The 115,343-nt window shown below is 73.5% G+C and carries 93 protein-coding genes, 4 tRNA genes, 1 other RNA gene and 1 pseudogene (2 of these 99 cut by a window edge); 53 read left to right on the top strand and 46 right to left on the bottom strand.

Features of this window, described 5'->3' with window-relative positions; translation table 11 throughout:
* Both Q5761_RS10985 and Q5761_RS10980 read right to left on the bottom strand, forming a co-directional pair.
* Positions 1–1,028: the 5' portion of an aminotransferase class III-fold pyridoxal phosphate-dependent enzyme gene (locus Q5761_RS10985; RefSeq protein ID WP_135224400.1), read on the bottom strand. 1,885 nt of this gene lie to the left of the window's left edge; the window shows 1,028 of its 2,913 coding nt (coding positions 1–1,028); it begins with the start codon at positions 1,026–1,028; its stop codon lies off the left edge, out of view.
* Between the two features lie 221 nt (positions 1,029–1,249).
* Positions 1,250–1,966 (bottom strand): helix-turn-helix domain-containing protein, encoded by a 717-nt coding sequence (locus Q5761_RS10980; RefSeq protein WP_243123635.1) that lies wholly within the window; start codon positions 1,964–1,966, stop codon positions 1,250–1,252.
* Positions 1,967–2,224: 258 nt separating this feature from the next.
* Between Q5761_RS10980 and Q5761_RS10975 the strand changes: the two genes are divergently transcribed.
* From Q5761_RS10975 to Q5761_RS10955, 5 genes are all read left to right on the top strand, one after another.
* Positions 2,225–3,190: an ABC transporter ATP-binding protein gene (locus Q5761_RS10975; RefSeq protein WP_135224399.1), complete on the top strand. Its 966-nt coding sequence runs from the start codon at positions 2,225–2,227 to the stop codon at positions 3,188–3,190.
* A gap of 12 nt (positions 3,191–3,202) precedes the next feature.
* Positions 3,203–4,369 carry an ABC transporter permease gene (locus tag Q5761_RS10970; protein WP_135224398.1) on the top strand — a complete coding sequence of 389 codons (1,167 nt, stop codon included), beginning with the start codon at positions 3,203–3,205 and terminating at the stop codon, positions 4,367–4,369.
* 180 nt (positions 4,370–4,549) lie between these two features.
* Positions 4,550–5,647, top strand: a complete 1,098-nt coding sequence (locus Q5761_RS10965; RefSeq protein WP_318750625.1) for an ABC transporter permease — start codon at positions 4,550–4,552, stop codon at positions 5,645–5,647.
* A gap of 555 nt (positions 5,648–6,202) precedes the next feature.
* Positions 6,203–7,567 carry a sensor histidine kinase gene (locus Q5761_RS10960; protein ID WP_318750624.1) on the top strand — a complete coding sequence of 455 codons (1,365 nt, stop codon included), beginning with the start codon at positions 6,203–6,205 and terminating at the stop codon, positions 7,565–7,567.
* Complete coding sequence (locus Q5761_RS10955; protein ID WP_318750623.1) at positions 7,564–8,460, top strand: response regulator transcription factor; 897 nt, start codon at positions 7,564–7,566, stop codon at positions 8,458–8,460. The genes Q5761_RS10960 and Q5761_RS10955 overlap by 4 nt, the downstream gene beginning before the upstream one ends.
* Before the next feature lie 685 nt (positions 8,461–9,145).
* Here Q5761_RS10955 and Q5761_RS10950 read toward each other — a convergent pair.
* The 4 genes from Q5761_RS10950 to Q5761_RS10935 form a co-directional block, all read right to left on the bottom strand.
* Positions 9,146–9,358, bottom strand: coding sequence for a hypothetical protein (locus Q5761_RS10950; RefSeq protein ID WP_135224396.1), 213 nt, complete (start codon positions 9,356–9,358; stop codon positions 9,146–9,148).
* A gap of 1,028 nt (positions 9,359–10,386) precedes the next feature.
* Positions 10,387–10,458, bottom strand: a tRNA-Glu gene (locus tag Q5761_RS10945).
* 125 nt (positions 10,459–10,583) lie between these two features.
* The gene (locus Q5761_RS10940) at positions 10,584–12,044 is read right to left on the bottom strand and encodes an ISLre2 family transposase (protein WP_135224670.1); all 1,461 of its coding nucleotides are present in this window, start codon (positions 12,042–12,044) and stop codon (positions 10,584–10,586) included.
* Positions 12,045–12,897: 853 nt separating this feature from the next.
* A tRNA-Ile gene (locus tag Q5761_RS10935) sits at positions 12,898–12,970 on the bottom strand.
* Between the two features lie 752 nt (positions 12,971–13,722).
* On the opposite strand from Q5761_RS10935, the gene Q5761_RS10930 reads away from it, so the two are divergent.
* Positions 13,723–14,484, top strand: coding sequence for an N-acetylmuramoyl-L-alanine amidase (locus Q5761_RS10930; protein ID WP_135224394.1), 762 nt, complete (start codon positions 13,723–13,725; stop codon positions 14,482–14,484).
* 362 nt (positions 14,485–14,846) lie between these two features.
* Positions 14,847–15,590: a hypothetical protein gene (locus Q5761_RS10925; protein WP_135224393.1), complete on the top strand. Its 744-nt coding sequence runs from the start codon at positions 14,847–14,849 to the stop codon at positions 15,588–15,590.
* Here the strand turns inward: Q5761_RS10925 and Q5761_RS10920 are convergent.
* A complete protein-coding gene (locus tag Q5761_RS10920; RefSeq protein WP_135224392.1) occupies positions 15,494–16,594 on the bottom strand; it encodes a hypothetical protein in 1,101 nt (366 codons plus the stop codon). The two genes, Q5761_RS10925 and Q5761_RS10920, sit on opposite strands and share 97 nt — an antisense overlap.
* 887 nt (positions 16,595–17,481) lie before the next feature.
* Between Q5761_RS10920 and Q5761_RS10915 the strand changes: the two genes are divergently transcribed.
* From Q5761_RS10915 to mtnA, 3 genes are all read left to right on the top strand, one after another.
* Complete coding sequence (locus tag Q5761_RS10915) at positions 17,482–17,925, top strand: hypothetical protein (protein ID WP_318750622.1); 444 nt, start codon at positions 17,482–17,484, stop codon at positions 17,923–17,925.
* Between the two features lie 435 nt (positions 17,926–18,360).
* On the top strand, positions 18,361–19,023 hold the full coding sequence (locus tag Q5761_RS10910) for an EscU/YscU/HrcU family type III secretion system export apparatus switch protein (protein WP_243123630.1): 663 nt from the start codon (positions 18,361–18,363) through the stop codon (positions 19,021–19,023).
* 16 nt (positions 19,024–19,039) lie between these two features.
* Positions 19,040–20,233 (top strand): S-methyl-5-thioribose-1-phosphate isomerase, encoded by a 1,194-nt coding sequence (gene mtnA, locus Q5761_RS10905; RefSeq protein WP_135224390.1) that lies wholly within the window; start codon positions 19,040–19,042, stop codon positions 20,231–20,233.
* 353 nt (positions 20,234–20,586) lie between these two features.
* On the opposite strand, the gene Q5761_RS10900 is transcribed toward mtnA, so the two are convergent.
* Both Q5761_RS10900 and Q5761_RS10895 read right to left on the bottom strand, forming a co-directional pair.
* Positions 20,587–21,228, bottom strand: a complete 642-nt coding sequence (locus tag Q5761_RS10900; protein WP_135224389.1) for a DUF4149 domain-containing protein — start codon at positions 21,226–21,228, stop codon at positions 20,587–20,589.
* A 337-nt stretch (positions 21,229–21,565) separates the two neighbouring features.
* Positions 21,566–21,925, bottom strand: a complete 360-nt coding sequence (locus Q5761_RS10895; protein WP_135224388.1) for a hypothetical protein — start codon at positions 21,923–21,925, stop codon at positions 21,566–21,568.
* Between the two features lie 555 nt (positions 21,926–22,480).
* Between Q5761_RS10895 and Q5761_RS10890 the strand changes: the two genes are divergently transcribed.
* Complete coding sequence (locus Q5761_RS10890) at positions 22,481–23,317, top strand: class I SAM-dependent methyltransferase (protein ID WP_318750621.1); 837 nt, start codon at positions 22,481–22,483, stop codon at positions 23,315–23,317.
* A 67-nt stretch (positions 23,318–23,384) separates the two neighbouring features.
* Positions 23,385–23,630: a hypothetical protein gene (locus Q5761_RS10885; RefSeq protein ID WP_135224386.1), complete on the top strand. Its 246-nt coding sequence runs from the start codon at positions 23,385–23,387 to the stop codon at positions 23,628–23,630.
* A gap of 76 nt (positions 23,631–23,706) precedes the next feature.
* Here Q5761_RS10885 and Q5761_RS10880 read toward each other — a convergent pair whose 3' ends face one another.
* Positions 23,707–23,913 carry a CDGSH iron-sulfur domain-containing protein gene (locus tag Q5761_RS10880; RefSeq protein WP_135224385.1) on the bottom strand — a complete coding sequence of 69 codons (207 nt, stop codon included), beginning with the start codon at positions 23,911–23,913 and terminating at the stop codon, positions 23,707–23,709.
* Positions 23,914–24,362: 449 nt separating this feature from the next.
* Between Q5761_RS10880 and Q5761_RS10875 the strand changes: the two genes are divergently transcribed.
* The 4 genes from Q5761_RS10875 to Q5761_RS10860 all read left to right on the top strand — a co-directional run bounded on the left by Q5761_RS10875 (position 24,363) and on the right by Q5761_RS10860 (position 28,900).
* Positions 24,363–25,703, top strand: a complete 1,341-nt coding sequence (locus Q5761_RS10875; RefSeq protein WP_318750620.1) for a M42 family metallopeptidase — start codon at positions 24,363–24,365, stop codon at positions 25,701–25,703.
* A gap of 587 nt (positions 25,704–26,290) precedes the next feature.
* Positions 26,291–26,482 (top strand): hypothetical protein, encoded by a 192-nt coding sequence (locus Q5761_RS10870; RefSeq protein ID WP_318750619.1) that lies wholly within the window; start codon positions 26,291–26,293, stop codon positions 26,480–26,482.
* A gap of 127 nt (positions 26,483–26,609) precedes the next feature.
* On the top strand, positions 26,610–27,878 hold the full coding sequence (tnpB, locus tag Q5761_RS10865) for an IS607 family element RNA-guided endonuclease TnpB (RefSeq protein WP_318750618.1): 1,269 nt from the start codon (positions 26,610–26,612) through the stop codon (positions 27,876–27,878).
* 440 nt (positions 27,879–28,318) lie between these two features.
* Complete coding sequence (locus Q5761_RS10860; RefSeq protein ID WP_318751651.1) at positions 28,319–28,900, top strand: TRAP transporter large permease subunit; 582 nt, start codon at positions 28,319–28,321, stop codon at positions 28,898–28,900.
* Between the two features lie 25 nt (positions 28,901–28,925).
* On the opposite strand, the gene Q5761_RS10855 is transcribed toward Q5761_RS10860, so the two are convergent.
* The 8 genes from Q5761_RS10855 to Q5761_RS10820 all read right to left on the bottom strand — a co-directional run bounded on the left by Q5761_RS10855 (position 28,926) and on the right by Q5761_RS10820 (position 39,159).
* Positions 28,926–29,774 carry a protein-glutamate O-methyltransferase CheR gene (locus Q5761_RS10855; RefSeq protein WP_318750617.1) on the bottom strand — a complete coding sequence of 283 codons (849 nt, stop codon included), beginning with the start codon at positions 29,772–29,774 and terminating at the stop codon, positions 28,926–28,928.
* A 19-nt stretch (positions 29,775–29,793) separates the two neighbouring features.
* Positions 29,794–31,209: a chemotaxis-specific protein-glutamate methyltransferase CheB gene (cheB, locus tag Q5761_RS10850; protein WP_318750616.1), complete on the bottom strand. Its 1,416-nt coding sequence runs from the start codon at positions 31,207–31,209 to the stop codon at positions 29,794–29,796.
* 215 nt (positions 31,210–31,424) lie between these two features.
* The gene (locus Q5761_RS10845; protein WP_318750615.1) at positions 31,425–33,635 is read right to left on the bottom strand and encodes a chemotaxis protein CheA; all 2,211 of its coding nucleotides are present in this window, start codon (positions 33,633–33,635) and stop codon (positions 31,425–31,427) included.
* Positions 33,632–34,507, bottom strand: a complete 876-nt coding sequence (locus tag Q5761_RS10840) for a chemotaxis protein CheW (RefSeq protein WP_318750614.1) — start codon at positions 34,505–34,507, stop codon at positions 33,632–33,634. Before Q5761_RS10840 ends, Q5761_RS10845 begins: the two co-directional genes overlap by 4 nt.
* On the bottom strand, positions 34,497–36,509 hold the full coding sequence (locus Q5761_RS10835) for a methyl-accepting chemotaxis protein (RefSeq protein WP_135224378.1): 2,013 nt from the start codon (positions 36,507–36,509) through the stop codon (positions 34,497–34,499). The genes Q5761_RS10840 and Q5761_RS10835 overlap by 11 nt, the downstream gene beginning before the upstream one ends.
* A 245-nt stretch (positions 36,510–36,754) precedes the next feature.
* Complete coding sequence (locus tag Q5761_RS10830) at positions 36,755–37,114, bottom strand: response regulator (protein ID WP_318750613.1); 360 nt, start codon at positions 37,112–37,114, stop codon at positions 36,755–36,757.
* Between the two features lie 17 nt (positions 37,115–37,131).
* Positions 37,132–37,614, bottom strand: coding sequence for a chemotaxis protein CheX (locus Q5761_RS10825; protein WP_135224376.1), 483 nt, complete (start codon positions 37,612–37,614; stop codon positions 37,132–37,134).
* Between the two features lie 6 nt (positions 37,615–37,620).
* Positions 37,621–39,159 (bottom strand): HD domain-containing phosphohydrolase, encoded by a 1,539-nt coding sequence (locus tag Q5761_RS10820; RefSeq protein ID WP_318750612.1) that lies wholly within the window; start codon positions 39,157–39,159, stop codon positions 37,621–37,623.
* A gap of 573 nt (positions 39,160–39,732) precedes the next feature.
* Here Q5761_RS10820 and Q5761_RS10815 point away from each other — a divergent pair.
* The 7 genes from Q5761_RS10815 to Q5761_RS10790 all read left to right on the top strand — a co-directional run bounded on the left by Q5761_RS10815 (position 39,733) and on the right by Q5761_RS10790 (position 45,945).
* Positions 39,733–41,292: an FAD-binding oxidoreductase gene (locus Q5761_RS10815; protein WP_318750611.1), complete on the top strand. Its 1,560-nt coding sequence runs from the start codon at positions 39,733–39,735 to the stop codon at positions 41,290–41,292.
* A 186-nt stretch (positions 41,293–41,478) separates the two neighbouring features.
* Positions 41,479–41,551, top strand: a tRNA-Val gene (locus tag Q5761_RS10810).
* A gap of 334 nt (positions 41,552–41,885) precedes the next feature.
* Positions 41,886–42,119, top strand: a complete 234-nt coding sequence (locus tag Q5761_RS12470) for a transposase (RefSeq protein WP_413084603.1) — start codon at positions 41,886–41,888, stop codon at positions 42,117–42,119.
* A gap of 75 nt (positions 42,120–42,194) precedes the next feature.
* Positions 42,195–43,427 (top strand): IS256 family transposase, encoded by a 1,233-nt coding sequence (locus tag Q5761_RS10805; RefSeq protein WP_318750610.1) that lies wholly within the window; start codon positions 42,195–42,197, stop codon positions 43,425–43,427.
* Positions 43,428–43,760: 333 nt separating this feature from the next.
* Positions 43,761–44,927, top strand: coding sequence for an IS110 family transposase (locus tag Q5761_RS10800; protein ID WP_318750609.1), 1,167 nt, complete (start codon positions 43,761–43,763; stop codon positions 44,925–44,927).
* Positions 44,928–44,951: 24 nt separating this feature from the next.
* Positions 44,952–45,113, top strand: coding sequence for a hypothetical protein (locus tag Q5761_RS10795; protein ID WP_318750608.1), 162 nt, complete (start codon positions 44,952–44,954; stop codon positions 45,111–45,113).
* Position 45,114: 1 nt separating this feature from the next.
* Positions 45,115–45,945: a transposase gene (locus Q5761_RS10790; protein WP_318750607.1), complete on the top strand. Its 831-nt coding sequence runs from the start codon at positions 45,115–45,117 to the stop codon at positions 45,943–45,945.
* 55 nt (positions 45,946–46,000) lie between these two features.
* Here the strand turns inward: Q5761_RS10790 and Q5761_RS10785 are convergent.
* Positions 46,001–47,107 (bottom strand): annotated as a pseudogene (locus tag Q5761_RS10785) (IS256 family transposase); the annotation flags it as partial.
* Positions 47,108–47,320: 213 nt separating this feature from the next.
* Positions 47,321–48,439 (bottom strand): transposase, encoded by a 1,119-nt coding sequence (locus tag Q5761_RS10780; RefSeq protein WP_318750605.1) that lies wholly within the window; start codon positions 48,437–48,439, stop codon positions 47,321–47,323.
* 197 nt (positions 48,440–48,636) lie between these two features.
* Here Q5761_RS10780 and Q5761_RS10775 point away from each other — a divergent pair, with 197 nt between their 5' ends.
* From Q5761_RS10775 to Q5761_RS10765, 3 genes are all read left to right on the top strand, one after another.
* Positions 48,637–49,005: an ArsR/SmtB family transcription factor gene (locus tag Q5761_RS10775; RefSeq protein ID WP_135224368.1), complete on the top strand. Its 369-nt coding sequence runs from the start codon at positions 48,637–48,639 to the stop codon at positions 49,003–49,005.
* Positions 49,006–49,038: 33 nt separating this feature from the next.
* On the top strand, positions 49,039–51,345 hold the full coding sequence (locus tag Q5761_RS10770) for a heavy metal translocating P-type ATPase (protein WP_135224367.1): 2,307 nt from the start codon (positions 49,039–49,041) through the stop codon (positions 51,343–51,345).
* 122 nt (positions 51,346–51,467) lie between these two features.
* A complete protein-coding gene (locus Q5761_RS10765) occupies positions 51,468–51,680 on the top strand; it encodes a hypothetical protein (RefSeq protein WP_318750606.1) in 213 nt (70 codons plus the stop codon).
* Positions 51,681–51,861: 181 nt separating this feature from the next.
* Here Q5761_RS10765 and Q5761_RS10760 read toward each other — a convergent pair whose 3' ends face one another.
* The 8 genes from Q5761_RS10760 to Q5761_RS10725 form a co-directional block, all read right to left on the bottom strand.
* Positions 51,862–52,992, bottom strand: a complete 1,131-nt coding sequence (locus tag Q5761_RS10760; RefSeq protein WP_135224365.1) for an IS110 family transposase — start codon at positions 52,990–52,992, stop codon at positions 51,862–51,864.
* 338 nt (positions 52,993–53,330) lie between these two features.
* Entirely contained in the window at positions 53,331–54,449 is a 1,119-nt protein-coding gene (locus tag Q5761_RS10755; RefSeq protein ID WP_318750605.1) for a transposase, read from the bottom strand.
* A 562-nt stretch (positions 54,450–55,011) separates the two neighbouring features.
* Entirely contained in the window at positions 55,012–56,139 is a 1,128-nt protein-coding gene (locus Q5761_RS10750) for an IS110 family transposase (RefSeq protein WP_318750604.1), read from the bottom strand.
* Positions 56,140–56,431: 292 nt separating this feature from the next.
* Positions 56,432–57,139, bottom strand: a complete 708-nt coding sequence (locus Q5761_RS10745) for a M28 family metallopeptidase (RefSeq protein ID WP_318750603.1) — start codon at positions 57,137–57,139, stop codon at positions 56,432–56,434.
* 595 nt (positions 57,140–57,734) lie between these two features.
* Positions 57,735–58,346 (bottom strand): metalloregulator ArsR/SmtB family transcription factor, encoded by a 612-nt coding sequence (locus tag Q5761_RS10740; RefSeq protein WP_318750602.1) that lies wholly within the window; start codon positions 58,344–58,346, stop codon positions 57,735–57,737.
* Between the two features lie 681 nt (positions 58,347–59,027).
* Complete coding sequence (locus Q5761_RS10735; RefSeq protein WP_318750601.1) at positions 59,028–61,073, bottom strand: P-loop NTPase fold protein; 2,046 nt, start codon at positions 61,071–61,073, stop codon at positions 59,028–59,030.
* A 565-nt stretch (positions 61,074–61,638) separates the two neighbouring features.
* Positions 61,639–61,920 carry a ParA family protein gene (locus Q5761_RS10730; RefSeq protein WP_318750600.1) on the bottom strand — a complete coding sequence of 94 codons (282 nt, stop codon included), beginning with the start codon at positions 61,918–61,920 and terminating at the stop codon, positions 61,639–61,641.
* A 1,009-nt stretch (positions 61,921–62,929) separates the two neighbouring features.
* Complete coding sequence (locus tag Q5761_RS10725) at positions 62,930–64,150, bottom strand: IS110 family transposase (protein WP_135224359.1); 1,221 nt, start codon at positions 64,148–64,150, stop codon at positions 62,930–62,932.
* 631 nt (positions 64,151–64,781) lie between these two features.
* Between Q5761_RS10725 and Q5761_RS10720 the strand changes: the two genes are divergently transcribed.
* Positions 64,782–65,444, top strand: a complete 663-nt coding sequence (locus Q5761_RS10720) for a hypothetical protein (protein WP_318750599.1) — start codon at positions 64,782–64,784, stop codon at positions 65,442–65,444.
* A 151-nt stretch (positions 65,445–65,595) separates the two neighbouring features.
* Here the strand turns inward: Q5761_RS10720 and Q5761_RS10715 are convergent, their stop codons facing one another.
* Genes Q5761_RS10715 through modA form a run of 3 tightly spaced genes read right to left on the bottom strand, consistent with a single transcriptional unit; the run spans position 65,596 to position 68,324 of the window.
* Entirely contained in the window at positions 65,596–66,747 is a 1,152-nt protein-coding gene (locus tag Q5761_RS10715) for a substrate-binding domain-containing protein (RefSeq protein ID WP_318750598.1), read from the bottom strand.
* Positions 66,744–67,445, bottom strand: coding sequence for a molybdate ABC transporter permease subunit (gene modB / locus Q5761_RS10710; protein ID WP_318750597.1), 702 nt, complete (start codon positions 67,443–67,445; stop codon positions 66,744–66,746). The genes Q5761_RS10715 and modB overlap by 4 nt, the downstream gene beginning before the upstream one ends.
* A 33-nt stretch (positions 67,446–67,478) precedes the next feature.
* Positions 67,479–68,324, bottom strand: coding sequence for a molybdate ABC transporter substrate-binding protein (gene modA / locus Q5761_RS10705; protein ID WP_318750596.1), 846 nt, complete (start codon positions 68,322–68,324; stop codon positions 67,479–67,481).
* Positions 68,325–68,849: 525 nt separating this feature from the next.
* Here modA and Q5761_RS10700 point away from each other — a divergent pair.
* The 3 genes from Q5761_RS10700 to phnE are packed head-to-tail and all read left to right on the top strand — an operon-like array spanning position 68,850 to position 72,493.
* Positions 68,850–69,791 (top strand): phosphate/phosphite/phosphonate ABC transporter substrate-binding protein, encoded by a 942-nt coding sequence (locus Q5761_RS10700; protein WP_318750595.1) that lies wholly within the window; start codon positions 68,850–68,852, stop codon positions 69,789–69,791.
* 12 nt (positions 69,792–69,803) lie between these two features.
* Complete coding sequence (gene phnC / locus Q5761_RS10695; protein ID WP_413084513.1) at positions 69,804–70,664, top strand: phosphonate ABC transporter ATP-binding protein; 861 nt, start codon at positions 69,804–69,806, stop codon at positions 70,662–70,664.
* Positions 70,661–72,493, top strand: coding sequence for a phosphonate ABC transporter, permease protein PhnE (phnE, locus tag Q5761_RS10690; protein ID WP_318750594.1), 1,833 nt, complete (start codon positions 70,661–70,663; stop codon positions 72,491–72,493). The genes phnC and phnE overlap by 4 nt, the downstream gene beginning before the upstream one ends.
* A 55-nt stretch (positions 72,494–72,548) precedes the next feature.
* On the opposite strand, the gene Q5761_RS10685 is transcribed toward phnE, so the two are convergent.
* Positions 72,549–73,202, bottom strand: coding sequence for an archease (locus tag Q5761_RS10685; RefSeq protein WP_318750593.1), 654 nt, complete (start codon positions 73,200–73,202; stop codon positions 72,549–72,551).
* Positions 73,203–73,228: 26 nt separating this feature from the next.
* A complete protein-coding gene (locus Q5761_RS10680; protein WP_413084602.1) occupies positions 73,229–74,605 on the bottom strand; it encodes an RtcB family protein in 1,377 nt (458 codons plus the stop codon).
* A 499-nt stretch (positions 74,606–75,104) separates the two neighbouring features.
* On the opposite strand from Q5761_RS10680, the gene Q5761_RS10675 reads away from it, so the two are divergent.
* From Q5761_RS10675 to Q5761_RS10665, 3 genes are all read left to right on the top strand, one after another.
* Positions 75,105–76,013, top strand: coding sequence for a molybdenum cofactor biosynthesis protein (locus tag Q5761_RS10675; RefSeq protein ID WP_318750591.1), 909 nt, complete (start codon positions 75,105–75,107; stop codon positions 76,011–76,013).
* 198 nt (positions 76,014–76,211) lie between these two features.
* Positions 76,212–77,675, top strand: coding sequence for an HD domain-containing protein (locus Q5761_RS10670; RefSeq protein ID WP_318750590.1), 1,464 nt, complete (start codon positions 76,212–76,214; stop codon positions 77,673–77,675).
* Positions 77,676–77,880: 205 nt separating this feature from the next.
* Positions 77,881–78,687 carry a cell wall hydrolase gene (locus tag Q5761_RS10665; RefSeq protein WP_318750589.1) on the top strand — a complete coding sequence of 269 codons (807 nt, stop codon included), beginning with the start codon at positions 77,881–77,883 and terminating at the stop codon, positions 78,685–78,687.
* A gap of 566 nt (positions 78,688–79,253) precedes the next feature.
* Here the strand turns inward: Q5761_RS10665 and Q5761_RS10660 are convergent.
* Positions 79,254–79,943, bottom strand: coding sequence for a DUF1405 domain-containing protein (locus Q5761_RS10660; RefSeq protein WP_318750588.1), 690 nt, complete (start codon positions 79,941–79,943; stop codon positions 79,254–79,256).
* A gap of 269 nt (positions 79,944–80,212) precedes the next feature.
* Between Q5761_RS10660 and Q5761_RS10655 the strand changes: the two genes are divergently transcribed.
* From Q5761_RS10655 to Q5761_RS10645, 3 genes are all read left to right on the top strand, one after another.
* Complete coding sequence (locus Q5761_RS10655; protein ID WP_318750587.1) at positions 80,213–80,839, top strand: cytochrome c-type biogenesis protein CcmH; 627 nt, start codon at positions 80,213–80,215, stop codon at positions 80,837–80,839.
* Positions 80,840–80,890: 51 nt separating this feature from the next.
* A complete protein-coding gene (locus Q5761_RS10650; RefSeq protein ID WP_318750586.1) occupies positions 80,891–83,050 on the top strand; it encodes a heme lyase CcmF/NrfE family subunit in 2,160 nt (719 codons plus the stop codon).
* A 208-nt stretch (positions 83,051–83,258) separates the two neighbouring features.
* Positions 83,259–84,212 carry a deoxyribonuclease IV gene (locus tag Q5761_RS10645; protein WP_318750585.1) on the top strand — a complete coding sequence of 318 codons (954 nt, stop codon included), beginning with the start codon at positions 83,259–83,261 and terminating at the stop codon, positions 84,210–84,212.
* Positions 84,213–84,492: 280 nt separating this feature from the next.
* On the opposite strand, the gene Q5761_RS10640 is transcribed toward Q5761_RS10645, so the two are convergent.
* Positions 84,493–85,383, bottom strand: coding sequence for a 2-phosphosulfolactate phosphatase (locus Q5761_RS10640; protein WP_318750584.1), 891 nt, complete (start codon positions 85,381–85,383; stop codon positions 84,493–84,495).
* A gap of 332 nt (positions 85,384–85,715) precedes the next feature.
* On the opposite strand from Q5761_RS10640, the gene Q5761_RS10635 reads away from it, so the two are divergent.
* A tRNA-Gly gene (locus tag Q5761_RS10635) sits at positions 85,716–85,790 on the top strand.
* A 75-nt stretch (positions 85,791–85,865) separates the two neighbouring features.
* Here the strand turns inward: Q5761_RS10635 and Q5761_RS10630 are convergent.
* The 3 genes from Q5761_RS10630 to Q5761_RS10620 all read right to left on the bottom strand — a co-directional run bounded on the left by Q5761_RS10630 (position 85,866) and on the right by Q5761_RS10620 (position 87,760).
* Positions 85,866–86,090, bottom strand: coding sequence for a zinc ribbon-containing protein (locus tag Q5761_RS10630; protein WP_135224343.1), 225 nt, complete (start codon positions 86,088–86,090; stop codon positions 85,866–85,868).
* A 315-nt stretch (positions 86,091–86,405) separates the two neighbouring features.
* A complete protein-coding gene (locus Q5761_RS10625) occupies positions 86,406–87,320 on the bottom strand; it encodes a TIGR00269 family protein (RefSeq protein WP_318750583.1) in 915 nt (304 codons plus the stop codon).
* Between the two features lie 236 nt (positions 87,321–87,556).
* On the bottom strand, positions 87,557–87,760 hold the full coding sequence (locus tag Q5761_RS10620; RefSeq protein WP_135224341.1) for a MoaD/ThiS family protein: 204 nt from the start codon (positions 87,758–87,760) through the stop codon (positions 87,557–87,559).
* Positions 87,761–88,125: 365 nt separating this feature from the next.
* Between Q5761_RS10620 and Q5761_RS10615 the strand changes: the two genes are divergently transcribed.
* The 5 genes from Q5761_RS10615 (at position 88,126) to cbiR (ending at position 93,351) form a co-directional block, all read left to right on the top strand.
* The gene (locus tag Q5761_RS10615; RefSeq protein WP_318750582.1) at positions 88,126–89,172 is read left to right on the top strand and encodes a tRNA (adenine(22)-N(1))-methyltransferase; all 1,047 of its coding nucleotides are present in this window, start codon (positions 88,126–88,128) and stop codon (positions 89,170–89,172) included.
* Positions 89,173–89,236: 64 nt separating this feature from the next.
* A complete protein-coding gene (locus Q5761_RS10610; protein WP_243123616.1) occupies positions 89,237–89,656 on the top strand; it encodes a ribonuclease HI family protein in 420 nt (139 codons plus the stop codon).
* Positions 89,657–89,810: 154 nt separating this feature from the next.
* Positions 89,811–90,195, top strand: an RNA gene (gene rnpB / locus Q5761_RS10605) — RNase P RNA component class A.
* Between the two features lie 520 nt (positions 90,196–90,715).
* Positions 90,716–92,206, top strand: coding sequence for an RRXRR domain-containing protein (locus Q5761_RS10600; RefSeq protein ID WP_318750581.1), 1,491 nt, complete (start codon positions 90,716–90,718; stop codon positions 92,204–92,206).
* Between the two features lie 125 nt (positions 92,207–92,331).
* Positions 92,332–93,351 carry a cobamide remodeling phosphodiesterase CbiR gene (gene cbiR, locus Q5761_RS10595; RefSeq protein ID WP_413084511.1) on the top strand — a complete coding sequence of 340 codons (1,020 nt, stop codon included), beginning with the start codon at positions 92,332–92,334 and terminating at the stop codon, positions 93,349–93,351.
* Positions 93,352–93,561: 210 nt separating this feature from the next.
* Here cbiR and Q5761_RS10590 read toward each other — a convergent pair whose 3' ends face one another.
* The 3 genes from Q5761_RS10590 to Q5761_RS10580 all read right to left on the bottom strand — a co-directional run bounded on the left by Q5761_RS10590 (position 93,562) and on the right by Q5761_RS10580 (position 100,176).
* Positions 93,562–94,623: an acyltransferase gene (locus Q5761_RS10590; RefSeq protein ID WP_318750579.1), complete on the bottom strand. Its 1,062-nt coding sequence runs from the start codon at positions 94,621–94,623 to the stop codon at positions 93,562–93,564.
* A 315-nt stretch (positions 94,624–94,938) separates the two neighbouring features.
* On the bottom strand, positions 94,939–97,194 hold the full coding sequence (locus Q5761_RS10585; protein WP_318750578.1) for an immune inhibitor A domain-containing protein: 2,256 nt from the start codon (positions 97,192–97,194) through the stop codon (positions 94,939–94,941).
* A 369-nt stretch (positions 97,195–97,563) separates the two neighbouring features.
* A complete protein-coding gene (locus Q5761_RS10580; RefSeq protein WP_318750577.1) occupies positions 97,564–100,176 on the bottom strand; it encodes a hypothetical protein in 2,613 nt (870 codons plus the stop codon).
* Between the two features lie 359 nt (positions 100,177–100,535).
* Between Q5761_RS10580 and Q5761_RS10575 the strand changes: the two genes are divergently transcribed.
* Positions 100,536–101,003 (top strand): hypothetical protein, encoded by a 468-nt coding sequence (locus tag Q5761_RS10575; protein ID WP_318750576.1) that lies wholly within the window; start codon positions 100,536–100,538, stop codon positions 101,001–101,003.
* A 71-nt stretch (positions 101,004–101,074) separates the two neighbouring features.
* On the opposite strand, the gene lepB is transcribed toward Q5761_RS10575, so the two are convergent.
* Positions 101,075–101,566 carry a signal peptidase I gene (gene lepB, locus Q5761_RS10570; RefSeq protein ID WP_135224334.1) on the bottom strand — a complete coding sequence of 164 codons (492 nt, stop codon included), beginning with the start codon at positions 101,564–101,566 and terminating at the stop codon, positions 101,075–101,077.
* 31 nt (positions 101,567–101,597) lie between these two features.
* Here lepB and mutY point away from each other — a divergent pair, with 31 nt between their 5' ends.
* On the top strand, positions 101,598–103,001 hold the full coding sequence (gene mutY, locus Q5761_RS10565) for an A/G-specific adenine glycosylase (RefSeq protein WP_318750575.1): 1,404 nt from the start codon (positions 101,598–101,600) through the stop codon (positions 102,999–103,001).
* Positions 103,002–103,640: 639 nt separating this feature from the next.
* Here the strand turns inward: mutY and Q5761_RS10560 are convergent.
* The gene (locus Q5761_RS10560; protein WP_135224332.1) at positions 103,641–103,886 is read right to left on the bottom strand and encodes a SelT/SelW/SelH family (seleno)protein; all 246 of its coding nucleotides are present in this window, start codon (positions 103,884–103,886) and stop codon (positions 103,641–103,643) included.
* A 379-nt stretch (positions 103,887–104,265) separates the two neighbouring features.
* Positions 104,266–105,177, bottom strand: coding sequence for an arginase (gene rocF, locus Q5761_RS10555; RefSeq protein WP_135224331.1), 912 nt, complete (start codon positions 105,175–105,177; stop codon positions 104,266–104,268).
* 115 nt (positions 105,178–105,292) lie between these two features.
* Between rocF and Q5761_RS10550 the strand changes: the two genes are divergently transcribed.
* The 5 genes from Q5761_RS10550 (at position 105,293) to Q5761_RS10530 (ending at position 107,332) form a co-directional block, all read left to right on the top strand.
* Positions 105,293–105,598 (top strand): hypothetical protein, encoded by a 306-nt coding sequence (locus tag Q5761_RS10550; protein WP_318750574.1) that lies wholly within the window; start codon positions 105,293–105,295, stop codon positions 105,596–105,598.
* A 413-nt stretch (positions 105,599–106,011) separates the two neighbouring features.
* The gene (locus Q5761_RS10545) at positions 106,012–106,311 is read left to right on the top strand and encodes an AbrB/MazE/SpoVT family DNA-binding domain-containing protein (protein WP_318750573.1); all 300 of its coding nucleotides are present in this window, start codon (positions 106,012–106,014) and stop codon (positions 106,309–106,311) included.
* The gene (locus Q5761_RS10540) at positions 106,304–106,729 is read left to right on the top strand and encodes a PIN domain-containing protein (protein ID WP_135224328.1); all 426 of its coding nucleotides are present in this window, start codon (positions 106,304–106,306) and stop codon (positions 106,727–106,729) included. The genes Q5761_RS10545 and Q5761_RS10540 overlap by 8 nt, the downstream gene beginning before the upstream one ends.
* Before the next feature lie 34 nt (positions 106,730–106,763).
* Positions 106,764–106,919, top strand: coding sequence for a hypothetical protein (locus Q5761_RS10535; protein ID WP_167758826.1), 156 nt, complete (start codon positions 106,764–106,766; stop codon positions 106,917–106,919).
* Positions 106,920–107,008: 89 nt separating this feature from the next.
* Entirely contained in the window at positions 107,009–107,332 is a 324-nt protein-coding gene (locus tag Q5761_RS10530) for an alpha/beta-type small acid-soluble spore protein (protein ID WP_135224327.1), read from the top strand.
* A 288-nt stretch (positions 107,333–107,620) separates the two neighbouring features.
* On the opposite strand, the gene Q5761_RS10525 is transcribed toward Q5761_RS10530, so the two are convergent.
* Together Q5761_RS10525 and Q5761_RS10520 are read right to left on the bottom strand one after the other, a co-directional pair.
* Positions 107,621–108,466 carry a cytochrome c biogenesis CcdA family protein gene (locus tag Q5761_RS10525; RefSeq protein ID WP_318750572.1) on the bottom strand — a complete coding sequence of 282 codons (846 nt, stop codon included), beginning with the start codon at positions 108,464–108,466 and terminating at the stop codon, positions 107,621–107,623.
* A 421-nt stretch (positions 108,467–108,887) separates the two neighbouring features.
* Positions 108,888–109,328 carry a hypothetical protein gene (locus Q5761_RS10520; protein ID WP_135224325.1) on the bottom strand — a complete coding sequence of 147 codons (441 nt, stop codon included), beginning with the start codon at positions 109,326–109,328 and terminating at the stop codon, positions 108,888–108,890.
* 319 nt (positions 109,329–109,647) lie between these two features.
* On the opposite strand from Q5761_RS10520, the gene Q5761_RS10515 reads away from it, so the two are divergent.
* The 4 genes from Q5761_RS10515 to Q5761_RS10500 form a co-directional block, all read left to right on the top strand.
* A complete protein-coding gene (locus Q5761_RS10515; protein ID WP_318750571.1) occupies positions 109,648–110,460 on the top strand; it encodes a hypothetical protein in 813 nt (270 codons plus the stop codon).
* A gap of 1,105 nt (positions 110,461–111,565) precedes the next feature.
* Positions 111,566–113,524 carry a stage II sporulation protein P gene (gene spoIIP, locus Q5761_RS10510; RefSeq protein WP_318750570.1) on the top strand — a complete coding sequence of 653 codons (1,959 nt, stop codon included), beginning with the start codon at positions 111,566–111,568 and terminating at the stop codon, positions 113,522–113,524.
* Positions 113,525–113,915: 391 nt separating this feature from the next.
* Positions 113,916–114,857, top strand: coding sequence for a patatin-like phospholipase family protein (locus Q5761_RS10505; protein WP_318750569.1), 942 nt, complete (start codon positions 113,916–113,918; stop codon positions 114,855–114,857).
* Positions 114,858–114,958: 101 nt separating this feature from the next.
* Positions 114,959–115,343 carry the 5' portion of a Uma2 family endonuclease gene (locus tag Q5761_RS10500; protein ID WP_167758825.1) on the top strand. 167 nt of this gene lie beyond the right edge of the window, so the window shows 385 of its 552 coding nt (coding positions 1–385); the start codon lies at positions 114,959–114,961; the stop codon falls past the right edge of the window.

Raw genomic sequence — 115,343 nt, 5'->3', positions numbered from 1 at the left:
AGCATGAAGCCGCGGCCCCGCACCTCCCGGATCACCCGGGGGTGGCGCCGCTGGATGGCCAGCAAGCCCTGGCGCAGGTACTCGCCCGTCTCGGCCACGTGGCGGACCAGGGCCTGGTCGTCCCGGGTCAAGAGCTCCAGCGCGGCCAGGCCGGCCCGGCAGGCCAGGGCGTTGCCGGCGAAGGTCGAGGAGTGCTTGGTGGCGAACGCCTCGCTGTAGACCGCTTCCGTACAGAGCACGGCGCCGATGGGCACCAGCCCGCCGCCCAGGGCCTTGGCCAGGGTCATGGCGTCGGGCGTCACGCCCTCCGCTTGGCAGGCGAACAGCGTCCCCGTGCGCCCGAGGCCGGTCTGCACCTCGTCGACGATGAACACCACGCCGTGACGGCGGCAGATCGCCTGGGCCTCCCGCAGGTAGCCCGGCGGCGGCACGACGATGCCGCCCTCGCCTTGGATCGGCTCGACCAGGAAGGCGGCGTACTCGCCGGGGCGGGCGGCCAGGGCGCGCTCGAGGGCCTCGGCGTCCCCGTAGGGCACCCTGTCGAACCCCTCGACCGGGGCGAAGAAGGCGTCCTGGTAGGCAGAGCGGTGGGTCGCCGAGAGGGCCCCCAGGGTCTTGCCGTGGAAGGCGTTCTCGGTGGAGAGGATCCGCTGGCGGCCGGTGGCGGCCCGCGCCAGCTTGATGGCGGCCTCCACCGCCTCGGCGCCGCTGTTGGCGAAGGTCACGTAACGCAGACCCGGGGGTGCCACCTCGATGAGGCGCCGGGCCAACTCGCCCGCCGCCTCCAAGAAGGAGGGCTGGACGAAGGACGGCTCGCCCGCGCGTCGCACCGCCTCCAGCGCTTCCCAGATCGTCGGCGGGTTGAAGCCGAAGGGCAGGGCGCCGTAGGCCGCGACGAAGTCCAGGTAGCGCCGGCCCTCGTCGTCCCAGAGCCAGCAACCCTCGCCGCGCACGAAGCGCTTATCCATCTGGATCTGTTCGAGGAGCTCGCCCAGGTGGGGGTTGACGTACTGCCGGAACGGATGCATCCGGTGCCCTCCAATCCGCTTCGCCCGTTGGAACCGTTCTCCGCTCGTCGAGCCCGCAGGTTCGTCGGGACCGATGCGCCGCGACCCCGCGGCCGGGCCGGTTCGTCCGACGGCCGGTGGGCTCGCGGGATCCCCCTCCCGATGCCGGGGCCGTGCCACCGCGGGAGCCCTCGCTCCGTGGCAGGCACCCAGGGGATTCCCCCGCGGCGGGTGGGTCGGACTCACCCGCCGCGGGGCGCGTCGGCACCGGCGGTGCCGTCGGTGCCGGTCCCGCTCACGGCGCCGAGGGACCCGACCCCGCTCGCCACCCCGTGGCGGGACGGCCGCCCGTCGTCCCGGTCCCGGGCGTTGCGCAGTTGGCGGATCACCTGGCGGATCGCCTCGGGGTCCAGGTAGCGGTCCTCGGTGATGGGCGAGGTGCCGATCTGGATGCCCGTCACCCGATCGGGGCCCAGCAACGCCTCGACGAGCCGAATCCGCATGTCGGAACCGAGGAAGATCAGGTGGTCCAGCTCCCGGGCACGCGCGATCAGCGCCATCACGTCGTTGAGCAGGGCCGCCCCGCTGCGCTCGCCGATGAAGCGGCGGCGTTCGTCCTCCGTGAGCAGCCAGACGAGGTCGACGCCCTCGCTGCGCGCCACCTCTTCCAGTTCCTGGCGATTGCCGACGGGGAACCCGACCAGCCCTAGCCTCTGGCCGCGCCGCACCTCGCCCAGGCTCTCCAGCCGCGAGACCAGGGTGCGGTCGACGCCCAGCGCGTGGGCGACGTCCTGCTGGGAGAGGCCGGAGGCGCGCAGCTCCAGGATGCGGTCGACCATCCGGTGGATGCGCTGCCGGTCGATGACCTTCTCGCCGATCCGCACCAGGTTCACGCCGCCGACCCCCGCACCGCCGGGTTTGTGCACAAGGTTGAGCACAACCCGAGTATACCCCAGCACCGGGGGCGATGGTACCCCGTCGCGCCCGGGAGACGGGGCGACGGGCGCCCCAGGGGGCCGACCGCTGCGTGCCGGCGGGCCAACGGGTGACTGCGGTCACTACCGCGGTTCCCGCGCGGTCTCTACCATGGGAGTCGAACCGCGGCGCCCCGCGGTGCCGCGGGTGTCGCGCGGACGCGGTCCGTGGGAGGCAAGCCGTGCCGCCGTCCGGTGCCGTGGGCGTCGCGGGAACGCGGTGGAGGGGGAGGAGGAGCGGCGATGACGACCCCCGCAGCGGAGCACCGCTCCGAGCCCATGTTGGTGGTCCGCAACCTGGTGAAGCGCTTCGGCGACAAGGTCGCCGTGGACGGCGTGTCCTTCGAGGTCTATCCCGGGGAGAGCTTTGGGCTGCTCGGCCCCAACGGCGCCGGCAAGAGCACCACCCTGGCGATGATCGCCGGCCTGCTGCGCCCCGACGCCGGAGAGATCGAGGTCGGCGGCCTTCCTCTGGCCACACGCCGCCGGGAGGCGCAGCGCCTCCTGGGCGTGGTACCGCAGGACGTCGCCCTGTATCCCGAGCTGACGGCCGCCCAGAACATGGGCTACTTCGCCGCGCTGCGCGGGCTGCGGGGCGCCGAGGCGCGCCGGCAGATCGAGGAGGCCCTGGCGCTGGTCGGGCTGACGGACCACGCCGGCCAGCGGGTGGAACGCTTCTCCGGGGGCATGAAGCGCCGCCTCAACATTGCCGTCGGCCTCTTGGGCCGACCCCGGCTCCTGCTGCTGGACGAGCCGACGGTGGGCATCGACCCCCAGTCCCGCCGGCACATCCTGGAGGCCACGCGGCAGCTGGCCGCGACCGGCGTGGCGGTGCTCTACACCAGCCACTACATGGAGGAGGTCGAGTTCCTCTGCCGCCGGGTGGCCATCATGGACCACGGCCGCATCATCGCCCAGGGGCCCATGGACCAGGTGCGGGCGCTAGCCGGCGATGCCGCCGTGCTGCGCCTCCCCTGGGACGGCGTCCTGCGCGATGAGGACCCCGCCGCCCTGGGGCGCCAGCTCGGGGTGCCCGTGGAGACGACGGGCGGCGAGGTGCGCTTCATCCTGCCCCGGGGGCCCGAGCAGGCCGTGGAGTTGCTGGGCGAGCTGGTGCGTCGCGGGGTGCCGGTGCGGGGGATGCGCCTCGAGACCCCGGACCTGGAGACGGTGTTCCTGGCGCTGACCGGCCGCGCCCTGCGCGACTAGGAGGTGGCGTTCGTGCGCGACTCGCTGCGGCAGGCGAGCGCCGTTGCCCTGAACCAGCTGCTGCGCTTCGCGGCCGACTGGCGCGGCGTCCTGATCCTGTTCCTCATCCCCCTGGCCTTCAACCTCGTGCTGGGGGTGAGCCTCCGGCAGGCCTTTGCGCCGGACTTCCGCCCGGATCGGCCGTACCGGGTGGCGGTCGCCGTCCCGCCTGCCCACCCCGCTGCAGACGTCCTCCAACGGGTCTTGACCGGGGCCGAGGCCGACGGGTGGATCACGGTGCAGGAGGTCGCCGGCGCGGACGCCGCCGTCGCGGCGGTGCGCCGGCGGGTGGTCGAGGTGGCGGTGGTGATGTCCCCGGACTTCCCGGAAGACCCGCTCCAGGTGGTGGCCGAGCCCGGCACCGTGCCGGCGTCGTTGGTGGAGTCGCTGGCCCGGGAGGCGGCCGCGGCAGCGACCGCCGGGGCCGGCGGAGCCCAGCCTGCGGGGCCGGTTCCCGTGGACCTGACCCTCCGGCCCGCCCCCCTGCCGGACGAACCGGCCGGTGGCGAAGGCTCCGCCGGGCCGCCACCGGTGGACGCCATGGCCTACTACGCGGCCGGCATGGCGGTGATGATGGTGTACTTCGCCACCCGCGAGGGCACCCAGGGCTACCTGCGGGACCGGGCCACCGGCGTCTACCTGCGGGTGCGGGCGGCCGGCACCGGCCGCGCGGCCTACCTCGGCGGGACCTTTGCCGGCAGCGTGGCGGTCGGCTTGGTCTTCATGACGGTGATGGCCCTCACCACGCGCCTCCTCTTCGGCGTCCACTGGGGAGACCTGGGAGGCTGGGCGCTCCTCACCCTGGCCTCCGTCCTCGCGGCGGCGGGGGTCAACACGCTGCTCTTGGCCTTCGCCCGATCGCCGGAGGTCCAGGAGGGGGTGAGCACCGCCCTGGCCCAGGTTCTGGGGTTCTTGGGGGGCTCGATGATGCCGTTGTTCATCTTCCCGGACATCCTGGCGCGGGTGTCGCAGTGGGTGCCCAACCGTTGGATGCTGGACGGCTATCTTGCGCTGATGGCCGGCGCGGCACCGGCGGCTGTTCGGGACGAGGCCCTGCACCTGGTGGCGGCCGGCGCGGTCCTCCTGATCCTGGGCTGGTTCCTGGACCAGCTGGCTGCCCGTACGGCGGGGGAGGCGTGAGCCATGGATGGACGTCCCATGCCGGCGTCTCGGCACCGAGCATCCCAACCGCCCGCCGGAGGCGCCGGCGCGGTGGTGCAAGGCGCGGGGGGAAGCGGGAGCGCCGGGACGGAAGGCGGGGAACGGCGACACCCGGTGCCGGGTGGCGGCACCGGCCGCCGTGGCCGGGTGCGTCCCGCGGTGGGTCCGCTGGCGGGTACCCTGGGGCGCGTGGCGGCCATCGCCGCGACCAGCACGCGGCGCACCCTCCGACGGCCGCTGAACCTGCTCTGGCTGCTGCTCGTCCCCCTGTTCTTCGGGGTGCTCGTGGCGGGCCTGTTCGTCCGGTCGGACGACGTGCCGGTGCTGGCCGTCGTGGTGGAGGACCGCGGGCCGTGGGTCGGCCCGCTGCTGCAGGGTCTGGAGGTGACCCCGATGACCTTGCGCCGGCTCGACCGGGAGGAGGCGGTGGCCCGGCTGCACCAGGGCCGGGAGCGCGTGGTGCTCTGGGTGCCCCCAGGCTTCTCGCAGTCGGTGGCGGCCGGCAGGCCGCGCGTGGAGCTCTGGTACGGGCCGCGGCAGGAGCCCGGCGCGGAGGCCGCCCGCATCCGGGCGGTGGCGGCCGGGCTGGTGACGGGGACCCCGGCCGGGCCTTTGCCGGTGGAGGCGGTGGCGCCGCGGCCGTCGGTTCGACCCGAGGACTACGAGCTCCTGCGGGCGGTGTTCGGCTTCTACGCGATGTTCGCCCTCGTCACCCTGATCACCCACGGGGCGGCCCTGCACCACGAACGCAGCTTGGGGACCCTGCCCCGCTCCTTGCTGGCGGGGGCCACCTACGGCGAGGTGGTGGCCGGGCACGCGGTGGCGCTGTTCCTGATCGGCGCCCTCCAGGCGGCGGCGATGCTGGGAGCCACGGCGCTGTTGGGGGCGCCCTGGCTGGCGGCCGGAGTCCCTGCGCTGGCCCTGGCCGTGGCCGCGTCGCTGGTGGCCGCCTGCGGCGTCGCCCTGGCGGTCGCGGGGTTCACCCAGACGCCGCGCCAGATCACGGCCGCCGGCATCCTGGTGGGGACCATCGCCGCCATGCTCGGAGGGGCCTTCTGGCCGCTGGACGTGGTCCCCGCCACCCTGCAGGAGGTGGCGCGCCTCAGCCCGGTGTATTGGGCCCTTGACGCCCTGCGGGAGGCCTTCGTCTTCGGCGGCCCCGGCGCCCCCCAACTGCCGGCCGTGGCCGTGCTGCTGTTGTTCGGACTGGTGGCGGGGACGGCAGGCGTCGCCGGACTGCGGCGCTGGGCCCCGTGAAGGAGCCCGCCCGCGCGGTGGCCGGTCGAGGGGCGGGGCCGGTCCCGCCGGGTGGGTCCCGAACCGATCCCGCGTGGCGCCGCGGGCCGTGGCTGCGAAGTCGTCGAAGAGACGGGCCCGGCTCCACCGCGGAGACGGGCCCGGCTCCACCGCGCCGTGGCTCGGCGCGAGAAGGGAAGCCGCCGTCCAAGCCGCCGCCTGGCGCGGGCGCTGGCCGGGGCGGTCCTGGCCGCGATCCACCGCCCTCCGCCATCCATGGGTTCGCGATGGGCCCGGTGCTGGTGGAGGGCCTCGCAACAGCCCGGTGCCGGTCGAGGAACGCACGACGGCCCGTTGCTGGCCGAAGGAGTCGAAGGACTCGGAACGGCCCGGTGCTGGTCGAAGGCCCACCCTGGCAACACCCTGTCCATTGGAAGGCGATCAGAAAGCAGCTGCGCTCTACCTGGGACACCCGCGCGGGTTCCGGCCACGGGTCGGCAACGGGCCGCGACGGCGTCCGCCGGTGAGGCCGCGGGTGTTGGCGGGCTGAGCCGCCGCGAGAGACGAGGTGGGGCCTTGGATCCCTGGAAGCTCGAGCGATCCCAGGCGCCGGAGGAAGCCGGCTATCAGCTGACGCGGCTCGTCCTGTTCGCCGCGGGGGCCGGGGCGTGGTTGCTCGCCGTGCCGCGACCTGCTCCGGCGGTGGCGCTGGCCCTGGCGGGAGCCCTGGTGCTGGCCGCGGGGGCGCAGGCCGGCCCGCCATGGCCCAGCGGGTCCAGGGCGGCGGCCGCCCCGTGGCGGGCGGCCGCCGCCCTGGGTGCCGGCCTGGCGTGCGCACTCTGGGCGCTCCACCGCAGCGGCGAGGTAGGGCTCGTGGGGCCGGCGGCAGCCGTGGTCATGGGTGTGCCGTCCGTGGTGGGCCGGCGCTGGGCGGCCTGGTGCAGCGCGGCGGCCGTGGCGGCCGGCGCCGCCACGGCCGCCGCGGTGGCCGGCCCGCGGGGGGCGCTCTTCGCCGGCGCCGCTCTGCTGGCCGCCGCCTGGAGCGGCGACCTCCACGCCGCGCACCGGGCCGAGCGACGCCGGCTGGAGCGGGCGGTGGCCGAGCTCGCGACGGCCCAGGTGCGGCTCGCGGAGCTGGCGGCTCGCAGCCGCGAGGTGGCGGCCCGGCGGGAGCGGGAAGAGCTGCTGGGTGCCCTCCACGACGCCCTGGGGCACACCCTGACCGCCCAGCTGCTCCAGGTCGCCCTGGCCCGCCGCCTGCTGAGCGTGGACCCCGCGGCGGCGAGCGCCCGGCTCGAGGCGGTGGAGCGCGGGCTGCGCGGAGGGCTGGACCAGGTGCGGCAGCTCCTGCGTCGCTCCCTGCATCCCGCCCGCTTGCCGCTGGCCTCGGCCCTGGAGCGCCTGGCCGATGACTTCAGCGCCGCCACCGGCGTCGCCGTGCGGGTCGTTCTGGATCCCGACGCCACCGGCGTGTCCGACGTGGACGACGAGGTGGCAGGCATCGTCCTGCGCGCCGTCCAGGAGGCCCTGACCAACGCCGCCCGGCACGGCGGCGCCCGCCGGGTGGAGGTCAGCCTGGCGATGGCCGGGCCGCGGGTGCGCTTGTTCGTCCGCGACGACGGGATGGGGGCGGCCACCCTGATCCCCGGCATGGGCCTCGGGCGGATGGCCGCGGCGGTGCAGCGCGTGGGCGGCACCGTGCGCTTCGAGACGGCGCCCGGGCGTGGCTTCGGCGTGGAGATCGGCCTGCCGCGCCGGTTGCCTCCCCAGCCGCATCATGCCACCGATCGCGGTGGCGGGTCCGGGCCCATGCCGGACCATCCCGGCGCAGGGGTACCGCAGGCTCCGGCGGGGCCGGTCGCAGGGCAGGCGAGGAGGTCCGCGCCGCGTCCGGCGGGCAGGACGGAGGCCGGTCGGCCGGGACCGGCGGAGGGCGCATGATCAAGGTCCTGCTGGCGGAGGATCAGGCGCTGGTCCGCGAGGGATTGCGCCTGTTGCTGGAGCTGCAGGGTGACCTGGCGGTGACCGCCGTCGCCGACGGCGCGGAGGCGGTGGAGCGGGCGCGTCACGAGGCCTTCGACGTGGCGCTGCTCGACGTGCGCATGCCGCGGGTGGACGGCGTGACCTGCCTGCGCCGGCTGCGCGCGTTGCAGCCGGACCTGCCGGTGCTCATGCTGACCACCTTCGATGACGACCGGCTGGTGCAAGAGTGTCTGGCCGCCGGGGCGACGGCGTACCTGCTGAAGGACATGGCGGCGGAGGATCTGGCCAACGCCGTGCGTCTGGTCGTCCTGGGCGGGCAGCTGATCCCAGGCGACCTGGCTCGTCGTCTGGTGGCCCGGGCGGACGCCGGCGCCGGGACGGGTCCAGGGCGTCCCGCCGAGGAGGGGCGGTGCCAGGGCCCAGGGCCGCGGGAGGGTGGAAGGCCCCTGGAGGCGGCGCCGGCGGGCGGGGAAACGGTCCCCGCCGACCGGTGCCGGGGACGTGGGGTCGCACCGTCGCCCGCCGCGCCGGGCAACGGGTCGGCCGCGGCGACGGGGGGCTCGTCCCGGGGCGGGACGCCGCCGGCCGCGGGCGCGCAGGCGTTGGGGGCCGCCGGCGCGCCCGCGTCGGGGATCCTCGGACGTCTGACGGCCCGCCAGCGGGAGATCCTGGCCCTCTTGGCGCAAGGGCTGACGAACCGGGAGATCGCCGCGCGCCTCCATCTCTCCGAGGGAACGGTGAAGAACGTGGTGAGCGAGATCTACGCGCGCCTGGAGGTGCGAGACCGGGTGGAGGCGGTGTTGCGCGCGCGGGGTTGGCTCGGTGGGCCGCCGGGTGCGGGTGGGGGCTAGGCCGAGCCGGTGGGCCGCGGCTTCTCCCCGCCCGGGCCGGTGAGCGCGCCCGAGCCGGTGAGCGGCCGTGGGACAGGCCGATCCCCACGGGCGGGGCGGACCGAGACGCCGTCCTGGTCCGGACGGGTTGGGACCGCCTCCTCGCGGACCCGCCCGTCGGGGTTGCAGGGAACCACGGCGGGACCCGGGTCGGACCGAGGTGCTGCCAGGGGGGTATTCAGGCCGGGCCGTAACGGGCCGCCGCGGATACCCGGATCGGACCGAGGTGCCGCCAGGGACGTTGGGGGGCCGGCGCCCGGGTGCGGTCGAGCCGGCGCCCGGGCGCGAGTGGATCCGGACGGACGGCGTGCCGGACGGACGGCGTGGGGTGCGGTCCGGACGAGGCTCGGCGGGACCCCGGGGCCCGGATGCGAGCCGACCCGGCCAGGACGCTGGGGCGCGGTCCGGACGAGGCTCGGTGGGACCTCGGGGACCCGGATGCGTTCGACGGTCGACGCGCCCGGGACGGGGTTGGGCGCAGTTTGCAGGGGGTTCGCCGGAGCCCGGGGCCCAAGCACGCGCGCCGGCGGCACCCCGCCCGGGGTGCCGCCGGCGCCGGGGGAGCGCACCTGCCGCGGCCTCGCCGCCGGGCCGCGTTCGTCCGACGCGCAGGCAGGCCGGGGAGCTGCGCCGTCCGCTCCCGCCGTCACTCCATCGGATGGCTGAAGTGCATCTCCACGTGCTCGATGGCGTCGCCGTCCAGCACGAAGTGGGCGGCCGGCCCGGTGATGCGGATGACGCGGTTCTGCAAGTCGAACTCCGTATCGCCCAGGTGCAGCTCGAACTTGCGCCCCGAGGCCAGGGTGACGATCAGCTCTCCCCAGCGCTCCAGCTCGGCCTTGACCTGTTCCATCCGCATGCCCTCCACCTCCTCGGGGTTTGATGCGGTGCGGGCCGCCGCCGGCACGGACGCGGCTGGGGCCGCGCCGAGGCCGGGCACCCCGGCATCCGCGGGCACGGCCGGTGCGGCGTCCCCTCCGTCGGCCCCCGCCGCCGCGCAGACGCGGTGGACGCTGCGGGCCGCCGGCCCCTGCGGCCCGGGGCTGCGCCCGGCCATGGTAAAGGATAACATGCGAGCCCGCGGCGGTCGAAGCGGGCGGCTGCGCCAGGTCGTACCGGTGGCGCTCGCGGCGCCGGGCCGCGGGGGCACGTTCTGCGCCCCTCCACGCGATGGGCGCGGGGCGGAGCCGATGGCCGTCGCCGAGGGCGCACGGGACGATGGCGTTCCTTCCCAGGCCATGACAGACTCCCTCCGCTGGGTGCTCGCCTATAGCAATTCCTTGGCCACCGACGGCCATTCGTGGGCCGATGGGCAGGCGTCCCCTCAGGGGCGGATGCCAAGGCGTTCCCTCGGGGGCGGTTGCGAAGGCGTTCCCTCGTGGGCCCATGCGCCGCACGCCGCTCGGCGACGGATGGGCACGCGTTCCAAGAGCGGGCTGGGGCGGCTTGCGGTCCTGGGGCCCGGCCTGGGTCCCCGCGGGGACGATGAAGGTCGCCATGCGCAGGCCCGTTGCTGCTCCATGGCAGGCCCGCAGCGGCGCCTGTGGGCAGGCCCGTAGCGGCGCGCTGCGGGCGGTCCGCAGCGGCGCGTGTGGGCGGGTCCGTAGCGGCGCGGTGGGGGTCCGCCCGCAGCGGTGGGGTGCGCTGCCCCGTCACCGCGCACGACGAAGGCCTGTCGCTGCACCGTGCACAGGCTCTCGCCGCGCGGTGCGCAGGCCCGACGCTGCGCCGCCCGCAGCCCCGTCCCTGCGCCCATCGCGGGCCCTCTGATGCGCAAAGCGCGGGTCCCTGCCGCGCCGCCGCGCGGCAGGGACCCGCGCCCTGGGCCGTCGCCAGCCGCCGTCCTCTCCCGGACCGGGTCCGGGGCCCCGGACCCGGTCCGGAGTGTGGCCCCAAGGGGAATCGAACCCCTACCTCGGGCTTGAAAGGCCCGCGTCTTAACCACTCGACCATGGGGCCCCGTCCTTCACCCTCGGACCCGCTACCCTCCGCATTATACCGGCCGTCCCCCGGCCCGACAAGGAAAGGGCTGCGAGAGACTGCATCAAGCTTCGGTAGGTGGATCCCCCCGACCCATGTTCCGGTCACGCCACAGAAAGGCCGGCCAGATGCCGCAGCGCCTTCACCCACTCGCGGTCCGCATGGGGTCCGTAGAGCGCCGGGATCCGCACCCGCAGCCACTGGGCGACATCCTCCACGTCGCTCCGGCTCAGGCGCTGCCCGAACAGCCGGCCTTGCGGGGTCGGGGCCACCGGTGGCGCCTGGCGGCGCTGCCAGACCGGACGCGCGTAGCGATCGAGCTCCCCGTTCGCTCGAGCCGCCAACAGCCGGGCCAGGTGCCGAGCCCCTCGCTCGCTCCACGCGGCCCCGCGCCGCTTCATTCGCCGGGCCAGCACGTGGTAGTTCTCCGCCTCGATCGCACCGAGCCGCCGCGCGTTCGCGTCGGCCACGATGCCGTCCCAGTGGTTCTTCAAGTACTGTTTCAGTTCTTGGACGCGGTCGCGCGCTTCACCCCGCGCCCGCCGGCGAGCCGCATCCAGGATCGTCTCCACCTCGCGCCACGGCTTCCCCTCGGCCAGGGCCGCCGCCAGCTGCCGGTGGGCTTCCGCGTCGTGCTGCAGTCCCCGCCGCATGGCCCGTTTCAGGTGGAACGGATCGAGGCGATACGAAGCCTGTGGGAGGTACTCAAGGGCCTTGCGGATCCACGGCGCCCCGTCCCCACCCACCGTGCACTGTTCCACCCGGGCCCAGTCCCACTCCGCCGCAAAGGCCGCCAGCGCCTCCTCGATGGACGCCGTCCCTTCGCCCACGGCCACGTGCACCCGCCGGTTCTTCAGCACCGTCCGCCCCCGCGCGTCCGTCGCCTTGCCCTCATACGCCAGCGCATGCATCAGCGCAATCCGCTCTTTCTGCCCATCCGGCCCGCGCCGCCGGCCCCGCACCAACAGCTCGTCAAACTCCAAGTCGACGGCGGCCGCCGGCCGGCTCCCGGGCGGGATCTCGCCCCGCTCAAACACCGCCTCCCGCTGCGCCTTCGCCGCTTCGTCCGCTCGGGCCCCGGCCGCCTGCACATCCGCCCACAAGGCCATGGCGCTCAGCCGCACGGCCCCGCAGCTCACCCGCTCCAGCCAGTCCGCTGCCGCCGCAAACGGCACTTGGGTGCACAGCTGAATCCCGAACTCCTGCACCAGCGGCGAGTATCGCTGCCGCGGCGCCAGCCCGAGCACTTCATCCAGCAAGAACCGCCGTGCGCCGCTCGGCCGCTCCTGGTAATACCGTCGTTCCCACTGGATCTCACCCACCCACGTGATCAGGCTCCGCGGTTGCTGATTGACGCACTTCAGTTGCCGCCGGTCCCGCTGCTCCATCAGCTGCCGGTCCAGCGCCTCCAAAGCCGTGACCAACAGTTGCCGCGCGGCCTCCTGCGCCCCTCGGACCACGGCCACCTCCAGCGCTCGAAAGTCCGGAGCCTCCCACAGGGCCTTTTCCACAACCCGAGCAAGCTGCAGGGTGATCTCCCCGATGCGGCGAATCACGTCCTTCATGGAGAGGCCTCACCTCCATCCTTGGCCAGAAGGATCGGCTGTCCCGTTTGGGACAACCTGGTGAGGTCTCTCCTTCGCTTTTCCCCCACCAGCACCTACCGAAACTTTAGACAGTCCTGCGAGAGGGCTGCAGGCGCGCCGGCGCCTTCGTCCGCGACCCGGTCTACTGAGCCACCACGGCGCCCTCACGCGCCTCCCCATCCCGGCGCGGAACGAAGCCGTGGACCGCCACTCCTCGGACGAACCCATGGGCTGCCGTTCCTCCAACCCGCCCCTGGGTCGCCGCGCCTCGCCGGCTTGCCGCAGCCGGATCGAAGCAAGCCGACGAGCCGCAGCCGGATCCCGGCTGCCCGCCGAGCGCTGCGCGGCCACAGGCTGGCTGCGCGGCCACGGGCTGTGGGAAGGGCCATGGGCTCTCGGATCGGCATCCCGGGCTCTCGGGTCGCACCTTCGCCGGCGCCACGGGCTGGCGGATGCGCGCTGTTGACGCGAGGTGCGGGGAGCCGGCACGTCGGCACCAAGACCGTACGAACAGCAGAGCCGTTCGGAGCGCGGTGAGCCACAGGGAAGCGGGGCGAGCCCCAAGGGGCCGGGGACCGGACCCCTACCACGGTCTGCACCGGATCCCCGGAGAAGCCACCGGCAGCACCGGCTTCCCCCAGCGGACCGCCATCGCCGGCACCCGATCCTCGAAGCACCCGATGAAGGAGCCGATCGTCGGCATCGGATCCGACGGATCCCCGAACCGGGACCTGCACCGGACCTCCGGGGGTCCCGGCGGCGAGGGGCCGTGCAGGACCCCTCGCCCGCCGCCGATCACCCGATCCTCTCGTTCCGACGCGCGCGAACCCCGGGCGCCTGGTGGGATTCGAACCCACAACCCACGCCTTATGAGGGCGCTGCTCTGACCGTTGAGCTACAGGCGCGCGCTGGCAACGGGGCCGACCGTGCCGCGGCCGGTGAGGCGATGGCCGGGGCGCCGTCCCCGCTCGTGCCCCGTCGTGCAAGGTCAAGCCGATGATCCCGTCGTGCAGGCCGATTATACCACAGGCGGTGGCACGTCACGGACGGTGTCCGCCGCGCCGCGGCCTCCCGCCCGCCGACCCGGGCATCGACCATGCGAGGGCGCGTCCGCCCAGATCCAACCGCCTCGCACCGGCCCCACCGCCTCGAGGCGGGGCACCTGCCGGTGCAGCCCGCCGCGGGCCGTCATAGCCTCCAGGTTAGGGGCCTCGCAACCGGTGGGGTCGACGAAGCGGCTCTGGGTGAGCCTGCGCCCTCGCGCCCGCTGGTTCCTCCGCTGGACGAACCGGCCCACGCCGCCAGGGCGACCCAGGCCTCGATGGCTGACGTCACCACCACGGCCTGGATCCACCACGGCCTGGATCAGGTCCGCGTCGGTGATGCGCGCTCGCCCGCTGCGAGGAAGGCGGTGGTCCCGACCATCCCATCCGCCCGCGGGCCCGCGCATCCTCCGCCGGGGGCAGGGGCCGGCGCGTGGGGGTCCCCGGGTCATCCGCCGCCGCCGGCGGATGGCGGCGGTCGACCCGCGCGCACCGTGCGGCGGTGGCAACGGGCAGGCCACGGCATCCCGGCATACGATGGCCCCACGATGGCGCGGAGCCGGCGACGCCACCCGCCGCTCCGCGCAGCGATCGGGTGACCAAGGGGGACGGCGATGCCCAAGGTCTTCCTGGACCCCGGCCACGGCGGGCGGGATCCCGGCGCCCTCGGCCACGGACTCGTCGAGAAGGACCTCAACCTCGCCATCGCGCTGGCGGTGCGGCGTCACCTGGTGCGCCACGGGTTGACGGTGCGGATGTCGCGCACCACGGACCGGACCGTACCCCTGCGCGCGCGGACGGACCAGGCCAATGCATGGGGCGCCCACGCCTTCGTCTCCATCCACTGCAACGCCCACACCGAGCCGTCGGCTCGGGGATTCGAGGTCTGGCACTCCGTCCTCCCGACGTCGCCGGGGCGGATCCTGGCCCGCTACCTGGTCCAGTGGCTCGACCGCCTGACCCCCCTCGCCAATCGCGGCGCGCGCTCCCGGGCCGGGCGGGGCGGTCGCGACTACTATCACGTCATCCGCGAGACCCGCATGCCCGCGGTGATCGTGGAGTGCGGGTTCCTCACGAATCCGGACGACGCCCGCTACCTGGGCTCGGCAGCCGGGCAGGCCCAGGTGGCGGAGGCCATCGCCCGCGGGATCCTCCAGTTCTTTGGACGCCAGTGGCTGTCACCCCATGTGGCGCGCCGGCAGTCGCCGGCGCCCAGCGATCGCGCCTCCTCCGCACCGGCGCCGTCGCGATCGTCGGCGGGGGTGTGGTACCGGGTCGTGATCGGGTCCTTCCGCGACCGGTCCTATGCGGAGCGCTTGGCCCGCCGGGCGCGGGAGGCCGGTTTCGACCCCTGGATCGACCGCGTGCACCTGTGAGCCAGCCCGACCCCGCAGGGGAGGGGCGGCCGGATCCAGAAGCCCGGCCCATGGATGCGGCCGTCCCCACCGCGCCCGGTGGCCTGGGAGCGGCCCGTGGGACCGATCCCCCATGCGTTTCCCTGGCGGGCGCCCGGCGCCGGCCCTCTCCCGGCCACGGCCCCGTGCAGGGGATCGGGCGCCTTCGACAGAATCCCCGCCTGGGACGAACCGGCCCGGCCGATGGCGAACCGGGTCGCCTGGGGGCGGACCCCGTGGCAGCGAACCCCGGCATCCGCCATGTCGCCGGTCGGGGCGGAGACGTCCGGCCGCGCCCCGGCGCTGTCCCGGCGCGGCTGCTGCGACGGAGGACGGGGACCACCGTGACGGCAGGACGGGACGGATGCCCCCGGACGTCGGGGGGCCGCGACGGCATGCTGGACGAACCGGCGGTCTTCGCGCGCCTGCGCAGCCTGGTGCGCAAGGGGCAGGTGCGTCTGCGGCTGGACCGCGGCGGCGTGGTCAACCTGTACCTCCAGCGGGCCCAGGTGGAGTCGGCCCTCTACCTCGGGCTCCTGGCGCGGGCGTACGCCCGGTTGCTGGCGGGGGTGCTGACCGGCCTGGGCGCCGCGTTCCTCCTGACCGGCCGACCCTGGGCGTGGGCGGGACTCGCCGTCGCCGGCGCCCTGGTCGTCGGGGCGGGCGCGGTGGTGGCCCGGTGGCGGCAGGAGCGGCGCTGGATGGCCGAAGTCCACCGCAGGCTGCTGAACGACCCGGTGTTCTTCGCCCAGGCTTACGAGGACGGCCTCTTCACCCTCCAACGGGGACGGCGCACGTGTCGTTACCCGCGCCCGTGGCAGGCGATCCTGGGCGTCGACGATCCTCGAGCCGGCGAGCCGGCCCCGCATGTGGTGGTCCGCCCTGGGCCGCACGGGGAGGCGGCAGGGGCCGGCGGTGCGCGGCAGGCGGCGGAGCCCGTGACCGGTCTCCTCGCCGCGGCGGGGTCTTCATCCGGCAGGGTGGGTCCGGTTCATTCGCGTCGGCCCTCCGGGGCCGAGAGGACCTCCACACCGGGCTGGGGCGCGTTGCCCCACCGCGAGGCCAGCTCCGCGAGTCCCCCCGGGTAGACGGCGGGCAGATCCTGGTGCAGGATCTGGCGCAGCAAGGTGCGGACGGTGCCGTACTGTGCGGCCAGGAGGACCAGGGTGCGCCCCAGGTAGGTTGTCCCGGCACTCCGGTGTTGGGCGGCGTGCTCGTAGAACCGCCGCCCCTCCCGCTCCAGCTCCTCTTCGCGGTACGGCAGGGATTGCCCCGCTCCACCCGGTCGAGCGTCCCTGCGGTCTCCCTCCGCCCCCTCCGCCTTGCGCGGTTCGCAGGACCCCGTGGCCGACGCGGCCGCGGACCGCGCTCCTTCCTCGGGGGCCGGCGCCGCTTCAACGGGCTCCACCGCGACCGATGACAGGAACAGGGTCAGGTCGCCGAGCCGGCGATAGATGGAGAGGCGTTCCGGCTCGGCGGCCAAGAGGGCGACCTTGTTGAGGCTGGCGAGGTCGACCTCGGCGAGGGGGAGGCGGAAATGGCGCCCGCCGAGGGTGAAGGCGGCCATGCCGGGCGGCGTGTAGGCGAAGCAGGCCAGCAGCTCGGCGAGGTAGTGGACGGTCCACGGGGAATCCAGCAGGCCCTCCCGCTGACCGCGGGCGGCCGGAGCGTCGCCGGCCTCGTCGCCGCCCCGCTCGCGCCCCGCCAGCCAATGGGCATCGGGCCGGGCCGGTTCCGCCCCGCTCGGTGCGGCGGCCTGCGCGGCATGGCCGCGGGGATCGCCCCGGGACGGGTTCGTGCCCTCCGTCCCGGCGGACCGCGCCGACCCCTGCACCCGGCTGCGCTCCTCGGCCCGACGCCGGTAGAGCAGCACGGAGAACAGCAGGTAGGGACTGAGGTCGCGCGCCGCATCGCCCTGGCGCAGGGCCTGGTGGGTCCGGCGGTCCTCCAGGGCTCGCTGGATCGCCTCGCCGCCGTCCCGCAGGAGTCGCGCGATGCGATCCCGGGCGTCGCTGCGCGGGGAGACGGCCGCCGCGAGGAACGCGAAGTCGGCGTCGGTGAGGTGTTCGAGCGGGAGCAGGTTGGCGGGCACCGCCGATCCCTCCTACCCTATTTTAATCCAGCCGTAGCGGCCGTTGCCACCGGGCGCACCGGGATGCGGAGGTCGTAGCCGCCGTGGATCGGATTTTCGTAACGCAAGCCCTTCTGATCGATGTCATCCGTCTGATCCAGGAGGTCCAGGGGGCGGGCGGCGCGACCCGGCCGGAGGGCAGACCCTCCCCCGGCCGAGGTCAGCCGGCCGCCGGTCGGGGGGATCCGGCGGCGAAGGTGCCGTCCACCGCGCCCGCGGCGACGCCGGCTGCGACCGGGGCCGCGGGGGCGAGCCGGCCGGTCCCGGCGGCCGACGCCCTGCCGACACCGGCCAAGAACGCCGCAGCAGCTCCTCGGCTGCCGTCGCCCCCGGCCCTGGCGGCACCCGAACCGCCAGTCCCCAGAGCGTGGGGTCCCCCGGCGGGGTCGCCCAGGGCTCGCCCCGCCGTCCCGCCACCGGCCGTTCCCGCCGCACCCGCGCCGGAGACCGTCGGCTCACCGGCGCCGGTGGCGCCCGGCGCGCCGGGCCTGCGCGCCGGGGCCACGGCGCCGCCCGCGGCATCGCCGTCGACCGCCATTGGGCTCGGTCCCCCGGCACCGGCGGCCGTGGGTCCCCCCGGGGTGCACCCGGCGGAGGCGGCTCCGCCTCCGCCGTCCCCGTCGGTGCCCGTCGCCCTCCGTCCCCTGGATCCGCCGGCTGGGGCGCCAGCCGGCCCTTCGCGTCCGGCGTCGGACGCGCCGCCCCCCTCCGCGGGGACGCCTGCCACCCCGGCAGGGGAGCCGGTTCCTCCGGGGCTGTCGGCAGCCGGGGCGCCGGCTCCATGGTCGGCACGGGTTGGCGGGGACTCGGTCCCTGCCAGCCTGCCGACCCCGTCCGGGCGGGGGGATATGGGCGATTCGCCGGGCGACCGCCGCCTCCCTGCTGCTCCCTCCCAGGCGGGCGGCGATGCGGGCGCACCGGCGCCCACGACGGCGTCCGCGGCCGCGGGCCGGACCTGGACCGCGGCCGCGGACGCGGTGCGCCCGGCCGACGGCCAAGGGGGTCGGGCCGGGACGGGCGGTGGGCGGCCCCAGCCCTGGGCCGTCCAGATCGGCTGGGAGCTGCCCCACGCGGGATCCTGGCAGGTCCGGGTCGCCGGTGTGGGCCGCCGGGTGTTCCTCCACCTGGTGGTGGACGCGCCGGCGGCCACGCGTCTGGAGGATCGCGGCTGGGACGAGGCGGCCCTGCGGCGGCTCCTGGAGGCGTGGGGCCTCGAGCCGGCAGGGGTCTCGGTGCGGGCCGTCGTCCCGCCCACGGTCGCAGGGACGCCCGCCGACCCGGGGCGACCCTAGCCCCTCGGGGTTGCGGCAAGTGCGACGTGGATCCGCCGCGGATCGCCGGCAGGGCGGGGAGGGGACGGGACGCCAGGTCCCCGGCGGCGCGAGGCCATCATCCCCTGGGGCGCTCCGGCCCACCGACGGCCCGACGGGGGTGCGGAGCCGGGCCTGCGCCGGCGGGGAGAGGCTCGCGGGGTGGCCCCCTCACGGCTCGCGGGCGGGGAGAGGCCCACGGCGCGGCCCCCTCATGGGCTCGCCAGCCGACGGCGACCGTTCCGGGCCCCTCGCTTGGAAAGGGCCCCGGCCCCTTGCCTGGGAGGGGCGCCTGGATTACGTTGAGCCCGACGAGCCGTCCTCGGGAACCGCTCGGGAACCGGCTCGGGAGCCGGTGCAGGCGGAACCGGCCGCGGGCGGGAGACGCGCCCGACGCCGGCGGCATGAGGTGAGACGGTGACGGCCGACGCACCCCAGCAGCCTCCGGACCCCGTCGCCCGCCACCCGGCAGGGGGGCCTGGCCGGTCGGCCGCGGACCGCGCCCGGCGGGGCGATGCGGGGGCGAACCATGGCGCGGGCCGGGCTCCCGCGGCGGGTGGCGCCGGCCCCGGGGGCCGGCACCGCCGGTGGCGGGCCGCGGCGGCCTTGCGGTATGCACCGGCCGAGGACGCCGCGCCGCGGGTCGTCGCTGCCGGCTTCGGGGCCATGGCGGAGGCGATCCTGCGACGCGCCCGCGAGGCCGGGGTGCCCCTGGTGCGGTCGCCGCTGGCGCCCATCCTCGCCCGCGTGCCGCCCGGCCAGGCGATCCCGCCGGCGCTGTACGAGGTGGTCGCCCGGATCATGGCGCTGGCCCTCGAGGTCGACCGCCAGCTGGCGGAGAGCCGCGGCCTCGCCGAGCGATGGGGCCTCACCTCCGAATCGGCCGCCCCGGCTGCGCCCCCGGCGGCCGTGCCCCCGTCGCGGGCCCCGGCCCAGGACGGGCCGCGGCCGCCGGCCCGGTTGACCGCCCCGGGGCCCGGCGGCGGGGCCGGGGCAGGGAGCGTCGGCGGCGCCGCGCCGGCCGGCACGGTCCGGGCTGTTCCGGATCCGGAGGGCGGGCCCCCCCGGGGCAGACGGTGAGGAAGGGGGAGCGGCGGTGATCCAGCCCGTGCGCTACGAGGGAGGCGTGCTCCACCTCCTGGACCAGCGCCGGTTGCCCGCCGAGGAGCGCTGGGTGGCCTGTTCGTCCGTCGAGGAGGTCGCCCGCGCCATCGAGGCGATGGTGGTCCGCGGGGCGCCGGCCATCGGCATCGCCGCGGCGTATGGCGTGGCCCTGGCGGCGGTCCGGGCGGCAGCGGGTGCAGCATCGGCGGGGTCGGACGGGCCGCGGGCGGACGAACCCGGCCAGGACGGGCGGGACCGGCAGGGGGCCGCATCGAGCGGGGACCCAGGGACCACCGCCGGCACCGTGGCCGAGGCCGTCGACGCCGCCGTCCGCCGACTGGCGGCGACCCGCCCGACCGCGGTCAACCTGCACTGGGCCCTGAGGCGGATGGCGGACCGGTCCCGCGAGCTTGCGGCCCGCGGCGCTGCCCCCCGGGCGGTGGCGGCGGCTCTCGAGGCCGAGGCCCGGTCCATCCAGGAGGAAGACCTGGCCATGTGCCTGCGCATGGCCGAACACGGCGCGGCCTTGTTGCCCGCGGGGGCGCGGGTCCTGACCCACTGCAACACCGGCGCCTTGGCCACGGGCGGACACGGGACGGCCCTGGGCGTCATCCGCACCGCCTGGCGGCAGGGGCGCCTTCGCCACGTGTGGGTCGACGAGACGCGGCCGCTGCTGCAGGGAGCCCGCCTGACCGCCTGGGAACTGGAGCGGGAGGGTATCCCCCACACCCTGATCGTCGACGGGGCGGCGGCCGCGGTGATGGGCGCCGGCCAGGTGGACGCGGTGCTGGTCGGGGCCGACCGGATCGCCGCCAACGGCGACACGGCCAACAAGATCGGCACCTACATGCTGGCCGTGCTGGCCCGCCATCACGGCATCCCCTTCTACGTGGTGGCGCCGTGGTCGACCGTCGACCCGACCCTGCCCTCCGGCGACGCCATCCCCATCGAGCAGCGCGGCGCCGACGAGGTCCGGGCCCTGGGAGGGGTGCGCTGGGCGCCCGCGGGGACCGCCGTCTACAACCCGGCCTTCGACGTGACGCCGGCGGCGCTGATCACCGCCATCGTCACCGATCGCGGCGTGCTGCGTCCGCCCTACCGGGAGGCCATCGCGGAGCGGGCTGCGGCTCCGGCGGCGGAGGGCACGGGTCCGAACCGGGCCGCCCCACCGGCCGGCGGGTCGTGAGCGCCGGCGCTCACGACCCGCCGGCCGGGCGCAGGGGCGCGACCTCGAGGCCTCGCCGCGGTCGACGTCGGGATCGGAGACCCCGCTGGGGTGCGGTGGCGGCGACGGACCGCGGCGACCGCAGGCGGGGCTCTGGTGGGCCGGGAAGTTTGCGCCGATGGCCGGGTCGCGCCAAGTACCGGGTGCCGCCGGATGCCGGCAGCCGCCCATGGGCCCAGCGGACCGGGGTGTCGGCCGCCGCCCATGGGCCCACGGGCCCAGCGGACCGGGGCACAGGCCGCCGCCCCTGCGTCCCCGTCGCCGGGCCGCCGGCCTGCGTCTCCGTCGCCGGGCCGCCGGCCGGCGCCCCGGCGTCACGGGCGGCCGGTCTGGCGGGGCCGGCCGCCGTCGGCGGCCGCTGGGGCATCCGGGCCCGCGGGAGCCGCCGGGGCCCACAGGCCGCTGGCGACACCCGCCAGGGCCAGCAGGCCGGTCAGCAGGTTGATCCCCATGGAGAGGCCGTGCAAGGCGCCGAAGGCGTCCGTCCCCCGGGCGGCGTGGGCCGCGGGCAGCACCAGCTCGCGGTTCACGGTCACCAGCACCAGGGCCGCCACCGCCAGCGCCAGACGGCGGCCGGTCCCGGAGAGGCGCGGCCGGATCGGGGCTGCCGGCGCCCCGGGGTCGGGGGCTTCGGCGGCCTCCGGGCCGGCGGCCGGGCCGGAGGCCGCCCGCCCGCCGGGCGGCCGCTCGCGCGGGCCGGTTCCTCCGCGGGACTGGGGCGGCGGGGTGGAGCCCATGCGGCGGCTCCGGAGCTCCAGGAGTGCTGCCAGCGTGGCCGCCAGGGCCAGCACCTCCCCCAGCCGGAAGTACCCCGGGAAGAGGGCCGCGACGATGCGGCCGAACTCCGCCGGGAAGGCGCGGGTCAAGGTCGGGGTCAGGATGCCCGTGTAATAGCCCATGATGCCGAACCAGGCGGCCATCAGCAGCACGTACAGGTTGCGCCACGCGGTGGCCATGACGGGACCTCCTCACCTGCCCGCGTCGGCCGTCCGGTCCCCGGCCCGTCGTCGGCCGTCCGTGGGGCGGGCCCTGCCCCGATTCCCTCGCCGTTCCCCGCACCCGCCGCCCCCTGCCGTCCCCCTCGCCGTGGCCCCGCCGCTCCAACGCCCGGCCGGGCCCCCGGACCTCCGAGGGGCGGGCCCTCTCCGAGGGGGTCAGGCCGGTGCGTCCCCCGTTCCGCGGGCCACCTGCCCATGCCGCCGGCCGACCGCCTCCCGATCCCGCAAGCCCGCACCGTCGGCCCCGTGGGTGCGACGGGGCCGGTCGCGGTGGGACCCGCTCCGGTCGGCCCGGTCACGGCGCGGGATAGGCGACGCCGACCAGGACGGCGCTGATCAGGGCGAGGACGAAGGGAGCCGCCGGCCGGCCCTCGGCCCGTCGCCCTGCGGCGACGCCCATGTGGGCGAGGACGGCCGCCGCTAGCATCAACACGGGGTGGCGCCAGCTCACGGTGGCCGTCCCCACCGTGGCCAGCAGGGCGATGCCCAGCAGCGCTTGCAGGTCGAAGAGCCCGATGGTCAGGCCCCCCAGCATCCGGGCGGCCGGAAGATCGCGGCCGGCCAGCATGCGATAGCCGGTCCAGACCACCCGCAGCACGGCGAAGGCGAAGACGATCGGCCCGAGGAAGCCGTGGATGAAGGCGACGGTGGACATGCCGGGTTCCTCCTCCTGGGACGGGTTCCTCCTCCTGACACGCCATCGGGACCGGGGTCGGACGTCCGTCCGATCCCGGCCCTGCGATGCCCGTCCCATGACGCCCCCATCGTAACCGCCCTGCCCCCGCGAGGGAAACCGGGCAGGGTCCCGATTCGGCGCAGGCCGCCCCCTGGCAGCCCCATCCCGGGAGGTCGACGCGGATCGAGGGAAGAACTCCGATCGAGCGAAGGACACCACGAGGAGCCCACGAAGGGCTCCGCGGCGACCGTCGCTCGGACTCGGGGATGGCCGGTGGGATGCACCGGCACGAAGAACCCTACGGAGAACGCCGCTTGGTCTCGCGGGGACGGCCGGTGGCGTGCGGCGGACGAGGAACGCCATGGAGGCCGCCGGTCGGACTCGCCAGGGTAGCGGATGGGGTTCGCCGGCCCTCCCGCGGGATCCGCGGGGTGGGCCCGGTCCCGGCGGGCCGCCCGACGGAACCGGAGCCCACAAGAACCGGCGCCCGTGGGGAGGGCCGCGGCGACGACGCAGCCGGGAGGGGGTCGTTGGATGGACCGGAGGCACGAGCGGGACGCGGTCCTCCCGGGGGCGGGTTCGTCCGCCGGCAGCGAGGCCGGGCGGGGTGGCGACCCCGCGGCGATCCAGGCGTTCTTCGGCCGGCACGCCGAGGCGTACCGACGCAGCCCGGGGCACCGGGCCGGGGCCGACCTCCACGCCCTCGTGGAGGCCCTGGATCCCCGCCCCGACCAGCGGCTGCTGGACGTGGCGACGGCCACCGGCCACACGGCGCTGACCTTCGCACCCCGGGTGAAGGAGGTCACGGGAGTGGACCTGACGCCGGCGATGGCGGAGGCCTTCGCCCGGGAGGCGGCGGAGCGGGGCGTCGACAACGCCCGCTTCGTGGTGGGCGACGTCCACGCCCTGCCCTTCCCGGCGGCGTCCTTCGATCTGGTGACCTGCCGCCGCGCCGCCCACCACTTCCGCGACGTCCCCCTGGCCCTGGCCGAGATGGCACGGGTGCTCCGTCCCGGCGGGCGTCTCGGGGTGGTCGACATGACGCCGCCCCCGCTTCCGGCGGCCGCTGCCCTCTTCAACGACCTGGAGCGCCTCCGCGACCCATCCCACGCCTGCGCCCACCCGCCCGGGCGGTGGGCGGCGATGGTGGAGGAGGCCGAATTGGAGCTGGAGCGCCTCGTGGTCCTGGACGACCCGCAACCGCTGGAGCACTGGCTGGCGCCGGTCCCTCCGACGGCGGAGCTCCTGGGCCGGCTCGAGGTGCGATGGAATCAGGACGAACCCGCCGTCCGGGCACGGGTCGTGGCGAAGGGCCCCGCGGGCTGGGTGTTCCGCAAGCGACGGGTCCTGCTGGTGGCGCGAAAGCCCTGACGGGCTCTGGCGGCTCGCGCGGGCAGAGGCCCTCCCCGCCCGGTGGCGTGCGTGGCCGCGCCCTCCGGTGGTCCGAGCCTTTGCGGTCCTTATCCCGGAGGCGGTCTACCGCGAGGCCGTGGTGGAGGGGAAGGCGCACGGCTACGAGGATGCGCTGGTGCTGGAGAGGAACGTCCAGGCGCGGCGCATTCGCGTCGTGAACGCGGGCGACGAGCCCCTCGGTGCCGAGGCCGTACTCCCGGATCGCAACCGGAGGGGCCACGGCACCTCCACCGGCCCCGGGGGCAGGCTCCCAGGCGCTCCTTCACCATGACCACGCCCCGGTTGGAGACGAAGCGGCGGGAACGCGCGGACTGATCGACGAGCGGTGCGCCCAGCGCTGGAGGTCCTCAGTACATGGACCGCACCTCGACGCGGCCCTCGTCGTCGTAGATGTAGAGCACACCCTCCTTCTCGTCGCGGGTCCGGCGATGGGAGCCGTCGCAGAACGGCTTGTTCTTCGAGAGGCCGCAGGCGCAGATCCAGATGCTCTTCTCGGCACCCTCGGGACGCACCTCGTACGGACGATTGCGATCGTGGCGGACCAGCCGGCTCATGTCGGAGCTCCCTCCCCTTGGCAGCGTGGTTCCCCTCTTCCAGGGTCGGCCCTCTGCCTTCCAGTGTTCACGGCCGCCGCGGGTGCGTCAACGCGGTGGCCGGCGGCGGTGCAGCCATCGGCGGCGGGCGGCGGGCCGCGTTCGTCACCGGTCCCGGGCCTCCGGGAACGGGCCCTCGGGCAAGGGGGCGGGATCACCGCGGGCGCGCCTCGCCCCGGTGGGGGCGGAGCCGGACGGAGCCAGGCCCAGGCCAGGGCGCCGGCCAGGGCGCGGTCGCGGTCATGGCCCATCGCCCCGTCCCGCTGCGGTCCACGGGGCGCAGCCGGCCGCGTCGGGGAGCCTGGCGACGGTCCGGGTCGCAGGTCCCTCGCCAGGCCCCGCAAGGCTTCGAGGGGTGGACGGGGATATGCCCCGGGTGGCCCGTGCACGTTAGCGTCGGAGGTGACGCCATGGCCACCGACTGGGCCCTCTTGCGGGAGCTGACCGAGGCGCCGGGGGTCTCCGGCTACGAGGCTCCGGTGCGGGAGGTGCTGACCCGGTACCTGGGTGCGCTGGCGGCGCGGATCGGGACGGACAACCTGGGGTCGCTCATCGCCGAGCGGCCCGGGGCGGCCGCCCGGCCGCGGGTCATGCTGGCCGCCCACATGGACGAGATCGGCTTCATGGTCAGCCACGTCGACGACGGCGGGTTCGTCCGGTTCCAGCCCATCGGCGGCTGGTGGAGCCAGGTCATGCTCGCCCAGCGGGTGCGGATCCACACGGCCCGGGGGCCGGTGACCGGCATCATCGGCGCCAAGCCGCCCCACATCCTCCCGGCGGACGAACGCAGCCGGCCCGTGGACCTGCGGGACATGTTCATCGACGTGGGGGCCGCCAGCCGCCAGGAGGCGGAGGCCCTGGGCATCCGGCCGGGCGATCCGGTGGTGCCGGCCAGCCCCTTCGAGCCGCTGGGCCCGCCCGGGGCCTTCCTGGCCAAGGCGTGGGACGACCGGGCCGGGTGCGCGATCCTGGTGGAGGTCCTGCGACGGCTGGCCACGGTCCAGCACCCCAACACCGTCTATGCCGTGGCGACCGTCCAGGAAGAGGTGGGCCTGCGGGGGGCCACCACCAGCGTCCGGGCGGTGGCGCCCGACGTGGCGTTGGTGGTCGACACCACCGTGGCCACCGACACGCCGGGCATCGACCGTCATCGGCTGCCGGCCTCCTGCCGCATGGGGGGCGGGCCCGCCGTCTCGCTCTACGACGCCAGCATGATCCCGCACCTGCGGCTGCGGGACCTGGTGGTCGACACCGCGCGGGACCACGGCATCCCCATCCAGTTCGACGTCATGCCGGGCGGCGGCACCGACGCGGGCAAGATCCACACGGCCTCCACCGGCGTACCGACCCTGTCCATCGGCATCCCGGTGCGGTACATCCACAGTCACGGGTCGATCCTGCGGCTGTCGGACCTCGAGCAGGCAGTCCGGCTGATCGTCGCGGTGATCCAGCGGCTCGACGCCGCCACCGTCGAGTCGCTGAAGGCGATGGCGCCGGCCCGGGCGGTGGCCGGCACCCCCAGCGCCGGATCGATCCCCTGGGTGGCGCCATGGGGCATGGGCGCGGTACCTGGAGCCCCGACCCCCGGGATGGGGCCGACCCCGGCCCTGGCACCGGGATTGGCGTTGGCGCCGGCGGCAGACCCCTGGGCCGATGGTGCGGGAGCCGGCGGCCCCGGCGGGACGACGGCCGCGGCATGGGGCCCGGGACCCGACGGCCGGGACCTCGGGGCGGTGGCGCCACCCCGGTAGCGGACCCCCCAGGGGCCGGCCGCTGCGCGGACGTCGGCGGGGAGAGCGAGCCGGCGGGGGGCACGTGGGGGCGCCCGCCCCGTGCCGGGGCCTGCGATGCGGGGCACGGTTGGGTGTCCTGCGATGCGGGCGGCGGAACGACGCGATGGCGGGTACGCGGGCCGGAGGGGAGCGGGATCCTGCGGGACGGACCGGCCGTCGGCAGGTGCCGGGCCGGTTCGTCCCGTCGGCGTTGTGCGGCGATGGGCAGGAGGAGGCCGCGGGCGCCCAGAGGCACGCCCGGACGAGGCCGGCCGAGGGGGCAGGAGGATTTGCCCAGCGGTTGGAAGAACAGGCCAAAGCGGCCGGTCTCGGTGCGGTGACGGACCCTCCGGGGCCGGGCGGCGGCCCCGCCGCTCCGGGGTGGTGCGGGTCGGCCGGGTGGGCGGGCCGCCAGGGGGTGCGGGCCGGGGGTGGGTGGGGTGGGTGGGGTGAATCAACAGAGGCTCGGAAGCCCGCCTCGTGGGGGATGGGGTTGGAGACGGCCCGCTGGCGCCCTGCTCGTGTGGGCCGCCTTGCTGCTTGCCGGCTGTCTGGGACAGGCGGCCGTGATCGGTGGTCGGGGCGGCGGCACGTTGCCGGCCGACGTCTACCCACCCTCCGTGCCGGCTCGCCACGAGGGGTTCTTCCTCGCGGCGGCGTGTCCAAATCCGAAGGGTCTCGAGCGTCCCCCATCCGTCGAGGCCGAGGAACTGCTGCGGGTCCTTGAGCAGCACACGGCCGCCGTGCGGAGGGGCTGAGAACAGCTAACGCGCTGCTTAACGTCATCAAATCTTCGCATTCCCTCCCCTCTGCTCCTCGGTCGCCCTTTAACACGGAACATATGTTCTGGTATGCTGTCCTTGGATGATTTTGGGGGGCCTGCCCGTGCGTGTGTTGCAGGCGTACCGCTTCGCCCTCGACCCCACACCCCGCCAGGCACGGGCGCTGGCCTCCCACGTAGGCGCCCGCCGCTTCGCCTTCAACTGGGGTCTGGCTCTGGTGAAGGAGCGCCTGGAAGCCCGCGCCCGGGGCGAGGATGTCGAGGTGCCCTGGACCCTCCCCGCCTTGCGACGGGAGTGGAACCGGCAAAAGCACCGCGTCGCCCCCTGGTGGCGGGAGAACTCGAAGGAAGCCTATTCCTCCGGTCTGGACGGACTCGCCCGGGCCCTGCAGAACTGGTCGAAGAGCCGCCAGGGCGAACGCAAGGGCCGCCGGGTTGGATTCCCGCGTTTTCGGAAGAAGGGCCGTGGCCGGGAGTCGGTGCGGTTCACCACCGGCGCGATCCGGGTGGACGACAAGAGCCACGTCGTGCTGCCCCGGGTCGGGCGGGTGAAGACCCACGAGCGGACTACGGCCCTGCTCCGGCGCATCGAAGCGGGAACGGCCCGCATTCTGTCCGCCACGGTGTCACGGGAAGGGGGCCGGTGGTTCGTCAGCTTTACCTGCGAAGTAGAGCGGCAGCCAGACCGGCCCCGGTTCCCCTGGAAGATCGTTGGCGTCGATGCGGGCGTCCAGCACCTGGCGGTCCTTTCGACGGGCGAGAAGTGGCTGAACCCCCGGTCCCTTGAAAAGGCGCTCCGAAAGATCGCCCGGTGGAACCGCGCCCTGGCTCGCCGCCAGAGGGGCAGCCGGGGGTGGCAAAAGGCCCGCCGCCGGCTGGCCCGGCTCCATGCGCGGGCCCGGAACCTCCGCCAGGATACCCTTCACAAGCTGACTCACCACCTGGCGAGCACCTACGGCGTGGTGGTGGTTGAGCAGCTGCACGTGGCGGGCATGCTGAAGAACCGGCGGCTGGCCCGGGTGCTGGCCGATGCGGCCCTGGCGGAGATCCGCCGCCAGCTCCGCTACAAGTGTCCCTGGCACGGGGCGGTCCTGGTCGAAGCGCCGCTGTTCTATCCCAGCAGCAAGCGTTGCTCGCGGTGTGGCGCGGTCAAGCCGTCGCTGCCGCTTTCGCAGCGCGTTTTCCGCTGTGAGGAATGCGGGCTCGTGCTCGACCGGGACGAAAACGCAGCGCGGAATCTCGCGGCCCTGGCGGCCGCCGTCGCCGGGAGTGGCCCGGAGACGGAAAACGCCCGTGGACGGGATGGAAGACCTGCCGCAAGGCAGGCGATCCCGGAGGAAGCGGGAAGCCGGCACCGGCGCATGGCCGGGTAAGACCGGCACCGCCGATCCGCAAGGATCGGCTGCCTGAAACAGATGACGATGTTTCAGGTAACGGCGACTTCGCGGCGGCGAAGAGGACCACCGATCCCGCCTACTGGCCCATCCTGGACCAACAGGAGGCGACACGCCCGTCCCCTCCCGCCGAGGCTCCGGGCGGGGCGGAGGACGCCGGCGAGAACGGGACCGGCGCGATCGCCCCGGCGAGCCGGTCGCCCCACGCGGATCTGATCGGCAACAACTGCGGATCTGAGGTGCTGGCGTCCACGTGGTGGGTGGAGGTTTTGCCCGGCGGCGCCCGAACCGCTGGGGACGCGCCGTCGCTGGTGGGCAACTTCTATCTTGTCCGGCGACAGGGTCATTGGTTGATCTGGGCCGCCGACTAGGCATCCCACCCTGAAGACCCCTGAAGACGGAGGACGCCCGGCGGGCAGCTGATCCCCACCCTGATCCTGGCGGCGCTCGTCCTCATGCTCCTGGGTCTCGCCCTGCCGATCACGGCCTCCTACATCGTCGCGGCGGTGACGGTGGCGCCGGCGTTGGTCCAGGTGGGGCTGCCGGAGCCGGCGGCCCACATGTTCACCTTCTACTACGCGGTGCTCTCCGAGGTGTCGCCGCCGACGGCGCTGTCGTGCTTCGCCGTCTCCGCCATCACCGGGGGCAACCCCTTCCGGACGATGTGGCTGACGTGGCGTTACGCGTTGCCGGCCTTCCTCGTGCCGTTCCTCTTCACCCTGAGTCCGACGGGGGTGAACCTGTTGTGGGACGGGCCCTGGCCGGGGGTGCTCCTGGCGTCGGTCACGGCCGTGGCGGGGCTGGCGGCGCTGGTGGCGGGCGTGGCCGGCTGGGTGCGGGGTCCGGCGCGCTGGCCCGAGCGGCTGCTGCTGGTCGGGGGCGGCCTGGCCCTGATGTACCCCGGCTCCCGCGGCGACCTTACGGGACTGCTGCTGGCGGCGGCGGGGCTGGTCGCACACCTGGCGGCCCGGCGGCCTCGGGCGCCGGCGCCCTCGGCGTAGGCGAGCCCTGGGGCCGCCAGGGCGCTCACGGCGCCGGACCCGGCTCCCCGTTCGGTCGGGGCTGGGGTCCCAGCGGGTGGGCCGGTTCCTCCCGCACGTAGAAGCACGGCGCCACGTAGCGCAGGCCCGTGGCACCCACGCCGTACAGGCTCTCGCTGCCGCCGACGAAGAGCACGCCGCCCGGCCGCAGGCTGGCGGCCAGGTTCGTCCACACCTGCCGCTTGACGGGCTCGGTGAAGTAGATCACCACGTTCCGGCAGAGGATCAGGTCCCAGTCGGCGGGGTAGGGGTCCTGGACCAGGTCGTGCCGGACGAAGCGGACGCGGCAGCGGACCTCGGGATGGAGGACCCAGTTCGTCCCCTCCTGGCGGAAGTAGCGGAGCCGCCAGGGGGTGGGGACGGCGCGCACCTCCAGCGGCTCGAACACGCCTTGCCGGGCCCGCTCCAGGGCGTCGGCATCGATGTCGGTGCCCAGCAGCTCGTGGTGGCCGGCGGGGTCGAGCTCCGCCAGGAGGATGGCCACCGAGTAGATCTCGGCGCCGACGGAGCAGCCCGCGCTCCAGATCCGCAGGCTACGCCGCCGCGCCAGCAGCGCCGGGAGGAAGCGCTCCCGCAACAGGTCGAACCGGTCGGGGTTGCGGAAGAACTCGGAGACATTGATGGTGAGGAAGTCCTCGAACTGGCGGGCCAGGGCGGCGTCTTCGCGCAGCCGGGCGGCCAGGTGGGCGTTGTCCACCAGGCCGTGGCGGGCGCGGAAGAACCGTAGCCGGCGGTCCAGCTGCTGCGAGCGATAGGCGTCGAGGTCGATCCCCAGGACGTGGCGCACAGCCGCGGCGAGAGCCGCGAACTGGGCGTCGTCCAGCGCACCGGCCATGGGTGGGGTTCCTCCCGCGTCACGGTCTCACCGGGGTGGCCTCGGCGCCGGGATCGGTCAGGGTCTCGACCAGCCACGCCGCCAGTTGTTCCGGCGTCCCCGCCCGCTCGACGACGCCCAGGGCCGCGGTCGCCACCGGCATCCCGGGGACCACGCAGCTGGCGGGCTCCTGTACCCAGATGCGCGCCCCGTGCTCCCGCAGGTAGCGCGCCCCCGCGGCGCCGTCGACCCCCATGCCGGTCAGGACCAGGGCGATGGTGCGCCGGGCCAGGGCGGGGGGCACCGAGGCGAAGGTGACGTCCGCCGCGGGCCGCACGCCGTGGCGGGGTGGACTGCGGTCTAGGCCCAGGACGCCGCCCGGACCCACGTGCAGGTGGTGATCCCCGGGGGCGACCCAGGCGGTTCCGTCCACCAGCCGGCTCCCCTCGGCGGCTTCCCGCACGCGCAGGCCGCAGACGGCGTCCAGGTGCTCGGCCAGCGCCCGGGTGAAGCCGGCGGGCATGTGCTGGACCACCACCACGGCGGCGGGGAGGTCCGCCGGGAGGCCGCCCAGCAGACGGTACAGCGCTCCCGGTCCCCCGGTGGAGGCGGCCACCAGCACCAGGTGGGTCAGCCGCGCCTGGGCCGGCGCCGGCTTCCGGATGATGACGGCACCGTCGTCCTTGCCTTGGGCGCCCTCCATCGCCGGCGTCCTCGCGTCGCCGGCGGTCCCCGCGCCCCCGGTCCCGTCGATCCCCGCCTCGGACGCCGCACCGCCCGCTGCACCGCCAGCGGCGGAGGTCCTGGCTGTCCGGGCCCAGCCGGCGGACGCGACGGGGGTTCCGGCGCCGACCGGCCTGGCGCGGCCCCGGGCCGCTGCCGGCGCGGGGCCGCGCCGCGGTACGGCCCCGGGGGCGGACCGGCCCCGCCGGTCCGCCCCCGGGGCGGTCCCCGGCGGTGGGGGCAGGAGGCGCTCCGGGGGGATGGCGGCCGCCGCCTTCACCTTGGCCACCAGCTCGGCGGCCACCCGGTCGAGATCCAGCGAGACGGCGCCGGACGGCTTGGCGACGAAGTCCACCGCCCCCAGGGCCAGGGCGCGCACCGTCGCGGCGGCGCCGCGCTGGGTGAGGCTCGACACCATCACCACGGCGCAGCGGTGGACCGCGAGGATCTGCGGCAGGGCTCCCAGGCCATCGAGGCGCGGCATCTCCACGTCCAGGGTGACGACGTCGGGCTGGAGCTGGGCTGCCCGGGCCACGGCCTCAAGCCCGTCGCGGGCGGTGCCCACCACCTGCAGGGCCGGGTCGGACTCGAGGATGCGGCGAATCACCTGGCGCATGAAGGCCGAGTCGTCGACCACCAGGATGCGGACCGGCCGGTCGGGGCTGGTCCCGGCGTCCGAGGCCGGGGGCGCGTCCGCCGGGGCGGATGCGGGGTCGTCGGGCGCGGGGCGCACGGAGGCGGGGTGCGCCGCTCCGCAGCCGCCATCACCCGCCGCGGTGCCGCCGCCACGCGTTGGGGGGCTGCCGTCACCCGCTGGGGCGCCGCCGCCACCCCTTGGGGCGCCCGTGTCACCCGCTGCGGCGCCGGCGTCGCCTGGCCGGGCACCGCGGCAACCCGCGGCGGCGCCACCGCCCGCCGCGGGCATGGGCGGGTTCGGGGGCGCCGGGGTCATCGGCTCCCGGCCTCCCCGCTGCGGACGGCCGCCGCCACCGACGGGGGCGGCGGAGCCTCGCCCCCTGCGCCGACCGGCGCCACCTGCAGGCCCAGGGCCCTCGGGCGTCCGGTGGTCCCCGTCCCCGCCTGGGCCAGGGCCGCCGCGCCCCCGAAGGCCAGCTCGGTCACCAGGGCCGGCGTGTCGAGGATCAGGGCCAGCCGCCCGTCGCCCAGGATCGTGGCGCCGCTGAGGCCGCGCGTGCCCGCCAGCAGCTCGCCCAGCCCCTTGACCACCACCTCCTGTTCCCCCAGCAGGCGGTCCACCACCAGCCCCACGGGTTGCCCCTGGTGTTCGACCAGGACGGCCACCAGCGCCGTGCCGTCCGGGCGGGGACGGAAGCGGGGGTCGGCGAACTGGCGCAGCCACAGCAGCGGCACCACCTGCCCGCGCACCGTGGTGGCCCAGCGGCCCTGCACCGATCGCAGCTCGCCCGGGTCGACCCGCACCACCTCGCCCACGTCGGCCAGCGGAAGGGCGTACAGGTGCCCCTCCACCCCGACCAGCAGCGCCCGCAGCGTGGCCAGGGTCAGGGGCAGGACGAGGGTGAAGGTGGTGCCGGCGCCGGGCCGGGTGGCCACCTCCACCCGGCCCCCGGCCTGCTCCAGCTGTTGTCGCACCACGTCCAGGCCGACCCCGCGCCCGGATACGCCGGTGACGCGCTCGGCGGTGCTGAAGCCGGGGAGGAACATCAGGTCCAGGGCCTCGCGGTCGCCCAGGGCGGCCGCCCGCTCGGGGGCGATCAGCCCCTTGGCCACCGCCGCCTGGCGCAGGCGCTCGGGGTCGATCCCCCGGCCGTCGTCTTCCACCCGGATCAGGACGTGGTGGCCCTCGCGGGCGGCGGCCAGGCGGAGGCGACCCGCGGGCGGCTTGCCGGCCCGGCGGCGTTCGTCCGGCGGCTCGATGCCGTGGTCCAGGGCATTGCGGACCAGGTGGAGCAGCGGGTCGGCCACCACCTGGTGCAGGGTGCGGTCGAGCTCGGTGTCCTCGCCCGCCAGCTCCAGCTGGACCTGCTTGCCCAGCATCACGGCCAGGTCGCGCACCAGGCGGGGGAAGCGCCGGAAGAGCCGGGCCACCGGCAGCATCCGCGCCTGCAGCACCGCATCCTGCAGAGCGCCGGTGATGCGCGCGATCTGCACGTTGACGCGGAAGAGCTCGTCGGCCACCTCCGGGGCCCCGGACAAGCGCGCCAGCTCCTGCCCCAGCTGGGCCAGCCGGCCGCGTTCGACCACCAGCTCCCCGACCAGGTTGAGCAGGCGGTCGAGCAGCGCGACGTCGACCCGGATGGTGCGGTCGTCGGGCGCTCCGGCGGGCGAGGTCGCGGAGGAACCGGCGATCCGGGAGGCGTCGGCCGGGACGGTGCGGTCGTCGGTCGGTGCCGCGGCCGCGGCGGCTGGGAGCCCGGCCGCGTCGCGGCCGGCCGCCGGGGCCGTGGGGGCCGCCCCAACGCCGGGTGCCGCCTCCGTGGCCGCGCCGCCCTCGGCGGGTCCACCGCGGGGGGCGTCACCCCCGCTGGCGCGGCGCACCCGCACCGCCACCACATCGGGGACGGCGGCGACGGCGGCCTCCAGGTCCGCCGCCGAGGCCTCGGCCGCGACCCGGGCGCGCACCGACCGACCGCTCCACGTGGCCTCGAGGCCGTCCCGCGCGGGCTCCGAGGCAAGCAGCGGCGCCCGGTCTTCCAGCGCGAGGAGGACCTGGAGGGCTCGGACGGCGGGCATCGGGCAATCGGGGTCCAGCTCCGCCTCGACCACCCAGGCGTCGGCTGGGGCCGTCGCGGGCGCCTCCAGGGTCGCCAGCAGCTCCGCCGGCGGTGGCGGCGGGTCGTCACCCGCCGCCACCGCCGCCAGCATCGCCCGTAGGCGGTCCACCCCGGCCAGCATGGCGGCGACCTCGCCGGCCTCGGGCTCCCCCTGGCCGTGGCGCCACGCGTCCAGCCGGCTCTCCATGGCGTGGGTCAGCCGGGCCATGCCGTCGAGCCCCACGGTGGCCGCCGAGCCCTTGAGGGTGTGGGCCGCGCGGAAGACCGCGTGGACGGTCTCGGGCCCGCCGCGTCCGGCCTCCAGGTCCAGGAGCCCGGCTTCCAGCTGCTCGAGGAGCTCGGCACCCTCCGCCAGGAACAGCTGGCGTTCGTCGTCGCCCAGTTCGAGCCAGGAGCCGGCGCTCACGAGGCCATCCCCCCCGGGACCGCCGCGCCGTCCTCCTCGCCATCGCCGCGTCCCGTGCTCCCGGGTGCGCCGGCGGCGCCGCCCGTCGCCTCGGACCCCCCATCCGCGCCCGCTGGCGGGCCATCGCCGTCCGCCGCGCCGGCGTCGCTCGAGGGGTCCGCCCCAGGGTCCCCTGCGGTCGCCGAGGCGTCCGCCCCGCCCGCCTCCTGGACGGCCCGCACGGCCTCCCACTCTGGCGGGGCCAGCACCTGGTCGGGCTGCAGCACCAGGATCAGGCGGTCGCCGTGGCGGGCGATCCCCTGGACGAACCCGGCGTCCACCGCCAGGACCTGGGCGGGCGGTTCGACGGCGTCCGCGGACAGGCGGATGACCTCGGAGACCGCGTCGACCACCAGCCCCACCACCGCCTCCTCCCGTTCCACCACCACGATGCGGGTGCGGCGATCCCGCTCCCCTTCGGGAAGCCCCAGCCGGCGGCGCAGATCGAGCACCGGGATGATGTGGCCGCGCAGGTTGATGATGCCCTCGACGAAGGGGGGCGTGCGGGGGACGCGGGTGATCTGCTGCCATGGGATGATCTCCCGCACCCAGCCCACGTCGAGACCGTAGTCCTCGCCCGCCAGATGGCAGAGGACGAGGATCCGCGCCGCCTCCGCGCCGCCTCCGGGGGTCGGGCGTCGGGACGCGTCCGCGCCCGTTCCCGGGAGTGCGCTCCCGCGCGGGGACGACGCCCCGGGCCCGCTCCCGCCGGCCCGGCGGTCCGGGGACGGGGCCGCCTCCGCGGCGACGTCCGCCGCCCCGGGGCTCCCGGGCGTCTCCGGGGCACCCGGGGCGGGCCGGCCCTGCGGCTCCAGGGCGATGTCAGCGGCCATGGCCGTCACCCCCCGCGCCGGCGGCCACCGGCACCGCCGCGGCGACGGAGCCGCCGACCGCCCCGGTCACCGCCCCGTCGCGGGCGGCCGCGGGGGCGGGCGAGCCGGCCTGGGCCCGCTCGGCGCCATCCGCCGCGTCGGCCGCCAGCTTGAACCGGTCTACCTGCCGCTGCAGCTCGGCCGCCACCTGGTTCAGCGCGGTGGCCGACTCGGCGACGCGCCCCGCCGCGGCCTTGAGCTGGTCCACGGCGGCCGACACCTGTTCGGCGGCCGCCGCGTTCTCCTGGGCGACCGCGGCCACCCGCTCCACCGACTTGCCGGCCTGGCTCGCCCCCGCGGCCATCTCCTCGGTGGCGGCGGTGTTCTCCTCGGTCACCGCCGCGACGGCGTCGAAGGCCCGGACCACCTGTTCGGTGCTGGTCCGCAGCTCGGCGGCGGTGTCGGCGATGGCGCGGACGTCGTCGACCACCGCCCGGACGGCGGCGAGCACCGCCTGCAGGGCCTCCCCCGTCTGGTTGGCCATGATGCCGCCGCGTTCGACCTGATCGGTGGCCTGGACCATGGCCTGGACGACGCCCGTGGTCCCCGCCTGGATGCGGTCGATGAGCCCGGCGATCTCCCGCGCGGACACCGCGGACCGCTCCGCCAGCTTGCGCACCTCGTCGGCCACCACGGCGAAGCCGCGTCCGTGCTCGCCGGCCCGGGCGGCCTCGATGGCGGCGTTGAGGGCCAGGAGGTTGGTCTGCTCGGCGATGCCGGAGATCACCTGGGTGATCTCACCGATCTGGGACGAGAGCTGCTCCAGGTTGCGCAGCCGCTCCGCCGACTCCTCCACCGCGCGGCGGATGGCGTCCATCACGTCCAGGGTCTGGCGCACCACCTCGGCGCCCTGGTCGGCCGTGCTCCCCGCCTCCTCGGCCCGCTCCCGCGCCCGGCCGGCGCTGGTCGCCACCGACGCCACGGCCTGGTTCATCTGGTCCAGGAGGTGGGACGTGGCCTGGATCTCGCCGGCTGTCTGCTGGGCCCCGGTGGCGATCTGCTCCGTGGTCTGCCGCAGCTGTTCCACGGCCTGCCGCATCTCGTCCGAGGCCTGGGCCTGCTCGGTGACGCCGGCCGCCACCTGGCCCACGGCCTGGGCGGCCTCGGCCGCCCCCTGGGCCGACTGCTCGGCGGCGGCGCGCAACTCCTGGGCGGAGTCCAGCACCGCACGGCTCGACGCCTGGACGGACCGCAGCACCTCGCGCAGGGCCTTCAACATGTCGTTGAACGCCCGCGCCATGTCGCCGACCTCGTCGTGGCTCCGCACGGTGACGAACGGCACCGTCAGGTCGCCGTCGGCCACGCGGCGGGCGGTGACGGCCACCCGCCGCAGTGGACGGACGATCGCCCGGGCCAGGGCGAGGGCGACGAACAGGCCCACGCCCAGGGCGAGCAGCGACGGCACCAGGATGAGCAGCCGGGCCCGGCGCTCCGCCGCCTGTTCCTCCGTTACGATCTGCTGGTGCCGGGCTTCCCGGTTCTGCACCAGCCGCTCGATGGCGGCCTCCAGCCGGGCCTGGGGATCGCGGATCCGCGTGAGCGCCGTCAGGACCTCGCTGGGCGTCGTGGGCCGGACCGCCATCACCGGCGCCACCGCCTGCCGGAAGGCGTTGGCCGCCGTGCCCACCTCGTCCACGGCCGCCTGGGTCCCCGCCTGCGCCGCCAGGTCCCGCATCTGGGTCAGCAGGTCGGCCATGGCGGTGCCGGCCTCCTGGGCGGCGTTGCGATAGGCGGGGTCGCCCGTCAGGAGGAACCCGCGCACCGCGGACACCTGCTCCTCGCCCAGGGCGCGCACCTGGGCCGCCAGGGTCAGGGTGCGGCCGATGCGGTCGAGCTCGCCGCTGATGGCGGTCAGCTGCTGGATGGCGGCGAAGCCGGTGTACGCCACGATGCCGAAGAGGAGCAGCAGGGCTCCCATGGCCAGCCACAGCTTGGCGGCGATGCCGAAGCGCATGCGTCGCATGCTTCCGCCCCTCCTTCCAGGCCCGCGCCCGACGGACCCGAGCCGCTGCGACCGACCGGTGCCTGCCGACGGTCCGCGCGGGGTCCGCGCGCGGGGCCGCGTTCGTCCCGCCCGGGCCGGGGCTCGTCGGCCGGGCAGGGTCCGGCCAACGGGCCGCGTTCCCCCGCGAGGGGTTGGGTCGCGACCCGCGCCGGGCCGCGCTCATCCCCCGCGACGGGCCGTGCTCGCCATCCGCGAGGGACCGCTCACCCGCTCAGCGCCCGCTCCACTGCGCCCAGCACCCGATCGGGCTGGAACGGCTTGACGATGAAGTCGCGGGCGCCGCTCTCGATGGCCTTGAGGACGATGGCCTGCTGCCCCAGGGAGCTGCACACCACGATCCGCGCCCCGGGATCGAAGGCGCGGATGGCGGCGATGGCCTCCAGGCCGTCCATGACGGGCATCGTGATGTCCATCAGCACGAGGTCGGGCCGCTCCTGGCGGTACCGCTCGACGGCCTCGGCCCCGTTGGTCGCCTCGAGCACGGTGTGGCCCGCCTCCGTCAGCAGGTTGGCGAGGCGCATGCGCATGAAGGCTGCGTCGTCGGCGACCAGGATCCTTGCCACGGCTCTGCCTCCTCCCCTCAGGCGCGGGCCGGCTGACCCGCCGGACGCAGGGCCACGGCCAGCTGGACCTCGCCCAGGGGCGTCTCCAGGGGCACGATCAACCGCTGGATGCGCCCGTTGGAGATGATGGCGCCGCGCCCGATGATCACCGTGGGCGGCGAGATCGTGCACTGCCAGCCCTGCTGTTCGAACAGCACGGAGGCACGGCCGGAGACCACGTTGCCGAACTCCGCGAAGGCGCTCTCCGCCATCTCGTCGAAGACGGGCGGCAAGGTGCCCGTGACCGCCTCCACCATGCGGCGGGCCGTCGCCTTGGTGGTGCCGAACATGGCCGTCCCCTCGATCTCGCCCGTCAGGCCGATGATGGCGGTGACCTCCTGGGTGGTGTAGTAGCTGGTCTCGATGCGCAGCTCGCCCCGCTCCACCCGGTCGACGCCGAAGTCCGTCTTGAGCACCTCGACCGCCGCCGCCAGGAACGGGCGGATGTACTCGGCTCGCACGCCGTCTCACCTCCCCGCGCCGGCGGGGCGCGGGGACCCCGCCGGCCATGCCGGTGGTGCCGCGGACGCCGGCCAGGCCACGGCCCAGGCCGTGATCTGGCGGGTGCGCTCCTCCAGCAGGTCGATCACCCCGACGGCCGCCGGACTGCCGGTCCCCGGGCCCTCGGCCGCGGGGCCGTCGGCCGCCGGCGCGCCGGGCGGGGCCTGGCCGCGAGGCCCAGGAGCCCCCGGCCCCTCGCCGCTCCCCTCCGTCGCCGGTGCGCGACCCCGGCCGGCTGCGCCGGAGCCGGCCCCATGCCCCGGACGAACCGGCAGCAGCCGCACCTTCGGTCGCAGCCGCCGCGCACCGGCAGAGTCGACGACGATACCCCACGGGCCGCCGTCGACCTGGACCAGGGACCCCGGCGGGTAGGGGTGCAGCACGCCGGCCAGCTCGCGGATCACGTCATCCCCCCAGAGCCGGGGCCCCTCGGCCAGCAGCCACTCGTACGCCTCGTGGGGCAGCCAGCCGGGCCGGTGGATGCAGCCCTCGAGGGCCAGGGTGTAGGCGGTGGCCGCGGCCATCCGGCGGGCGGCCGGGTGGATCGCATCCCCCTGGAGGCCGTCCGGGTAGCCACGGCCGTCCCGTTGCTCGTGGTGCTGGGCCACCAGGGCGCGGACGAGCCCGCCCAGCTCCACCCCTGCGAGCCACCGCAGGGTCCGGTGGACGTGGGCGAGGGCGGGCTGGTGTGCGGCCCGGGGCGGGTCCAGCGCGGCCGAGGGGTGGCACGGGGGCGCCGCGTGCGCGGACCCCGCCCCATCGGCGTCCGAAGCCGCCACCCCGCTGCGGTCCGGAGGAGGGGCCTCGGCCCGCCGCCCCGGCTCCGCCGGGTCGGCCTGCGCCGTGCCCTCGGGTGCAGGGCGGCACGGCGGATCGGGGGCCTGGTCCCCTTGTGCGCGCCGGTCGTCCCCGGCCCCGCCGCCCTGAGGGGCAGGCGGGGCCGGAGGGGCCGGCTGCGGGAGCGGCGGGGCCGGCTGCAGCAGGCCGGCATCCTGCAGCCACGCGGCCAGGACGAAGTCCCGCGCATACAGGTGGTAGGGCCCCGCCAGGGCGAGGAGCCCTGCCAGCACCCCGCGGTTCATCGCCCCGGCGACCCAGGCGGCCCGGCCGTCGTCCGCCGCCGGGACCGTGGGATAGGGGAGGGGGGCCGTCGGCCCGGCGGCCACCGCCTCCAGCTCCTCGACCACCTGGCCGGCCAACGATACCAGCTCCGCGCGCAGGGCGTCGGGCAGGGCCGGGGCGCCCGCCACCGCCGCCTCGGCCACGCGGTGGAGGGCGCGTTCCACCCGCAGGGCGGTCGGGGGCGCCAGGGGCTCGACGGCGGGCACCTGGCCCACGGCCGGTTCTTCCACCCAGACGAACCGGATGCCGAAGGAGGTCAGGCGGTGGAGCAGCGAATGGGTCAACGGATGGCCGGCCCGCAGGACCGGTTGCCCATTGGAGGCGTACAGGGTGCGGGCCAGCACGGCGCCGGGGGACACCGCCTCCACGGCGACACGCAGCATGCCGGTTCCTCCCCGGGGCGCCGGCGCGCCGCGGGCGGCGTACCGATCCGTCGCCGGACCGGCCGGGGCCCGCACGGGTCCGCCGCTGCAGGCACCGGCCCGCCGTGGCACGCGCCGGTCCGCCGTCGCAGCGGAACGGTGCCTCCGGTCGACCTCCTCGTCTCCGGTCGACCTCCTGCGGGGGCGGTGGGTGTGGAATGCGGTGAACCGCCACCGCCCCGCGGGATCCACGCGGCGCCGCGCCCGGAAGATCATGGAACCCTCATAGGGCTTGTGGCCTCCTTATCGATTGGGACCCTGGGCCGATTTAGGCGGCCGCGCACCGGGCCTGGCCGCGCGAAGGGCCTTCGTCGATGCGCCCCGGGGCTTGCGCGCCCGGCATCCGGCGGGTGCGGCGCGGCGACTGCGGATGGGCCGCCCAAGGGGATGCGGCCCGAGCGGGATGGGGTCGGGGGCTTGCGCGCCCCGCATCCGGCTGGTGCGGCACGCCGGTCGACGATGGTGCCGAAGACGGGGATGCGGCCCGAGGCTTTCGCAGCTCAGCGTTCCGGGGTGCTGGGACCGGCAAGGGGGATGGCCGCCGTGACAGGGGCAGGGAGAAGGGCGGGTAGCGATCCTGCGGCGCGCCTGGTGGCGCGGCTGCGGCAGGCCATCGGCGATGCGAGCCGGGTCCGCACGGGTCCGTCGGAGCGGCAGCGGCACGGCCGCGATCTGACGGTGCACCCGCCGCGCGACCCGGATGTGGTGGTCTACCCGGAGTCCACCGCCGAGGTGCGCGCGGTGCTCCAGGTGGCGGCGGCCGAGCGGGTGCCGGTGGTCCCCTTCGGCGCCGGCAGCAGCCTGGAGGGCCACGTGATCCCCGTCCGGGGCGGCATCAGCCTCGATCTCACCCGCATGGACGCGGTGCTCGCGGTGGACCCCGTGGGGCGGACGGTGCGGGTCCAGCCGGGCCTGACCCGCTCGCGGCTCAACGCGGTGCTGGCGCGGGAGGGCCTGTTCTTCCCGGTCGACCCCGGCGCCGATGCGACCTTGGGGGGCATGGCCGCCACCAACGCCAGCGGCACCAACGCCCTGCGGTACGGGGCCATGAAGCACCAGGTGCTGGGGCTCGAGGTCGTGCTGCCCGGCGGCGCGGTGCTGCGCACGGGCACGCTGGCCCGGAGGGGATGCCCGGCGACACGGTCGCCGGGTGCGGCCACCGCCGGGGAGGCGGACGAGGCCGCCCCAACCGGCGCCGGCGCGGCGGGCGGGCGCGCCGCCCGCCGCGGCGCACCGGGCCGCAGCCCACGCCGAGGCGCCTTCATGGGGGCCTTGCCCCGGTGGGACGCCACGGCGCTCTTCATCGGTTCCGAGGGGACCCTGGGCGTCATCACCGAGCTGGAGCTGCGGGTCTACCCCGTGCCCGAGGCCGTGGTGGCGGTGCGGGTCGGCTTTCCCGACCTCGCGGCGGCGGCGCGCGCGGCCGTCGCCGTGGCGCGCCGCTGCCCGTCGGCCACGCGCATCGAGCTCCTCGACGAGCGCACGCTGGTCGCCGTCAACGCCTATCGCGGGACCGCCTACCCCGCGCGGCCGACGCTCTTCCTGGAGTGGTCGGGGATGCCCGCCGCCGTGGCGGCCGACGTGGAGGGCGGCCGTGCCGCGTGCCTGGATTGCGGGGGGATGGACTTCACGGTGGAACGGGATCCCCCCGGGCGGGCGCGGCTCTGGGATGCGCGCCACCACGCCGGTCTGGCCGTCACCGCCGTCGCGCCGGGCCGGAAGAAGCTCAGCACCGACGTGTGCGTGCCCCTGTCCCAGCTGCCCGCCGCCATCCGTAACGCCCGGGCCACTGTGGACGCCTTGGGCTTCGCGGCGGGGATCGTCGCCCACGCCGGCGACGGCAACTTCCACGTGCCCTTCGCCGTCGACCCGGACGACCCGGACGAGCTCCGTCGCGCGCGCCAGGCCAGCGCGACCATCGTGCGCGACGCCCTGGCGCGGGGCGGCACCTGCACGGGCGAGCACGGGGTGGGCCTGGGCAAGCGGCAGTATCTGCCGGACGAACACGGCCCCGAGGCTGTGGCCGTGATGGCTGCCCTCAAGGCGCGTCTCGACCCGCTGGGGATCATGAACCCGGGCAAGGTGTTACCGTAGCCTGCCGGCGCGACGGGTTGCCGGAGCCCGGCGGGGCGAGGTGGGGCCGGAGCCCGCCGCGCGTTGCGATTGCGATTGCGTCGGGCCCGGCCTGCGTCGGACCCGGCCGGGCCGGTGCGGCCGTTTGACGGCCCGCACGGTGACGGCTATAATGGCCGATGCAGCCGGCCCGACGCGGCGGCCTGCGGGCGCGTAGCTCAGCGGTTAGAGCGCTTGACTCACATTCAAGAGGTCGGAGGTTCGAGTCCTCCCGCGCCCACAGCAAATAGCCCAAAAGAGCCCAGGCGCGACAAGCGTTTCCGGGCATCGTGGCAGACGAGCAAAGGCGCCGCGGTGAGGCATCTGACAGGAACGTGACAGGAACCGCGGTGAAAGCAATATCGGGGCGGTCACATGGCCGCCCCTTTTGTCTACCCAGCGTTAGTAGAACGAGGCCTAATGGCCTAATGAAAGAGTCCATGAGTAACCCCCGGCTACATCTAGGGCGGGAGCTACCGGCTGCGGGAAAAGCGCCGGTCGGAGCCACTGAAGCAGTGCCCTAAACCCGAGGAGGATGATTGAACCAGGACGAGACGTGGCAGTATGCGGCTCGGGTGTCGGACCGCCAAGGGTGTCCGCTGCGATCTTCGTGTCTGCCGCCCCGATCCGAACGGCGCTTTGTTCAACTATCCGTCTATGAACGGGAATTCCAGCAGGCCGAGATGCGGTTGCGGACGGCCCGGTATCACCGGTTGGCGCGAAGGCGCCGCACCGTCGAAGGAGTCTTTGCGGCTAGAGTCCCGGGTAGTGGTGGAAAAGTTCAGGGCCGAACCGACCGGCCCTGGTGACCCTTGACAAAAGAGGTCACCGGTGGTTCCCCTTCGGGTTGGACAAGCACCTGATCGAAGGGAGGGCACGCACCGGTGACCGCTGACTTCAGGATGGCACTTCTCGAGCTTTTGCGCAAACACCAGGGGGAGCCGGAAGCCGATGCCCTGCGGGAAGGATTGCGCTGGCTGGCCCAGCAGCTCATGGAGCTCGAGGTAAGCGAGCAAATCGGGGCCGGACGGTACGAGCGGACTGCGGCACGGAAGACCCAGCGCAACGGGTATCGCCTTCGGCCCTGGGAGACCCGTCTAGGCTCCATCGAGCTGAAGATCCCCAAGCTCCGCAAGGGGTCCTACTTCCCCAGTCTGCTGGAGCGGCGCCGGCGGGCGGAACGGGCCCTGGTCGCGGTGGTACAGGAGGCCTATGTCCAGGGCGTCAGCACCCGGAAGGTCGACGAGCTGGTGCGGGCCCTGGGGCTGGATGGGGTCAGCAAGAGCGAGGTCTCTCGGCTCTGTGCCGAACTGGACGAGCGGATGGAGCGCTTTCGCAACCGCCCGTTGGAAGGCGAATACCCCTACCTCTGGCTCGACGCCAAGGCCATCAAGGTCCGCCAGGACGGCCGGGTGGTGAACATGGCCGCCGTCGTGGCCGTTGGGGTGAAGGCGAGCGGCGAGCGAGAGGTGCTGGGCTTCGACGTGGGGGCGGCGGAGACATATGAGTTCTGGCAAACGTTTCTGCGCAGCCTGGTGGCGCGGGGGCTGCGGGGCGTGCGGCTGGTCATCTCCGACGCCCACGAGGGCCTGCAGCGGGCCATTCCCGAGGTGCTGACGGGGGCGAGCTGGCAACGGTGCCGGGTCCACTTCATGCGCAACCTCCTGGCCCGGGTCCCCAAGCACGCCCAGCCGCAGGTGGCCGCCCAGGTCCGCAGCCTCTTCGCCCAGCCGGACGCGGTCACGGCTCGGCAGCGGCTCCAGCAGGTGGCCGACGAGCTTGGCTCCCGGTACCCTCAGGTGGCGGCCTTCTTGCGGGATGCCGAGGACGACGTGTTGGCCTACATGGCCTTCCCGGCGGAACACTGGCGACGGATCCACTCGACCAATGTCCTGGAACGCCTGAACCGGGAACTGGCGCGACGGTGTGATGTCGTGGGGATCTTCCCGAACGTGGCTGCCGCGTTGCGACTCCTGGGCGCCGTCCTCGAAGAGCAGCACGACGAGTGGATCGCCTCCCGAAAGTGCTTCAGTCCCGAATCGATGGCAAAGCTTGCGCCAACGCCGGACCCGTCTGCGGAAAGGGACAACCTGGAGGAGGTGGTGCAGGGTTCCTGACATCAACCAACCCGAAGAGGAGCGAAATTCCACCACTTGTCGGCATGATGGAGTCAAGCCCCCGCCGGGCGGCCAGGAAGGGCCGCAGGCGGCGACTAATCTCCGTCCCCAAGAGGCGGGCGGAGGCGGTCGCGGAGCGCAGAGCAGAGGGCGCGCCGTGTCCCGTCATGGGCTTGGAGCCCGACCTTCTTGTCTGGTCGGCCCCCTCTGCGCATCGCCCGCATGGGCACCGGAGGCGTCCGGTCAGCCCGGAGAAGTGAATGCATGCGCACGCGGTCGAAGGAAAAACCGCCGTCTGCGCTCCGAGAATCACCCGGGCGGGAGGGGGTTCCCATGCCGCGCTACATCGGGCTTGATGTGCACAAGCGCTACGTGCACGCCTGCGAGTTCCGGCCCGATCGGCCCGAAGGGCCGCAAGAAAGGCATTTCCGGTTCCCCAACACGCCCGAGGCGTGGACGGCCTTGGTGGCCGAACTGGACCGCGAAGCGGTCGTCGCCCTCGAGGTCACCGGAAATGCCTTTGAGATCTACGATACCCTGGCGCCCCACGCTGGTAAAGTCCTGGTGGCCAACGCCGTGGAGCTGAAGCGCCTGGGTTCAGGGCGGCACACAGACCGCGTGGACGCCGCGCGGCTGGCTAAGATGGCGGCGCTGGGCATCGTACCTACCGTATGGGTTCCGCCCCAGCCCCTGCGGCAGGTGCGCCGGCTGCTGAAGACACGGGAACGACTGGACAGCCAGCGCCGGGCCCTGCTCAACCAGGCGCGGGCTGCCTTGAGCCGCCACGGGATCGCTGTCCCCCGGGGTGCCGACCCCGCGGTCCTCCTGGAGCGTATGGAGGGCGTACCGCTGCCGCCGGGCGAACGGCTGGCGGTGCAGGTCACGCTGGAGGCCGCACAGGTGCTGGAGGCGCAGGTGGAGGTGCTCACGGCGGAGATCGCCCGGCAGGTCGCGGAGGTGCCCGAGGTCCGGCTGCTGCTGACCGTCACGGGCGTGGGGCTGTTGACGGCGGCCACCGTCTGGGCCAAGTTGGGCGATCCCGGGCGGTTTCGTGGTCCCAAGCAGGTGGCGCGGTACGCGGGGCTCGACCCCTCGGTCGACCAATCGGGGGAACGGGACCGGCGAGGGCGCATCAGCCGCCACGGGGATCGGCTGCTGCGGCGGGCGCTTGTGGAGGCGGCTTGGAGCGTGGCCCGGCATGACCAGGGGGAGCTGGGCCGGTTCTACCGCCGCCTCGCAGCGAAGAAAGGGACCAAGAAGGCCCTTGTGGCGCTGGCACGCAAGCTCTTGATCGTGGCGTGGCGGATGCTGCAGACGGGCGAGCCATACCGGGCGCAAAAGCCGGCCACAGTGCAACGCAAGCTGGTTGGCCTGCAGCGACTCGTGCGCCGTCGACCTGCCGATGGGGAGGTGATCCGCCGGGCGATGCTTCGTAGCTGGGCTGAGGCAGGTCAGGGCACAGCCTTGCGCTCAGGAGAGAAGCTGCAGCGAGCTTCCTGAGTAGGGGTTCCGCCCGGCGAGGGCTTGACGTCCATCAGAAGTGACGGGACGAAGATGAAGGCCAACGCCTCGCTGGCGGCCAACCGAACGTATGATGTGATTCGCCAGGAAGTGGAGAAGATGCTCCGGGAGGCGGAGGCCACAGACCGGGAAGAAGATGTACGGCCCCGGGCGCCGTGGGGATGAGTTGCCGGAGGAACTGCGCTCCCGCCAGAGCCGGCTGGAGCGGCTGAAGGCATGCAAGCGGCGGCTGGAGGACGAGGCGGCCCGGGAAGCGGCTCGGCTGCAGGCACGCATCGAGGAGCGGAAGGCGCAGGAGCAGGCGACTGGCAAGAAGCGGCGGGGGCGGAAGCCGAAGGCGCCGGATGCCTCGGTGGATCCGGCGGCCAAGGCCAACGTGACGGATCCGGACAGCCGGATCCTCAAGACCCGGCAGGGCTTTGTGCAAGGGTACAACGCCCAGGCGGTGGTGACCGAAGACCAGCTCATCGTGGCCGCGGCGGTGACGCAGGACGCCAACGACGTGGGCCAACTCCACCCGATGCTCCAGCAGGCGCAAGCCAACCTGCGGGCAGCAGGAGTGGACAAACCCATCCGGGCCGTGGTGGCCGACGCGGGGTCCTGGAGCGAGGCGAACGTCAGACAGGCGCCGGTCGAGGGGCCGGAACTTTTCCTGGCGACGAGTAAAGAGTGGAAGCAGCGCCAAGCCTGGAAGGATGCACCCCCTCCGCGGGGCCGGATCCCCAAAGGGCTGAGCCTGCGGGAGCGGATGGAACGCAAGCTGCGGACCCGGCGAGGACAGGCGATCTACGCCAAGCGCAGCCAGACCGTGGAGCCGGTGTTCGGGCAGATCAAGACCGTGCGAGGCGTCGACCGGTTCCTCCGTCGGGGTCTGGCGGCGTGTGACAGCGAGTGGAAGCTGCTCTGCCTGACCCATAACTTGCTGAAGCTCTGGCGGAAGGTAACGAAGGGGTCCGCATCCTCACCCTTTGGTTGGATGGCGGCCGCGTTGGCGTAGAAGGGTAACGACCGGGCCGGGTCAAGTCCCGAACTGTCTGTAAAAGCGGTCTGGGTCATGCCACGGTGGCAGCGGGTGAAACCTCTTTCTGCGCCGCTCTTTGCCGTTGCCGGTCCTCGATGTAGCGCTGCAGCTGCTTTCGTTCGTGCTCGCTGAACTGCACCCGCCGCCAGCGCTCACTCGCCCGCCACAGCACGGCGAAGACCAGCTTCAGGCACTCCCGCTCGCTCCGAAACCGCGGGATCACCTTGGCGCGCCGCCGCTCCTCCTCGAAGCTGCGCTCCACCAGGTTGGTGGTCCGGACATGCTTGCGGTGGGCGGCGGGTAGCCGCAGGTGCGCCAGGCTCGCTTCCAGGTCCTCCTGCAGGCTCCGCATGGCCGAGGGATACTCCCGCCCGAACCGCTCCACCACCTCGGCCACCAGCCGCCGGCCCTGCTCGATATCCGGTGCGTCCCGGATCGCCTCCAGGTAGGGCTTGAGCACGGGCCGCGCCTCCTCCGGCACCTTGTCCAGCACGTTCCGCATCTTGTGCACCCAGCAGCGGATGCGCTCCGCCTCCGGCCACATGGCTTCCACCGCCTGGATCAGCCCCGGCGCCCCGTCCGTCGTCACCGTCCGCGGCGTCTTCAGCCCCCGGCGCACCAGATCCCGGAAGTGCTCCAGCCAGTCCTCGTAGCGCTCCTTGTTGCCCAGGCTCAGGTGCACCAGCACCTTGCTGCCGTCGCTCAAGATGGCCCAGGTGACCAGGATGCCCTCACGGCAGCCCGCCTGCCGGCGCAGCGACTCGTCGATGGCGTCGGCGAACAGGTACACCACGTCGAGGCCCGACAGGTCCCGCTGGGCAAAGGCCTCGAACTCCTCGTGGAGCGCCTCGGTGATCCGGCTCACGGTGGACCGGGTCAAAAGCGGCGCCTCGCTGCCCGCCAGCTCCGCCAGCGCATCCTCGATGTCCCGAGTCGAAAGTCCCCGGGCGTACATCTCCACCACCAGGCGCTCCAGCACGTCCGTCCGCCGCTTGAGGGCCCTCCACAGCGTGGGCTGGCACAGTCCCACCATGCCCCGCACCTGGGGGACGTCGATCTCGAGGCGCCCCTCGGCGCAACGCAGCGTCCGCGGCTTGTAGCCGTTGCGGGCGCCTTCCTGGCCAGGCTCGCGCCGCTCGTAGCGTCCGCGCCCCTAAAGCTCCGTGACCTCTGCCTCCAGCAGCTCCTGGATGAGCTTGCGGGCGCCCAGGCGGACGAGGGCATGGGTCAGGTCCTCGACCTCCGTACCCTCCCGGGCCTGCGCGGCCAGCTGCGGGCCAGCCGTGTCAAGTCAGCTAAAAATGTTACCCACCGGGTCCTGATCACTCACGTAAGGATGTTACCGAACACCTCAATCGGCGGACATGGCCGTTTCCGGGGGTTGCTGGAGGCCAGCGATCAGGTCGTCCAGCTCCCGATGGAGCTTTAGGGGGTTGAGAGACTGGCGAAGGGCCAGCCAGCGCGCCCGTTCCTCGGGCGAGAGCACGTCGCGCTCGAGGATGCGATCCAGCGGGGGCCGGGCGGCGTCGTAGGATTTGCGCACCCGGGCGCCGTCCCGGACCTTGTTCTTGAGTTTCCGGGTTGGGAGGAACAGGTTGGCGTAGAGGTCCAAGCGGGCGTAGAGCCGGTTGAGCTGTTCGACCTGCTCGGGGCGGTCGTAGCGGGCATAGCCGACGATCTCCCGGACCAGCTGGCGGTTGCGCTGCTCGACGTGGGCGTTGTCGTTCTTGCGATAGGGGCGGCTGCGGGTGAACGTCAGGTGGTGTACCTTGGCGTACCGCTGCAGGTGATGGTTGACGAACTCGGCACCGTTGTCGGTGTGCAGGCCCCAGACGGGATAGGGCCATTGGGCGATCAGGTCCTGGATGGCTTCGTGGACGGCGCGCTGGCTTCGGCCGAGCAAGGCGCGGCGGCGGCTCCAGCCCGTCACGATGTCGACCATGCTGAGGGTGTACGCGTACTGGCCGGCGGTCGAGCCGCCGTTATGTTCGACCAGATCGACCTCCAAGGCCCCGGGCCGGGCTTCGTCCCAGTCGTAGGTGGCCATGGGGATCTGGCTTTGCAGAAGCCCCGGTCGCGGACGAGGAAGCCGACGGCGCGGCTTGGGCGAGGGCATCGCAGCGAGGCGGCGGGCCAGGGTGGCGCGGCTGATCTTCTGGAGGGCCTCGCGCACGGCGTCTGTGAGGACGACTTCCCCGTGGGCGGCCAGGTGCTCGGCCATGGGCAAGAGCACCGGGTGAAGCCGTTCGGCGCAAGGGTAGTCCAGTGCTTCCCAGATCCGTGCGATGACCGGCAAGGCCTCGAGGTAGCGCAGGGCCCGCTTGCGACGGCGCTTGGCCGGGGCCGGCGGCGTGGCCTGTCGGAGGACCCGGATCGCGTACTTGCGGTGATACCCACAGACTTGCTGGACTTCGTTCAGGATCTCGGTTCGTTCCCGGCGGGTTCGGGCCGCCCAATACCGTTCTCGCATGGTGGCGAGATACTCCCGGCGGCTGGCGAGCGACATTGGCACAGCACGTCCCTTCGGTAAGATTTCTCCGTGAGTGATCCGGGACCCCTTCGGTTACATTTTGGCTGAGTGATTGCGCGCCATTGACGCCAAGGACCGCAGGTGGCTACGATATGATTAAACGATTGTGAAAGTGTTAAATGAGGGGGAACCACCCGGTGACCACAGCGCGGGAAGGAGCCCGCAATGACGTGTGCTCGAGCTTCGACCCCAACGGCGAGCGCGTCACTGCCCTGCGCGAGCGACTCGTGGAAGTGGCGGGTCTGTCCGAGTTGTTCCGGGCCCTGGCCGACGAGACGCGGACCAAGATCCTCTACCTGCTGGCGGACGAGGAACTCTGCGTCTGTGACCTGGCGGCCATCCTCGACCTCAGCCTGCCCGCCGTCTCCCATCACCTGCGCTTGCTGAAGACCATGCGCCTGGTGAAGTACCGGCGGGAGGGCAAGAACGTCTACTATTCCCTGGCCGACGAGCACGTCTTGCGGCTTATCCAGGTGGCCCAGGAGCATTACGAAGAAGAACGCTGACCCGCGCTACTGAGCGTGCTGGAGGGATTGCGGGTGAGCACGGACACACGGCGAGAACGCATGCAAAGCTATGTCCTGGAGGGCATGGACTGCGCCAGCTGCGCGCAGCGGATCGAGGATGCCCTGCGCCGCGAGCCGGGCCTGGAAGAAGCCACCGTGAGCTTCGCCACGGGGTCCGTCCTCCTGCCCCCGGAGCGGGTCGAGCGCGCCCGGGAGATCATCGCCCGCGTCGAACCGGGGGTCCGGCTCGTCCCGCCGCGTCAGGATACCGGGGCTGCCGCCCGGAACGGGACTCTTCAGGAGAGCGTTCTTCCCCACGGGCCGCACCCGGCGCCGGGCGCGGCGGCCCATCCCGCGGGGGAAGCCGTGGCAAGGGCCACCGGGGAGGCGGTGGCGCCTGGTTCTTCCGCCAAGGAAAGGACGGGCGCGACGGGCCAGGCGGAGCGGCCGGCTGAAGAGGAGGAACGTCACTCCACCTACCGCCGCCTGGCGGCCATCGGCCTGGCCACCCTGGCATTCCTGGCGGCGACCTTCCTCCACCCCCGGCTGGAGGGCACGTCCCTCGCCCTGGCGGTGGACGCCGCCTTGCTGGCCGTTTACGTGTGGGTCGGCCACGGCGTGATCGGGGCCGCCCTGCGCAACGCGCGGCGCGGGCAGTTCTTCGACGAGAACTTCCTGATGACCCTGGCCACCGCGGGCGCCATCGCCATCCACGAGCTGCCCGAGGCGGTGGCGGTCATGCTGTTCTACACCGTCGGCGAGTTCTTCCAGGACCTGGCCGTGCAGCGCTCCCGGCGCTCCATCCGGGCCCTGATGGACCTCCGGCCCGACTACGCCCACGTGCGGCGGAACGGCGAGATCTTGCGCGTCCCGCCCGAGGCGGTGGCCGTGGGCGAGGAAATCGTGGTCCGGCCCGGCGAGCGCATCCCCCTGGACGGGGAAGTGGTGGAGGGCTCGTCCTTCGCGGACACCTCCGCCCTCACGGGAGAATCGGTACCCCGGCGGGTGGAACCCGGCGACGAAGTGATGGCGGGCATGGTCAACACCCGGGGCCTGCTCACCGTGCGGGTCAGCCGGCCCTTCGGCGAGTCGTCGGTGGCCAAGATCCTTCGGCTGGTGGAGACGGCGGCCGCCCGCAAGGCGCCCACGGAGCGGTTCATCACCACCTTCTCGCGCTATTACACGCCGGCGGTCGTGGCGGCGGCCCTGGCCGTCGCGGTGATCCCCCCGCTGGTGGTGCCCGGGGCGGCGTTCGGCGACTGGCTCCGGCGGGCGCTGGTCCTGCTGGTGATCTCGTGTCCGTGCGCGCTGGTGATCTCGATCCCGCTGGGTTACTTCGGCGGCCTGGGCGGCGCCTCGCGGCGGGGCGTGCTGGTCAAGGGCTCCAACTACCTGGACGCCCTGACGCGCCTGGACACCGTGGTCTGGGACAAGACGGGCACGCTGACGCGGGGCGTCTTCAAGGTGGTGGAGGTCACGCCCTTCAACGGGTTCTCCCGCGACCGGGTCCTGGAGCTGGCCGCCCACGCCGAGGCCTTTTCCAGCCACCCCATCGCCGCCTCCATCGCCGAGGCCTACGGCCGGGCCGTAGAGCGGTCGCGCGTGGCGGGCTACGAAGAGGTCGCGGGCCACGGCGTGCGTGCCCGCGTGGACGGGCAACTGGTCGTTGCCGGCAACGACCGGCTCTTGCACCGTGAGGACATCCCCCACGAGACCTGCGAGGCCGAGGGCACGGTGGTCTACGTGGCGGTGGACGGCGTGCTGGCGGGACGCATCGTCATCGCCGACGAAATCAAGCCCGAGGCGGCGGCGGCCGTGCGCGCCCTGCGGGAACTGGGTGTCCGGCGCCAGGTCATGCTGACGGGGGACGACCGGTCCGTCGCCGAGAAGGTGGCCGCGGCCCTGGGCCTGGACGAGGTGCGCGCCAACCTGCTGCCCGAGGACAAGGTGGAGGCCGTGGAGCGGCTGGACGCCGAGCGGCGCCGCGAGGGACGAATCGGCGCCCTCGCCTTCGTCGGGGACGGCATCAACGACGCGCCGGTGCTGACCCGGGCGGACATCGGCGTGGCCATGGGCGGCCTCGGCTCCGACGCGGCCATCGAGGCGGCCGACGTGGTCATCATGGACGACAGCCCGGCCAGGCTGGCGACGGCCGTGTCCGTGGCCCGGGCCACGCGGCGCATCGTGAAGCAGAACATCGCCTTCGCCCTCGGGGTCAAGTTGATCTTCGTCCTCCTGGGGGCCGCCGGCGTGGCCTCCATGTGGGAGGCGGTCTTCGCCGACGTCGGCGTCTCCCTGCTGGCCATCCTCAACGCCACCCGCGTTCTCCGCGCGGGGTAGGACCTTCGGCCTTCGTATGCGGCCGCGGTGGACCGGCATTTCTATAGATGAGAATGCGGGGCCTTTGCCGCGGCGCGCGGCCGCCCGCCGGCGGCGCGCAGGGTGGAAGGAGGTGTGGAGGCGTGCGGCTGGAACACGTCAAGGCGGAACTGGAGCGCTGGGGCGAGGTGATCGTGACCCTTGCGTCCGGCCAGAAGTTCGAGTTGCACCTCGGGGACACCCAGTTTGACCTGCAGAACCGCCTGATCCGGATCACCGCGCCGGCGGCGCAGTTCGTCCTGGACGGCGACCAGATCGAGCACCTCGAGATGCATTTCAGCCATCCCATGTCGTGACCGAGGAGTGGCGGGTCGCGAGCCGCCCCGCCGGGCGCTGCGGCGCCACGGGGAACCGCCATCCTCTCCCGGGCGGCCGGGGACCAGGAGCCCCGGCCGCCTCTTCTTCTTCCCTTTCCCCCCATGATGTTCCCCGCGTGATTGGCCGTGTCACCTGTGATCGAAGTCAAGGCGCCAGCGATCAAGCCACTCTTCGCCGACGGTGGGGTTCCTCGAGGATGTCAGGCCAAAGGGCCTCGGCCACCGCATCCCAATCGACAACAGCCTGTGCCGCCTCCCTCAGGCGCCGCTGCTTTTGTGCCACGAGCTGCGGCTTCGCCGCCCGGTAAGGCTGGCCCGTAAGGAGCATGCGCCAGGCAACGATGAGGAGCTTGCGGGCCAAGGCCACGATGGCCTTGTGGCGCCCGATCTGACGCTGCTTCCGGTGGTAGAACGCACCCAGGGGGCCCTGATCGTGACGGGCGACGGAGTGAGCTGCTTCAACTAACGCGGTGCGGAGCAGTTTGCTGCCATTCCGGCTGATGCGCCCCCGGTGGTCCTGTTCACCGGATTGAAGGACGGACGCGTCCAGGCCGGCATACCGCGTCACCTGCTTGGCCGTTCGAAAGCGGCTCGGATCCCCAAGATACGCCCAGACGGTGGCCGCAGTGATGAGGCCCACCCCGGTGATCGTCAGCAGAAGCTGAACGCCCGGCTGGCCGGCCACCTGCCGCGCAATCTCCGCTTCCACGGCCTGGAGGTCGGCGTCCACAGCCTCCAGCTGCCGGAGCGTGTTGAGGAGAATGACGCGTTCGGCCTGCGGCAACTGGCTCAGGGCTTCTCGGTTCAGCCACTGCCGGGGGTCCACCTTCCGCGGGATGGGGAGCCCGTGTCGCTGGAACACGGACTTGGCCTGGGTCAGGTACCGCCGCCGGTTCCGGACCAACCGGTCCCGATATTGCAAAAGGCACCGGACGTCGCGGACCTCCCGCGGTGGCACCCACACGGCCGGCACCATCCCCAGGGCCAGCATCTTGGCCAGCCGTTCGGCATCCACGCGATCCGTGTGCCGACCTGCTCCCAAGCGCTTCAGCTCCAGGGGGTTGGCCAGCAGGACCTTACCGGCGTACGACGAAAGCAAGTCGTGCACGTTGAAGGCGTTTCCGGTGACCTCGAGGGCGATCTCGTCATCAGCACGCAGTTGCTCAACGAAGGTCGCCCACCCGGCTTCCGAATTGGGGAACCGGAAATGCCTTCCCTTTTGCGCGTCCACCTGCCATTCGCAGCCGTGGACGTACCGTTTGTGAAGGTCCAGCCCGAAATACCGTGGCACGGCGTTGCTCCCCCTCTCCCGGGCTCTTGGGGCGCAGACGGCAATCGCAGCGCACTCACCTGTCCGGGCTATCGGCCGAAGCCGCGCCCATGTAGGCGGTTCGCAGGAGGGGGCCGACCAGACAACTCACCGAGCTCGAAGCCCACGACACGGCGCGGCCGTCCCTCCTGCCTGCGCCCCGCCAAACGGCCGCCTACGGGTCTGCACAGACCCTTACCGAGGCGGCCACGCTTGTCCTGCCGCCCGCTGGGGGCTTGTACTTCGATCATGCCGACAACTCAGCTAAAAATGTTACCCATCGGGTCCTGATCACTCACGTAAGGATGTTACCGAACACCTCAATCGGCGGACATGGCCGTTTCCGGGGGTTGCTGGAGGCCAGCGATCAGGTCGTCCAGCTCCCGATGGAGCTTTAGGGGGTTGAGAGACTGGCGAAGGGCCAGCCAGCGCGCCCGTTCCTCGGGCGAGAGCACGTCGCGCTCGAGGATGCGATCCAGCGGGGGCCGGGCGGCGTCGTAGGATTTGCGCACCCGGGCGCCGTCCCGGACCTTGTTCTTGAGTTTCCGGGTTGGGAGGAACAGGTTGGCGTAGAGGTCCAAGCGGGCGTAGAGCCGGTTGAGCTGTTCGACCTGCTCGGGGCGGTCGTAGCGGGCATAGCCGACGATCTCCCGGACCAGCTGGCGGTTGCGCTGCTCGACGTGGGCGTTGTCGTTCTTGCGATAGGGGCGGCTGCGGGTGAACGTCAGGTGGTGTACCTTGGCGTACCGCTGCAGGTGATGGTTGACGAACTCGGCACCGTTGTCGGTGTGCAGGCCCCAGACGGGATAGGGCCATTGGGCGATCAGGTCCTGGATGGCTTCGTGGACGGCGCGCTGGCTTCGGCCGAGCAAGGCGCGGCGGCGGCTCCAGCCCGTCACGATGTCGACCATGCTGAGGGTGTACGCGTACTGGCCGGCGGTCGAGCCGCCGTTATGTTCGACCAGATCGACCTCCAAGGCCCCGGGCCGGGCTTCGTCCCAGTCGTAGGTGGCCATGGGGATCTGGCTTTGCAGAAGCCCCGGTCGCGGACGAGGAAGCCGACGGCGCGGCTTGGGCGAGGGCATCGCAGCGAGGCGGCGGGCCAGGGTGGCGCGGCTGATCTTCTGGAGGGCCTCGCGCACGGCGTCTGTGAGGACGACTTCCCCGTGGGCGGCCAGGTGCTCGGCCATGGGCAAGAGCACCGGGTGAAGCCGTTCGGCGCAAGGGTAGTCCAGTGCTTCCCAGATCCGTGCGATGACCGGCAAGGCCTCGAGGTAGCGCAGGGCCCGCTTGCGACGGCGCTTGGCCGGGGCCGGCGGCGTGGCCTGTCGGAGGACCCGGATCGCGTACTTGCGGTGATACCCACAGACTTGCTGGACTTCGTTCAGGATCTCGGTTCGTTCCCGGCGGGTTCGGGCCGCCCAATACCGTTCTCGCATGGTGGCGAGATACTCCCGGCGGCTGGCGAGCGACATTGGCACAGCACGTCCCTTCGGTAAGATTTCTCCGTGAGTGATCCGGGACCCCCTTCGGTTACATTTTGGCTGAGTGATTGCGCCAGCTCCGCCAACTGCTGGCTGGGTGGTATCCTGGACATCGGTCTGGGTCCTCCTCGGTATGCCCCAGCTGGGACGAGTTTTCCGACGCCATCGATGGTAGCCCAGACCGCTTCGTGTTTACAGACAGTTTAGGACGTCACCACAGTGGAAACGCGCTAGCCATCGTATCGCTGATATGAACGAGGCCGTCAAGCCCCGTCCGCAACAGCTGCGGTAGTCGGGTGAGTCCCGGGTATGCTTCCGACGGTTGGCACGCTGATATCCGCGGGTTGGTTACCGCATCCCACGCCATCCGTCGGGGGCTGCCTCAGACTAGGAGCACGGGTCGACGAGGCCGTGCCTGCCGCATAGCGACCGTCGAGGGTTCCCCCGTACCGGTCCCGGAATTCAACCCGCCTACCGCAAAACTGCCTTCACCCCCACTCCTTACGCTGGTAGACCCTCACGCAACGGTCTGGTCGTCCTGCTGCTGCCTCTCTACCCAACAAGCAATCGCCCACATGAAGCCCAGCAATTCGCGAGCGACGGCGGTCACCGCGACGGCGTGCGGCTTGCCCCGCGCGATCATGCGCCGGTAGCGGCGGCACAGGCGCTCCTGCGCCTTCCACGCCATCCGCTGCACCTCTGGCGGTTGCCCCTCGTAGCGCTGCCGAATCTTCGCCTTGAGCGCCGGCGGGTGGCGGTAGGACCACGCCGCCTCCACCAGCACCCGGCGCAGGTGCGCGTTGCCCGTCTTGGTGATCGCACCGCGCCTGCGGCGTGCCCCGCTGGAATACTCGCTGGGCACGATCCCCGCGTACGCCATCAACTGCCGCGCCCGGGCAAAGCGTAAGAACGACCCGACCTCGGCCACCGCCGTCACCGCCACCACCTCGCCCACCCCGCGCAACGCCTGCAGAGCCTGAATCACCGGCGCGTGCACGCTGGCCGTGGCCTGCTCGTGGATCTCCGCTTCCAGGCGCTTAAGGCGCTCCTCGATCTCATCGATGGCGTGGACGTACTCCCGCAACACCCGCTGCAGGACCGGTTGCCCCAGCTCCAGCCCCTCCAGCCACTCCCGATACCGGCCCGACCACCGGCGCACCCCCTGCGGCGGCCGGATCCCGTGCCGGAGCAAGAACTTGCTCAGCCGGTGGCGTGCACGCAAAAGGTCCTGCTTGGCATCCTCCCGCGCCCGCACCAGGTCGCGCAGCGCCTCGTCCTCCTCGCCGGGCACCCACACCGGAGCCAGTTCGCCGGCCCGCAGCAGCTCCGCCAGACGCACAGCATCCCGGCGGTCGGTCTTGACCCGGTCCCCGGGGCGCGTGGGCGTCAGCGCCGGGGCCACCACGATGCACTCGATCCCCAGGGAGGCCAGCAAGCGCTGGAGCCCGTATCCGGTGGGCCCTGCCTCGTAGCAGACCAAGAGCCGCTCCTTGGGCCCCAGCTGCTCCATCAACCTGCGCACGGCTTCCGGGCGGTGCGGGATGGTACCCCAGTACCGCCCGCGACCGCCCTCGCGGTCCGCCACTCCGACCGCGATCGTGTCCCGGTGGACGTCCAGACCCACGAATTTCGTGATATTCTTCATACCACCGGCCCCTTTCGCATGTGGCTCTGCGCCTGGGACGCAGGCACGTCCAGCGTAACCCACGCACCTGCGAAACGGGGCCGGCCTCGTTCATTGTGACTAGCCCTCAAGATACCAAGCGAAATAGTTCAGCATCGTCTTCAGACAATGCCTCTTCAGGCAGCGAAGCCTTTTGTCTCAGTGCGGCAATGCGAGGGAAGGCGGTGCCAACCTCACTTCGGAAGCTCCCCTTTCCTTAATTGCACCTTGGCCGCCGGGCCTAACTGCCTCAACAGGGCCGGAGGGAGCGCCGTCAAGTCTGGTCCGTAAGCATCCACAGAGCGCCCAGGAGGAGTCGCGCCGCGGTTAACAACGCCTCGGGTTCGACCACGCCGGGAACGTCGGAAGGAAGATGGCTCCGGTCGCCGCCCGTGGCAATACCCACGGCGGGAAAGCCCGCCGCTGCAAAGGCACGGTTGTCGGAGGCCACAGGACCGAGCTGCAGGGGAATGTCCAGCGCCCGCCCGGCCCGGTCCAGGGCAGCCAGGAGGGGGTCTGCACCTGGACCGCCTTCCACCCAGACCGCGTCGCGGAGGCGGGCCACGGTGTCTACGTTGATCACCTGGACCAGACATCCCGGCCGTACCGGGGCCGACCGAGCCAGCATACGGGCAAGACTCCGGCTGCCCCGGGCGCCCAGTTCCTCCGCATCAAAGAAGACAAAGGCCAGTTGAAGGCCGTCGGGACGGCCGACCCGGGCCAGGATCCGCGCAACCTCTAAAACCACTGCCACGCCGGTGGCATTGTCGGACGCCCCCGGGAAGCGGGTCCCGTCCGTGTCATCCCCGACGCCGTCGTAGTGGGCACCGATCAGGACGAGTGCCTCCCCGATGGCACCAGGGAACCGGGCGAGGATGTTGGCCCCACGAACAACTTGCTCCGTGCTCCCCGGGAGGGCGACCTCCAGCATCCCGCCGGTTAAGTGCTGTGCCAGGTCGGCACGCACTGTAAGAACCGGCAACGGGAGAACTGGGCCCGTGGAAACATGCTTAGCGAGCCATCCATCGGGACCGGCGCGGCGAGGCACCACAACCCCGAGGGCACCCTCGGCGGCAAGGGTGGCGAGCAGCTCACCGCGCCGCACCTCTCCGCCCGACAGCAGAACCCATGCATCACGTGGGACAGTACGACCATCCCAGACCTTGAGCGGGCCACGGGCAGGCGCGGGAACCGGAGCGGAGCGCGGGTGCTCGGTGAAGTCGACCCAGCGTCGCAGTGACCTAGCTGGCCCTTTCAAGAGGGTCCACACGACAGTCGCCGTGCCCAGGCTCTGGCGGGTTCTCACCTGGAAGCGGTGTAACTCTGGGCGCAGGCCTAGCCGGCGGAGGCTGGCCATCAGCCAGCGCCGGGCCCGCGCCTGTCCCGGCGAGCCCGTAGCCCGCCCGCCAAGTTCCGGGCGGCAGAGAGCGCGGACAGTGGCCAGCATGGCCTCCGCGTCGAGGGCCGCCAGTGCCTGCCGCAACGGCTCTGGGATCGCCTTCTGCATCCCGTGCTCACCCCACAAACCGGGGCCCTTTCTGGAGACACTCCGGTTCCCGCGTTGCCGTGCCTGATCGTTAGCAGCAGTCGTCGCAGCACGCCGGCTCTTCGCAACAAGCCGTAGCCTGCTCAGGCGTATCGCCGCAGCACGACTCCTCGCCGCAGCAGCCGGTGGTCGCCGGCGCCGCGGCGCCGAAGCCGCCTGGCTGCTGGTGCCGGCGCTCGCGTGGATCACGCGTGTCCTTCATCTTTGTCACCCCCTTTCCGTCCAGGTCCGCCCCGACCCCCGCGTCCCGCGAGCGGTCCGCCGGTTCGGGAGGAAGGGCTGAAGCTAATGCGGACAGCTTGTCGGCCAGCTCCTTGAGGACCGTGCGGTCCAGGGCGTAATAGGACCAGCGGCCGCGCCGGGTCTCGCGGACCAAGCCGGCTTGCTTGAGCAGACGGAGGTGGTATGAAACGAGGGACTGACGGAGGCCGAGGAGGGACTCGAGTTCGCAGACACAAAGCCCATCGTCGGGTCCCGCCGGAGTTCTCTGTTCCAACCCCTCGCAGCACGCCCGGCCCTCAGCCAGGAGCAACAGGATACGGATCCGGGCGGGATCGGACAGGGCACGCCCCATGCCGGCCAGCCAGCGCGCTTCGTCCGGTTCCGCGGCATCTACGGTTCTCGGTCTCGTTAGTTCCAGCACAACTGCCGCCTCCCATCAGTAGGCCACCGTTAACAGCAGGCGTTGCAGCAGGCGTTTGTCTGCGGCGCCACGGGACCAAAGCTTCCGGGTTGCTCCCCGCACCTGCGCCCACGGTCAGCCTGCACCCGGGTCATCGCCATCGCGCCCGAGTCCGCGGCCGACTCCGTAGCCTGTGACCTCCACTCCGGTTTGGTGGGAGGGAAGGCCGCCACGGCGGAGAGCATTGCAGACAAACTCCTGAGGACCCCGGACCATGACCAGCGAGTACGCAGGGGCTCACGAGCCCGAGAGCCATCTGTCATTCCTCGCAGGTGGTCCGGCATCCGGGACTGACCCCAGCCGAAGGTGGCCTCCGACTCAGCGTCCATTACTGCCGCCATCCCCTGGGGTTCCAACATGGCCCCCAGTCCCATCAATATATGTTGATGGCTCTATTATTAGATCAAGAAACCTTGATATGTCAATGGGCTATCCGTCCTGTCAAGTGGGGGGCAGGTATTTACGCGGCTCAGGCCCCTGCCCTAGGTGCGGCGTTTTGGGGCCTACGGGTCGCGCCAACAAAAAAAGGCCCCTTCTCGGGGCCGTTAAGGGGCTCTCGTGACGATCCGCCGGAGGCCGTCAACCTGACCAGTAGCCAGGCAGCCGGGGATTGTCGGTGCCGGGCATTGTAACTTTCGCCCTCTATTCATCAAAATCAGGTGGCCTCCACCCCTCGAGGTACTTGTCTACCAAACGGAGTAGTTCCTTATCTTCGTCAGACAACGATTCTTCAGGCAACGATGCTTTAAGCCGGTTTACTCGTTGCCTGAGACATTCCTCGTCGCCGAAGACTTCAACCAAGGAATCCCAATAAAGTCGTGGCGATCGTCGAATAGCTCGGCTGCCTATTATTACGCTACGTACTTCGGTTCGTGCGGCGCGCAAAATGGCTAGGGTAAGTTCCGGCATGTCGGGAATTTCAGGGGCAGGTTCATCAGGTTCTGCATATCGTTTTGCAACCAGAAGTACCCGCAAAAGATCGGCCTCGTGCTTGAGCTCAGTAACGGGTGCGGCACGAACCTCGGACCGCCAGGTCCTTTCGAATTCGGCTGCTGCTGTCTCCGATACAAGTTTATGTCCCACGTGTTCACGATAACCCACAATGTCAATCAACTGTAGTTTGGCAGAAAGAGAAGTGAGTTCCGGCCAAATGGCCCTTACGGCGTTTTCTACAGCAACGGGATCGTTCAACGACCGCAGGAGCCGGTAGACCACGCGGCCCACGACGAGGCGAGGGTCCAGATCGAAGAGGCCTCGCGGACGCTCCGGGAGTTCGGGACGTAGGTTGAGAAGAACAATTGTCCCAGGAACTACATGTTCTTTAGAAAACCTATCTTCAAACACCTCTAGCGACGCGATCACATCCTCCAAGCGTTGCGGGTCAAGAGACCGCAAGTACGTCTCGAAGAGCTTTCTATCCGCCATTACTGAGAACGCTCGTTCTGCATCAGTAAAGGCCTGTAACCCCTCTCCGGCAACGCGCTCAAGATAAAGTCTCAGGATATCTTTGTGTGCGACGCGCCGCTTTCGGAGCCATATGTTTATCCACTCTGGGCCATAGACGTTGTTCTCGATGTGCCGTCGTGCCGCGGGAAACAGCCGTCGTATCATGGATTTGACTACCCCTGAGTGGGTCTCGTTTGCGTTGATAAGGGTATCGATCGCGGCCTTAAGGTGATCGTCGCTTCTACTTATGGAGTCCGACACTGTGGTAAGTGCGTCTACTGCGAAAGGTAGTTGAGCAAAGACGTCGGGAAGAAATAGGCGAATCGCCTCGAGCGCTAGAACATCAGTGAGTGCAATTTGTCCATTGAGACTCCTGACGGTGCCCCGTATTGTTGTGGCAAATCGACGGACGTCTCGCATATTGCGCACGAGGGGTCGAATAACTTCCATGAAGATATCAGGCCATGCGTCTGCGTAAAACGGTCCGGGATCGTCGATTCCCGCTAGGGCCTCATCAATGGCCTGGAGTAGTTGTCGCTGCAAAATGTCTGGGGACACCGCCGGCAGATCTACGACGAGTTGAAGTATCTTCTCAAGGTAGTCGCGACCTGAAATTCCTGGCTCTCGGAGAGCCTTCTCAACCATGAGTCGGTCGAAGGCTAACACGTAGATGATGTTAGGAAAGCGAGCTATTAGTCGCACCAATTTGAATACTTCTCGGATTTCGTTTCTTGCCAACCGATCAATGTCGTCCATTACTACAATGATTGGTTGTGGCAGAGATAATAGGGCGTCTTCGACCCGTTTGCGGCGAGTATCAAGATCGGTTTCTCCATTGCCAAATATTTTTCTTAAGACATTTGCCACACTAACTACAAGGTCGATCCATGGGGTCATGCCGGAGAAGGCTGCAGCATATTCCTCGACAAGTTTAGCAACTTCCGATAACTCCTTTCGAAGCTTCAGTTTGGCAGTCAGCTCACTAAAGAAGTGGTTAAGCAACTGTTCAGTTCCGCTGAACATCCACGGGTTGAAATCAATAACAGTTAGTCCTTTGTCCTTGAGATAACAACAGGCAAGATTGATAAATGAGGTCTTACCGGAACCCCAAGGTCCGAGCACGCCGACAACGATGCCTTCTGATGCATCAAGTGACAGAATCTGTTCGGCAAATGAACGAGCTGCTGGCGCTCGACCTAAAGTATCATGCTCAGGTCGTCGGATGGGATTGTCAGCGATCACTAGGAACTGCACCTCGCATTCAATAGTGTGTTCAACAAGTAGAGCGAGGCAACCGTTGATGGACGACGCTCATGCACCCGCCGGCAATCCGGAGAGGCGCTCCGCGTACCGCTGTCAGACGAGCACCCTCATTTCAATCCGGACCAGCTCTCGTTATGCTCATGCGTAGCCTCGCGCTGCCCTCCCTCCAGAGAGCGAACCGCATCTGCTGGGGCTGCACTTCCGGGCGTCGGATTTGCAGGGGCTTTCGCTCACCTCCTTCGTGGGCGTCTTACGCCGGCGTAGGCGCTCTACCCATTCCAGAAACTCTTCCGCCAAGGCCAGGAAGTCCTTACTGGCCCGTCGCTTCGGCCCATAGTCCAGCACCGGCAGCCCGTGATCCGCCGCCTCCGCAATCGCCACATGGACCGTAATGTGCGTGGTTTCAAACACAAGGGATCCCTTCTTTTCCCAGACGGCTGGCCGCTACCTCATCCCGTAGGCCAGCGCGGTACAGCCGGTAATTCAGCACATAGCCGATACATGGGGCCTCATGACTTGGAATCCGTAGAAGGTCCTCCACCAGCTACTCAAAGGTATCGAGCCCTTGCAGTGCAAACGGCTCCGGCTCTAGCGGGATGAAGTCTGCGGCAAGCAGGCCGATGGTCGTCAGGGTTCCCGCAGACGGGGGAGTGTCCAGGAGCACGTAATCAAAGGGCTCCTCCGCAGTTAGGAGCTCGTTCAGTTTCTCCCGGAGCATGCCGTAGAACTTGCCGACATCGCCGATGCACCGGCCCGGAGCCTCGCCAACTGCGATCTGGAGCAGCAACACGTTCGCAGTGTGGTCGATCTCATCCCCCCAAATCATCCAGTGGCGCCAGCCAGAGACGCTAATCCACCTTCGCCGGAAGAAGCCGGAAGAATGATCTCCCACAGGGGCTTTCGCCCGTCAGCCCCAGTCACATTCACTCACACCAGACCACGCTGAGTCACGCAAGTACGGTGGCAATAGGGTGGCAGCAAAGAGAATGGGCCTGGAAGTGCAGTCGGCCCGGGCCCATCGCCTCACCGGGTAGGCAGCCGTCCAAATCCGGGCACGATTCGCCAGCCTTCCGCCGTCACCTGGACGGCCCGCCAGGATTCATCTCATCGCCCAGGTCCACATAAACCGCCTCGTCGGTTGAGTTCTTGAAGGCGTTGGCAACAGCCTCCGCGGGGTCCGGGCAGTTCGGCACACGAGGCTATGCGACGGCCTTCTGCGTCTTTTCCAAGTTAGCAACCACGTCCTCCGCCCACTTCTTGACCTGCTTCTCCAGGGCTTCCTCGCTGGCCTACGTGGCCTGTTGGTAAGCCTTGACATCGCCCACCATCTTCACCAGGTGTGCCGGTCCTTCGTGGCCTTGCTCCATGTGGGCTTCAAGTTCCTCGTGGGGCTGCTCGAGGGCCTGAGTCCGCTCCCGTAGAGCCTTTACTCGGTGGGAATGTTGCAAGTCGCTCCCGCAACCCGGGAGGAGAAAAACGGAGGCTGTAACCGGCTGTATCCGCCTCATGATGATCGCCCCCCTTAAGGGTGCCTTCCAACCGGTACGATCCAGGCGGGGTCGCGGGTTCTTCCGGCGCTCCTTCCTACCCACCAGCAGTGAAGTTATGGCGGCGGCGCCAGGCGTCGGAGTGACTGCAATTGACTGCAATCTTACTGCAATCGAAGCAGGAAAGGTCCTGATGCACGGGGATGCACGGGGACACTGAAGAGCCAAGAAATCTTGCAGAACAAGGCTTTCCGGGACACAGGGGGATGAGACGCCCTAGGATCAAGTCCCCGTAGTCGGGGATGTGATCTTTGACAAAGCGGCTGCTGAGGAACGTGCCCGTGGGCGCTACGCGGCCTTGGGCTGTTGCCGCTGGCGACGAGCGGTCTCGAACACAGCGGCATTGTAGGGCCGGCGATCCCGCCACATGGCGAAGAGGACCCGGAGGGCGTGGTGGGCCACGATGCGCAAGGCTTCATGATGGTGACGCCCTCGGTCGCGGTGGGCCTGGTAGATCTCCCGGGCCCAGTCGTGGTGCCGGATGAGCTGCTGGGCGAGCTGCTGGACCGTGTTCCGAGCCTGCTTGTTGCAAGCGCGACGGAAACGGACCCGGACGGTCTTGCCGCTGCGGACGGTGACCGGGGCCGTCCCCGACCGGCATTGGACGGGGCGGACGCTGGGGACGGCCTGGCGGTCCTCCCCGAAGACGGTGATCAGGCCGGCGGCCAGGACCGTGCCGATGCCTTTCATGGATCGAAACAAATCCCCGTCCGGGTGCGCCTGCACGAGGGTCTCCAACTGCTGGTGACAGGCCTCGAGCTCGCGGCAAACGGCTTCGAGCTGATCCACCAGAAAGAGCATGCGGCGAGCCCAAAGGGCCACGGTGGCCGGATCGGCCGGGAGTTGGGGCTTGCGAGCGAGCTCGAGCAGTTCGGCGGTCTTGGCGGCGACGCCAGGGTAACGGTGCTGGCGCAACAGCTTCTCGATCCGGGACCGGCGGGCGCGGGCGAAGTGAGCCGGGGTCGGGAAGGCGCGCAAAAAGGCCCAGGCCACCGGCCGGCCCAGGTCGGCAAACAGCTCCAGGGCCCGCGGGTAGTAAGCCCGCAGGCAGGCGGTGAGCTGATTCAGAAGCCGGGTGCGTTCTTCCACCAGGGTCTGGTGATGGCTGTAGACCACCCGGAGCTGGCGTAGGGTTTCGCTCTCCAGGCGCAGGGGCTGGAGGCGGTGGCGGTCCGTGCGCAGGATCTCGGCCAGGACCAGGGCATCCCGGCGGTCGTCCTTGCTGCCGGCCGGGGAGAAGCGGTCCCGGTAGCGGTCCACCGCCTTGGGGTTGACGGGATAGACCTGGAAGCCCGCGGTGAGCAGGGCCGCGACGAATAGCCCCTGCCCCGAACCTTCGATGGCCACGTGAACCTGCGCCGGGTTCGGCTCCAGACGCCGGATCGCTGCGAGCAGTTCCTGCAGGCCGTCGGCATCGTTAGGGACCCGGAGGTAGGAAGGGGCCTGCCCCTCGGGAGCCAGGCAGACGTCGTGATGTTGGCTGCCCTGGTCGATTCCGACGCGCAGCATGCTCCAAACCTCCCGGGCTGGATGTCGATCGCCACCAACGGTGCCCTCGTGGAACCGGTGCTCACGGCACGACGCCCTAGCAACCGTTTGGTAGCGAATTCGCCAGGTGCCGGAGGGGTCGGTCTCACGTAGGCCGTCGCACGGCGAGGAGGGATTGGACCTCCTCCGGCCCTGACGAAACTTGGCGAAAATTGGGGTCCAAACCTGCTTGGACTATAACCCACGAGGGGGGATAACCGGCCGAGAACTCACATTCAAGAGGTCGGAGGTTCGAGTCCTCCCGCGCCCACCGAACGCCCACAAAAGAAGGCCAAGCGTGGCAAGCGTTTTGGGGCCATACCCGCACAGGGTATGGCCCCTTTGTCTCTCGCGAATGCTGCAGTCTTACTCCAACCCCGCAGACTACGGCGGTGCGGCCAGCGGCTGGTCCTGCGGCCCGGGCGGGAGAAGAGGACGTCCACCCCCCACGAACGACGCGGAACGACGCGCCGTTGCCAGGCCCACCGGGGCGCGCGTCGTGGAGTGGTCCCACGAAATTGGGACTTGTGGCCCATGTCTTCCCCCGGGATGCGCCGAAGATCTTTTGGAGTGAGTGGCATCGTCGATCCCATCGTCCGCGGGAGTGGTCAGAGTGGGTCGGAAACGCCTAATCGCCGTAGTTGTGCTGGCCGCTACGCTGGTGAGTGCCCTGGCTGGCCTGGCCCTGGCGGGGGGCAAGCGCAGCGCGGACGCGTCGTCCAAGGCCGGCGCGGGCCCGTCGTCGTCCCGAGGGAAGGTCGTCGTCGTCGATGGGAAGGCAGGGGCGCGCCACGACCAGGAACGGGACGACGGCGACCGGACCGAGCAGCGGGAGAAGACTCCCGAAAGGAAGGCTCCCGGGAAGAAGGCTCCCGCACCCCGGTCGAAGACCGTGGAAGGGGTGCTGGTGGCCGACGATGACGGGTTCGTGATCGTCGCCGCCGGCGGCGAGTACGCCTTCCGCGTCGTGGCGCGCGAGGGGTTCGACCTGGCCCCGTACGCCTGGAAGCGGGTACAGGCTCGACTGGAGGCCAGGGAGGGCCAGTGGATCGTCGTCGCGGTGAAGAAGGCCAAGGCGGTGCGGTTCGTGGCGGCACCTGAGCCCAAGGCGAAGAAGCCTGCTCCGCGGCCGGCGCCGGAACCCGAGCCGCAGCCCGGGCCGCAGCCCCAGCCGCAACCCGAGCCGCAACCTCAGCCGCAACCCGAGCCGCAACCCCAGCCGGAACCTGAGCCGCAGCCCGAACCGGCGTCCGCTGGGGTCGCGCGGACGGACTGAAGGGCGGGCTCGGCCGAGGAGCGCGGGCGGGCGCCGCGCCGGGCGGCTCCGGGGACCGGGTTGGCGTGCGAGGCGACCCGGGTGAACCGATGGACCGGCGGCGGGTTCCTCCAGGTCGCGGCGCTGACTGGCTGCGGCACGGGTGCCGGACCTAGCCGGCCAGCTCGGCGACCACCTCGCCCGTCCGCGTCGTGTCGTAGCCGCCCAGGGCGGCGAGCTGGGCCCGGACCCACCGGTTGTCGAGGGTGCCCAGCAGCGCCTGGACCGCCGGTTCGTCCAGGTACTCCCGGCGCACCACCAGATCGTAGCGCACGGCCCGCAACGGGACGAACCCGAGGCCGTAGGCGGCCGCCACCGACGCCGTGCTGACGCCGGCGTCGGCTTGTCCGCCGGCGACGGCCCGCGCCACCTCCAGGTGGCCGGGTACCTCGCGGTCGAACCCGGCCACCGCCGCCGGCGGCACGCCCGCCTGGGCCAGGCACTGCTCGAGCAACAGCCGTGCGCCGGCGCCCGGCTCGCGGTTGACGATCGCCACGCCGGGCCGGGCGAGGTCGGTCACCCCCCGCACGCCCAGGGGATTGCCCGGGGCCACCACGAGCCCCTCTTCCCACACCCCGAGGTGGACGAGGACGACGGCCTGGCCGCCCAGCAGGCGGCGGGCGAAGGGGGCGTTCTCCTCCCCCGTCGCGGGGTCCACCAGGTGGACGCCGGCCGCGTGGACGGCGCCCTGCCGGAGCAGGTGGAGGGCGGTGACGCTGTTGGCGAACAGGCGTCGCACCCGCAGGCCCGGGTGGGTGGTCTCGGCGGCCCGGGCCCAGAGGGAGAGCTCCGGGGAGCAACCGGCGATGACCACCGTTCGTGCCAGGTCCTCCGGCCGGTCCAGCAGGCGCACCCGCCAGCGCCGGGGGGAGGAACCCGGCCGGGCCAGGCCGTCGGCGGGGACCAGCTCCGTCGCAAAGGCCCTCTCTCCCCGCAAGGGGTGGGCCACCCAGCGGCCGCCCACGCGGGCCAGGGCGCAGCGGACGGGCGTTGGTCCTGGGGCCGGCTCCGTCTCGCCGGGATCGATCGTCACGACCTCGGCCTCGATCTCCGGAGGCTCTTCATCCAACCAGAAGAGGTCTTCCACCCGGCACCCCAGGGCCCGGGCCAGGCGCAGCGCCACCGCCGCGGACGGGGCCATCGTCCCCGCTTCGATGGCGCCGATGGCCTGGCGGGTGACGCCCGTCCGCGCCGCCAGCTCCTGCTGGCTGAGCCCCAGGCGCAACCGCGCCTCCCGCACCCGGTTCCTCAGCCGCCCGCTCACAGCCACATCCTCCTCTCGGCCGCCGGCCCATGGGCCCCGCGCCGCCAGCGGGTGCCCGCCCAGAGGGACAGGGCCGCGACGGCGGTCAACAGCAGGGCGAGCCGCCCGGCCACGTCTTCCCGGCCTGCCTGCACGGCGCTGTAGATGGCCAGGGACAGCGTCTGGGTGGACCCCGGGATGTTCCCCGCCACCATCAGGGTCGCACCGAACTCGCCCAGCGAGCGGGTGAAGGCCAGGAGCACCCCGGTGACGATGCCGCGCCACGCCAGGGGCAGGGTGATGAAGCGCAGGTGGTCCCAGCCCGTGGCCCCGTCGATGGCCGCCGCCTCGTGGACCTCCGCCGGGACCTCTTCCAGGGCCGCGCGGGCGGGTTGCACGAAGAGGGGGAGGCCCACCACGGCTGCGGCCAGCACGGCGGCCGCCGGGGTGAAGACCAGGGTGCCGCCGAAGAGCCTTTCCGTCAGCCAGCCCACGGGGCCGGTGCGGCCGATGAGTTGGAGCAGGTAGAAGCCCAGGACGGTGGGGGGCAGGGCCAGCGGCAGGGTCACCAGGATGTCCACGAGGCCCCGGCCCCGCCACCCCGGCCGGGCCAGCGCCACCGCCAGCGGCAGCCCCGCGGCTACCACCAGGGCCGTGGCGCCGACGACGATGGCCAGGGAGATGCGCAGGGTGACCCCGAGCTCCGGGCCGTCCACCATCTCACCTCGGTTTCCCTCACGCCTCGGCTTCCCTCAGCGCGGCGGCAGGAAGCCGTGGCGCTGCAGCACCGCCTGGCTGCGGGCGGAGAGGAGGAACTCGACCACGGCCGCGGCCTCGGCGGGGTGGCGGGAGTCCTCGAGCACGGCCATGGGATAGACCACCGGCCGATGGCTGCCGGGCGGGGCCTCGGCGACGACCGCGACCCGGTCAGACGTGGCCGCGTCGGTCTGGTACACGATGCCCGCCTGGGCCTCACCCGCCGCCACGTGGTGGAGCACCTCCCGCACGTCCTGGTCCAGGACCAGCTTGGCGTTCACCCTCGCCCACAGGCCCAGGTGCTCCAGCACCTGGCGGCCGTACTGGCCGGCCGGCACGTGGGCGGGGTCGCCGATGGCTATGCGGCGGACCTCTTCCGCGGTCAGGTCCAGCCACCCCCGTACACGCCCGGCCTCACCCCGCGGGACGATGAGGACGATGCGGTTGCGGGCGAGGACGCGCACGGCGTCGCGGTCGACCAGACCCTTCTCGACCAGCCGGTCCATGGGCTGCTGGCCGGCGGCGATGAAGACGTCGGCCGGCGCTCCGGCCTCGATCTGCTGGGCCAGGGCACCCGAGGAGCCGAAGTTGAAGCGCACGTGGATCGCCGGGTGATCCCGGTCGAAGTCCGCCATGGCCTCGCGCAGGGCGTCCTGGAGCGAGGCGGCGGCCGACACCAGCACCTCTACCGGTCGGGCTGCGGCGGCGTCCTGGCCCGGCACCGGCCCTGGGGAGCTCGGTGCGGCCTGACAGGCGGTGACGCCCCCAGCGGCCAGGAGTACGAGGAGGAGCGCGCCGGCGACGCGGGCCGAGCGCGGGCGGATCCGGCAGGACACGACCATCCCCCGCTTCCGTCCTGGGGCACCTCGCCGCCGTTCGAGCCGTTCCATCCGCCGGACCGGCGGGACGAGGTGTCTCCTTTCTAGCAACGATCGGTGACTTGATGCAAGTCGCAGTGGCGGGCCAGGGCCACGGGCACCGCGCCCGGCGTAGCGCCGCGGCGACGCCCGCGGCCCCCCGCGAACCGTGCGGTGCGGACCCGCAAGCCGGCTGGTGGAGACGGGGTCGGCCATCGTGCCATCCGCCCGGCGACGGGGGATCCGTCGCGGCGTCGCGTCCGTCGGTGCCGGCGGGCGGGCCAGGCTGGCGCACCGGCTCCGCCGTGCGGGACGGTCCGAACGGGACGGTCCGAAGGCCGGCGAGCATTCGTGCCCGCGGCGGGAGATTCGTGTCCGCGGCGGGAGGAAGTGGAGCTTCCGTCGATAATCCTCTTGTGGGCTTGGAGGGCCCGACGCAGAGGCAGCCGGGTCGCCGGCGGTGGCCGCCGGTGGCCCCATCAAGCGTCCATTCCAGGGGGTGGGCCGCAGGTGCCGAAGCGCAGAGGCGCGTCGCTCCTCGTTGCGTTGCTCCTGGTTGCCTCCTTCGTCCTCGCCGCTTGCGGTGGCGGCGGCCAGCAGGCGCAGGAGGGCCAGAGCGGCCAGGAGGGGCAGCCCCAGGCGAAGGACCCGGAGGAGCTGGTGATGGGATTCGTCCCGTCCCAGAACGCCACGACGCTTCAGGAGACGGCGGAGCCGCTGGGGGAGATGCTCTCCAAGGAGCTCGGCATCCCCGTCGAGGTCTTCGTCTCGACCAACTTCATCGGCCTCGTCGAGGCCATGGCGGCCGAGCAGGTCCACATCGGGTTCCTCAACCCCTTCGCCTACGTCATCGCCAAGGACCGCGGCGATCCGGTCGAGGTGATGTTCAAGACCGTCCGCCAGGGGAAGGACAGCTACCGGGCGCAGATCTTCGTCCATGCCGACAGCGGCATCACCGACCTGCAGCAGCTGAAGGGGAAGAAGTTCGCCTTCGTGGACCCCGCGTCGACCTCGGGGTACCTCTTCGCGGCGCACGTGCTCAAGCGCAACGGCATCGATCCGGAGAAGGACATCCAGCCGGTGATGGCCGGGAGCCACGACGCCGCCGTGCTCAGCGTGTACAACAGGCAGACGGACGCCGGTGCCAGCTTCGAGGACGCGCGGACGCTGCTCCAGAAGGACTACCCCGACGTCATGGACAAGGTCAAGGTCATCGCCTACAGCGATCCCATCCCCAACGACACCATCTCGGTGGTCAGCTGGTTGAGCGACGACCTGAAGCGCCGCATCCACGACGCCTTCGTCAAGATCGCCCAGACGGAAGAGGGCAAGAAGGTGCTGTTCGACATCTACGAGATCGAGGGGCTGACCGACGCCCAGGATGACGACTTCGACATCATCCGCAGCGTGGCGAAGGACATGGGCATCGATCTCGAGGAACTGGCGGATTGACGTGCGAAGAGCATGGACGGCAAGGTGAACCCGTTGATCGAGTTCCGACGCGTGAGCAAGGTCTACCCGGGCGGCGTGCGGGCGCTGCGGGACGTGTCCCTCAAGATCAACCCGGGCGAGTTCGTGGTCATTGTGGGCCTGAGCGGTGCCGGCAAGTCCACGCTGCTCCGGTGCATCAACCGGCTGGTCGAACCCACCGAGGGCCAGGTCCTGGTGGACGGCGTCGACGTCGGCAAGCTCAAGGGACCCGAGTTGCGGCGCCTGCGCTCGCGCATCGGCATGATCTTCCAGACCTTCAACCTGGTCAAGCGCTCGTCCGTGATCAAGAACGTGCTGGCCGGCCGCTTGGCCCACACCCCCACCTGGCGGGCGCTGCTGGGCTGGTTCCCGCGGGAGGACGTCGAGCTGGCCCTGGAGTGCCTGGCGCGCGTAGGCATCGCCGACAAGGCGTGGACGCGGGCCGACCAGCTGTCCGGCGGCCAGCAGCAGCGGGTGGCCATCGCCCGGGCCCTCTGCCAGCGTCCCAAGATCATCCTGGCCGACGAACCCGTGGCGAGCCTCGATCCGCCCACCTCCCACGCGGTGATGCGCGACCTGCGCCGCATCAACCGGGAGGACGGGATCACCACCATCGTCAACCTGCACTTCATCGACCTGGCCCTGACGTACGCCGACCGCATCATCGGCATGCGCAACGGGGAGGTGGTCTTCGACGGTCCCGCAGCGACGGTGACGGAGAGGACCTTCGAGGAGATCTACGGGCGGCCGGTCCGCGCGGAGGACTTCCGGGGCGGCGCCGAAGGGGTGGCGCTGGGTACGGGCCAGGGCGCCGTCGGTGCCGTGCCCGCCCAGGGGGAGGATGACCGCCGGTGACGGCGCCGCGGGACGTGGGCGGGACGAGCCCCAGGGGAGCGGCGGCCGACCCCGATCCGGGCCCCAGCGGCCCTGGCCGGCCGGCCTGGGCCCGGGCCCTGCGCGGGCGGGTCGAGACCGTCTTCTGGTTGGTGGTGCTGGTCGTCCTCTACCTGTGGAGCTCCGCCGGCACCGATGTCAGCCTCCGCAGCCTGTGGGAGGGCATCGACACCGTCGGCCGCATGCTGCGTCGCATGTGGCCGCCCGAGTGGGAGTACCTGCCCGAGACGCTGGGTCCACTGCTGGAGACCTTGCGGCTCGCCCTGCTGGGGACCACCCTGGGCGCCATCCTGGCGGTGCCGCTGAGCCTGCTGGCGGCCCGCAACGTGGCCGGCACGGGGTGGCTGTACCAGGTCTCCCGCGCGGTGATGAACCTGGTCCGCTCCATCCCCGACCTGGTGTGGGCCGCGCTGCTGGTGCCGGCCGTCGGCATCGGTCCCACCGCCGGCGTGTTGGCCCTGACCCTCTTCTCCGCCGGCATCGTGGCCAAGCTGGTCAGCGAGTCCGTGGAGGCCATCGACCCCGGCCCCCTGGAGGCCCTCGACGCGGTGGGCGCCTCCCGCCTGGCGCGGGTCGTCTACGCGGTGGTCCCCCAGGTGTTGCCGCACTTCATCGCCTACACCCTGTTCATGTTCGAGATCAACCTGCGCACCTCCACCGTCCTCGGTCTGGTCGGCGCCGGCGGCATCGGCTCCACGATGATGACCCAGCTGACGTTCTTCCGGTACGACCGGCTGATGGCCATCGTGATCATGCTCTTCGCGCTGGTGGTGCTGGTCGACTGGATCAGCACCCGGTGGCGGCAGCGGCTGGTGGAGGGGGCCGCCGCGCCGGGCGCCGGCGACCGGGTGGTCCTGGCGGAGGAACCCGGCCTGGCGCGATGGCCCCAGGGCGCCGCGCTTCCCCGGGACGGGGCCGCGGTCCAACCCACGCGTCCGGCCGAGGTCGCGGGCAACGTGGGGACTGGGGCCGCTGCGACGGCGGGAGGCAGGCAGGGTTCGGGGGGGACTGGGACCGCTTCGTCGTCCCGCCCGCCGTCTTGGCCCCCGCCGCCGCGGCGGCCGTGGTGGCGGGTCGGGCTGGGCATCGGGGCGCTGGTGGCCCTCTACGGCTGGGCGCTCCGCGGGATGGACTTCGCCCTGGTCGGCGACGCGGGGCCCGTCTTCCGCGGACTGCTCTCGCCCAATTGGGACTACGCGGGGAAGGTCTTCGAGGGGGTCGCCGAGAGCCTGCAGATCGCGTTCCTCGGCACCTTGATCGCCGCGGTGATCGCCATCCCCTTCGGCTTCCTGGCCGCGCGCAACGTGGCGGCGACGGCCGCGGTGGTGGGCAAGGGGGTCTTGGACGCGATCCGCACCTTCCCCGAGCTGGTGCTGGCCATCGTGTTCATGGCGGCCGTCGGGCCGTCGCCCTTCGCCGGCGTCCTGGCGGTCGGGCTCCACTCCATCGGCACCGTCGGCAAGCTGTATGCCGAGGCGGTGGAGGCCGTGGACCGCGATCCCATCGAGGCCCTGCAGGCCGTGGGAGCGTCGCCGCTGTTGACCTTCCGCCACGGCGTGTTGCCCCAGGTGCTCCCGGAGTTCCTCTCGTACGCCCTCTACCGCTTCGAGATCAACATCCGGGCCGCGACGGTGGTCGGCGTCATCGGCGCGGGCGGCATCGGCACCTCGCTGATCTTCAACGTCCAGCTGCGCAACTGGGAGAACGTCGGCATGGTGCTGCTCGGGATCCTGGCCACGGTCCTGGTGGTCGACGCGGTCAGCTCGCGTCTGCGCGGGCGGCTGGTCTAGCGGCCGTCGAGGTCGGGGTCGCGGCGGCAGCCGGGGAGGAGGCGCATCCATCCGCTCAGACGTCCAGGACCACCCGGGCCCGCCAGCCGCCCCCGGGGGTGGCCCCGGCGTGGCGGCCATCGCCGCCGCGGTCGCCGTCGGCGAGCCGGGCGATCTCGAGCTGGTGATACGTGGCCGCCTTGATCTCGCCTTGCCAGCCCATGGCCTCCACATCCAGCGGGGTGCCCCACCCCCGCGCCGCGAGCGCCCACCCGTCGTCCCCCGGCACCGGGTCCAGGGCCAGGGCGACGGGCACCAGCCGCCGGTCCTGGACCCAGTAGAGCAGCTCGTTGATCCACCCCACCAGCAGGCCCTCCAGGTCCGGGGCCGTGAGGCGTGCCTCCAACGGCTGGAGCCTGCCGTCCGGACCCGCCGGCCTGGGCCCCCCTCGGCCGGGGGCCGTGGAGGGCGTCTGGGTGCCGGGCTCGCCGCGCACCGGCGATGGCCGGTCCGGGCAGCCCTGCACCAGCCGGGGCGGACGCTCCAAGAGGAGGCCGAGCACGGCTTCCGTGGCGGCGTGGAAGAGGCCCGGCAGGTCGGGTGCCTCCGCCCAGAAGGCGACGTCGGCGGTGTGATCCAGGTAGCCCCATCGGGTGACGACCGGGGCAGCGCGAGGTCCGGGGCCATCCCCGGGCCCATGGGGTCCGGTTAGAAACGGCTTCCCCGTCATCGTCGAGGCCCTCCCGGCGGACGCACCTATCCCTTGACCACGATCAGCGGCCGCAGCCGCGCCACCCGCCGGCCGAGGCCGGCGCCCTCCACCGCCTCGACCACGTCGGCCACGTCCTTGTAGGCCTCGGGGATCTCCTCGTCCACGGTGGCACGGGTGGCCGCCCGCACCAGGATCCCCCGGCGCGCCAGCTCGCCCACCGGGTCCCGCTGGCGCGCCACCTTCTTGGCCTGGCTGCGGCTCAACCGGCGGCCGGCGCCGTGGCAGCTGGACCCGAAGGTCTCCGCCATGGCGCCCTCGGTGCCGGCCAGGACGTACGAGTATCGCCCCATGTCGCCCGGGACCAGCACCGGCTGGCCGACGGCGCGGTAGCGGGCGGGCACGTCGGGGTGGCCGGGGCCGAAGGCGCGGGTCGCGCCCTTGCGGTGGACCAGCACCCGGCGGCCGCCGTGTTCCTCCCACTCGGCGTTGTTGTGGGCCAGATCGTAGAGGACCCGCAAGCGGGTCGAACCCGGCCCGAAGCCGGCCCGCGTAAAGGCCTCGCGGGCGTAGGCGGTGATCACCTGCCGGTTGGCGAAGGCGAAGTTGGCCGCCGCGGCCATGGCCCCGAGGTACCCCTGCCCCTCGGGGCTCTCGATGGGAGCCGCCGCCAGCTGCCGGTCGGGCAGCTCGATGCCGTGGCGCCGCGCGGCCGCCAGCATGCGGTCGACGAAGTCCTGGCACACCTGGTGGCCGAGGCCGCGGGACCCGGTGTGGATCAGCACCGTCACCTGCCCGGGGAAGAGGCCGAAGGCCTCAGCCGCCTCCGGATCGTAGACGTGTTCGACATATTGAACCTCGAGGAAGTGGTTGCCGCTGCCCAGGGTTCCCAGTTGCGAACCGCCCCGTTCCAGGGCGCGCGGCGAGACCCGGTCGGGATCGGCCCCTGGCAGGGCGCCCCCGGATTCGATGCATTCCAGATCGCCCGGATCGCCCAGGCCCTGCTCCACCGCCCAGCCGGCGCCACGGGTCAACAGGCGCGGCCAGTCCGCGGCCGTGAGGCGCAGCTCGCGTCGTTCGGAGCCGACGCCGGCCGGCACCAGCCGGAACAGCGCATCGGCCAGCGCCTCCTTGCGGGGTTCCAGCTCCTCCCGCGTCAGGTCGCTGCAGAGCAGCCGCACGCCGCAATTGATGTCGAAGCCGACGCCCCCCGGGCTCACCACCCCACCCCGGCGCGGGTCGAAGGCGGCCACCCCGCCGATGGGGAAGCCGTAGCCCCAATGGATGTCGGGCAAGGCGACGGCCGGCTCGACGATGCCCGGTAGGGTCGCCACGTTGACCAGCTGGTGCAGGGCCTGGTCGCCCTCCGCCTTGAGGTCGCGGGCGATGTCGGGCGACGCGTAGAAGACGGCGTCGACCCGCATGGCCCCCTGACGGGGGATGCGGTAGCGATACGGCCCGTCGCGCTCGATGCGCACAGCCCATCACCTCGGCGACCCGGAGTGTCCCCATCGCGGAACGGGTACCGCGACCTGGGTCGGGCGGATGCGGGAAGGGCCCTATCGCATGCGGGAAGGGGCCCTCTATAGGATAACAGGGCCGGCACGAAGCCCGGGCCCACGCCGAGCCCAGAACGGCGAGATCGCGGTGGTCCTCTGGCCCGAGCACGAGGCCCGGGCCCACGCCGAGCGGGTGCGGACGGTGGCCGGCCGACGGGCGGGGCTCGTGGCCGGCGTCCCAAAGATGCTACCATTTCGAGGGGATGGCCCTGCGTTTCGCATTCGAGAGGGTGCGCCACGTTTTGCGTAGGATGCGTGTGCCTGCCGACGGGATCCGCCTCCGAGGGGACGGGATGCGTCGGCGAACCCTCGCGCCCGGTGCGTCCGGCGTGACCGGGGCGGCGAGGGCGAGGAGGGACGGACGATGACGCAGCCGTCGGGGTCCTCCACCGCAGGCTGGGCGGCGGCCCGGGAGGGGCAGCCCGCGAAGCCGGGCGCCGCGTCGGCCGGTTCGTCCCGGTCGCTCCGGGTGCGAGTGCGCCTGTTCGCCGTGGTCGCCGAGCGGTTGGGCACCCGGCAGCTGGAGCTGGTCGTGCCCGGCGGCGCCCGGGCGGCCACGGTGCGGGACGAACTGGCCCGGCGCGCCCCGGCCCAGCGCGGTCTCCTCGAGCTGTGTCGCCTGGCCGTCAACGGGCGCTACGCCGATCCGGAGCAGCCCCTTCGTGACGGCGACGAGGTGGCCCTGATCCCGCCGGTCAGCGGCGGAGCCGCGGATCCCGGCCCCGCGGAGGTCGCCGCACCGGGCCGTGGCGAGGCGGGGCGGGTCGCCGCCGGCGAGGACGGGCGTTTCTTCGTCACCGCCGCGCCCCTGTCGCTGGACGAGCTGTTCCGTGCCGTCGCCCGGGACGACCACGGGGCCGTGGTGCTCTTCGTCGGCATCACGCGCCGGTTCACCGGCCCGCGGGAGACACGGCGCCTGGAGTACGAGGCGTACCTCCCCATGGCGGCCGAGGAGCTGGCGCGCATCGGAGCGGAGGCCGAGGCCCGCTGGCCCGGCGTGCGGGTCGCCATCGGCCATCGCACGGGCCCGGTGGCCATCGGCGAGGCCAGCGTGGTGGTGGCCGCCGCGGCGCCCCACCGACCGGACGCCTTCGCCGCCGCCCGCTACGCCATCGACGCGCTGAAGGTGCGGGCGCCCATCTGGAAGCGAGAGCACTACGCCGACGGCCGGGTGGAGTGGGTCGGCGTGGGGACGGACCCCGCGACGGCGGCAGGCCCCGAGGCGGCGGGCGCGGCCGGCGGCGAAGCCGACGGCACCGGCGGTGGGGGGTGAGGGGCCGGAGCGGCATGTCGCGAGCCGCGGGCGCGCCGTGCGCCGCGGGCGTGCCGTTCACTGCGGGCAAGGGCGCCGCGCCGGGGCCCGGTGCACCGGCGCGGCGGCGGGCGAGGCCCAGGCCTGGCCCCCGAGGCCCGCGCCCCCACCGGCTGCGGTCCCACCCCGTCGAGGGGGGAGGAGGGGACGGATCTCGTCATGGCGTCGACGCGGACCGGGCCGATCACGTGGGATCCGGCCGAGGTGCCGGAGCTGGTGGGATGGGACCGCCAGCTCCCGCCCATCCGCATCCCGGTGACCGGCAACATCCCCACCACCCGCCGGTTGCGAGCCCTGGTGGACAGCGCGGCCTTCCAGCGGCTGCGCCGGGTTCGTCAGACGGGTCCGTCCTATCTGGTCTATCCCGGCGCCGTCCACACCCGCTTCGAGCACTCCCTCGGGACCTACGAGATGGCGCGGCGGCTCGTGCTGGCCCTGCTGACGCGATCGCGGCGCACCGGGCGGGATGGCGACGACCTGCCCGACGCGCCGGGAGGGGCGGACGGCGCCGACGCACCCGGGGAGGGGAGGGGCGGTGACCTCCTCACGCCCGACGACGTGGCGACCTTCCTGGTGGCGGCGCTGCTGCACGACGTGGGGCACTACCCCTTCTCCCACACCATCGAGGAGATCCCCGACGACGACCCGGTGCTGGCCGGCCGGCTCCCCCGCCACGAGGAGCGGGGTGCGGCCATCATCCGTGAGAACCCGGAGATCCGCCAGATCCTGACCGACCTCTGGGGGGTCGATCCGGCCCGCGTCTGCCAGGTGATCCGGGAGGAACCGGCCCCGGGCGACGCGGCCACGGCGCGCCTGGCCAACCTGCTGGCGGGTCCCATCAACCCGGATCGGCTGGACTATCTGGCCCGCGACAGCGAGCACATCGGCGTCCCGTACGGGCGCGGCATCGACTACCAGCGGCTGCTGGACGCGGTGTGCTGGACGCCCGACGGCATGGGGGTCGGGGTGACGCCCAAGGGCATCTCCGCCGTGGAGACCCTGATCTTCGCGTCCTACATCATGTACCGGGACGTCTACTGGCACCACACGGGACGCATCGCCGCCGCCATGCTGCGCCGGGCGCTGACCGAGGCCCTGCGGGCTGGTGCCTTCGCCATCGACGATTTCATCGACCTCGATGACGAGCAGGCCCTGGCCCTCCTCCGGGGCGTGCCCCACCCGGTCACCCGCGACCTCGTGGAGCGCCTGACGGGCGCCGGCCGCCGGCTGTACAAGCGGGTGGCCCGCCTCAGCTACCCCCGCGCCCTGGCGGGCGAGTACGGCACGGAGATCCGCGACCTGGTGCGGGCGGGCTACTGGGAGCGGGAGGCGTGGTCCCGCGACGCCTGTCGCGCCCTGGCGCGCCGCCTGGGGCGGCCCGTGGAGGAGCACCACCTGCTGGTGGACATCGTCGGCGGCGGCAAGGAGCTCTTCTTCGAGGTGCCCGTGGTGGCGGGCGACCGCGTCTACACCACCGCCGATCCCGAGGTCTCGGTGCTGGCCCCCAACATCGCCCGCAACTTCCGCGAGCAGGCCAAGTACGTCCTGCTGGCGGCGCCGGCCGAGTTGGCCGACGCGTTCCGGGCCATGCTGGGCCTCCCCGCAGGCTGGCAGCCCTCGTGACCGGCCGGCGGCCGTCCTCGGCGGCTGTCATCGTCCCGTAACGGAAAGCGCAACAATCCTGCAAACTCCGGCCCGAGGACGGACGCCCACCGCCCGGGTGTAACGATTGCGACACCCGCCTCTTGCATTTCTGTTACACATCTGTTACTATCACCGCGCCATGAGCCACAGCGACCCACGCGCGGATGCACGACCGGCGAAGCTGTTGCAGGCAGGCGTGTGGACGGGCATGCTGCTCTGGGCCTTCACCGCCGTGGCGCCGCGCCACGACGTGCAGGCCCACGGGCCGGCGGCGCCGGTGCCGTCGGTGGAGCAGCGGGCCGAGGTCCACCGCGAGGCAGCGGAGAGCCGGGCGGCGCTGCGGGCGGCCGAGGTGGAGCGCCGCCACAAGCTCGCCCTGGGCCGGCGGATGTGGACGGCGCGGTGGGAGGAACGGGCGCGACGGGAGCGGCTGGCGCGGTTGCGTCAGCAGGAGGAGGCCCGCCGTCGCGAGGCCGCGCGCCAACGCGAGCAGGCTCGGCGGCAGGCCGTCCGCAAGGCGGAGGAGGCTGGCCGGGCCGCCGCCCCCAAGGCGGAAGCCCGTCGGGCCTCCGCGCGCACCGCCTCGGCCGGCCGTCGCACCGCCGCCGACCGCGTCGCGGTCCGGCTCGACGAGCTGCAGCTGCTGGCCCGCATCGTCCAGATCGAGGCCGGCGGCGAGCCGTATGAGGGGAAGGTGGCCGTCGCGGCGGTGATCCTCAACCGGGTTCGGAGCCCGCGGTTCCCGGACTCCGTCCGGGCCGTGATCTACCAGCCGGGCCAGTTCCCGACGGCGGCGGAGCGGATCCCGCAGATCCGGCCGAGTTCCGCCGCCCTGCGGGCGGCCCGGGACGCCCTGGCCGGCCGGGATCCGTCCAACGGGGCGCTCTACTTCTACAACCCGGCGCGGCAGCGCTGCGGCGAGGGGGGCGGCGGGTTCCTCTGCGCCCTCGAGGTGACCGCCAGGATCGGCAACCACGTCTTCGCCCGGTGAGACGGCCTCACCCCATGGGGCGCGCCGGCGGGCCATGGGGTGCCTGTGGCGTGGTGGCGTGCCAGGGGGCGTGCCGGCGGGGCATGGGCTTTGGCTATTGGTGGCGGGCCAAGGGACGGGGTGCCGGGCGCGGTGGCGGGTCGACGGGCGCGGCGTGGCGGCGGGCAGGCCATGCGGACGACGGTGGGTGGTGGGCGCGGCCTGGCGCCACGCACGCCAACGGAGGGCCGGGGTCCGCCGCGGACCCTTGCCGCTGGTGCGATGAGGCACATCCCGGGGAGGGTGCCGGGCGAGGGCCGGCAGCCGGCGGCTGCCGGCCCTCGCCATGCCGGGGCGGGCGGCAAGGCCCAGGCGGTGGCGGTGGCGCGGGGCGCGGGCAGGGGCAGGGCATGGGCGTACCGCCGCCTGCCCGCCACGAGGCCAACCCCGCGCAAGCGTGCCGCGGCCGGCCCAGCGGCGGGCCGCCCACACGCCGACGCGCCACCGCGCCCACCGGCGGGCCGCCCACACGCCAGCGCGCCATCATGCCCACCAGCGGGCCGCCGCTCGGCGGCCGAGCGCCGGCCTCAGGGCCCCGCCGGCCGGGCCCGTCGAGCCCCGTGAAGCACGGCGGCGGCGCCCAGTCCGGTGAGCAGGGGCGCGGAGGCGGCCGCCAGCCCCCACACCTCGGGGCCGGGCAGCGTGGGATGCAACCCGGCCAGGTAGTCGACGGCGTCGTTGAACAGGCTCCACGCCGTGGCTGCCCCCACTCCGCGCAGCGAACCGGGGTAGGCGCGGAGGTAGAGCAGCGCCTCGAGGGCCATGCCGGCGTGGGAGGCGATGAGCAGCGCGGCCTCGCCGTCGACGAAGCCCGCCCGCAGCGCGTAGCCGCCCAGGACCACCACCGTCCAGAGGCCGTACTTGATCATCACCAGGTAGGCCCAGGAAGCCAGGGCCGGGACGGGCCGACCCGCCAGCTGCAGCACCAACACCACGGTGAAGAGGGTCGAGGCCGTCGGCGAGTCGGGGACCACGGGCCACTGCCACGCCGGGGTGGCGAGGAGCTGGTCGCGATACCACCAGAACCCCCAGATGGAGCCCACGGCGTTGACCAGCACCAGCAGGGCCGTGGCAGGGCGGCTGGCGGGAAGGCGGCCGAGCCAGACCAGCGCGGCCGCCGCCAGCCGGTGCCCCGGTCGACGCGGGGCGCCGGCTCCCACCCCCGGGTGACCGGACCCCTGGCCCGGCTGGGATCGGTCTCCGTCGCGGCCCATCATCGGGTGACATCCCGCTCCTTCCCGGCCCCTTCCACCTTGCCCACCACCACGGGCTGGCGCTCCCCGGGAGCCGGAGGCGAGTACCGCCGGCCCCCTGGGCCGACCGCCCCGCCCGGGGGCCCCGCACCTGGGAGGGTTCCCGTGCCGTCCGCCCCATGCCGCCCGTCGCCCCCGTTGGGCGGGGGCGCCACGACCGTGGGCCGCCATCGGGCTGAGGCCGGTGGCGGGAGGCGCGGGGCTAGGTTACATTGGTGGGCGGGGTGAGGACCGTGTCGCGCCCGTCCTGGCCGTGGATCGTCGTCCTGGCGGCCACGCTGGTCCTGGCGCCGTGGCTGGCGTGGCACCTGGGGCAAGCGGATCCCCTGGAGCGGGAGGCGCGGTCCCTGGAACGGGCGCTGCGCTGCCCCGTGTGCGAGGGCCAGTCCGTGGCCGACTCCAACTCGGCGGTCGCCCTCCAGATGCGCCAGGAGATCCGCCGGATGCTGGCCCAGGGCCGCAGCCGGGACGAGATCCTCCAGACCTTCGCCGACCGCTACGGCGCCTGGGTGGTGTACATGCCGCCCCGCCACGGCTGGTATCTTCTCGGTTGGGCCGGCCCCTTCCTGGCCGTCGCCGCCGGCGCCGGCGTGCTGGTCTGGTGGTGGCGCGGCCGCCGGCCGGACCTCGGCGGGCTGTCGGCCGGCGCTGCGCCCGCGGCGGCCACCCCCCCGGATGTGCCTTCCCGGCCGGCCGCGGTCGCCAGCGGGGACGAACCGGCCGTCCGCGGCGCCCCCTCCCCCCAGGCCCCGCCGGACGACGGCCGGCTGGACCGGACGCCGAGGACGGGCGATGCCGCCTCCCGAGACGACCGGGCGCCCGCGGTGCCCCTGGATGACGAGGTCCGCCGGTGGATGTGACGGCCGACACCCGGTGTCGACACCCAGGAAGGGGCGGTGAGGTCGAACCCGATGGCCCAGGTGGGACATGCCTCGACGGTGCTCGCCCTGGGGCTGGCCGTGGCGCTGGCGGCGTGGGCGCCCCTCGAAGGGCGCTACCGCTGGCGGCTGCGCTTCCTGCCGCCCGCCCGGTGGCTGGCGGCCGCCCTGTTCGGCGCCGTCACCGTCGCCGTCGCGATCCTGGTCCACGCCCTCTTCACCGACGACTTCTCCTTCCGCTACGTCGCCAGCCAGTCGAGCCGGTACATGCCGATCCCCTACAAGATCAGCGCCCTTTGGTCCGGTCAGGAGGGCTCGCTGCTGTTCTGGCTGTGGCTGTTGAGCGGCTACACCGCGGCCGTCGCGTTCACGGCGCGGCAGGCCGTGCCCACCTTGCTGCCCTACGCCCTGGGCACCCTGGGCGGCGTCGCCGCCTTCTTCGCCCTGCAGGTGGCGGTGGTGGCCAGCCCCTTCGCGGTGCTGCCCGATCCGCCCAGCGACGGACGGGGGATGAACCCCCTGCTGCAGAACCCGTGGATGGTCTCCCACCCCCTGACCCTGTATCTGGGCTACGTCGGCATGGCCGTGCCCTTCGCCTTCGCCGTGGCCGCCCTGTGGACCCGCAACGCGGGGGACGCCTGGATCCGGGTGACGCGGCGGTGGACGCTGCTGGCGTGGCTCTTCCTCTCCATCGGCATCCTCATCGGCGCCCGGTGGGCCTACACCGAGCTCGGCTGGGGCGGGGTCTGGGCATGGGATCCGGTGGAGAACGCGGCCCTGATGCCGTGGTTGCTGGCCACCGCCTTCATCCACTCGTCGCTGGTGCAGGAGAAGCGCGGCATGCTGAAGCGGTGGAACGTGGGGCTGGCGGTCTTCATCTTCCTCTTGACCATCTTCGGCACGTTCATCACCCGCAGCGGCATCTTCTCGTCCGTCCACGCCTTCATCACCTCGCCCACCAGCCCCTGGTTCCTCGGCTTCCTGGGCCTCGTGCTGGCGGCGACGGCGTACCTGCTGATCGACCGGGCGCCGCTGCTGGCCGACGAACGCCGGCCCGAGTCGGCGTTCTCCAAGGAGACCGGGTTCCTCCTGAACAACCTCCTCTTGGCGGGGCTGACCTTCGCCGTCTTCTGGGGCACGATCCTGCCGCTGGTGACGCCGCTCTTCGGGGTCCAGGTGTCGGTGGGGCCGCCCTTCTTCAACTGGGTCGGCGTCCCGCTGTTCTTCGCCATGATGGTCCTGATGGGCGTGGCGCCGGTGCTGGCCTGGCGGCGGGCCTCGTGGCCGCGGGTGCGCCAGATGCTGGCGCTGCCGACCCTGGGCGCGCTGGCCCTGGCGGTGGCGCTGTTCGCCTTGGGGCTGCGCGAGGTCCCCATCGTGGCCGGGTTCGCCATCGCCTTCTTCGTCGCCACGGCCACCCTGGCGGACGTGGCGGCAGCCTACGCCGCGCGGGTCGCGGCCACCGGCGACCGCTCCCTCCGCGGCTTCTGGCAGATGCTCAACCGCAACCCGCGCCGCTACGGCGGCTACGTCGTCCACCTGGGCGTGGTCCTGGTGATGATCGGCCTGACCGGCATGTACGGCTACCAGCAGGTCGAGGCGGTGGGCCTCGCGCCGGGCGAGAGCTACACCATGGGCGGGTTCACCATCACGTACCACGGCCTGGGCGAGCGGATCTCCGAAGGCGTCCCGGCCGTGTACGCCGACCTCACGGTCTCCCGGGACGGACAGGTGGTCGGGCGGCTGCAGCCCGAACGCCGGTTCTACCCAGGGTTCGCCGAGACCATGGGGGCCACGCCGGAGGTGGCCATGCTCACCTCGTGGAGCCGTGACCTCTACGTGGTCCTGGGCGGCTGGGAGGGGGAGACCGCCGGCTTCGAGTTCTACCTCAACCCCATGGTGGCCTGGGTCTGGGTCGGGGGCTACCTGCTGGTGGCGGGGACGCTGTTCTCGCTGTGGCCGCGCCCGGCCATGGCGTCGGTGCGCGCCCGGGTGATGGCCGAGCTGGCCGAGCTGGAGTACGACTACCGCGTGGGCAAGATCGGCGCCGCCGACTACGCCCGGCTGCGCCAGGGCCTGGTGGCCGCCGCCGCGGCGGCGCTCAGCGGATGGTCCGAGGCGGAGCGCAGGGTGGCGGCGGAGATCGACGCCCTGGCCCAGGCCGGGGCCGGGCCCCGGGTCCCGGCGCCGTAGACGTGCCGAGAGGGCCCCTGCCCCCTGTCGGCGAGGTGCAGCCAACGGAACGCACCGAAGGCCACCGTAAGCACGGTACCGCGCGACGCACGCCGCCCGCCGTCCGGCACGGCGCCGGACCTGTGGCCCCGGCGTCCGGGTCCCAGGCCCACCGCGGTTGCCGGGGCCGACCTTCGCGCGGGCGGCCGCCCGGGAGGAGGCGTCATCCTTGATCGAACAGGGCATTGCCGGAGCGGACCCGCAGACCCCGTCCCCCACGGCCGGCGCGGCCAGCGGTGGCGCCGCACCCACCCATTCGCCGCTGGTGGTGGGATGCCACCTCTCCGTCGCCAAGGGCTTCCCGACGGCGGCGCGGGTGGCATCCCAGGTGGCGGCCAACGCGCTGCAGTTCTTCCCGCGCAATCCCCGGGGCGGGGCCCAACGCCAGGTGGACGAGGCGGAGCGCGCCGAGTGGCTGCGGCAGCGGGACGCGGTGGGCCTGCGCTTCGTGATCGCCCACATCCCGTACACGGTCAACCTCGCCTCGCCCAAGGCCCAGGCCTATGCGTTCGCCCGCCGCGTCCTGCAGGAAGACCTGGAGCGCTGCCGATGGGTGGGGGCGGACGCCGCCGTGACCCACCCCGGCAGCTACGTGGAGGGGGATCCCGCCGACGGGATCCGTCGCATCGTCGCCGCCATCGAGCCGGTGCTCCCCCTGTTGGACGAACCCGGCGCCCCCTGGCTGCTGTTGGAGACCATGTCGGGTCAGGGCACCGAGATCGGCGGCCGGCTGGAGGAGCTCCGCGCGATCCTGGACGGGCTGGGGTGGCCGGAGCGGGTTGGCGTCTGCCTGGACACCTGTCATCTCTTCGCGGCCGGCTACGACTGGCGCGACCCCGCAGCCGTCGATCGGCTGGTGGACGACGTGGACCGCGCGGTGGGGTGGGGGCGGGTCCGGGCCCTCCATGTCAACGACAGCAAGTTCCCGTGCGGCAGCCGGCGCGACCGCCACGAGAAGGTCGGGCAAGGGGCCATCGGGCGGGAGGGATTCGCCAACCTGCTCCGGCATCCCCGCCTGCGAGCGCTGCCCATGTTGCTGGAGACGCCGGTGGACCGCGAGCTGGAGTACGCCGACGAGATCCGCTGGCTGCGGGAGCTGGACCGGGCCTTGGGGGACAGCTGAAGGGCCGCGCCCCCGGGCACCGGCAGCCCCACCGGCAGCCCCCACCGCGCTCGGGCCCCGGGTCACGCAGCGCGTGACCGCCTTGCCACCTGGACGGTTCCGCCGAGGGAGGCCGGGGTGCGGTCGTCGGGGAGCCGGGGAGGGGCGCGCGGCCTGCGGACGCCAGCGATCCCGCCGTCGGCCCCGATGCCGCCCGGGTGACCCTGGCGGCCGGGTCCGGTGCCCTGGGGGACGGGTGTCAACCTTTCCGCGGCCGGACGCGCCCTCCCCGCGACGGCGGTCAGCGATCGCCGGTCCGTCGATTTCCCGGGAAATGCGTCGGGACGAACCAGCCGCCGCCGACATCCTCCGGCATGTCGGGCGCGGGCTGCCAGGCGATGGCGAAATCCGCGGCGTCCACGGCGGCGGCCACCGGGAGGTCGGCCGCGAACCCCGCCTCTACCAGCAGGCGCCCGTGCCGGCAGCCGGCCAGGGCCTCGGCCAGCCGGGGCCGTGCGGTCTGCCAGAGCTGCAGGGCGGCGACGGCGGCGTCGGAGAGGCGGCACGGTCGGGCGCCGGTCGGCGGGCGGGCGGCCGCCGGGGGCGTCACCGCCGCCCCGGGCGGGGCGGTCGGCTCGGGTCGGTGGGTTGCGCTGCCGGGAGCGCCGATCAGCGCCTCGATCACCGCCCCGGCGCCGATGGCGTCGTCCAGGGAGAAGCGGCCGTGGGTGCCCGCGCAGATCAGGGTGATCCGGTCGACCCTCGGGTCGGCCAGCAACGCGCGGGCGGTGGCCGCCCGGTTGCGCAGCGACGCGGCGAACAGCCGGCGACACCCACCGCGCAGGGCTGCGACGGCGGCCCGGGTACCGTTGGTGGTGCACATCACCAGGGTGCGGCCCGTCACACGCTCGGCGGTGAACTCGCGAGGGGAGTTCCCGAGATCGAACCCCGGCCGGCGTTCCATCCGCTCCTCCCCGGCCAGGAGGGGGGCGGGCGTGAGGCGTTCCCGCAACGCAAGAGCCTTGGCGGGATCGGCCACGGCCACGACGGCGCGGGCCCCCGCGGCCAGGGCGGCGGTCATCGTGGTGGTGGCGCGCAAGATGTCCAGGAAGGCTGCTGCCTCGCCGGGCGCGAAGGCGTGGCGCTCGGCCTCGTCTGCGGTCCAGAGCACGTCGACGACCAGCTCGCTCAAGCCGGAAGCCCCCTTCGTCCGGATTGCACCGCTCTGGTCGCCTTACGATGCCACCGGGCCGGGCTCCTTCGGCGTCGTGGCTGGAGCGGGCGCAAACATCGCCTGGCCGCGCGCGCTGGACGCCGCGCTGGCGTCGAGGCTGAGTGATTGCGCCGGGTTGCCTTCCGGCGGGACCTGCGCTATGATTAGGGCTGCGCCGCGATGAGACGGGCGCCGCTCCGGGTGCCGGCCGCCAGCCGGTCGATGCAGGGGATTGTTCCAGGTGAGCCGACGCACCCGGGCGACCGAGGACCGAAGACGGTGTCTCGGGACATGCGGAAGGAGCTCAACACGCGGGAGTAGCTCAGTGGTAGAGCGTCACCCTCCCAAGGTGAAGGCCGCGGGTTCGATTCCCGTCTCCCGCTCCATCCTCGTCCCGCCCACCAAGGGGCCGGCAGGCTTGGCCTGCCGGCCCCTTGCATTGCACACGGCCGACTGGGTGCTCAACGGCGCGGGGCGCGGCCGGTCTCCTCCTCCTCCCGCTCCGAGGGGGCGACGCGGGCGCTGACCCCGGCCGCCGCCGGGTCCGTCCCTGCGCGGACGAACTCGGTGTTGCGGCAATCGGGGCACGGCGGCAGGCGATCCCCGGCGTCGTCCAACCGCACCGTCTGGCCGCACCGCGTGCAGGTGTAGACGCCCGGGCCGGGTTCCTCCCCCGTGCGGGGCATCGGACTCACCCCCGCGCATAGGGTGCCCCGCCTGCCGGGGGCGACCCCGTCGGCGACCGCGAGGCGGGCGCCGCGCCCTCCGGCTCGGACGGCCAGACGGAGGGCAAGGACGGGCAAGGACGAAGAGGGCCCACCGCCATCGCGGCGAGGGCCCCGCACGAAAAAGGCGCCTCGCGCGTCGACCGAGGCGCCAGGCGACGGTTCCGCCCGATGGGACTCGCGGTCGGGTTTGCACCCGATGCCGGCATGGGAGCGCGCCGCGCAGGCCTTCGCGCACCGGGCCGGCCCACGGCCTTCGGGGCGCCGGGCCGGTCCTCAGTCGCCGGCCACCGCCACCCCGACCCGCTGGAGCATGCGGCAGTGGGCGCATACCTCGGCGGTCGTAGGCTGGCCGCACACCCGGCACGGCCGGACCTCGACCCGTTCGCGCTCCTCCTGGAAGTGCGGTCGCCCATGCTCGAGGAACCCGAAGAGGAAGCGCGCCTTGGCGCCCGGGGACAGCTCCTCCAGCTGGTTGAGGATGTGCTTGTACTGGATGGATTTGGCGCCCTTGGCCATGGGGCACTCCTCGACGATGTAGTCGATGCCCCGCAGCACCGCGTAGGAGGCGATCTCGCGTTCCGTCAGCCGGTACAGGGGCTTGACCTTCTTCACCAGATTGGGCGCGGTGGCCTCCAGCACCGGCGACTGCCGCGCCAGGTACCCGGTGTTCCAGTGCAGCACGTTGCCCAGCAGGGTGGCCGCCTCGTCGTCCAGGTTGTGCCCGGTGACCAGGACGTCGTAGCCGCCCTCCAGGGCCTCGCGGTTGAAGATGTACCGCTTGTTCAGGCCGCACGCCGAGCAGGCGGGACGGCCGGCCTTGCGCGCCAGCTCGGTGGTGCCCAGGCCGTACTCCTCCTCCACCGAGACGATGCGGAGGACCGCGTCGCGCTCCTCCGCGAACTTGCGCACCTTCTCCGTGGAGCGCTTGGAGTACTCCCCGATGCCCAGGTCGATGTACAGGCCATGGGCCTCGTACCCGAGGCGCAGCAGCACGTCCCAGATGGCTAGGCTGTCCTTGCCGCCGGAGACCGCCACCAGGATCTTGTCGTCGCGGGTGAACATGCGGTGCTCTTTGATGGCCCGCTGGACCTGGTTGTCGAAGTACTCGAAGAAGTGCTCGGTGCAGAAGGCGGCGTTGTGCCGGCGGATCGGCACCACCGCCTGTTCGCCGCACTTGGTGCACTTCATCGACGCCACCTCCTTTCCCCGGCGGCGGGAACGGGTCGGGACGGACCGGAACGGGCCGGAACGGCCGGCCGCCAGTCAGAGCCTACGGCGGGACCCGGTGGGAGCCACCGCGGCTCGCGGCCGCGGCGCTCGCGCCGACCCGTCCGACCCCGCGAAGGGCGACGGAGCCGGTGACGAAGTCGGCCCGTGCGACGCCGGCGATGCATCCGCCGCCGGCGCCGCCCGACGGCGTCCCCTCAGCGGCCCCCACCCGAGATGGCCGGCCGCACCTCGATCTCGGCGTCGTCCGGCACCCGCGCATCCGGCGTCAAGAGCCGCTTCTCGTAGATCACGATCACCGACTCGTAGGGCAGGCCGAGTTCGTCCAGGATCTCCTTGACGCGCTTGGGGCCCTTGATCTCGTACACCTTGCGCACGGGGATCGGGACGGTGACCTTCATGGGAAAGCCCCCTTTGCGGGTTCGCCCCTTGCGTGCCCATGATAGCAGCGGCGGCTCGGCAGCGGCAAGGAAGGCGCTGCGGCATGGGCGACATGGCAGAAGCAGGCGGGGTCCAGGGGCTCCTCGAAGGCCCGGATTGCCCGGTGCCTGCCACCCCCGACGGGCGCCCGGCGCGCCGGCGATCCGAGGGCGCGGCATGCCCCCTACCGGGCGGGCGCGGCACGCCGTGGGCAAGCCGCGGAGCGGGACGCGTCGCACCGGGCCGCCTCCGACGCGTCGGGTCCGCCCGTCGCGCGACGGAAGGGGGGCCGGGAAGCGGGATGCCGAGGCGGCCGACAAACCATGGGAGCGGGGTCGTGTAGACGGTGAACCCGACCACCGGGCGGCGCCGATGGGACCGGCTGGGACCGCGCCTGGAGGCGGTCCTGGCGGCCGTCGGCCGCGCCCGGGTGCTGGCCGACGTCGGCACGGACCACGGCTACCTGCCCGCGGCGGCGATCCTGCGGGGCCAGGCGCAACGCGCCATCGCTACCGACCTGCGCCGCGCGCCCCTGGAGGCCGCCCGCCGCGTGGTGCGGGCAGCCGGCGTCGAGGGGGCGGTCGAACTCCGCCAGGGGGCGGGGCTCGAGCCCCTGGCGCCCGGCGAGGCCGACGCCGTGGTCGTCGCCGGACTCCACGGCAAGACCATCGCCGCCATCCTGCGGGACGGCGCGCCGCGGCTCCTCCCCGGCACCCGGATCGTCCTCCAGCCGACGCGCGGCGCCGACGCCCTGCGCCTGCCGGCGCTGGCAGCGATCCCCCGGGCAGCCTCCCCGGCGCCAACCGCCGGTCCCGCCGGCCGCGACAGCGGGGCCGGGCATCCCCCGGCGCCGCCTGGCCGATGGACCCTCTGGATCGCGCTCGAGGGCGAGGGGTTGGTCACCGAGGGGCGCCACACCTACGTGGTCATCCGCGGCCGGGTCGTCGGCCGCGGCGTGCTGCCGCCGGGCGAGGGAGGGGGACCGACGGGCGGCGGAGCGGCAGCGTCCCCGCACCCGAAGGGGGAGCCTGCACCGGCAGAGGCTTGGTTCGACATCTCGGACGAACCTGCGTTCGTCTGGCTGTGGGACGGCGCCACCTCGGCGGCGGCCCTGGCGCTGGCCGCCCTGGCGCGCCGCAGCGGCGTGGACCCGCGGGAGGCGGTGGCGCGCGTCGGCCCTGCCCTGCTGGTCGCGGAGCGGGGCGGGCCGCACCCGCAGCTGGCGCGATGGTTGGACGAGCTCGGTCGACCGTGGCGGCGCGCCCTGCAGATGAACCCAGGTTCGACGCAACGGGCGGTGGCGTCTCGCCGGCGCGCGGCGGCATGGCTCGCCTTCCTCCGCGAGGTGGGGCGGCTGGCGGGGGTGGCCGACGCGACGCCCGCGCCGAACTAGCGCGGGACGCACCAGGGGGCGGGCCGCACCGAGGACGGGCAGGGACGGGCGAGGAGGGTTGCGTGTGGGCGAGGGCCCGTGGCGACTGCACACGGACGGCGCGGCGCGGGGAAACCCGGGGCCGGCCGGCATCGGCGTCGTCCTCATCGATCCCCATGGCCAGGTGGCGGAGCAGCTGGCGCGCTACATCGGCACGGCCACCAACAACGTGGCGGAGTACACGGCGCTGATCGCCGGCCTCGAGCGGGCGCTGGCGCGCGGCGCGCGCCGCCTCGACGTGTACTCCGACAGCGAGCTCATGGTGCGTCAGCTCAACGGCGAGTACCGCGTCAAGCACGAGGGGCTCAAGCCCCTCTACCACCGGGTGCGGGAGCTGGCCGCGTGCTTCGACGCCGTGCGGTTCATCCACGTGCCGCGGGAGCGCAACCGGGAGGCCGACCGGCTCGCCAACCGCGGCATCGACCAGGGGGCCGCGCCCGGATAGGGCCGACGGGCACGGTGGGCGGGCGCGGCGGGGACGGGATCCGGCGGCTGGTTCGTCCCGACGGAGCTGGCGCGGGGCCACCTTGAGCGCGGCGGTCCGGATCCGTAGAATGGCGGTGGTCATCCCGCTACAACTCCAACCGGTTTGTGTGGGTCGAGTCAGCCGGGTGATCGCGGGCGCAGGGCCGCAAGGCCGCGTCCGAGGAAAGTCCGGGCTGCGCAGGGCACGGTGCTGGGTAACGCCCAGCGGGGGCGACCCCCGGGAAAGTGCCACAGAAACATACCGCCGGCGGGTCGGCGCGCGCGGCGTCGCGCCGCGCGGCGGCCGGCCGCCGGTAAGGGTGAAACGGTGCGGTAAGAGCGCACCAGCGGCCAGGCGACTGGCCGGCTAGGCAAACCCCACCGGCAGCAAGGCCGAGTAGGAGGGCGATGAGGTGGCCCGCTGAGCCCTCGGGTTGGCCGCTTGAGGCCCCGGGCAACCGGGTGCCCCAGATAGATGATCACCCTCGACAGAACCCGGCTTACAGGCTGACTCGGCCCCTCTTCGTTTCGTCGCGCCGTCGCCCCGCCGCCGGCGGCTCGGCGCACCGACGCCCGGCGGCCGGAGCCGGGATCGGGCTGGCCCCGGGCCGGGCGGGTCGTGGGCCCTCGTCCCGGGGCGGCAGGAGGCGTGCAACCGGAGCTTTGGCTCACGTTTGACAGTGCGTAGTGCCATGCCGCGCGATGACCGCTGCTCGACGTGAGCCAGCCCGAGCGACGAACCCCGCCGGCGGGATCGGCGGGATAAGGATGAGCTAGCCGCGCCGGTCCGGCCCAAGTCCCACTCCGGGGTGATGCGCCAGCTCCGGACCCTGGGAGCGGAAGGCCGCCGGGCCGAGGGCATGATCGGCCCGGCGGCCGGACGCAGACGGCCCCCGGTGCGGTTGGGCGAGGCGCGCCCGCTCATGCGGCGGCCCCGCCGCAGGGAGCGGGAGATACGGCCCCGGGCTTGGGCCCGGGGATCGGGAAGGCGGCTTGCGCCGCCCCGGCCTTGCCGGCCGGAAGGAAGGAGGATGCCGCCATGCGGCGCATTCCCGTGCTCTCCCGCCGGGGAGAGCCGCTCATGCCGTGCCGGCCCGACCGGGCCCGGCACCTGCTCAAGCGAGGCAAGGCGAAGGTCGTCTGGCTCGACGGGACGATCTTCGCCTTGAAGCTGACGTACGATCTGCCGAACCCGGCGGTCCCGGGCCTTTGGGCCGGGGACGATCCAGGCGGCAAGACCCGGGTGCTGAGCGTGGTTCTGCCGCGGGCCCGGCGGCGCCCGGAAGAGGTGCTGGCCGTGGAGATCCCCGTGCCCCAGGGCGAGGTGCGCCGGCGGCTCGAGCAGCGGCGGGGCTACCGCCGGCTGCGGCGCTACCGGTTTCGCGGCCGGTCCGCCCGCTTTGCCAACCGGCGGCCGCCCCAGTGTTGGGTGTGCGGCCGCAACGCCCGCCCGGGGACGGACAGCTGCCGCCACCACCGCGGCACGCCGCGCACGGGCTTGCCCGGGGTGGCGCCGTGGCTTCCGCCCTCGGTCAGGGCGCGGGAGGACGTCCTGCTCCGCGTGCTGGCGAAGCTGCAGGCGTTTCTGCCCATCCGGCGGGTGACCGTGGAGGTCGGGCGGTTCGACCTGCAAAAGCTCCGGGACCCCGACATCGGGGGCGAGGCGTACCAGCGGGGCCCGCGCTACGGGCACGACAGCACCCTGGCGGCCCTGGTGGCGGCCTACGGTGATCGGTGCGCCTACTGCGGCGGCCCGGGGCCCTTGACCATCGACCACGTTCTGCCCCGGAGCCGCGGGGGGACGAACGCCTGGGAGAACCTGCTGCCGGCCTGCCGGGCATGCAACCAGGCGAAGGGGAACCGGACGCCGGAGGAGTGGGGCGTCCGGCCCCGGGTTCGGCCCAAGCCCCTGGGCAAGGCCTTCCGGATGGCGACCTGGATCCAGCAGGGGAAGGGCTATCTGCTCTGGCGGCTCCGGCAGATGGGCCTGGAGGTGCACACCACCTTCGGCGCCTACACCGCCTGGGCCCGCAAGGTGCGGGGTGCCGCGAAGAGCCACTTCACCGATGCGGGCCTGATTGCCCTAAGTGAGTACCCCAGCGCGGAACCGCCGGAGGTGCCGCTTGCGGGCCTTCGCCTTGCGGCCCGGCCCGCGGCCTTTCGGCCGCGGCAAGCCTTCAAGGCCGAGCGTTACCCGGAGGCCCGGCGGCCCCGCCAGGCGGTGCGGCTCTCGTCGGGGTGGGCCCGACCGGTGCGGGTCAACGCCGGCGTGCGCCTTGGCCCCAGGCCGCAGGTGCTCCGGGCAGGGATGCGGCGAGGCGTGCCGCGGACGGAGCTGGTGGCCTGCGGGGACCTGGTCTGGCTGGAGGGCGAGGGGCGGCCGGTGGTCGTGACCGCCATCAAGAGCCGGGGCACCGTTGCCTGCGTTCGTCCCGATGGGGCCGTGACGGAGGTGAGCGCCCGGCGGATCCGCAGGCACCGGCCGCGGCCGGGTATCGTGCTGTGGGCGAGAAGGAGCGGTGCCCGATAAGCCGCCTCCTCCCAGCGTCCTTGTCGTGCCACGCAAGACCGCGATCCCCGGTCGTAATGCCACGCAAAGAATCCAAGCGTCATGCGGGTTCGTCGGGATCGCTGTCAAAGGCAAGTTTGGGGGAGATGCCCGTGCCGGGCCCCATCCACGGGCAGGGCGACGGCGCCGGACCCGGCGGGCCGGGTTCGTCCGCTCCAGCGACGCCGCCGCTTTCCCTGCCATGCCGTTCGCTGTGGCGCCGTCACCACCGGCCCGAGGATCCGGATCGCTTCCTCCAGGCGTTGCGCGACGAAGCCCGGCGCCGCCGGGCGCAAGGCGCCGAGGCCTTGGAGTTCCACGCCGACGCCTGCGTGCTGGACCCGCGCTACGCGGTCCCCGCCCCCTGGGCCGAGGCGGCGGCGATCCTGGCGGCCGAGGGGCTGGCGGCCACGGTCCACCTGCCCTACGCATGGCCCGACCTGACCGCGCTGGATGCCGCCGTGTGGGAGGGCAGCGTGACCTCCGTGGTCACCGCGCTCCGGGCCACCGCGCCCCTGCGGCCCCAGCTGGCCGCCGTCCATCCCGCGAACCACGCCACCCAAGCGCTGGTGCAGGCCACCCCTGCGGCCGACCGGCCCGCCCTGCTGGACCGGCTGGCCGCGCGCCTGGTGGCGGCGCTCCGGCGGATCCTGGCGGAGGCTCCGCCCGAGGGTGCCGGCGCCGTCGCCCTGGAGAACCTGGAGGGCGTGCCGTGGCCGCTCTTCGAGGCGGTTTGCCGGGAGGCCGGGGTCGCCGTCTGCCTGGACGTCGGCCACGCCATCAGCAACGGCGACGACCCCCTGGTCCTGTGCGCCCGCGTGGGGCCTCGGCTGCGCGGCGTGCACCTCCACGACGCCGTGCCCCCGCCGGTCCCGGCGCGCGCGGCGCCGCCGATGGCGGTCCAGCCCGGCCCGCCGACCGCGGGACGAACGCCGCCGGAGCCGGGGGCGGGGGCGGGCAGGCTGGGGCGGGCCCACCTGCCCCTGGGCGCAGGCCACCTGCCGCTGCGGGCGCTGGTGGCGGTGCTACGGGGCGCAGGCTTCCGGGGCCCCGTGGTGCTGGAGCTCGACGACGAGGAGGCGCTGCAGGCCTCCGCGGCGCGCTGGCGGGAGGCGGCCAGCTCGTGACCCAGGCGGCGCGTCACGGAGGCGGCGCGGCTGTGACCCAGGCGGCGCGGCTGTGAACGGGGCGGCCAGGCCGTGACCCGAGCGGCCAGGGCCTGAGCCGGAGCGACCAGGGCGTGAGCCGGGGCTCGGCCGTGGCCCGGGTGGGCCGGCGGTGACGCGGTGCGCCGTGACCGAGACGGGTCGTTAGACGGGTCGATCGGGCCGGGCCGGCTAGGCCGTGACGCGATGGGGTGCCTTGTCGCCGCCGGCCGACGGCTGGGGGCTGCGGGATCCGCTGGGGAAGGCGGGCACCCCCTCGAGCCACAGCGCCAGCCGGGGGAAGCGCTCGGCCAGCTTCGCCAGCACCGCCGTCATGGCGAGGCCCCCCAGCCAGTAGACGCCCCAGAGGTCGAGCCGCGGGTCGCCCACGGCGACGTGCAGCAGCAGGGACAGGAGCGGGAACGCCAGGCCCACGTGGAAGCCCAGCACCACCATGGAGTGCCGCCCCAGGTAGCCGAAGACGGCCCGCGGGAGGGGCCACGCGGCCAGTGCCCTCGCCAGCCGCACGGCGACGAGGCAGGCCGCCCAACCGCCGAGGTAGAACCACAGCGGCTCGCCGTAGGCGCGGGTGTTCACCGCCACGGGACCGTTGAGGGCCAGGGCCGCTGCCCAGACCCCCAGGGCCGCGACCAGGGCAGCGGGGTGCTCGAGCCAGTCGCGCCGTGCCGCCTGCCGGAGGAACCAGCCCGCCCAGAAGAAGGGCTGGGCCGCCAGGGCCACGTCCGCCGCCCAGGGCAGGTGCACGCGCTGCCCGATCAGCACCCCCGCGACGCCCGCCCCCAGCGCCGCGACGGCCTGCACCGCCGGAGGACGCCCGCTGACGGCGCGCAGCAGCAGCCAGAACGACAGCTGGCCGCAGAAGGAGGCCGGGAGATACCACAGCGGCAGGTTGAAGGCCATCCAGTCGGCGTGGCTGCTCCCATAGAGCCAGCCCCACACCGGCCGATGCCAGGGGATGGCGGCGGCCGCCGGCTCCAGGGGCCGCCGCACCAGGAGCCAGAACACGAAGGTGAGCAGGCCCGCCGTGGCATACGGGATCAACAGCCGCCGTGCCCGTTGCCGCACGAGGCGCAGGGGTCGCTCGCGGTAGCGATCCCAGTTGAACAGGTAACCGGAGATGAAGAACAGGAAGGGCAACCGGACAGTGCTCAGCGGCCCGTTGAGCCAAGCGGGGAGCGTCGTGTGGCCGAGCACCACCAGGCTGACGCTCAAGCCCCGGGCCACGTCGACCACGGGCAGCCGGCCCGGGACCTGGGCTCGGACGGCCGCGCGGTCGCGCGGGCGGGGACCGGTTCGGTTGGGTGCCTCTGCGTCCTTGCCCATCGTCTTCCTTTATAGCGTTCGAGCCGTGGTCGGACGAAGGCGGCCCGCCGCCATGGGGACCGCTGGCGCGGCGTCCCGCTGGGCCAGGGCGACCATGCGCCACCGGGACGCAGGAAGGCGGCGGGGCACACCGGTGTGCACCGGCGTGCCCCGCCGCGGGGCGACATGGCGACATGACGCGTTCCGGCCCGGGCGGCTTGGCGCCCGGGAGGGTGGGCTTGGCGATCAGCGCCGGCCGCCGCCGTGGCCCCGATCGCTCCCGGGCCGGCGTCCGGGAGATCCCAGCTCCAGCTGGTAGTGGACCGCGGTGCCGGAGTCATCGGGGGTCAGGTGGGTGACCAGCACCAGCTGGCGCTCGGCGTTGCCCCGACCCAGCGTGGCCTGCAAGGCGTTCAGGTCCTCCTGCCCGGGCTTGCTCCGGAGGCGGAAGTCCCGGGCCTGCACCTTGCCGTTGCGCTCGAGGTCGACCACGGTGACCAGGTACTGGACCGGCTGGCCGGTGGCCTCGCCGAGGCTTAGGAAGCCCTCCAGGCTGCTGCCGTCGAACGGCCCGGCGATCACCCGATCCCCCGCCTGGACGGTCACGTTGTCGATGAACCAGCCGTCGTTGCTCGGGTCGTCGTCGTTGCCGGCCACCGCCCAGTCGGTGACGTAGCGGAAGGCGAGGAGGACCCGCCGGCCGTCGTAGGCCGAGAGGTCGAAGGTCTCGTGGCGCCACCCGCCGGACGAACCGGTGAAGCCGGGCAGGTTCTCCCGCACCCGCGGATGGGCGTTGGGATCGACCACGTCGGTGGTGTTGGCGTTGGCCAGGCTGGTCCAGGTGGCGCCGCCGTCGGTGGAGACCTGCACGAAGCCGTAGTCCCACCCGGTCTCGATGTCGTACAGGTGGTCGAAGCGCAAGGTGCTGCCGGAGGCCTGCCGCAGGTCCAGGGAGAGCACCAGCCAGTGGTCGAGCAGGTCACCCGAGCCGCTCCAGAGGGCGTCGCCGTCGCCCCCGGCGGGCGCCGTCACCGCCGTCCACGGGATGGGCAGGTAGTCGTCGCCGTTGAACGCCACCCGCGTGGCGCGGCCGTCGGTGCGGCTCCAGGTGGCGGCGACGTCGGTGGCCCAGCCCGCCACGACGCCGTCGCCGTAGGTGGCCGCATCCAGGTTGACCCCGCCGTGGCTGCCGAACCGCCGGAGGTCGATGCTCGCGAAGGCGTAGCGGTCCGCGGCGCGCTCGCGGCCCGCGGCCAGGATCGCCACCTGGAAGTCCCGGTAGAGGGAGGGGAAGCGATCCCGGACGCCCAGTTCGGCCAGCACCGCGTCCACGCCCCGGCTGCCGTTGGCGGGGTGGGCCACCAGGCGGCGGATCACCTCGGGGCCGAACCGGTCGTGCAGGTACAGCTGGAAGAGGTAGGCGACGCCGTAGTCTGCCAGGATCTGGCGATCGCCCTGGTCGCCCCAGGCGGTCAGCGAGTTCTCCGGGTTGTCCAGGAACCAGTCCACGTGGCTGTCGGGATGCCCGTAGCCGACCAGGAACTCGGCGAAGTCCGAGATGCCCTCGTTGACCCACGTGTCCTCGTCGCTGTCGTAGTCGTCGTGGATCAGGTGCTGGAGCTCGTGGGCCAGGGTGGCCTCATAGAGGTGGGGTCGGCCGGTGGCCGGATCGCGGCGCCAGGGGGCGTCGTCGGGGCCGAGGCGCTGGGCCCAGTCGAAGGCGTCCAGGGTCACGATGTTGCGGTCCATGTACGCCTCGTAGGCCGAGGAGTAGAACCCGGCCACGTAGGAGGGGTAGGTCGGGTCGAAGTAGTTCTCGTCCTTGACGTTCTCCACCAGGATGATGTCGCGGGCCTTGCCGTCGGCGGACGTGTAGTAGCCGGGCGGCACGTAGCCCCATTCGGCCAGCAGCGCCTGGGATCCGTCGTGGACGTCCCACGGGCCGAAGAAGGCCTCCTCCTTGGGGCGGATGTTGTCCTCGTACTCGTCCAGCAGGTAGGCGACCTGCTCGTCGGTGACCTGGACCCGGTCGTTGCGCGGGTCGCCCGCCGGGAAGGCCAGGTCGTCGGCGACCCACACCTCGGCGTGCTCGCTCACGCCGCGCAGGGTGAACACCGTGGGCACGTAGACCCCGCGGGCGTAGTCGAGGGTGAAGAAGGTCCGGCGCGTGCCGGGCACCGGCTCGTACGCGGCGGAGGCGGCGCGCGCCCGCAGGCCCCCCTGGGGCTCGACGCCGACCACCGCGCCCTTACGCTGGACCGGGAAGAGCTTGTGACGGATCTGCGGGCCGACGTCCACCGGTTCGGGGTCGGCGGGGCCGGCCGCCGTGACCGCCGGGGTGCGGGGGCCAGGGCCCTGACCGACGCCGGCGTCGCCTGCGGCCGCCAGGGCGGCGCCCGCGGGAGCCAGGGCGGACCAGCCGGCCACCGCCCACGCGGCCACCGCCAGGGCGACCCACGGGCCGAGGCGGCGGCATCGGGAGCGTCCGGGCCGACGTTCCATCGGGGATCCCTCCTCGCTGCGACCTTGTCCCACCGACCTTGGATTCCCCTTCCACCCCGGCGATCCTCGTTCGAAACGGGACGAAAGGACGCGGGCTGCAGGGGCGATGGCTGGCGAAAGGGGGAGGGGCGCGTCGAGGGATGCCGACGACGGTCGCCGGCTGTCGCTCGCGGCTGCGCAGGGCCCGCCGCAGCGCCCGGCACCCGGTGAGGATGCACCTCCCCGCCGCGCCGAGGGGGCCGCGCCGGGGTCGCCGCCCGGACCCCGCGCCTGCGGGCGGGGCGGGGGCGGGCGGCTCCTCCCCCGCCCACCGCGGCGGGTCGCGCCAGTGCGCTTCGCACCCGGGGGCGGGCGCGGGCTCGCAGGACGTCAGCTTGGGTGCCGCGGCCGCGCAGGCGAGGGGCCGGTTCGTCCGGGAAGAACCGGCCGCCCGGTGGCGGCAGCCCCGAAGGGGCGCGGGCTTCGCTCGCCGCCGCGGGCGTCGCCGCGGGCGGCGTGGGGGCCGCCCGCCCTGCCGGACGGCTCGGGACGGCGAGGGGCCGATGCCCCGGCGCCGCGGGCAGCGAAGGCGGTCTTCCAGCCCGCCCAGGTGGGTCGCACCACCCGCCCGAGGCTCGGGGCGCCGGACGCCGTCGCCGGCGGCGGGGGCGGTGGGCAAGTGCAGGCCGGCGGAGCGATCGACGGAGGCGCGGACGCGGGCGTCGACGAACGGGCGCCGGTCGGCGCGGGTGGCGCGGTCGGGGACGGTGGCGAGCCGATGTCGGCCGGCGCGGGTGGTGCGCTGGGCGGCGCAGGCGAACGGACGGCGTCCCGTTCGGCTGGCGCGACCGGTGCAGCTGGCGCTACCGGTGCAGCTGGCGCGACCGGCCTCAGCGGTGCGGCTGGCGCGGTCGGCGGAGGGGATGCGGGCGCGGTCGGGGAACCGGCCGTGTCTGCACCCCCGCCTGCGGCAGCGGATCCCCCGTCGCGGGCTGCACCGGACCAACGGGCGGGGCGCCGGCGCAGGCGGCGGCTGGGGACGGCGCCACCCCCGCTCCGCCCCTGGGCCGAGCCGTTCCCGACGGGGGCTTCGTCCGCGCCGTCGGTGGGCCCGTGGGCCGGGGAGGGCGCGGCCCTGGCCGCGGTGCCGGTCGCGGCACCAGGGGCGGGCTGGGGCAGGACAGGGCGCGGAGCCCACCGGGGGAGCAGGGGCCGGGGCGGCCCGCCGCCGGGGGCGACGGGCGCCCGCGGCGCCTGCCCCAGGGACGCCGGCCGGGACGGATCCCCAGGGGCGTCCGCGGACGCTTGGCCGGCCGGGGACGGCTCTCCGGCCGGCGGGGGCGCGGAGGTCCCAGCTGGCCCGTCGGCCGGCGCGGCGCCGGGCTTGCCGCCGGCACGAGAGACCCCCGGGCTCGCGGCGCGCATCGTCACCGCGGGCGGCGCCGTCGCGTCCGCGCCGGCCGGCGTCGCGGTGAGGCACCAGCGGCTGACGGCGGCCGTCAAGCTGCCGGCGGCGGCGCCCGCCAGGCCGGCGAGGGCGGCGAGCGCGGCCCACCCCAGCGGCGTCGACGCGGCCCCATGGAGACCCGCCGGGACGGGACCGGCGTCCCAGCGCCCGGTCAGCCCGAGGAGGGCGGCGTGGACGGCCCCGAACAACGCCGCGACGGCGACGGCCAAGGCCAGCTCCCGCGCCGCGGCACCCCACCGGCGCAGGGTCGTCTGCGGGCGGGCGCGGCGGGCGAGGGCACCGCGTCTGCCCGGCACCAGCCAGAGCAGACTGGACAGGATGACGGGCTGGGCCGGGGCTGGCGTCTCGGCCTTGCCGGCCAGCGCCAGCATGATGCCGGTGCGGAGCACGGCGTAGGACGCGGCGGCCGCCGGTGCGTCGGCCGGTCGACGGGTCGACGACGCGGCATGGGCCAGGACCCAGGCGGAGAGGACCACCGACCCCAGGACGAAGGCCGTCGGCGGCAGGCGGTGGACGGGATGGTCCGCGGGCAGGGCGGCGAACTCCCACGGGGCGAGGGCGGCCAGGCCGAGCGCCAGGGCGGCGCCGTGGCAGGTCCAGCGCTGGACCGCGCGCCAGGGGTCGTCGGTGCCCGGCGGGGCGGCGACGTCACCCGCGATCAGGGCGGCGAGGACGGCGGCCATCAGCACCCCGAGCCCGGGCAGCGTCCACAGCTCCGTGCCCAGGGCCGGCAGCGGGGCGGAGCCACTCCCGCCGAGCCACGCGGACGCGGCCAGGCCGTAGCCGGCGAGGCCGATCCCCGCCAGGACGAACCGGCGCGTGCCGCCGGGCGCCGCTCTGGGGCGGGCGGGTGCGGCGTCGGGACGGCCGCGCGCGGCGTCGGGGCGGGGAGGTGCGGCGTCGGGACGGCCGGGTTCAGCGTCGCGGCCGCAGGGTGCGGCGTCGGGACGGCCGCGCGCGGCGTCGGGGCGCGGAGGTGCGGCGTCGGGACGGCCGGGTTCAGCGTCGCGGCCGCAGGGTGCGGCGTCGGGACGGCTGGGCCGTCCCGACGCCGCGGCGGCTTCGCTGCGGTGGGACAGGCGGCCCGCGACGGCTTGGGCCGCCCACCGCACCGCCAGCAGCCCGAGCCCCGCGGCGGGCAGGGCCGCCCCAACGGCCAGCAACGGATGCCGGGAGGGCGGGGCGCCCGGGTCGCGCACGGCGGCGGCGAGGCTGAGGTAGAGCCCGACCACCGCCAGGACCGCGCCGGCGGCGGCGAACCACCCCCAATCCGCAGCGGGCGCCTTCCGTCGCTCCGATGTCCTCGCCCGGGAGCGATCCGCCAAGGGGACGAGGACCAGGGGTAGGGCCTCGCCTGCCGCGTCGCCGCGGGGGGAGGGGACGGCGGACGCGCGGTGCACCGGGAGCCGGCCCCCGCCGTCCGCGCCGCGCGGCCCCGGCGGGCGCAGGGCGGCCCCGCGGGTCCCGGCCGGGACGGCGGGGTCGGGCGCCCAAGGGTCTTCGGCGATGGGAGCGGGTGGGCCGTACGGTGTCACGGCGATCCCTCCTTCGGGGCCGCGAGGCCTGTGGCGTTGCCCTGCCCGGCGGCGGCTCCCACGGCCCTCGCGGCGACCAGCCCGCGGTCGGTCGGACGGCAGGTCGGCCGGCACCGGCCGACGGCCGCCCCCGTACCGGCGGCCGGGTCGACGGCCGTCGTAGCCATGCTATGCAGGGGCTCGGGCGGACATGGCAGACGGGGCACTCTTCGTGGCGGCGGACTCGCGGGGCGGTTTGACCGGGGCCCGGGCGGACATGGCAGAGAGGGGCTCTGCGGTTCCAGCTCTGCGGTTCCAGGCAGTGACAGGAGGAGTGGCCGCTCGCGGCGGGGAATGAGGCAGCCGGGAGGAGGGAGGACGTGGCGGCGATCCTCCGCTTGGTGTTGTCGGTGGTGGTCTGGCTTGCGGGGCTGACCGCGACCCGCGCCGTGCTGGAGCCGGTGGTTCGCCAGGGCGGCGAGGCCTTCCCGCAGCTGGCCTGGCCGGCCTTGGCGGTGGCCCTGTTGGGGGCGACCGGGGCGTACGGCATCCTGGCCATGGGTTGGGGCCGGTGGATGGACGGCCGGAGTGCCTGGCTGCGGATCCCCGTTGCCGTGGTGTGGGCGGGGGTGGCGGCGTTGGCCCTCCTGGCCGCCGTGCGCGGCATCGTCCGCGTCGACCCGGCGACCGGTGCCGCGCCCACGGCCCCGGCGCTCCTGCTGGCGCTGCTCGGCTCCCAGCCCGCGTGGGCCGCGGGGCTGCTGCTGGCCCTGGCCGGCGCGACCCTGGGCGCCCGGCCGCCGGAGCGGCGCCGGCGCCTGGGTGGGGGGCCGCCCCGCTTCGGCTGAGCGGTGCCGCGTTCGTCCGCGCGGTCGACGCCATGCGCGGTCCACTCGACGACGCGACCCGCGCGAGGCCGTCAACGCAACCAGCGGATCCGCCCCAGCGGCCAGAAGACCAGCACCGCCCGGCCGTCCAGCCGGTCCACCGGCACGGGGCCGAAGGAACGGCTGTCGTAGCTGCTGGGGCGGTTGTCCCCGAGCACGAACACGGTCCCCGGCGGCACCTCCAGGGGCGGCAGGTCCGACCGGTCGTCGTACACCACGTAGGGCTCCTCCAGGACCACGCCGTCGCGGATCACGCGGCCGTCGTCCAGGGCGACGACGGAGCCGGGGCCGGCGATCACCCGCTTGATGTACTCGCCGCCCGGCTGCTGGGGCGGGCGGAAGACCACGATCTCCCCCGGCTGGGGTTCCCGCCAGCGGATGCCCAGCTTCACCACCAGCACGCGCTCGCCGTGGTGGAGGGTGGGCTCCATGGAGTGCCCCTGCACGACGAAGGACTCGGCCACGAAGGCGCGGATCGCCAGGGCCAGCAGCAGGGAGAGGACCAGGGTTTGCAGCAGTTCCATGAGAACGCGTCCTAGCGTGCGGAATCGGGCCATGAACGACGCTCCAATGCGGGGACCGGACCTGGAGGCGGTCCGCTCCCGGCTGATCCATTGGTATGACCGTCACCGCCGAGATCTTCCCTGGCGGCGCACCCGGGATCCCTACGCCGTGCTGGTGTCGGAGGTCATGCTCCAGCAGACCCGGGTGGAGACGGTCCTGCCATACTACGTTCGCTTTCTCCAGCGATTCCCGTCGGCCTCCCATCTGGCGGCGGCCTCCGAGGACGAGGTGCTCCGCCTCTGGCAGGGGCTGGGCTACTACCGCAGGGCCCGCCAGCTGCACCAGGCGGCCCGCGTCCTGGTGGAGCGTTACGGCGGGCAGGTTCCTCCGGATCCCGAAGCCGTCCGGGCGCTGCCCGGGGTCGGCGACTACACCGCCGGCGCGGTCCTGAGCATCGCCTTCGACTTGCCCGTGCCCGCCGTCGACGGCAACGCCCAGCGGGTCCTCGCCCGGGTGTTCGGCGTGGACGAACCGGCCGACCAGGCGGCCGGGCGGCGGCGGTTGCACGACCTGGCGCGGCGCCTGGTGGACGGGCCGCGGCCCGGGGCGCTCAACCAGGCGGTGATGGAGCTGGGCGCCACGGTGTGCCGCCCCCGGCGGCCCGGCTGCGGCGACTGCCCGCTGGCGGAGCTGTGCGTCGCCGCGCGCACCGGCGACCCCGAGGCCTGGCCGGTGCGGCGGCGCTCCGGCCGCTGGGTGGAGGAGGACGTGGCCATCGCCTGGTGCCGGGTGGACGGGCGGGTGGCGGTGGTGCGGCGGCCGCAGGAGGGGTTGCTCGCCGGGCTGTGGGCGCTCCCGTACACGCGCCGGCGGGACGGGGAGGGGTGGCTTGAGGCCCGGGACCGGCTGGCGGCGGCCCTGGAGGCGGCCGTGGGACGACCGCTGCGTTGGCGGCGCGCGACCCTCCAGGGACGGTGGGACTTCAGCCATCGACGGTGGCACTGGCGCCTGTTCCTGGCGGACGACGCCGGGGAACGCCCCGAGGGGCCAGCCGGCGGACCGGCGGGTGGGCGGGGCCGGCTCCAGGGTGGGTGCGGGGCGTCGCGGCCGGCTGGCCGGCCGGCGACGGGGGACCCCTCCACCGCGGACGAACCGGCCCCGCCCCGGGTGCCGACGGGGTCCGACGGGGCGGCGGTGGCCGAGGGCCTCGCCCCGTGGGGTTCCGCGGGCGAAGGGGGGGAGCCGTCGCCGTCGCCGGCGCCGGCGCGGCCGTTGCGGGCGTGCGCCGCGGCGACCGCGGAGTGGGCGGCGGAGACCATCACCTGGGTTCGGCTCGCGGACCTCGAGCGGCTGGCAATGGCCTCCCTCGACCGCCGGGTCCTGGCGGCGGTGGCAGGGCGGGGCGAGGGAGGGCCGCGGGGCGCCGGCGCCGGGGCCGCGGAGCGCCGGGACTGAGGCGCGGGCGCCCGGGATGGGACGGGCCGGCGGGAGGAGCGGCGGCGGTGTTGCGGACGCGGGCAGGCCCAGGGCCGGCCGTGGCCTCGCCTGGCCCGAACCCCGGCCCCGAGGGGCGGCCAGCGGGCGCAGGCCCAGGGCCGGCCGTGGCCGGTGCCGTCCGCGGCCGCTGGGCGCGGGCCACCGGGGCAAGGAGCGCGCCTCCACCGGATCCCGCGGGCCGGCGTCCGCCGGCGAGGTGGCCGGCGGACGCCGGCCCGGCCGTCGGCCGTCGTAACCGCGCGGGCTCATGCGGCCCGCGCGGTCGGGTCCGCCATGGCGGCGCGGCCCGCCCGGGCTGGTTCGCTGCGGCGGCGCGATCCGGCCGGGCTGGTCCGCTGCGGGATTGCGATCCGGCCGGGCTGGTCCGCTGCGGCGACTCGGCCCGCCCGGGCCGGTCCGCTGCGGCCGCGGCCCGCCGTCATGGGGCGGCTCGCTGGCACGCGGCGGATCGCCCGGTTGCCCGGCAGGCGACGGGGCCGGCGATGCCGGCCCCGTCGCCTGCGGAGCAGGGGGTTGCCCTGCCCGGGTCCCGTCGCCTGCCGGGGAGGGCAACCCCTGCCCGCGCCCCATCGCCTGTCGGGCGATGGCTGCCCTGCCCTACCACATCTCCGCCATCCGCCGCCGGATCTCGCCCTCCTCGGGGAACCGGCCCGTCTCCGCCTTGTTGAAGACCTCCCGATCCCCGGCGGTGACGATGAACCGGCCGCCCGACGAGGGGACCAGCGTCACCGAGGCCACGCGATCCGGGTACGCGGCGAGGATCTCTTCCGCCACACGGGCGGCTCGCGGCAGGTACCCTCACGACGTGCAGTACTCGATGCGCACCGGGATGCGTTCGTCCACCGTAGACCCCCCTCGCCTTCCCGGGGCTCGGACCGCGGCCGGGCCGCAACGACGGCCCGTCGCCGGTGCGCGGTGTCCCGGGACCTGGCCGCCGGCCGGTTCGGTCCCCGACCGGGACCCTGCCCCACCCGCCCCCGGGGATCCGGGCTGCCCTTGGGGCGTCGGGATCCGGGCAGGGCCGTGCGCCGGCCAGCCAGAGCCGCCCCCCGGCTCCTGGCGCGGGGCTGCCCGCATCGGACGGGGCACCGGGGATCTCACGGGACACCGGGACCGGGTCGCGCGCACCGCGTGCAGCAGGCCCGTCCACCCCGGTCATGCTCCATGCCCTACTCTACCACTTCCCGGGGATCGGGCGGGATGGACCGGTCGGAGGGCGGGCTCAGAGGATGCGCTTGCCGAAGGCTGAGGCGATCAGGGCCACCGCCACCTCGGCGGTGCGGTTCAGCACGTCGCGGATCGGGTTGACCTCGACGACCTCCATGCCGGCCAGCAGGCCGCTCTCCGCCACGATCTCCATGGCCAGGTGGGACTCGCGGTAGGTCAGCCCGCCGACCACCGGCGTGCCCACCCCCGGCGCCACGTCGGGGTCGACCACGTCCACGTCGAAGCTGACGTACAGCCGCCGCACCCCTTCGCCGTCCAGGTGCTGGAGGGCGCGGCGGGTGACCTCCGCGATCCCCAGCTCGTCGATCTGCTGCATGGTGTAGGTGACGATGCCGCTCCGGCGCAGCTTCTCCCGTTCGCCCGGGTCGACGTCCCGCAGGCCGATCATCACCAGGCGCCGGGCGGGCAGGTACCGCGGCAGCCAGCGGGTGTGGGCCAGCAGCTCGGGCGTCCCATGGCCGACGATGCACGCCACCGGCATCCCGTGGACGTTCCCCGATGGGGTGGTGGCCGGGTCGTTGAAGTCGGCGTGGGCGTCGAACCAGAGCACCCCCAGGTCGTCCCAGCCGGCGGCCAGCAGCCCGCCGATGGTCCCCACGGCCAGGCTGTGGTCGCCGCCCAGCACCAGCGGCACCCGCCCCTCCCCCGCCAGGCGCGCCACCCGGTCGGCCAGGAGCCGCCACACCGGTTCGATGGCCTCGATGTGCTTGAGGCGCGGGTTGCCCGCATCCAGGCTCTCGGCCACCGGGACCTCCAGGTTGCCCAGATCGCGCACCCGATGCCCCACCTGGCGCAGCGCGTCGGTCAGCCGCGCGTAGCGGATGGCGCTGGGCCCCATGTCGGTTCCCCGGCGGCTGCTCCCGAGGTCCATGGGGACGCCGAGGATGCCCACTTCCAAGGGCTCCATCCCCCTTCGTCGCCGTCTTCCCCGTGGTGCGGAGCTCCGGGGACATTATGGCACATTCCCCCCGGCCCACCGGGGCATGCTCTCCGCGGACAACCGCGACGGAGGAGGCCGTGCCATGGAGAACGCCGGCGTGCTCCTGATCCTCGGGTTGCTGGTCGTCGGGGTCCTCGCCCTCTGGGCCATCAACCCCGCGGGCACCCGGGCGGGTCTGCCCACCGACGTCCCGTCGCGCCCGCGTCCGGTGCCCGGCCGTCCCGTGAACCCCCGGCGCCCCACCCTGGGCGGCGACACCTTCACGGCGGCGGAGAACGTCCTCACCGGGGGGGACGAACCCGGCCGTTCCGCCGGGGGCGCGGACGCGACGCGCCGGGAGGCCGACGACGGGCGCGGACGCGCGGACGAGGACGGTCATTCAGCCTAGCAGAGCACGGCAGGATCGCTGTGGCCGCCCTTGAACCGCGAAGCCCCGAGTCCTTCGCCTGGGCCAAGAGCTCCGGGAAGCCCCGAGTCCTTCGCCTGGGCCAAGAGCTTCCGGGCGACCCCCCGCTGTCCTCGCGTGCACACCCGCCACTGGAACATGGCATAAGGGAGTTTGTCGTGCTTTAGGGCCTGCAAACCGCAAGCCCCGCTGCGTACCGGCGCGGACCTGGCCGGCTTCGACCGGGACCGGTCCCGCCGGTGGCTCGCCCACTGGGCCGACCGGGAGCTGACCCGCCTGCTGTGGGAGAATCTTTTTGCAGCAAATGTGCATACTCGATGTTGAACCGTTCTATTGCAGTCACCCTGGAGGGTGGTACAATGGCGGCGACAAGGATGAAAAGGGGGCGGCGAGCCGTGGCGGTCGTACGGGTGCAGGGCCGAGGCCAGCTGACGCTCCCCGCAGCCTTCCGCAAGGCGGTGGGCATCAAGCCTGGGGATGTCCTGCTTCTGGAAGAGCGGGGCCCGGGACACTTTGAGGTGCGCGTGCTCTCGCGACGGTCCCTGCTGGACTTCCCGCGGGTCGACGTCGCGGGGTTCGACATGCGCTCGGCCCGGGAGGAGATGGAGCGCGCGCTGGCCGCCGAGGCCATCGAGACCCCGCAAAACCGCAGCAATGGCGCCCGTCGCGAGGTGGCCGTAACACGCGATGCCTAGCCGACCAGGAGCGGTCTGGCTCGACAGCAACATCTTCATCCACGCCCAGCTGCGGGATGCCCACAGCGAGGCCTGCCGGAAGGTGCTCGCCGCGCTCGAAGCGGGCACGATCGAAGGTTGGGTCGATGCGACGGTGCTCCACGAGGTCGCCTACGTGCTGACCCGGCGCTTTGGATGGTCCCGCCACGAAACGGCCGAGTACCTACTGCTCATCCTCAGCGCCCCGGGAGTGCGTACCGTGCACCCTCAGGAGGCCCTCGAGCAGGCCGTCACCTTCTGGATGCGCTCCGACAAGGCCTTCGTCGACTGCCTGCTGGCTGCCCTGGCGGAGGATCAGGGCGGGGCCGTCTGCACCGTGGACGCGGACGACATCCTCGCATTGGGCGCCAAGGCCGCCACACCGGACGAAATCGTCTGATCTGCCGATCCGGGCGAACGGAGGCTCTTTTCCTGTGAGCCTTCTCCCCGAGAGGGCTGAACAGCACTTGGAGACGAAGCGGGTCGAGCGGGGCATGCAAACCGCAAGCCTCCTCGAGTACCGCCACGACCTGGCCGACTTTTGCCGCTGGCTGGCCGGTCGGCAGGCGGGGCCAGGGCGCCTACCATGACTTGCCGGCGTGAGGTCCCGCGCGACGGATCATATTACGACTGCCAGCCTCGGCAAAAGGACACGGGCCTCGGGAGGAGGTGACAGGCCTTGGCTCGTGGGCAGCAGGGCAACCGGCATCTGGTCCCGGGGGCTGCGCGGGCCCTGGACCAGTTCAAGTACGAGGTGGCGCGGGAGCTGGGCATCCAGATTCCTCCCGACGGGTACTGGGGTGACATGCCCACCCGGCTGACGGGTGCCGTGGGCGGCCACATGGTCCGGCGCATGATCGCCCTGGCCGAGCAGCAGCTGGCGCAGCGGGGCGGGACCCTGCCTCCCGCGGACGTGACCCGCGGTGCGCCGGCCCCCGCCTACGGGACGGCCAACTGGCCGGCCGGCCGGGCCGACGCCTTCCAGCCGGCGCCCCGGGTCTGAGCCGTGCCTCCCCCGTCCGTCCCGGCGGGACGGCGGGCGGTGTTCCACCGGTGTCGATCGGCGGAAGGAACGTGGGATCGAAAAGGGGCTGCGGGCCTTGGCGACCATCGACCCGACCTCCGGGCGGGCGGCGGCAAGGCCCGTTTCGCGTGTCGTCGGGATACGGACCGCCGCGCCAGCGGGCCCCGGGCGCCAGGGAGGCGGTCGGAACAGCGGTGACCGCGAAGCGGTCGGGCCACGGCCGCCTGCGGGGCGGTTTCAGGGGCGCAGGATCGGGATCGGCTGCCCTCATCCGCCCCAGGGAGCCACGGTGTACCAGAGCCACGAGGAGAGACGGGCCAGCTGCCCGGTGAACACCAGCACCCCCAGCACCACCAGGGCGGCGCCGCTGGCCCGTTCGATCCACGGCAGGGCGGCACCGCCCCGGCGCAGCCAGCCGGGCTCCAGGCGATCGAGCAGCACGGCCAGGGAGAGGAAGGGCACCGCGAACCCGACGGTGAAGGCGGCCAGCAGCAGCACGCCCTGCCAGACGGTGGCGGTGGAGCTCGCCAGCAGCAGGATCGACCCCAGCACGGGGCCGACGCAGGGCGTCCAGCCCATGCCGAAGGCGGCGCCCATCAGCACGCCCGGCAGGAATCCTCCCGCGCCGCGGGGCGCTGCCCAGCCGACGCGCCACTCCCGCTGCAGCCACCTCCAGCGCAGGATCCCCAGCATCTGCAGCCCGAAGGTGGCGATGAGGACGCCAGCGACCCGCTCCAGCGTGGTACGGTAGGCCACCAGCAGCGCGCCCAAGGCCGAGAGGCTGGCCCCCAGGGCCATGAAGACGAGGCCGAGGCCGACGACGAAGCCCGCCGCGCCGGCGAGGCGCCGGGACCAGGCCCACCGCCGGTGGCCGCCGCCGGCGCGGGGTCCCCGGCCCGGGGCGGGCCGGGGACCCCGCGGGCCGGGTTCGTCCGCCGGTGGGGGGGCGCCGGGGACGTCGAGGCCGGCGGGGGCCGGACCCGTGCCGCCCAGCCAGGCCAGGTAGGCCGGGTAGAGCGGCCAGACGCACGGGGAGAAGAAGTAGGCCATCCCCGCCAGCAGGGCGATGCCCACCGTGACCTGAGCCGCCAACGGCGATTCGGCGCCCGTCATGGTGCGTCCGCCTCCTCGTGGCGCCTCCCACCGCTCGCGCGGGAGGGGCGGGCACGGCGCCCGGCCGCCGCGGGGGAGGGGCGGTGGGGCTTGCGCCCGGCTACCGGCGCGCCCCGTCGGCGATGTCCACCACCGGGGTGGGGACGCCGACGGCGATGCCCGGCTCGCAGCAACGGGTCGTCCACGGCGATCGGGTGCCCATCGAGTCCGCGGACCGGGAGCGCTACGCCGACAGGGATGGCGGAGCGAGTCCGCAAGCGGCGGGCAGGTGCCCATCGCGTTCGCGGCCCGGGAGGGGCGGCGATTCCCTGCCCGACTCCCTGCCCGACGCGGGAGCCGCCGGCGGCCGGCCGGGTTCGTCCGGGGGTGTGGGGGGCCGGGACGCTTCCGGCCCCGCCCGCGCTCCCGGGGCCGGAGGCGTTCAGGCAGCGGGCCGGTCCAGCGCCCCGGCCTCGAGGGCGATCCGCTTGAGCTCGGCGATGGCGTCCTGCACGTAGGCCGGCAGCCAGAGGGCCCGGCACGTCTCCTTGCTCGGCGTGATCGAGCGCATGAAGAGGTGGGTCGTCAAGAAGTCGACGTAGACCCTGCGCCCGTCCTCCGTCCCGAGCTCCACGTACGACGTGTTGGGCGACAGCTCGAACAGGAAGCGGAAGTTGGGCCGCTGGGCGTCGTCGTCGACCCGGGGCGGGCCGAACCGGGCCTCCAGCGCCTCGCGCAGCCGGGCGATGCGCGGTCCCATCTGGCCTTCGGGGGCGTCGTCGACCAGGCGGTCGAAGGCCGTCCCGGTGACGCGGCGCCGCTCGAGCTCCTCGATGGTCTGCCGGAATAGGGTCTCGTCGAGGCGGGCCGAGACGTTCTGCATGGGTCATCCCCTCCGGGCGTCGATTGGTCCCCTCCACCGCGAATTCTACCAATGGCCCCCGGGGGGCAGAAGCCGACGGCCAAGGTCCGGGACCCGCGGATGGGAGGCGGGCCGTCCCCGCGATGCCCGGGTGGGAGGCGCCGCCCGTCCCCAGGTCGCCGCCGGGACCCCCGACCGTGGGGCGGGCACGGCCCCAGGGCCTGCCCTGTGGTAACATGTTCGAACGTGAGCGCGAGCGTCCCCGGCCGCTGCCCCCGGCGGCCGGGGCGTCGCCGGACGACGGCGGTGGCTTCCCGGCCCCCGTCGCCGGGCGAGGACGGTGGCGCGATTGATCGAGGTCCCGGTGGGCAGCTGGTGGTCCCCCCTGGCGGCCGTCGCTTGGGTCGCCCTCCTCCATGCCCTCCCCGTGGCCGTCGGCCTCGCCCTCGCCCGCCGGACTCCCCGCCGCCCCGGCGGGCAGGCCGGTCCAACGGGCGCGCAGGCGACGCCGCGCACGGGGCCGGCCGGCGCCGCGGGCGGTCGCGGCCTGGCCGCTGGATTCTTCACCCACCTGTGGATGGCGAATCTCGTGGCGACGCTCGGGCTCGGCCTCGACGGGCCGGGTTGGCTGCCGGCGGCCTGGTTGCACGCCGCCTTCCTGGGCGCCTTTCTGATCCCGGCGTACCTGGGCTGGATGCGGCCAGGCGGGCGGGTCGGGCGCCGCGTCGGGTGGACGTGGGCCATCGCCCTCGGCCTTGACGGGGCCGCCGGAGCGTGGACCGTACGAGCGGCGCTGGAGACCGGGGGCTTGGCCGTGGGCCGTGCGGTGGCCCTGGCGGCCATGCGGGCGGCGCTGGGATGGGGCGTCGGCCTGCAGCTGGCCGAAGGCCGGCGGCCACCGCGGCGGCGGCTGCTGGCCGCGGGTGTGGTGGCCGGGTTGCCGCCGGTGGTCGCGGCGAGCCTGCCGGCCGATGCCCTCTGGGTGGCGTGGACCCTGGTGCTGCGTGCGGCCGCCGCGGGGCTGATCCTGGCGGGCCTGGCGGGGGGCCGATTGGTGCCCGGGGCGCGCCGGCGCCGCGGCGAGGCGCAGTGGGCCTTCGCCGTCGCCATGGCGGGGGCGATGGCCGTGATGTTCCTCTTATCGCGGTGGTAGGCCGGGTCACGGCGACCGGTCCAGGCGGGCGGTCCGACGGCCGCGTCCTGCAGGCACTCGACTTGTGAAATCCATCACGAAAAACGCAACAAGCCTCCTCCCGGAGGCTTGTTGCGTCTGGGGGATGCGTCACGGGGCGGTGCGGCCGCCCGCGAGAGGGGTGTACCGACAGCGGTTTGACCGCTTATCGGTGGCAACCGGGCCGGGTGTCGTGCCCGGTTGCAAGGCTAAAATAGCAGCCTTGCAGAACGCCGCCCAATCGGGTGGAGGTCGTATCTTGGCCTTCGGGTGAGGACCTGACCGGCAGGGTTGCACGGCGGCGCGAGACCTGCAAGTCGGGCCCTCCGGCACACACCATGGTTCCCGGCGTCGGACCCCGGCGCACCCTCGCAGGCACCTCCCCCATCTTCCTCGCGATCCGGTTCCGGCACCGTCCCCTGGGGCGCCGACGCGACGTCGGCGCCGGCACAAGCCACAGGAACCAGGGTGGCATGCTATGGCCGACCGCACCGCGGCGCGGCCGGCCCCGGGGCGGCTCGTCCCCCGGCGTCAACCGCAGCGGGGCGTGGCCCGCCCAGGGCCGGTTCGTCGCCGGACACCGATCGCACCGGGGCCGGGCCCGCCCAGGGCCCATGTGGTCAGGGACGGGTCGACCACCAGCACCACGTCGCCGCCGCGGCCGCCGTCGCCGCCGTCGGGCCCCCCAGGCGCCCCAGACCCAGGCGGCACCGGCACCGTGGGGGTCCTCGCCTCGGCCCGGTCGCCCAGCCCGGCCTCCCGGGGGAGTCCGTGGTGGTCTCCGGGCTGCGCCCGGACGGCGAGGGTCGGTGCGGGGACCCGGCCCGCCACATCGTTCCGAGGGCGGCGCCCGGGCGCGGCCACCCGGCGCCCGGACCGTCGGGGGACGGCTCCCGCTGCTGCGGCCGCCTGGGGGTGCCTCGGACGTCCCGCGACGACCGGTGCGCGCGAACGGTCCAGGGGTGGCGCGGACGCGCGGCGGCGGGCGATACGCGGCGGGTCCAGGGTGCGCGCGGGCGTCCCGCGGGGACGGCAGCGCAGACGGTCCGAGGTCGGCACGGGTGCCATGGCGGAGGTGGAGCGCGGGTTGTTCAGCGGTACGACGGCATTGCTGATCGGACTGGCGGTCCTGGTCCTGATGGGGGTGGTCCATCAGGTCCTGGACCGCATGCGGCTCAGTAAGGGCACGGCCCTTGCCCTGCTCGGCGCGATGATCGCGGGTACCTTCTTGCCGGAGGTGGCGCTGGGCCCCGGGGTCCGGATCGACCCCGGCGGTGCCCTCGTGCCGGCGGCGGTGGCGCTCTATCTGCTGCTGACCACCGACCACGCCTTCGAGCGCCGCCGGGCCCTGGTCGCCTCCCTCTGGACCGCCGCGGCGGTGTACGCCACCGACTGGTTCCTCCCCAGCGACCCGGGCGGGGGGCGCTGGTGGCTGATGGATCCCCTCTGGAGCCCGGTGGTGGTGGCCGCGCTCTTCGGCTACCTGGCGGGCCGGTCTCGCCGTGCGGCCTTCGTCGCCGCCACCCTGGGCGTGTTGCTGGTCGATCTCATTGGAGCGGTCACCAACAGCCTGCGCGGCATCCCCGGCGCCTGGGTCAACCTGGGGGGAGGCGGCGTCTTCGACGCGGTGGTCCTGGCCAGCGTAGGCGCCGTGGCCTTGGCCGAAGGCGTCGGCGAGATCCGCGAGTGGCTCGCGCGCCGGGCACCATGGCGGCGGGGCAAGGCGCGGCCGGCACCGCCGCCCTCGGTGGCGGAGCAAGGGGTGGCCCCCTCGCCCGCCGCCTCGTGGCTGCTGGCTGCCCTCGCCCTGGTCGTGGTGGCGGTCACGGCCTGGCTGGGCCCGCGGTTTCAGCAACCCACGGGCGACGAGCTGGTCGACGCGCCCATGGAGCTCCGCGAGGTCGGCACGGAGCGCCTGCTCCTGGTCTCGTCCCGCGTCATGCAGGTGGGCGACATCTGGATCGACGCCGCCGACCGCTGGTACCGCATCGTGCGGGTCGAGGGCGCCATCGCCTACGCCCGGGCGCTGCTGGCCCCGGCCGACGGAACCCTCGCCGGACGAACCGGCGCCCCCAGCCCGAGGGGGCCGGGGGCGCCCGAGACGGGCCCTGCGCGCGCGACGGGCCCGGGGACCCCGGCCCCAGGTCCGGACGGCCCGGCGGCGGGGACGGATGCCGGCGTAGGCGGCGCGCCCACCGGGCCCGACGCCTTCGTCGCGCTGCGGGTTCGGTGGACGCCGCCCTCCCTCTTCTCCGCCTGGCGGGCGGCCCCGGCCGGCCTCATCCCGGATCCCTGGGGAACGCCGACGGGGGGCGTCGGTGCGGCGGCGAACCACGGCGCCCTCGACCCGCTCGCGGGACGGGGGCCGGGACCCCGGCCCGGTCCCGCGGCCCTGGCCAACGCCCTGCCCCTGGGGGCGCTGTTCCAGAAGGTGGTCGACCCGTCGCCGGTTCGTCCGCAGCCCAGGGGCGAGGGGTTCATCGGGATCTACCACACCCACAACGACGAGTCGTACATCCCGACGGACGGGGCGGCCAGCGTCAACGGGCGCGGCGGGATCCACCGGGTCGGGGACGTCCTCGGCCGGGAGCTGGCGCAGCACGGCTTTCGGGTGGTGAAGTCGGAGGCCCTCCACCTGCCCCACGACCGCGGCGCCTACCGGCGGTCGCGGCGCACCGCCCTGAAGATGCTGCCCAAGAATCCGCTGGTCCTGCTGGACGTCCATCGGGACGCGACGCCGCCCGAGTTCTACCGGGAGGTGGTCAAGGGGGAGCCGGTGACCCAGATCCGCCTGGTGGTGGGGCGCGAGAACCCCTTCCACCGGACGAACCTGGCCTTCGCCCGGCGCCTGAAGGCGGAGGCGGACCGCAGCTTCCCCGGCCTGGTCAAGGGCATCTACTACGGGCGGGGGAACTACAACCAGGACCTGGGGCCGCGGACGCTGCTGATCGAGGTGGGGGCCCACACCAACAGTCGGATCCGGGCGGAGCGGGGCGCGGCCATGTTCGCCACCGTGCTCGACCGGACCCTGGCGCGGGCCCGTTGAGGCCAGAGGAGGACCCGTGGCCGGCGGAGGCCGCTCGGGGCCCGTGCGGGCCGGCGAGGATCGCCGAGGCCATGGGCATCGCCGACCCCCGTCGACGCGCGAACCTGGCGAGGGCCACCGCCTGGGCCGGGTCGCCGGGCGACGCCGCGGGCGTCGCGTGGCGATGGCCGCGGGGACACGGGCCGACGGCGGCGGCGGGGAGAGGGGGCGATGGCGGCCGGGATCGTGCGACGGCCGCAGGCGAGCGACTTCAGGTAATCTCTTCAGGTAATCTCTTAGGTAAGGCAGTCGGATCGTGGGCCAGGGTAGGCGGATCGTGGGCAGGGGCGGCAGGCCATCGCGCGAGTTCCCCTGCGGGGGACGGTCGGAACGGGCGTTGGGAGGGCGCGCCATGAGCGGCCAACAGGAGCCCATGGAGCTCGGCCTCGCCCTTGGGGGCGGCGGCCTGCGCGGGTTGGCCCACGTCGGGGTGCTGCGGGCGCTGCAGGATGCCGGGTACGCGCCGGACGTGGTCACCGGGACCTCGAGCGGCGCCATCCTGGCGGCCCTCTGGGCGTGTGGCTGGACGCCGGCCCAGATGGAAGAGGTCTCGCGCCGCCTCCGTTCCGTCGAACTCTACGACTCCAACCTCACCTGGGGCTCGGTGCTGGCGGTCATCGCCCAGGTCCTGCGGCTGCGCTGGCGTCCGCGGCGGCCCGTGCCCCAGGGCGTGATCCAGGGGCAGAAGCTCGAGCGCTTGTTCGGGCTCTGGACGCGCGGCGCACGGCTCGAGCAGCTCCAGCGGCCGGTGGGGATCATGGCCGCCGACGTCCGGTCCGGTCGGGCGGTGGTGTTCTGCCCCCCGGCCTACCGCGAGCGGGTGCAGCGGGCGATGCCCGCTGCCATCGTCGTGGACAAGGGCAGTCTGGCCGCGGCGGTGCGCGCCAGCATCGCGATCCCCGGGATCTTCGAGCCCAAGCGGATGGGGCCCTACATCCTCGTCGACGGCGCGGTGAAGGACAAGGTGCCGGCGGAGGCGGCGCGGGCCCTGGGCGCCCGGGTCGTCGTGGCGGTCGACGTCTCCGCCCGCCGGCGCCGCGAGCCGGCCGGCTTGCTGGACTACCTGGGCCAGGCCTTCGACCTGATGGCCCGTGATCTGGCCGCGTTCAAGCTGGAGCGCTTCGCGGACCTGGTGCTGCAGCCGGATCTCCCGGATGTCGAACTCACCGATCTGCATCGCGTCCCCGAGTGCATCGAGGCGGGCGCCCGGGCGCTGCGCGAAGTCCTCGCCGATCTGGAGCGCCTGCTCCACCCCGCGGCACCGGAGGCGGCGTCGGGGCAGGCGGTGACGTGAAGGATCCGCTGCGATCCGCTGCGAGTGGGATGCACGGCACCCCGGTGCGAGCGGTCCCCTGCGATGATCCCGATGATGCAGGCTGCGGAGGAGGTGCAGCCATGGCCACCGCGACGCGCAAGCCGTGGACGGCCGAGGAGCTCGAGCGGCTGCCGGACGGGTGGCGCTACGAGATCGACGAGGGGGAGCTGGTCATCATGACCCCCGCGGGCTGGCGCCACAACCGCGTGGTCACCCGGATCGCTCGGCTCCTTGGGAATTTCGTCGAGGAACGGCGGCTCGGCGGGGAGGTGATCACCAACGAGCTGGGCATCCTCCTGCGCAAGGAGCCCGTGCACACCCTGCGCGCGCCCGACGTGGCCTACTTCACCGCGGAGCAGGTGGCGCGCATCGGGGACGAGAGGGGGTTCCCCGCTGTGGTGCCCGCGCTCGTCGTCGAGGTCCACGATGCCTCGGAGCCGGAGATCGGCCGTAAGGTCGCCCAGT

It is taken from the genome of Thermaerobacter composti, assembly GCF_033582035.1.
Taxonomy (GTDB): Bacteria; Bacillota; Sulfobacillia; order Thermaerobacterales; family Thermaerobacteraceae; genus Thermaerobacter; species Thermaerobacter composti.
This window is presented reverse-complemented; position numbering and strand designations above follow the sequence as displayed.

Coding starts and splice junctions, on each gene's coding strand:
- Q5761_RS10525 (WP_318750572.1), bottom strand. CDS start 108,466: ATGACGGGCGCCGAATCGCCGTTGGCGGCTCAGGTCACGGTGGGCATC.
- Q5761_RS10625 (WP_318750583.1), bottom strand. CDS start 87,320: ATGAAGTGCACCAAGTGCGGCGAACAGGCGGTGGTGCCGATCCGCCGG.
- Q5761_RS10840 (WP_318750614.1), bottom strand. CDS start 34,507: ATGGCCGCTGACATCGCCCTGGAGCCGCAGGGCCGGCCCGCCCCGGGT.
- Q5761_RS10900 (WP_135224389.1), bottom strand. CDS start 21,228: ATGGCCACCGCGTGGCGCAACCTGTACGTGCTGCTGATGGCCGCCTGG.
- mutY (WP_318750575.1), top strand. CDS start 101,598: ATGAACGACGCTCCAATGCGGGGACCGGACCTGGAGGCGGTCCGCTCC.
- Q5761_RS10800 (WP_318750609.1), top strand. CDS start 43,761: ATGCCGCGCTACATCGGGCTTGATGTGCACAAGCGCTACGTGCACGCC.
- Q5761_RS10975 (WP_135224399.1), top strand. CDS start 2,225: ATGACGACCCCCGCAGCGGAGCACCGCTCCGAGCCCATGTTGGTGGTC.
- Q5761_RS10585 (WP_318750578.1), bottom strand. CDS start 97,194: ATGGAACGTCGGCCCGGACGCTCCCGATGCCGCCGCCTCGGCCCGTGG.
- Q5761_RS10750 (WP_318750604.1), bottom strand. CDS start 56,139: ATGAAGAATATCACGAAATTCGTGGGTCTGGACGTCCACCGGGACACG.
- lepB (WP_135224334.1), bottom strand. CDS start 101,566: ATGGAACTGCTGCAAACCCTGGTCCTCTCCCTGCTGCTGGCCCTGGCG.
- Q5761_RS10520 (WP_135224325.1), bottom strand. CDS start 109,328: ATGCAGAACGTCTCGGCCCGCCTCGACGAGACCCTATTCCGGCAGACC.
- Q5761_RS10915 (WP_318750622.1), top strand. CDS start 17,482: ATGGGCGATTCGCCGGGCGACCGCCGCCTCCCTGCTGCTCCCTCCCAG.
- Q5761_RS10890 (WP_318750621.1), top strand. CDS start 22,481: ATGGACCGGAGGCACGAGCGGGACGCGGTCCTCCCGGGGGCGGGTTCG.
- Q5761_RS10815 (WP_318750611.1), top strand. CDS start 39,733: ATGGCCGCCGTGACAGGGGCAGGGAGAAGGGCGGGTAGCGATCCTGCG.
- Q5761_RS10895 (WP_135224388.1), bottom strand. CDS start 21,925: ATGTCCACCGTCGCCTTCATCCACGGCTTCCTCGGGCCGATCGTCTTC.
- Q5761_RS10940 (WP_135224670.1), bottom strand. CDS start 12,044: ATGAAGGACGTGATTCGCCGCATCGGGGAGATCACCCTGCAGCTTGCT.
- Q5761_RS10670 (WP_318750590.1), top strand. CDS start 76,212: ATGGCGTCGACGCGGACCGGGCCGATCACGTGGGATCCGGCCGAGGTG.
- Q5761_RS10725 (WP_135224359.1), bottom strand. CDS start 64,150: ATGCTGCGCGTCGGAATCGACCAGGGCAGCCAACATCACGACGTCTGC.
- Q5761_RS10855 (WP_318750617.1), bottom strand. CDS start 29,774: ATGGCCGGTGCGCTGGACGACGCCCAGTTCGCGGCTCTCGCCGCGGCT.
- Q5761_RS10630 (WP_135224343.1), bottom strand. CDS start 86,090: ATGCCCCGCACGGGGGAGGAACCCGGCCCGGGCGTCTACACCTGCACG.
- Q5761_RS10880 (WP_135224385.1), bottom strand. CDS start 23,913: ATGAGCCGGCTGGTCCGCCACGATCGCAATCGTCCGTACGAGGTGCGT.
- Q5761_RS10835 (WP_135224378.1), bottom strand. CDS start 36,509: ATGCGACGCATGCGCTTCGGCATCGCCGCCAAGCTGTGGCTGGCCATG.
- Q5761_RS10685 (WP_318750593.1), bottom strand. CDS start 73,202: ATGACGGGGAAGCCGTTTCTAACCGGACCCCATGGGCCCGGGGATGGC.
- Q5761_RS10755 (WP_318750605.1), bottom strand. CDS start 54,449: ATGCGAGAACGGTATTGGGCGGCCCGAACCCGCCGGGAACGAACCGAG.
- Q5761_RS10950 (WP_135224396.1), bottom strand. CDS start 9,358: ATGCGGATGGAACAGGTCAAGGCCGAGCTGGAGCGCTGGGGAGAGCTG.
- Q5761_RS10955 (WP_318750623.1), top strand. CDS start 7,564: ATGATCAAGGTCCTGCTGGCGGAGGATCAGGCGCTGGTCCGCGAGGGA.
- cbiR (WP_413084511.1), top strand. CDS start 92,332: ATGCCCGTGCCGGGCCCCATCCACGGGCAGGGCGACGGCGCCGGACCC.
- Q5761_RS10540 (WP_135224328.1), top strand. CDS start 106,304: ATGCCTAGCCGACCAGGAGCGGTCTGGCTCGACAGCAACATCTTCATC.
- Q5761_RS10550 (WP_318750574.1), top strand. CDS start 105,293: ATGGAGAACGCCGGCGTGCTCCTGATCCTCGGGTTGCTGGTCGTCGGG.
- modA (WP_318750596.1), bottom strand. CDS start 68,324: ATGGTCGTGTCCTGCCGGATCCGCCCGCGCTCGGCCCGCGTCGCCGGC.
- Q5761_RS10675 (WP_318750591.1), top strand. CDS start 75,105: ATGACGCAGCCGTCGGGGTCCTCCACCGCAGGCTGGGCGGCGGCCCGG.
- Q5761_RS10660 (WP_318750588.1), bottom strand. CDS start 79,943: ATGATGGGCCGCGACGGAGACCGATCCCAGCCGGGCCAGGGGTCCGGT.
- Q5761_RS10650 (WP_318750586.1), top strand. CDS start 80,891: ATGGCCCAGGTGGGACATGCCTCGACGGTGCTCGCCCTGGGGCTGGCC.
- Q5761_RS10780 (WP_318750605.1), bottom strand. CDS start 48,439: ATGCGAGAACGGTATTGGGCGGCCCGAACCCGCCGGGAACGAACCGAG.
- Q5761_RS10875 (WP_318750620.1), top strand. CDS start 24,363: ATGGCCACCGACTGGGCCCTCTTGCGGGAGCTGACCGAGGCGCCGGGG.
- Q5761_RS10680 (WP_413084602.1), bottom strand. CDS start 74,605: ATGCGGGTCGACGCCGTCTTCTACGCGTCGCCCGACATCGCCCGCGAC.
- modB (WP_318750597.1), bottom strand. CDS start 67,445: ATGGTGGACGGCCCGGAGCTCGGGGTCACCCTGCGCATCTCCCTGGCC.
- phnC (WP_413084513.1), top strand. CDS start 69,804: ATGGACGGCAAGGTGAACCCGTTGATCGAGTTCCGACGCGTGAGCAAG.
- Q5761_RS10505 (WP_318750569.1), top strand. CDS start 113,916: ATGAGCGGCCAACAGGAGCCCATGGAGCTCGGCCTCGCCCTTGGGGGC.
- Q5761_RS10620 (WP_135224341.1), bottom strand. CDS start 87,760: ATGAAGGTCACCGTCCCGATCCCCGTGCGCAAGGTGTACGAGATCAAG.
- Q5761_RS10600 (WP_318750581.1), top strand. CDS start 90,716: ATGCGGCGCATTCCCGTGCTCTCCCGCCGGGGAGAGCCGCTCATGCCG.
- Q5761_RS10730 (WP_318750600.1), bottom strand. CDS start 61,920: ATGATTTGGGGGGATGAGATCGACCACACTGCGAACGTGTTGCTGCTC.
- Q5761_RS10820 (WP_318750612.1), bottom strand. CDS start 39,159: ATGCTGCGTGTCGCCGTGGAGGCGGTGTCCCCCGGCGCCGTGCTGGCC.
- rocF (WP_135224331.1), bottom strand. CDS start 105,177: ATGGAGCCCTTGGAAGTGGGCATCCTCGGCGTCCCCATGGACCTCGGG.
- Q5761_RS10930 (WP_135224394.1), top strand. CDS start 13,723: ATGCCCAAGGTCTTCCTGGACCCCGGCCACGGCGGGCGGGATCCCGGC.